Below are 115343 nucleotides of genomic sequence, written 5' to 3'. Positions count from 1 at the left end.
CGCTGATGTTCAGGCAATGGAGTTGCGATAATTTGCTGCGTGATATCATCCGCTGCTTCTGTTGGGCCATAGGCATTCACTGCTGGAATCGACGGATAGAGATGTAGCCACTGATTGACCAAATTGACCGAGACATCTTCTCCCGTGACCATCATCCAGTTGAGCTGGTGCAGCGATCGCACCTGATCCGGCAACTGAGCCGCATAGTTCAGAAGTCCTTTCAGCACCACAGGAACGAGTTCCACCAAGGTGATGCTGTGGGTTTGAAGCATCTGCAACAGGGCTTGAGGGTCGCAAACGGTTTCCGTATCCGTAATGACGGTGCAGCCTCCAATCAGCAGCGGAGCCAAAAACTGCCAGACTGAAATATCAGAAGAGGCCGGAGCAGTTTGCAGAAATCGTAGATTCTCATCTAATTTCAGAGCATCAAACTGAGCATAAATATGGTTAATGGCTCCATCGTGGCGAATAATCGCTCCCTTCGGCAATCCAGTTGAGCCTGAGGTATAGAGCATATACGCCCAGTCACGACTATGGCAGGTTATCTCTAGATTTTTATCAGACAGATTTTCACATGATGCTGGCTCATTTGAAGACGTAAGATAGGCTTCAAACTTACCATCAGTTTTTAAATAAATGATGTGCTTTAAGTGAGGATAGTATTGACTATTATCAACAATTGATTCTCTCGTTTTAGCATCAGTTAAGAGGACGCTAACTTCGCTGTTTTGCAGCATATACTGGATACGCTCAGGCGGATAGGCACTATCCATTGGAACATAAGCTGCACCCGCCTTGAGAATGGCCAGAATTGAGCGCAGAAAATTAAGGCTACGCTCTTGAAAAATGCCAACAAAATCGCCCGTTTGCACACCTGCTGACTGCAAACATCGAGCTAGCCGATTAGCCTGCGAGTTTAGTTCTTGATAGGTAATGGATTCATTCCAACAAACGGCAGCAACCTGATCAGGAGATTGCTCAACCTGAGATTCAAATAAGCCTTGAATCGTCTGATCAGCGGGATACGATTGAGAATTATGATTAAAAGCTTTAAGTAATTGATCGACATCCTCATCTCTCAACAGGTTTAGTTGTGAAATAGGACGATTGGGATGTGCGATTGCATATTCCAGTCCATTAATTAAGTGCCTGATTAAGGCTTCAATTGTTCCATTTTGATATAGAGAATTGCGGTATTCAATTCGCCCTGAAATACTGGCTGCATCGATATGCCAGGACACCGTTAGATCCTGCTTTCTATCAGCGGGATGAGGATGCAGATTGTCGAGCGCTACCACAATGTCATACAGCGGACAACGGTGATCCAGTCGCGGTAGGTCTAGCGTTCCCAGCAGATCGTCTAATGGATAATGTTGATGAACATACGCCTGAATGGTAGCCTCTTTAACCAGCTGCAAGACCTCTTTAAAGCTGAGCTGATTATTAATTTGCAGGCGTAAAGGTAGAACGGATCTAGCAATAGGATTGCTTAACCGCTCACCATTCTCAGAGTGATTTTCAGGGAAAGAATAAGCTGGGATTCCCAACATCAGATCATCACTGCGGTTATATACTCTCAGCACGCAACTGAACGCCGATAGCAACAGTAAGTAGCTGGAAAAGTCGGATGCCTGACTGATTTGGAGGATGGCTTGAGACAGGCGATCATCTAGCTCAAATGTTACAGACTCGTTGTTAGGACTGTAGTGTTCAGGCCGCCGATAGTCGGTGAGAATAGCTGTCTCTGGGCGTTCTCCTGACAACTGGTTGAGCCAGTAGATTTTGTGATGGAGCCGCTGCTCAGAGATTGAGTCTGGTGGTGTCAGGGTTTGAATCATCATGATTGCGAGGAGGAATCTCCAGCTATGAGTCTCTAAAAATCTCTAAAGTTCTCTAGAACAGAATTGGAACGTAGTGAATCATTTAGGCCAAGCACTCTTCAATCGCTTGCTTCAGAATTGTGCAGCCTCTCCGCAAAATCGGCATTTCAATCGTTAGCGGAGGCAATAGCTTAAGCACCGTATCGCGTCTTCCCACTCGCTCGATAATCAGGCCTTGTTCAAAACAGCGAGTCGCGATTTTTTTGGCAAAATTACCATCATCTAGAGCCGCTAGATCAATGCCCCAAATCAATCCCAGTCCTCGAATTTCTATTTTGGGATGTAATGGTGCAATTTCTTCAGTTAAAAATGTTCTGAGAAATGTTTCTTTTAGCCTGACCACTTTTTCTAAATCAGTACTGCTGCGATACTCAAGGGCAGCGGTGCCGCCCACAAAGGCAAGCTGATAGCCGCGAAAGGTGCCTGTATGCTCGCCGGGTTGCCATTGATCTAGCTCCTGCTTCATTAACAGTAATGACATGGGAAATCCATAACCACTGATCGATTTTGAGAGAATCACCATGTCAGGGATAATATTGGCTCTTTCAAACGAAAAGAAGGGGCCAGTTCGACCACAGCCCACCTGGATATCGTCACAAATCAAGAGGATATCGTTGCGATCGCACAATGCCCTCAACTGCTGAATCCAATCGATGGGAGCCACAACAATGCCGCCTTCCGCCTGCACGGTTTCAAAAATAATGGCGGCAGGTTTTTCAATGCCTGAGTGGATGTCGTTCAGGACAGATTCGATGTAGTGAATAGTATCAAAGCCGTCCATCAGCCTGTATGGGTACGGCATAAACGTGACCTGAGCAAAACTTTCAATGCCGGAGCGAATAGCTGTATTTCCGGTTACGGAAAGGCTCCCCTGCGTCATGCCATGATATGCCCCCATAAAGGAGAAAATTCCCGTGCGATTCTTCACCTTTCTGGCTAATTTGAGCGCCGCTTCCACAGCATTTGTGCCCGTTGGGCCACAGCACTGAATTCGGTAATCTAACTGCTTGGGAATTAGAACTTGCTCTGAGAAGGTAGCCAAAAACTTTTCTTTTGCTGCCGTGTGCAGATCCAACCCGTGAGTCATGGCATCTGCATCCAGATACGACAGCACCTTTTGCTTGATGTAGTCGTTATTATGACCGTAGTTTAAGGCACCCGCTCCAGCCAGAAAGTCAATATTTTCTTTGCCTGATTCCGAGTAAACCAGTGCTCCTTTTGCCCGATGAAAGACGGTGGGAAAACTACGGCAGTAGCTTCTAACGTTTGACTCGCGCTGTTCAAAAATGTTCATGGGCATAACCTCCTGCATGAAGCGTATCTTCCTGTAGCCAACAGTCATCAAATGCTGCGTTTTGGTATAGCCAATGTGCTAGGTTCTGCTCCACTGGCGTAAATAGTGAAATGTCTTGGAGCTGCATATCGGGGTTAGCAATCATTAGTTGAAACACCCGCTCGAAATGGTTCAGAATTTCGCCAATTGTGGCGGCATCAAAGCGGCGGCAATCATAGCTAATGCCTAGAACTAATTCAGAACCGGGATAGCCAACCAGGGTGAGTGGGTAGTTGGTTTTATAAAAGACCGTGGATTTTTGCAGTTCTAAACCGTCTTTTCCCTGCTTACTCATTTGGAGAATGGGGTAGTTCTCAAACACCACGATGCTTTCAAACAGGGAGTTGCCGTGGGACACCGGACTCCACCCCTGTACGTCCACCAAGGGACTGTATTCGTACTGGCGCATCTCCACCTGCTGAGCTTGGAGTCGCTTTAGCCAAGGCAACAATGGCTGATCAGAGCGGACATCTACATACACAGGTAGGGTATTGATGAAGACACCGACCATTGATTCGACTCCCGGCAGATCCACGGGGCGGCCCGATACACAGCAGCCAAAGATCACGGAATCCTGCCCGCTGTAGCGGCTCAGCAGCAGCGCCCAAGTTCCCTGAAACAGCGTATTCAGAGTCAACTGGTGCTGTCGTGCTAGTGCTTGTAAATCAGCCGTAAGTGTCGCTGAGAGCTTGATTTGTTGCTCGTCATAGCGTTCCGTTGGATTCGGGATAGAGCCGCTTTCCAATGCAACAATCGGTGTACTGGCTTTGATTGGCTGGAGAGCCTGTCGCCAGTAGCGTTCGGCCTTTGATAGATCCTGCTTTCGCAACCAGGACAGATAGGTTTTAAAGGGAATGCTAGGCAATAACGGACTGTCCTGCCCCTGGCAAAACGCCTGATAGAGCTGAATCACCTCGCCCATCACCAGCGCCCCCGACCAACCGTCTAGAATTAAGTGATGCTCCGTTTGAATGATTTCGTAGTCCTGATCGGCCAGCCGAATAATGGTCATCCGCAACAGAGGAGGCTGTGAAAAATCGAAGCCCCGTTCGCGATCGCACTTTAGAACCATCTGCAAACGTGCCGCTTGTTCGGTCTCACTCAAATCGCGCCAATCCTGATATTCCAGGGGAATGGTGGCCTGCCGATGTACCACCTGTAAGGGCTTATCGGCTTCTTCCCAGTGAAAGCTGGTGCGGAGGATGGTGTGGCGCTGAGCCAGATGCTGCAAGGCTCGTTCAAAGGCCAGCCGATTCAGATGGCCGCGCACTGTATAGCCCGTTTGCATCAGGTAGAGGCCAACTTCGGGTGCATACAAACTGTGAAACAGAATTCCTTTCTGAATCGGGGTCAGTTCGTAGATATCCTGAATGGTGTTGTGGACAGCGGTATTCATGGACGCTAACTCCTGCGATTGAGGTGGGCTAGGAAGCGATCGAGGTCATCTTGACTCAAGTCTGCTTCCGAAAAGTCAGAGGGGGTATAGCCACCTGCGTCTGGAGATTGACAGTGGGCAATCAGCGATCGCAATGTCTCCATAAACTGCTGCGCCAGCGTTTCCATCGTGCTGGATTGATGCAGCGCCTGACTGTAAATCCAGTCCAGATGCAGTTGTCCGCCACTCACCCAGCAATTGATCTCCAGCCAGTGGCTGCGTTGACCGCGTGGACTTTGAGTTGGCCCTGCCGATTCCGACAGCGGACGAAATAGGGCAGTGTCCGTCAGCGCAGAGTCAAACTGGCCTAAGTAGTTGAACAGAATGTTGGCTTGGGGGAGGTTTTTCAACGCTGCGGTGAGGCTTGGTTCCTCGCTGAGATAGCGCAGCAGCCTGTAGCCGAGCCCTTGATGGGGAATGCGGCGCAGTTGTTCTTTGACCTGCTTTAACGCTTCGCCTGGATGGACGTTGGGGTCAAGGCTTAGAGCCACTGGAAAGACGGTGGTGAACCAGCCCACCGTGCGTGAGACGTTGAGGTTTGCGGTAATACCCTCTCGTCCGTGGCCTTCGAGATCGATCAAGAAGGTGGGTGAATGGATAGCTGCATCAGGCTCAACCCATGCCGTTAACGTTTGTACTAAGGCAGTCAGCAACACGTCGTTTATTTCAGTGTTGTAGACAGACGGCACTTCTTTGAGCAAAGCTTGAGTCTCAGCCATGCTCAAGATGCAGTGAACCGTAGCCGCTGAGGCAACCGTATTTTCCGCCCCTGCTTTTTCTGCACCTACTATATCCACAGGCAGCGGTGTCGAAGACTGCTGTGCCAGCCAGTAGTCGGGTTCTGATGAGTCCAGTACCGTTTGAGCCATCTGCTGTAGTTGCTGCGACCACTGCTGGAACGACAGCGTTTTAGCGGGAAGCTGCACCGTTTCTCCTCGACTGAGGTGCTGGTAGGCCGTCTGCAAATCCTCCAGCAGGATGCGCCAGGATACACCGTCCACTACCAAGTGATGAATCACAATCAGTAGGCTATCCGAGAGGTGATCTCCCCAATCAAAATAGCCCACCCGCAGCAGCGGCCCCTTAGATAGGTCAAGGCTGGTGTGGAGTTCAGCGGCTGCAGTAGCAAAGGCGGCCTGCTGCTCCGCCTTGCTCAGAGTTGAGAAATCCCACCTGATTAGAAGTAGCGCTGAATCAGGTGGAGCATATTCCTGCCGCCAGCTGGACTCTATTGGTTCGAACCGCAGCCGGAGCGCATCGTGGTGAATGAGCACCTGTTGAACTGCCTGTTCCAGCAGCCCTGGGTCGAGTGGCTGCGGCACTTCTAGAAGTACCGCTTGGTTGAAGTGATGGGGATCCGGCAACTGTTGCTCAAAGAACCACTGCTGGATAGGCGTTAACCCAACAGACCCCGTGGCTAATCCCTGCTCAATCTCCGTTTCGTGCTTCGTCTGGGCAACGATCGCCAATTCGGCAATGGTCTGATGCTCAAAAAGCTGTTTGGGCGTGAATTGTAGTCCGGCTTGATGAGATCTGGCTACCACTTGGAGACTGAGAATCGAATCGCCGCCCAACTCAAAGAAGTTGTCGTGAATGCCCACCTGCGTCACTGACAACACCTGCGCCCAAATCTCAGCCAAGGTGATTTCAGTCGGTGTTCGGGGGGAAGCCACAGTAGCGTCAGACTCCGCCTGGGTGGCATCTGGAGCGGGCAGTGCCTGGCGATTCACCTTGCCATTGGGCATCAGTGGCAGAGTTTCCAGAAGCACAAACACCGCAGGCACCATGTAGGCCGGTAGTTTCTCTGTCAAAAACTGGCGCAACTCAGGCATCGACAGGTCGGCATAGGGCATTGCTACCCCATAAGCCACCAAGCGGCGGGTACCCAGTTCCGTCTCGTCGTCAACTACCACGGCATTCTGCACCGCCGGATGCTGACCCAATGCCGCTTCAATTTCACCCAATTCAATCCGAAAGCCGCGCATCTTCACCTGATGGTCGATGCGGCCCAGATACTCTAGATTACCGTCGGGGCGGTAGCGGACAAGATCGCCCGTTTTATATAAACAAATCGAAGGGGAGAGTTTTGAATTTTGAGTTTTGAATTTTGAATTAGATATCGGCAATCTCAAATCAACAAATCGTTCTGCCGTTAGCTCAGGTCGATTCAAGTAGCCGCGTGCGAGACCATCGCCACCGATATACAGTTCGCCAGGAATGCCGATGGGGACAGGTTGCAAGTCGGCGTTGAGCACGTAGGTTTGGACGTTCTGAATGGGTTTGCCGATGGGGACATCGTTAGAACTGAGGATGGTTGCCCCCGATTCGTTCCCCGCCCATTCAGTTGGAGCATAGGCGGTTAAATCACAGAGCGTTGCGCCGATAGTTGCTTCGGTTGGGCCGTAGCAGTTCACGAGGCGAATCTGTTCGCCCACCACTCGATGCCAGGTTTGGACGCGATCGGCTAGAGCGCGTTCGCCACCAATTACCACCAGCCGTAGGGAATCCGGAACAGTCGTTGACATTCTGTCGAGTTCAGCCGTGAACTGATGCCAAAATGCGGTGGGCAGGTTGAGCACCGTCAACTCTAACGCTTGAACCTGATGTAAAAAGGTGGGGATTGAATCGAGCATCTCATCGGTGCGTAAGACCAATGTCCCTCCCTGCGCCAGCGTCGGGAAGATTTCTTCTGCCGCCACATCGAAGTTGATAGAGGCAAATTGCAGGACGCGATCGCTTGGTTTCAGAACATAGGCTGAAGCAATCGCTTCGGTGTAGTTCACTAGAGAGCGGTGGTTTACCATCACCCCTTTAGGCTTGCCCGTAGAGCCGGAGGTATAGATTACATAGGCTAAATTTTCCGTCTGCGGTGAGTGAATTGGATTGCCTGAATCCGGTCGAGAGTTTTCAGTGGCAAGTCTATCCAGATAAACCACTTGTGCCTGATGGGGAGGAATACGATCGCACAGAGCGGACTGAGTAACCAAATGCTTAACTTGGGCATCGTCCAGCATAAACGCCAGCCGCTCAGACGGATAGGTAGGATCGAGGGGCAGGTACGCGCCGCCTGCCTTCAGTACCCCTAGCAGCGCCACCAGCATATCGATTGAGCGCTCCACACAAATGCCCACAGGAACATCCGGCTGTACTCCCTGAGATCGCAACTTCTGGGCCAACTGATTGGCTCTCTGGTTGAGTTCCCCATACGTCAGCTGCTGATCCTGGAAAACAACTGCGATCGCATCGGGTATCCGTTCAACCTGGGCTTCAAACAAATGGTGAATACAGGCATCCTGTGAATACACGGCCTGGGTTTGATTCCAAGCAACTAGCTGCTGCTGCTCGGCAGTTGTCAAACAGGGCAGTTCTGCCACAGGCCGCTGGGGATGGGCAACAAACCCGTCCAGCAGCATTTGGTAGTGTCCTGCCATCCGAGTAATGGTCGCTTCCTCAAACAAGTCGCAGTTATACTCAATAACGCCAGTGAGTCCGGCAGGCGTTTCCTCCAGAGAAAGGGTGAGATCAAACTGAGTAGTACCGCTCCCAGTGTCGAGCGGATGAATCTGGAGGTTTGGCAGCGTCACCTGCGGTAGCGGCGTGTTCTGCAGCACAAACATCACCTGAAATAGCGGCGTATGACTCAGCGATCGCCCTAGTTGCAGTCCGTCTACCAGTTGTTCGAAAGGCAAATCCTGATGGGCATAGGCTCCCAGAGCTACCTCTCGCACCCGCTCAAGTAGTTTCAATACCGTTGGCTGATGGGAGAGATCCGTTCGCAGCACCAGCGTATTCACGAAACAGCCAATCAGGTCTTCAACCTCAGCCCGATTGCGGTTGGCAATGGGCGTTCCCACGAGGATATCGGTACTGTTGCTGTAGCGCCCCAGCAGCAGCTTGAACGCGGCCAGCAGCGTCATAAATAGAGTGCAGCCTGCCTGCTGACTGAGATGATGTAGCGATCGCGTCAGGCTGGCAGAAAGCTCAAAACCGTAGCGTGCCCCTCGATAGGTCTGGACAGCGGGGCGGGGATAGTCGGTGGGCAGGTTCAGCAACGCGGGTGCATCCTGTAGCTGCTGCCGCCAATAGTCCATTTGCGTTTGGAGGGCGTTCCCTTGTAGCCACTGTCGCTGCCACACCGCCACGTCGCCATACTGAATCGGTAGTTCCGGTAAGGGAGAGGGGTTGCCGTCACAGAAAGCCGGATAGAGAGCGCTGATTTCACTGGCCAGCAGTCCGAAAGACCAGGCATCAGCGGCAATGTGATGCAGCGTCAACAGCAAAATATGCTCCTGCTCCGACAGGCGAAGTACGGTGGCTCGCAGGAGGAGATCCTGCTGGAGGTCAAAGGGTTGACGGGCTGCGGTGTCAATCCAACGCTGGATTTCAGGCTCTCGATCTAGGCTGGCGGACTGGCTCAAATCAACTCGCCGTAGCGGGAACGGAACGGGATCTGCAATCCGAGCGATCGCAACTCCTACGCGAGTCTCAATGCGGGTGCGTAGCCCCTGATGGCGACGCAGAATCTCTGTCAGAGTTTGCTCCAAGGCATCGAGGTCAAGCAAACCGTCCAGAGCGACGGCAATCGGCAGATTGTAAAAGGGGTTTTCGGGTTCAAGCTGAGCCAAAAACCACATGCGCTCTTGGGCAAATGAGAGGGGGGCAACGTCCCGATTCGACCGGGACTGGATAGCTGGGATACTTAAGGAGGCTCCGGTCTGGATTGCCGCCTCAACCCGTTCCGCTAGCTGTGCGACGGTGGGTGATTCAAATAGCGACCGCAACGGTACCTCTACTTGCAACAAACGCTGTATCTGAGACATAACCTGTGTTGCCAGCAGAGAATGTCCGCCCAACTCAAAGAAGTTGTCGTAGCGACCCACCCCCTCAAGCCCCAAAGTTGCTGCCCAAACCCCTGCCAGCATGTCCTCAATTGGGCTTGCAGGACTAGCATCAGCGTCGATCATACGCAACTCCGGTGTAGGAGCAGGTAGCGCCTTGCGATCGACCTTGCCATTGGGTGTCAGGGGCAGAGCCTCCAGCGTCATATAGGTCGCAGGCACCATGTAGTCTGGCAGTTTCGCCCGTAAGAATTTGCGTAGCTCACCACTGTCTACCTGTCGTTCTGGCTGGCAGACCAAATAGGCCACTAACTGCGACTCTCCGAATAAGTCGGGACGGGAGATCGCGACCACCTCATGGACATCTGAATGCTGACGCAAGACGGCTTCAATTTCCCCCAGTTCAATCCGGAAGCCGCGAATTTTCACCTGATGATCCAGGCGACCTAGATACTCGATTGAGCCATCCGGACGGTAGCGGGCGAGGTCGCCAGTTTTGTATAAACGAACGGATTTTGGATTTTGGACTTCGTCGTGAGCGCTCAGTCGAACGATTTCGGATTTTGGAGGGATTTGTGAGTCTGGCTCTAATCCAAAATCGGCAATTGGCAATCCAAAATCAATAAATCGTTCTGCCGTTAGCTCAGGTCGATTCAGGTAGCCCCGTGCGAGTCCGTCGCCGCCGATGTGCAGTTCACCGGGAACGCCGACAGGCACAGGCTGTCCGTGGCGATCGAGGAGATAGATTTGGGTGTTGGCGATGGGGTGGCCGATAGGGATTGATCCCCCTAAATCCCCCTTGGTAAAGGGGACTTCGGAGTCGGTGTGATTGTGTGGCTGGTTCTTTACTGGATAAATCGTAGACCAGATGGTGGTTTCGGTGGGGCCATAGAGATTCCAGACGGAAGTTCCCATGTTCATTAACTGCTGAGCCAGATCGCCACTCAGGGCTTCACCGCCACAGAGCATTTTTAGTCCGGCTTGTCCAGACCAGCCTGCGGTCAGCAGCATCCGCCAGGTGGCGGGGGTGGCCTGCATAATGGTTGCGCCTGTGCGGCTAAGCAGTTCACTGAGTTGTTCGCCATCGGCGGCTACTGTACGACTAGCGACGACGACCTTTGCCCCGGTAATCAGGGGAAGATACAGTTCCAGTGCCGCGATATCAAAGGAAATCGAGGTGATAGCCAGTAATGTGTCATCCGCAGTTAAACCGGGCTGTTTGTGCATCGAGCAGAGGAAATTAACCAGACTGCGGTGAGTAATCTGCACCCCCTTAGGCTTGCCTGTTGAACCGGAGGTGTAGATGACGTAGGCGAGGTGGTCTGCCGTAGCCAGATTAGCGAGATTGTGTCGGGGTTGCTGGGCAATTGTCTGCCAATCCCCATCCAGTTCAACGACCTGAGCCTGATGGGGAGGTAGCTGATCCGTTAGAGAGCGTTGGGTGAGCAGAATCGCTAGGTGGGCATCACTCATCATCCAGGCCAAGCGATCGCTCGGGTAGTCCGGATCAATCGGCACATAGGCTCCTCCCGATTTGAGGATGCCCAGCAGTCCAATCATCATGTCGAGGCTGCGATCGCAACAAATTCCCACCAAATCATCTGGCTTCACCCCTAGGGTTTGCAGATAGTGAGCGAGTTGATTAGCTCGGGCATTGAGTTCGGCATAGGTCAAGTGTTGGTCTTCGAAGATGAGTGCAATCGCATCTGGCGTTTGTTCAACCTGGGTGGCGAACAGCTCAGATAAACACCGATCTTGGGGATAGTCAGCCTGTGTCTGATTCCATTGCATCAACTGGTGGAACTCAGATTCAGTCAGGAGGGACAGATCTGCAATGTGCTGGGCTTGATTAGCTACCATCATCTCCAGTAGTTTCTGGTAATGGCCACTCATCCGCTCAATTCGATCATCATCAAACAAGTCGGTGCTGTATTCCCAGCATCCCGTTAGTCCCTGTTCGGTTTCTGTCATGTCCAAGCGCAGATCTAGCAAGGCGCGATCGCGGCTCACCTCTACAGGCGTTAGGGTCAGCCCCGATAGCTCAACCGCCTGCCGGGGCGTGTTGTGCAGCGTAAACGACACCTGAAATAGGGGGTTGGAGTGCGTATCGCGTTCGGGCTGGAGTTCCTCCACCAGCTTTTCAAACGGCAGCTCCGAGTTGGCATAGGCTCCCAGCAGTACCCGTCGCACCCGCTGCATCAGTTCGGCAACCGTTGGATTGCCAGACAAATCGGTACGCAGCACTAGGCTATTTACAAACACGCCGATCAGCCCTTCCACCTCTGCCCGATTGCGGTTCGCCACCGGAGAACCGACAATCAGATCCGTCTGTTCGGTGTAGCGATGCAGCAGAATCTTGAAGCTCGTCAGCAACGTCATAAACAACGTCAGACCCGTCTGCCGACTTAAATCCTTGAGCGCCTGAGCCATCGGCTGCGAGAGCTGAAAGGTCTGGGCTTTTCCTCGATAGGTTTGAATTGCAGGTCGTGGGCGATCGCTGGGTAGATTCAGCAGCGGCGGAGCCTGGGCAAGCTGCCGCCGCCAGTAGTCTAGTTGCGCTTGCAGCACGTCTCCCTGCAACCACTGCCGTTGCCAGAGCGCATATTCGGTATATTGAATTGGTAACTCAGGCAGGACATTGGAACTGTCAGAATCGTCTGCTGCTGAGAACGTTGTATAGAAACTCGACAACTCCCGCATCAAGATATCAATCGACCAGCCATCAAAGATGATGTGGTGAATGGTGAACAGCAGCACGTAGTCTTGCTCATCCAGCCAGATCAACAGCCAGCGTAATAGCGGAGCCTGTTCCAGATTGAACGGTTCGTGGCTTTGCTCCCTTGACAAACGCTGTACGACCTCGGCCTGATCGGCTGCTGGTACCGTCTGCAGATCGGCTTGAGCCAAGGACAGCGCTAGGTGAGGGATAATCACCTGCACGGGTTGCCCATGCACGATATCAAAGCGGGTGCGGAAGACTTCATGGCGTTCAACCAGCGCATTCAGGCTGTGCTCCAGAGCGGCAAGATTCAGTTCCCCAGCCAGTCGCAGCGCCGCATGTTCGTTGTAAAACGCCTGACCAGGTTCGAGCTGTTGCAGAAACCACAACCGCTGCTGGGCAAAGGAGAGCGGCGACGGTGAAGTTGTCGAACGGCGAGGGATCGCGTTGACGTTGACCGCAGACGATCTGTCTCCCCGCAAACGCTGGTCGAGTTGCGCCCGCTGAGCAGGTGAGAGGCGCGATCGCAGTGCCTTTCTTTTTTCGTCTCTGTTTAGTTCACTCGTCATCGGCTTTCAGTTCCCAAGGGTTCAACCAGAATATCCTCAATCAAAAGGGCTTCAATGTTGAAGGCTAAATCAGCAATACAGGGTGCTTCAAAGAGATGTTGAATAGATAGCTCAATTTGAAAATGGCTACGAATTTTGGAAATGAGCTGAATTCCGATCATGGAATCTCCACCCAGATCGAAAAAGCTGTCATAAATGCCAATCGGTTTAACTCCCAAAACCTGCTGAAAGATATCCGCCAGTATTTTTTCCGCCTTATGTTCAGGAGGAATATAATCAGTACTCAATGTCGGTCTTTCATGGGAGTGAGAGGATTCAAGCGCTAGCTTCTTCCCAATTGCTTTTGGTCTAATCCACTGATCAATTCGAGCGCTTAAATCAGCAGTGGATACAATCACCTGGCTCTGTTCTGGATGCAGTAAAATTTGCTGAAGTGCCCGAATTCCCTCGTCAGGTTCAATTGAAAACTGAGCCAAACTAGAACCGAAAAAGGCCATTTTTTCTGTGTCGCTATCCTGATTCCATGCATCCCAATTAATGCTGATCCACGGAGACGAATGGGTCTGATTATGGTAATGGGTCAACGCATCCATAAACAGATTGGCAGCGGCATAGGATGCATGACCCAATCCACCCAAAACTGACGATAGGGACGAGAGCAGTAGACAGAAATCTAGCGGCTTGTCATTCAGCACCTTTTCTAATACCAATAAGCCATAAACCTTGGGCTGAAACTGCTGCTCACAGGTTACGAGATCGAGTTGGGAAATTGCCCTAAATGTCTCGGCTCCGACTAGCCCAGCCCCATGAATTACACCGTTAATTGCACCAAACTGAGATTCAGCCTGTGAGATCGCACTCCTCAGCTCCGCTTCATTGGACACATCGGCTGACACGACCAACACTTCTGCGCCCAAGGCTTCCAGCGCCTGAATCTGGCGGATTTTGCGGCTGATCCGATCCGATGCAGCATGGGTCGATAGCCAGGTATGCCATTCACCTTTTTCTGGCAAGGTTGAACGCCCCATCAAAATCAGTTTGGCTTGCATCGATTCGGCCAGGTATCGCGCTAACGTCAAACCGATGTGACCCAATCCGCCTGTGATTAGATAAACCCCATTTTGCCGCAGGTGCGATCGCACCTCAAAATCTTCTTTGGAGGGTTCGTCTAATCGAATTTTTTCAACGGCTTGTACATATCGCTGATGTCCCCGATAGGCAATAATCGGTTCAGTAATCGGACAGCAAATGTCATGCAACAGTTGCCCCGTAAGTCTTTCGGCTTGCCATCTATTAGGAGATGGCAAATTGATGTCGATACTGCGACAGTGAATCGTTGGATACTCCTGGGGAATCACCCGGATAGGGCCAAGCAGCAGTGACTTTTCGGGTGCAAGAGGATCGTTTCCTGTTACTGATTGCAAATAATTAGAAATGACCGTGATCTGAATGCCATCTGAATTTGCATCTGGCTCGGTTTGTTTTGCGAGTGCTTGTGCTAGAAATAGGAGGCTGTAAAATCCGGAAAATTGGCATCTTTGGACCAATTCTGGATCCGACGCGAGGTAATCTGAGGCAAAGTTACCGTTTGGCTTTTCACTAGTTGAAAGTGTCCAGAGATGCACAATCTTTTGGAGTCGTTTATGTTGACTAACTAGCGTTTGGATCAGCGTCTGGTAATCATCGCTTGATTGGGGATTGACGGTATAGAAACGGTCATTTAGTTGAGCAAAAGCTGTACTGGGTTGCACAAAGATAAGATTTGGATTTTGCTGTTCCAGATGTTGGATTAGGTCGTTTACGAACCCTCCCACTTCACGATCTTGGTCATGAATGAGCACCAGATCGCAGGTCGTTGCTAATGGGTCAAACTGAGCCTGGGGTGCAACCGAGGGTTTCCAGGCGGGCAAGTAAAACCAGTCGGCAATTTCAGACTTTTGGGTGACGAAAGTTTTCGATGTTCCGTTATTCGATCCGGCATCGGATAGAGCTGTCAAAGCGCGGTGGGCTGAGTGACGCGGTGGATCAATCCAGTAGCGCTGTGGCTCAAAGGGATAGGTTGGCAGCGGTATCCGCCGTCTCGACTCGTGGCGGTAAAATTCTGCGCCATTCACTAATACGCCCGACAGCCAGAGATGTCCCAGAGTATTGAGCAGAAACGCCGCGTCTGAACTCGCATCTTGCGGATGCCGCACAGATGACAAGATAACCGTGTCTGCCGGACGACTGGGATGTCGTTTAGCGAGGGTGGTCAGGGTGCGGCCTGGCCCCACTTCTAGCAGAATTGGAGCCGCATCGTGCATTAGAGTTTGCAGCCCATCTGCAAAACGAACCGTCTGCCGCAAATGGTTCGCCCAGTACGCCGGATCGGTAGCCTCTTGGGGGGTAATCCAGGTGCCCGTCACGTTGGAGACAAAGGGGATTTGGGGTGGGTTGGGCGAGACCTGCTGGACTCGCTGCCGGAAGCGATCCAGAATCGGAGCCATCATGGCGGAATGAAAGGCGTGGGATGTGTGCAGTAATCGCCCTTCTACCCCCTGTGCCGCTAGCTTTTCCTGTAAGTCTGTCACGGCATCGGTTTCCCCAGACACGACGCAGGCGGCTGCACCGTTAATAACCGCTAGCGACAGACCTGAACCTAACAGCGGCTGCACCTCGGCTTCTGACAGCGGCAGCGAGAGCATCTGACCAGCGGGTAGCGACTGCATCAGTGCTCCACGAGCCGCCACCAGTGTCAGCGCTGCTTCAAAACTGAACACGCCTGCCAGTGTTGCCGCCACATATTCCCCGATGCTGTGACCCATCATCGCCGTGGGTGCTACACCCCAGTCTTGCCAGAGCTGAGCTAAGGCATATTCAAGCAGGAATAGAGCGGGTTGAGTAACGGCAGTTTGTTGAAGCTGCTGAGCTGCGTCCTCGGTTTGAGCAGAGTTGGGATAGAGAATGTGGCGCAAATCGAGACCCAAATGAGGTTTGAGCAAGTCTGAGCCACGATCGATCCACTGTCGAAAGGTGGGTTCACAGTCATACAGCTCTCGCGCCATATTGACGTACTGGGTGCCCTGTCCCGAGAACATGAAGACAATGGGGCGCTGAGCGGCACGGTCATCCACCGAACTAGCTGATGCAAATGTTCCGTTTTCCAAATCCTGCACGGCCTGATCGAGGGTTTGGCAGACCAGCATCCGGCGCTCGCTGAAGCCTGGACGACCCACCTGTAGCGTATAAGCCACATCCGCCAGATTTAGCTCGGGGGTTTGATTGAGCTGGTTAATCAGCTCTGCTGTGGCCTGCTCTAGGGCAGAGGGCGTTTTGGCCGAAAGCTTCAGCAACTGCCAGGGACGAGAAGGCGCAGCAGCGATTGCAGGGGGCGTTTCTTCCAACACGACATGCACATTGGTGCCGCCCATGCCGAAGGAGCTGACTCCCGCTCGTCGCGGTGTATTGCCAGTCGGCCAGTCAGCCAAAGCCGTGTTGACGTAAAACGGACTGCTGGCAAAGTCAATCTGAGGATTGGGCTGCTGAAAATGTAGGCTGGGCGGAATTTGGCGGTGTTTGAGACTCAAAACAGTTTTGATCAGCCCCGTGATGCCAGCAGCGACACTGAGATGCCCGACATTAGTTTTCACAGAGCCGATCGCACAAAATCCGGTTTTGTTCGTTTGGCGGCGAAACACCTGAGTTAGGGCAGCCAGTTCAATCGGATCGCCCAGAGCCGTTCCCGTGCCGTGAGCTTCTATATAGGTGATGGTTTCGGGATGGATGCCAGCAATTGCCTGGGCTTCGCTAATGACAGTCGTTTGTCCCTCGGGGCTAGGAGCCGTGTAGCCTGCCTTCAGCGCCCCATCATTGTTGACCGCAGATCCTTTAATCACCGCGTGAATCGTGTCACCATCTGCGATCACATCGCTCAGTCGCTTCAGCAGTACAATCCCCACCCCGCTGCCAAACAGAGTTCCCTGAGCCTGGGCATCAAAGGCTCGACAGTGACCGTCGGGGGAGGCAATACCCGATTCCTGATAGGTATATCCAGTGATTTGAGGCACAGTGATCGATACGCCCCCAGCTAGCGCCATATCACATTCGCCATTGAGGATGCTTTGACAGGCCAGATGTACGGCCACTAGTGAGGTTGAGCAGGCAGTTTGCACCGTTATCGCGGGGCCATTCAGGTTCAACTTGTAAGCTACCCGTGTGGCCAAATAGTCAACCGCATTGCCCAGAAACATCTGTAAATCAGCAATGCCGCCATAGGTGGGACAGAGGTTGTTGACTAAATAGGTGCTGGTATCAACCCCAGCATAGACACCAATCACGCCATCATAGGTGGCTGGGTCATAGCCTGCATGTGAGATCGCAGTCCAGCTCTGTTCAAGAAATAGCCGCTGCTGCGGATCGAGCAGTTCTGCTTCCTTGGGACTAATGCCAAAGAATTGGGCATCAAACGCATCGGCATCACTGAGAATGGCGTTAGCTTTGACATAGTTGGGATCGCTGAGGGTATCGGCATCAATTCCTGATGCTAGAAGTTCTTCATCCGAGAGAAATGAAACGGATTCAACGCCCTGCTTTAAGTTTTGCCAAAATTCATCGATCGTCTGAGCACCCGGAAAGCGCCCTGACAGACCGATAATGGCAATTTCTAAACCGTTCATAGTTTTCAGATGAAGTCACGTTGATTTACTGATTTTGGATTTATTGATTTTGGATTTTGGGGTGATTATGATGATTTGATTACTGAAAAGATGCTCGAACAGTTAATCGGTTACAGCGATCAACCCCCCGTGATCCCCCCTTGCCTCCCTTTTTAAGGGGGGCAAGGGGGGGTGAGAGGCAGTGATCAAGATGTGTGTACACGGTAGATTAAGGGGGGTAGGGGGGATCCAAAATGTTTTGCTGCTTGTCATATAGCTCTTTAAGCATCTTCTGATTCACTATGATTGGTGGGTTGATCGATGAGATTGTCGGGACTGTTTGCGCTGGTCTCTGAGGGCTTGGCGATCGCCTCGTAATTGGGCACGCTGACCGCCTTTTTTAGTCGATGATTCTGTCTGCTGTGAGCTTGAATAGTGCTGGCTTAAATAACTGGCTAAGGCGTGAATAGTCGGAGATTTAAAAAGCTCAACAATGGGGATTTCTTGATGCAATAACTCCTGCAATTTGACTTGGGTGCGAATCATTAATAGAGAATTGCCGCCCAGTTCAAAGAAATTGTCGTGAATGCCGGCCGTTTCTAGCTGTAAAATCTCCTGCCAAACTCGGGCAACCATTCGTTCAGTTTGGGTTTGGGGTTTGATAACTGACTGCTGAGGAGGACTAAAATTATCGGATAAGGGTAACGCCTTACGATCGACTTTACCGTTAGCCGTTAACGGTAAAGTCTCCAATACTACATAAGCTGAAGGCACCATGTAGCGCGGCAATTTTTGCTGTAGGAAAGAACTCAGTTCGAGTTGTAAATCAGTCTTTTGTACACCTTGAATATTGCGATTTTGAGCCTGAATAGTCAGATTGACAGAAGCCGCTTGTTTTGTCCAAGTTGGATCGATTTTCCCTCCAACAAAACTGTGCAGCAAAATATGGCTATCTTCTAGACAAAAGTGTGATCGCAACGCTGCAAAATCCAGCGTACCGATGGGACATAGACCAATCTCCTGTTGAGAAGCGGCTTCCATCAAGAGCTGACTCATATACCCTGCTTCTAATAAACAGAAATCTCGGGCGAGTTCGCCATACATGGGCGCGATCGCTTGCAACTGCCCAATTAAAAATAGGGAAAACGACGAGTCCGCAAACACAGCCTGATTAATTCCATAGCGATGGGCTGCGACTTCTGCAAAATCGCTGAGCAACAGCAACTGATGGTCAACCGGATGGTAGTAGTAAAACCCAGCGGCTAAATCCTCAACTCGATTGGGTTGCAGATAGAGATACACCTGCACCGGATAGAGGCTGCCCGCCGAGGCATAGCGGTATTTCGGTAGCGGCAAGCCCGTCACCTGCATCTGAAGTACGCTGCTGAGAAACTGGCTAAATGCCTCTAATGAAATCGGCTGTTCGAGAAACTGACGATGGCTTTGGCGTTGCCAGTAAGCTTGCACCAGCGCATCATCAAATTCGGGCTTGGGCAGTTGAACGCCCGATTGGCTAGGAGCGGGTGATCGCACTCCCCGCTGCTGAAGCTTGAAATCTAGACGTTCGGCTGGATCGGTGAGCGTACCGTCTAGTGGGCGAGGCTCATGGGCTTCAACTTGGGCATTAAACGATGGAGAAGAGGCAGGAGTCAGCGCCGCTGGTGAATCGGGCACGATATAGGCCACTAGCTGCTGCTGATCACGAGGGGCACCAATGGTCGTTACGATCGCATGTCTCACTGCCGGATGCTGAAGCAGTGTAGCCTCAATCTCGCCTAGTTCGATCCGATGTCCATTCACTTTCACCTGAAAGTCTTCTCGACCCAGAAACTCAATCGTGCCATCAGGTTGATAGCGGCCTAGATCGCCTGATTTGTATAGCCGCTCCTGAGTGTGGGGGTGAACCATAAAGCTGGCCTGGGTCTTTTCGTGATTGCGCCAGTACCCCTGAGCTAGCCCAATGCCGCCAATGTAAAGCTGCCCTGTCACCCAAACAGGGCAAGGTGACAAGGCCGCATTCAGCACATAAAACCGCTGGTTCGCCATCGGTCGGCCATAGGGAATGCTCCTCCAGGTGGGATCAACCTCTTTAATCGGGTAAAGAATTGACCAGATAGAGGCTTCGGTTGCTCCTCCCAGGCTGATCACCTGAGATCGGGGCGCAATTGAGCGAATCTGATCGGGTAGGCTCAGCGGCAGCCAGTCGCCGCTCAACAGCACCAGACGCAATGTTGCTGCCGTTCGATCGGGTTGACTTGCCGCGAATTCCACTAGCATTTGCATCAGCGCTGGCACCGAGTTCCAAATCGTTACATGATGCCGCTCAATTAGGTTGAGCCAGTGAGCTGGGTCACGATTACCGTCCGCTGCTGGGATGACCAGAGTGCCGCCTGCGGCCAGCGTGCCAAAGATGTCATAAACCGACAGGTCAAAACTGAGGGACGAGAGCGCCAGCACCCGATCTGCTGAAGTTACACCGAATCGCTGGTTGATGTCGAGGATCGTATTCACGGCTCCCCGATGGTCAATCATCACGCCTTTGGGTTGGCCCGTGGAGCCGGAGGTGTAGATGATGTAGGCCAGATCGGTGGGGGATGTGGGAGATGATGGAATAGAGATGGATGAGAATGATAGGGTATCGACGCTGATACGAGGCAGGGATGGGGGCCACTCTAACGTCGCGTCTATCACAGATTGGGTGAGGGCATAGGTGACATCGGCTTCTGCAAACAGTTGCCACTGACGCGCTTGGGGGAGAGCCGCATCGATGGGAATGTAAACGGCTCCCAAGCTGAGAATACCAAGGGCAGCAACAATCTGCTCCCAACCTTTGGCCATGACGATCGCCACTCGATCCTGGGGCTGAATGCCCTGTTGATGCAGGAAATAACTGAGCTGATGGACGCGATCGCACAATTCCTGATAGGTGAGGGTGCGGTCAGGAGTTGCGATCGCAATCTGTTCCGGTTGCCGGATCGCTTGGTCAAAGAAGAGCGTGTGCAGCAGGGGAGCCGAATCGCTGGTGACAAAGTTGGTATCGGTGGCATTGATCGCCTCGATCTGCTTCAGTTGGTGAGGCAGCAGTAGCTGTCGCTGGGGGGTATGCCAGAGGTCATCCTCCTGGGCCAGCCGATTTAGCAGGGCGCAGTAGGCGGCAAACATCTCCTTGATTAAGCCAGCCGGAAAAATGGCCTCCACCACATCCCAGGTTAACTTCAGCGCTCCCGACACCTCCGAGACCTGGTGATCCAAATACACTTGTGGGGTCTGACTGACGGCATAGGTCAACTGTCCCAACCAGTCGAGCGGAAAGGGGCGTTCACCCATCGCCTCTGGGTTGAGGATACTGGTAAACACCACGGGCATCAGCGGAGCAGTTCCCTCGCCCTGGGAACGAGCCAGATCTCGCAAGACTTGTACGCCACTGTAATGATGGTGTTCCAAATCAGTCCAGAGCTGAGCCTGAATCTGCCGTGCCCTAATAATCAATGAACTTGCCTGGGTGTGATCGATCGACAGCAATGTCAGCGAAGTAAAGTCGCCCACCAGATCATTCACCTGGGGATGCAGAGGTAACCGATTAAACAGCGTCAAATTAAGCGTGAAGCGAGACTTTTTGCTCCAAACGGTAAGAATTTCGGCAAATGCCGTCAAAATTAGTGTAGAAGGCGTGATGCCAATCTGAGCCGCTTGGGTCTTGAGCCGCTGCCAGGTATCGCGCTCCAAAAGCTGATGGTGCCGCACAAAGCGCGGGGCACTAATCCCGGCTAGATTTACAGCCAACGGCAGTTCGGGTGAGGGTGGCAGAGTGGCCAGCCGACGCTGCCAGTAGTCCCGTGAGCGACGGTAAGCATCTGAGTTTTGAAAAGCGATTTCGGCCAGGATATAATCGCGAAACGAAAGCTCGATGGGCGTGAACTCTGTGTTTGGCTGCTGCATGAGCTGCCCCAATTCCCGAAACACGATCTCAATACTGCGGGCATCGCTGGTTAAGAGGTCGAAGCTGATATGCAGCCGCAGATGAGCGGGATCGTAATAGGTCGCTTGCATCTCAAACAGAGGCCACTGATCGCTGGGCAGTACTTGATGAGAGATGCGATCGCGCAACTCAGTTAGCTGAACTGCCGTTTTCTCCGCCGACTCGCCCCGCAAATCCAACACCGCAATCTCGTAGGGCGGCACCTGTGCTAAAATCTGCTGCTGTCCGTCGGGTCGCACGATTGCCCGCAACATATCATGGCGCTCAATCAGTCGCTGCCAGCCCTGAGTTAATAAGTTCAGATCGAGATCGGGATCACAGTCCAGTTCGCTATAAAAGTGGGTTGAAACCTGGCTCAGTTCAAAGGCCTGGGTGCGTCCAATCCAGTACGCCTGCTGAATGTCGGTCAGGGGAAAGGGCTGAAAGCGATCGTCGGGGCATGGCCTGATCTGAGGTAGGTCAGGGGTGACTGTACCATTTGAGGCACCACTGGAACGGGCATCTGCTCGGCTCAAAAACTGCACAATGTCGGCCTTGCAGTCAGCTAATTGCGATCGCAATTCTTCAGTTAAGACCTGCTTGGGCGCGTTACAGCGGAGGCGATCACCCTCGACCCACAGCTTAATACCCTGTTCGCTGAGCTGAAATAAAAACTCATGGATGGATGGGGTCATAACTCAATCTCCGCGCGATCGTCTGAGTCACTATTGATAGAAGCTTGTAGGGCTGTAGCAGTCTGCTGCACCTGCTCTACATATTGGGCCACGGCAGCCACGGTTGGGTGGTCAAATAAAATGTTGAGTGACAGATCTACCTGGGTGGCCACGCCCATCTGGACCACGACCTGCGTTGCCATCAGGGAATGACCGCCTAACTCAAAAAAGCTGTCATGGATACCCACTGGGCTGACACCGAGGAACTGTTCCCAGATAGTAGCGATTGCCTGTTCTGTAGCATTGCGGGGAGCAGCATAGTCCTGAACAAGGGCGGGACGGGCATGACTGGCAGCGTTTCCGGGTTGACTCGATGGGTTAATGGTGGGCGCTTCAGATTCAGCCATCGGCATCTGTGGGCGCATCTGAATCCGCTCCTCGCTGCCAACTTTGCGGGAACTCAGCCGCAGGTCTAAATCGCGGGTGGAAACCACCACTTGGGGCAATTTGCTGCCCAAAATCCGTCTAAAGGCAATCATCCCGTCCGCTGGCGAGATGCCTGCATCAAAAAAATCAGTGGGCAGGCCCCGGCGGGAGGGGGCACTTGGCTGGGTTGAAGCAATACCCTGATTTCTCGGCGCACTTGCCTGATTCCGGGAAGAATCGGTTGGCAAACTGAGGGCAAGCTGTGGGATTGAGGCCAGAGATTGGCGGGAGGCTAAGGATTGGCAATCGGCTAGCGAAATCACGACTTTACCGATGTGGCTTGCCGCCGCCATGTAGCCAAACGCCTCTGCTACGGCTGCTGCCGGAAATACCCGGTGGGGTAGTGGTTGAAAGTGCTGGGTTTGAAACTGCTGGCCAACAGCTTGCCAAGTTTCGTCAAACCCTGGCGCATCTGGTTCCACTTGAATCGCGAAGAAGGAAAGCCGCTTCTCAAACGCTCCCAGTCCCACTGGGGTATCGTTCAAAATATCGCGCTGACCCAGTTCCAGAAACCGACCATAGCGACCCAGCACGCTCAGACTTTTGGCAATAAACTCGCCGCCTAGAGAGTTCAGCACCACGTCTACTCCCTCACCATTGGTGTCTTGCATCACCTGCTCGGCAAAGTCCAGAGAACGGGAATTCATCACATGGGCAATGCCCTGCGATCGCAGAAAATCTTGTTTCTCAGGATTACCAGCGGTGGCAAAGATCTCGGCTCCCACCCACTGTGCGATCGCAACGGCGGCTTGCCCCACACCACCTGCCGCCGAGTGAATCAGCAGGCGATCGCCCAGCCGCAGGCGACCTACGGTAATCAGGGCGTAATAAGCGGTCGTAAAGGCGATCGGAATCGTGGCAGATGCTTCCAGACTGAGCTGAGCAGGCTTGGGCGCGACGGACTGAGCAGGCAGAGTGATCCAGCGACTCATGCAGCCCTGACCAAAGGCCATCACCTCGTCGCCTACGGCAAAGCCCTCTACTCCGGTTCCTAACGCCGTAATTTTCCCCGCACATTCCAGGCCAAATTGAACGTTTGGGGATGGAGCCGGAATTAACCCCAGTGCCAGCAAGACCTCTTTGAAATTGAGGCCAGCCACCGCCACTTCAATTTCCACTTCTCCCGGTTGAGGGTATGGTCGAGTGGTGGGCTGAAAGTGCAGCGTCTCTAGTAGTCCGGGAGTTGAGAGGGTGAGGTAAGCGTTTTCCGCCGTCGTTTCCTCAGCGGTTGCTTCAGTGACTGATGCAGAGTCGATCTGCATTGACTCAACCGCGTCTAGATCGTGCGAGTACGGCGGGTTGATCGGGGCATCCAGCGCATTAGGTAGTTGCGTCATTGGCCTTTCTCCTCAGCGTGTAGTCTTCGATGTCAATCAGCTCAATGCCCTGGTCATCCATAAGCACGATGTTGAATTTCAGGCTGTCAGAGTCAGATGGGTTGAGCCACTGGATATAGCTGCAGATCTGCGCTGACAACGTTCCCCACATCGTCAATCGGCGATAAGAAAAGGGCAGATACGCGGTGTCAGACTGCCGTAGCTGCATCATTAGAAACCCCGTAGCGACATCCAGTAGCGCGGGATGTAGGCGATGAACGGATAGTTCAGCATGGAAGGCATCGGGTAACTCTAGCAGAGCCAGCGCTTCGGTGTCGGAGCGGTTGATCCACTTCAGGCTACGCCAGCGATCGCCAAACTGAATCGGACCATCCAGCAGATGATCCAGAGACGGTGCCGCACTCCCGGCTTGCGGTTGGCTACAGGTGGCTTTCAGCGCAGGCAGATCGAATGTCCGGGGCTGTGCTGGCTGCGGTATAGCGATTTCACCGACAGTGTGAGTTTGCCATTCTAGCGGCTGGGCACCAGATATCTGAACGCCAGATGGACTCTGAATTTGAAACTCGACGTAGGTGTCTTTCTGCGTCAGCACCGTATGGACTTCTTGTTCAGCGTCCACCAGCAACGGCGTCAGGAAATAGACATTGCGAAGTTCTATGCCATCGGTCGGGTTGGTCTGATGATGATTGGCCCAGGCAGCCCGTGCCATCTCTAAGTAAGCCGTTCCAGGTAGGAGCCCCTGCTCACCCCAGCGATGGTCATTCAGCACCCAATGCTGATCCAAACTCAGTCGGGAAACGTACCGCACCTGATCGGCATCATGGGGATAGCAGACCTCAAACAGTGGATGCTCAACTGCAATAGGATCAGGGTTCTGATCCGTATCCTGCACAGACGGGTTCGCCGCCTTTACGGCCATGCCCACCTCTGTCCAGGCATCCCAATTGATGCAGGTCGTGAACTGATCTCTGGCCGTTCGAGCTTGGGCAACCGCATCCAGAAATGCATTGGCGGCGGCATAGTCCACCTGTCCGGGCAGAGGAATCACCGAAGCCAGTGAGGAGCAGAGCACCAAAAAGTCCAGGTCTGCGGGCAGTACCGCCTCCAGAACGCGAGTTCCCTTCACCTTGGGTGCTAAAACTGCCTCAGCCGCCGCTCGCGTTTTGCGCTGCATGATGCCGCCGCCCGGTATTCCCGCCGCATGAATCACGCCGTTGATCGAACCAAAGATAGCTTCCGCCTCTGCGATCGCACGTTGCATCTGCGCCAGATCCGTGACATCAGCCTGGGTAACCAGCACCTCTGCTCCCAGCGCCTCCAGGTCAGCAATTTTGCGACGAACTGGAGCATCCTGTCCATCTGCTGCTGCTGTGTCATCTGGTAATCCAGAACGCCCAATTAGCACTAGCTTGGCCTGTACAGCTTGGGCGAGATACTCTGCCATGGTTAGGCCGATACCGCCCAGTCCTCCGGTAATCAAATAAACACCACCCGACCGTAAATTGGCTGGGTCGGCTAGCGTTTCCTCCAGACGAATGGGCTGCATCGTTTGCACCCAGCGATGGCGACCCCGATAGGCGATCAGGGCATCATCCGATGGTGCCGTAATTTCAGCCAGCAGTGATTCGAGTAGATCTGGGTCTGTCGCCTCGGATAGGGGTTCATCCAGTTCCAGATCAATACTGCAACAGTTGAGATGAGGATACTCCTGTGCGATCGCACCCACTGGCCCCAGCAGCGTCGCTTTTTCTGGACACATCCGCTCATTCCCGATAACGGACTGTAGCTGGTTAGAGACGACCGTGAGGTGAACCGGATCGGTTCCTGGTTGGTCGCCCAGAGCCTGGGCCAAAAACAGCAGGCTGTAGAAACTTCGGCTCAAGGTCGCGTCAAGCGGGTCGAGTCCAGAGGGCATCTCTGCCGCAGTTGTTATTGACCAGAGATGGGCAATGGCATTTGTACTGAACTGCTGCGTCCGCAGGGTCTTGAATAGAGCCTGGTAGTCATCCGCTTGATCGGGATTGAGACAAAATTTGGTGTCGCTAAGCTGGGCAAATTCTGAGCCAATGTCCACGGTTGCCACGCGATGTCCTTGCTGTTGCAGCCGTTCCACTAGTACTTCTCCTACACCTGCCTGATCAAGGAAGATTAGTATGTTGGCGGATGAGCTTGACCGAATAGGTGTGGATAATCGAGACGAACGCTGCCAAGAGGGTACATGAAACCAGTCGGCGAGATCATTGGCTTGACTGGAATTCTGTCGCAGTGGAACCGCCTGACTGAGAGACGCCTTACTGGGGAGGGTCTTGGGTGGATCAATCCAGTAGCGCTGTCGCTCAAATGGATAAGTGGGTAGAGGTAGGCGATCGCGCTGTTCGTGGGCATAGAAGCCTGGCCAGTTGACCGTCACCCCAGCCAGCCAGAGCCGCCCCAGTGTTTGCAGCAAGAAGGCGACATCGGAGGCGTGATCCTTGGGATGGTGCAGGGATGACAGCACCGCCCGATCGGTCGCTTGCTGCCGAGTCAGGGTGTTCAACGTGCGGCCTGGCCCCACTTCTAAAAATAGGTGATGACTATCCTGCAATAGCTCGGCGATGCCCTCAGCAAAACGCACGGTCTGGCGCAGATGGTGCACCCAGTATTGCGGATCGGTGGCCTCGGCGGCGGTCATCCAGGTGCCCGTCACGTTAGAGATTAGCGGCATCTGGGGAGGATGGAGCTGAATTTGGCCGATCGCCTGGGCGAAGGGAGTTGCGATCTCATCCATGGCGCTGGAGTGAAAGGCATGGGAGGTGTGCAGTGGCTGACAGCCAATCTGCTGCTGGGTTAACCACTGCTCCAATGCAGCAATTGCTGCATTGGAGCCAGATACCACCGTTAAGCTAGGGCTATTACTGGCCGCGATTGAGATTGTCTTATCTATCTCATCTAGCAGTGACGCTACTTCGTCCACAGACAGGTTAACCGAGAGCATTGCTCCTCCCGGCAACTGCTGCATCAACTGACCCCGCCTCACCACCAGCGGTAAAGCCTCCTCCAGGGAAAAGACACCTGCCAAACAGGCTGCCACATATTCGCCGATACTGTGACCGATCATCGCTGTCGGTCGAATTCCCCATGACATCCAGAGCTGCGCCAAGGCATACTCAATCACAAATAGAGCAGGTTGGGCGATTGCTGTCTGGCGCAACTGCTGCGTGGCCTGGTCGATGTCAAATTCGGGACTGGCTGCATCGGGATACAGCACCGAGCGCAAATCAAAGCCCAGGTGCGGTTCAAGGATCGTGAAACAGCGATCGCAAGTCTGACGAAACAGCGGCTCGGTATCATACAGCTCTCGTGCCATGTTCACGTATTGGGCACCCTGTCCGGTAAACATAAACACGACAGGCCGTTGAGAGGTGTCGCTGTCCGTCAATCCGTATTCCGATTGGGGAGCTTGGCAGTCTGCCTTGTCTACTAGAGCAGCAATCGCTTCTGCCCCCGTGGCACAGACCACTATACGGCGATGGGCAAAGGTGCTGCGTCCAACCTGTAGCGTATAGGCGACATCTGCCAGATTGATATCTGGCAGATGCAAGTGCTGAACCAGATTAGCTGTGGCCGTATCAAGGGCAGAGCGAGTTTTGGCAGACAGCAGCAGCAGTTGCTGGGGTCTAGACAGACTCGACGGTGCCGGGGCAGGGGCTTCTTCCAGCACCAGATGCACATTGGTGCCGCCAAAGCCAAAGGAACTCAATCCCGCTCGTCGAGGCGTACCGTTGGCCACCCACTCCTTTAGCCCTGTATTGATATAAAATGGACTGTTGGCAAAATCAATATCTGGATTGGGCGTATCGAAGTTGAGGCTGGCCGGTAAAAGCCGATGATGCAGTGCCAGCGTGGTTTTGATCAAGCCAGCAATTCCCGCTGCCGCATCCAGGTGGCCGACATTGGTTTTGACCGATCCCACGGCACAGTAACCGACTTTGTTCGTACTGGCTCGAAACGCCTCGGTCATCGCCGCAATCTCAATCGGGTCGCCCAAAGGCGTGCCCGTACCGTGGGCTTCCATGTAGGTAATGCTGTCCGGCTCCACCTCTGCCATTGCCTGCGCCGCCCGAATCACCTGGGTCTGTCCGGCCTGGCTAGGAGCGGTATAGCCCGCCTTCATCCCCCCATCGTTGTTGATGGCCGAGCCTTTGATCACCGCGTAGATCGTATCCCGATCTGTGATCGCATCCTCCAATCGCTTCAACACCACGGCCCCCAGACCGTTACCCCCAACAGTTCCGTTGGCCCTGGCATCAAAGGCATGACACTGCCCATCGGTAGAAGCAATTTCGTCCGGCGACAGGGTGAGATTCATTTGCGGCACCTTCACGGCAACCCCGGCTGCAATCGCCATATCACATTCGCCGCTGAGCAAGCTCTGACAAGCCAAGTGAACAGCGACCAGCGAACTGGAACAAGCCGTACCCACACTGATGCTGGGGCCTCTAAGGTTAAGCTTGTAGGAGACGCGTGTGGATAGATAATCCTTATCCACGCCGACTAAGGTTTGCAAAAAGCCACGGGAGGCCATCACCTCTGGATGGGGACTGAGGTTGTAGAGCAAATAGGTGCCCATGCCCACTCCGGCAAAAACGCCGACCGCATCGTTCCCCCTCCCAGGAGCATAGCCAGCCTGTTCTAATGCCTGCCAAGCACATTCCAGAAACAGCCGATGCTGCGGATCCATCGTTTCGGCTTCGCGCGGATTAATACCAAAGAAGGGGGCATCAAAATACTCAATATCGGTGAGAATGCCGCCCGCTTTGACTGCGGTTTGAGTGGCACTGGATGGAGCCGAAGCGAGTTGAGAATCGGCATCAGAAAAGACAGAAATTGACTCAACGCCCGCCTTTAAGTTTTGCCAAAATTGATCCAGAGTTGGGCTACCTGGAAACTGTCCAGACAGTCCAATAATTGCAATTTCTAAGCCGTTGCGATGCACATTCATTGCCGTTTAGCTAACCTCTACCGGAGATTTCTTGACTTTTCCAAGCGGGTTTTTAGACGATTTTTCCCCTGTGCTAACTGTTGATTTCTGGACACCATCTGGCTTTCTAGTTCAAGGTCAGGCGTTGTCTGGCTCAGCCGCTGAGCGATCGCCTGCACAGAGGAATAGCGGAATAGATCAATCAGCGAAATCGACCGCGTTTCTTCAGGCAACTCCTCCACCAGGGCCCGATACACCTTGGCTAGCAGCAACGAATTGCCCCCCAGGTCAAAGAAATTGTCGTGAATCCCCACGTTTGGGATGTCTAGAATGGTTTGAAAAATAGTTGAGATCGCGGTTTCCAATTGATTTTGCGGAGCTACATAGGCCGTATTTACAGACTGAACGGAGATCGCTTGCGCTTGTAGGGCTTTACGATCGACTTTGCCATTGGCAGACAGCGGCAGTGTCTCTAGGAAGACAAACGCCGAGGGCACCATGTGAGAGGGGAGCTTCTGAGCCAGAAAATCCCGCAGTTCCTCCAGCGAGGGAGCGGTGGACTGGGGCACCACATAGGCCACTAGCCGTTCTGGATGGTGATCGCCGATGCCGCCTACCACTGCCGCTTGCACGGCTGGATGCTGGAGCAGTGCGGCTTCAACTTCACCCGCTTCGATTCGCAGCCCCCGCAGCTTAATTTGGAAATCAATACGACCCAAGATTTCTATGGTGCCATTGGGGCGATAGCGGCCTAAATCCCCTGTGGCGTAAAGCCGTTCGCCAGTATACGGATGCGTGATAAATTGGTGATTTGTCTTTTCCTTATCCCGCCAGTAACCCTTGGCAAGCTGCACCCCAGCGCAATACATCTGCCCTGGCACCCAGATCGGGCAGTCCTCTAGGATTTCGTTCAAGATATAGTACTTGGAATTCGCTAACGGCTGTCCATACGGGATGCTCGCCCAGTTGGGATCAACGGTATCGATCAGATAGCCAATATTCCAAATGGTTGTCTCTGTCGGCCCGCCAATGCTGAAAATTTGGGTATTGGGAGCGATCGCCCGCAGCCGATCTGGCAGCGACAACGGTAACCAATCTCCCCCTAAAATCGTCAACCGTAGAGAATCTAGGGGATTGATTGCCTGGGCTTCGGCCTCATCGATCAGCATCTCCATAAAGGCAGGCACCGAGTTCCACAGCGTCACCCGTTCGCGAGCCATCAGGGTTAGCCAGTGGCTCGGATCTTTCACCGCTTCGACATCCGGCATCACAATCGCCCCCCCAGCACTGAGCAGACCAAAGATGTCGTAAACCGACAGGTCATGGTTGAGTGCGGTCAGCGCCAGCATCCGATCCTGTTCCCCCACCTGAAAACGCTGATTAGTATGGGTGATCACGTTGACCACATTACGATGGCTGATCATCACCCCTTTGGGCGTGCCCGTCGATCCAGAGGTATAAATCACATAGGCCAGATCATCAGCCGTTTGCACTGAGGACAGCGGTTCCAGGTGCTCCGATTGCTTTGATTGATCTACCTGCGCCAAATCAAAATTAACATCAACACCATCTGATTTAGATCGAAAATCTAAGATCGAAAATCCAAAATCAGAACCGTCACGGCTCCAATCATCGACACATAGGCAGTGAACCCTATCCGGCCAAACTTGCTGTTCTAGCCAGCGAGTTTGGGTGAGGACGATGGCCGCCTCGCTGTTGTCCAAAAGAGCCTCCAATCGGCTCTGTGGTAAGTGCGGATCGAGGGGAACGTAGGCAGCTCCAGCCATCAGCACACCCATGACAGCTACCACCTGCTCCCAACCCTTGTCCATTGCGATTGCTACCAGTTGATTAGGAGTCACCCCCATCTGACGCAAGTGATATTCAAGCTGATTGGCGCGGGCGAAGAGATCCTGATAGGTCAGCGTCTGCTGCAAGGTAATTACTGCCGGAGCCTGGGGTCGCAGGCGTACCTGAGTCGCGAAGAGTTCGTGCAGCAGCGCGTCTGAAATGGGAGCATCAGTTGCGTTCATCAACGCTCGCTGCGTTTGTTGGTCCGGAGGTAGGAGCGTTCGTGAAACCCCTCCGTAGGAGGATCGCTTCAATGGTTGCCCCGATTCTGTCCAACTAGATGCTGAGCGAGCCAGGTGCCGCAGCCATCGTCCATATGCGGAAAACATATCGTCAATCAGCCCGTCTGGAAACAGGCCATCCACCACATCCCAATTAAAGGTCAGTTCTTCGTTCTCTTCCCAGACCTGCATATCCATCCAGGCTTGTGATGCCTGACTGATGCCATAAACCCGCTCACCAAAGTGGCTGAAGGTGAGGGTTTCCTGTCCCAAGGAGCGAAAGCCCAGGGTGCTGGTGAAGATAATCGGCATAACGCTGGGGGCTGTCCCCCGTCGTCGCGCCAACTCTCGTACCACTCGCACTCCACTGAAGTAGCGGTGTTCTAAGTCTTGCCAGAGCTGCTGCTGTAGCCGCGCGGCTCGCTCGGTAAAGGAAGCAGGGACAGACTGATCAACCGCCAGAAGCGTGACTGACGTAAAGTCTCCCAGCAGATCGTTCACCTGGGGATGCAGAGGTAAGCGATTAAATAGGGCCAGATTAATCGTGAACCGAGGACTCTGACTCCACAGAGAGATGACATCAGCAAAGGCAGCTAGCAACAGCCCGGATGGAGTGATCCCAGCCTGCATTGCCCGCTGTTTGAGCTGCTGCCAGTCGCTGCGCTGGAGGTGATCTTCATGGCGATGGGCACGATGCTGCTTCAGCTCCTTGGGATGTCGAGCTAACGGCAGGTCGGGGGCAGGAGGCAGGCTGTCGAGCCGATTTAGCCAGTAGGTTTGCGATCTCAGATACAGCTCCGTTTTCTGTAACGCCTGCTCGGCCAGCACATAGTCCCGAAAGGTCAGCTCCAGCGGTGGCAATGGTACATCCGGCGTTTTGTAGAGTTGCACCCATTCATCAAACAGTCGAAACAGACTCCAGGCATCAAACACCTGCAAATCGTAGCTAATATGCAGCCGCACCCGTCCCCCATCCAACTGCGTGGCGGAAAACTCAAACAGCGGCCACTGGTCAGCGGGCACAACCTGATGGGACAAGCGATCGCGAATTTCTGCTAAGGCGCTGTGAACCGCATCATCGCTCTGGCCCCGCAGGTCAACCAGGGGCATCTGGTAGGGCGGCAGCGTTTCCAGCACCTGTTGCCGTCCATCCGGCAGAATAATCGCTCGCAGCATATCATGGCGATCGATCAGAATTTGCAGTGCCTGATTCAGCCGCTCTAGCTCTATGTTTTGTCCATCGATCTCGTAATAACCGTGATTTGCTACCGTTCCCAGTTCCAGCACCCCGCTACGACCGACCCAAAAGGCGTACTGCATGTCGGTCAGGGGAAAGGGTGCATAGCGCTGGCTGGGATCAGACACCAACGTCGGCAGTTCTGTCGCAGAGCCATTTACCTCCCCCGCCGCCGGCAGTTGATTGAGCAACCGTACAATCTCAGCCTTATGCTGACTCAAGGCATGACGCAAGTCTGAAGTCATCACTCCTTGCGGCGCATCGACTTCCAGCAAACCTTCACAAGTTGAAAGCTTGATGCCTTGCTTTGAAAGTGTGGTGAGTAGCGAATGTAGCTCCATATCACAATCACAAACGTAAGGTTTCTCGGCTGTCAGCACAGGTCTCAGCGTGAGGATCAGACGGCAACGCCCGTAAGACCGACAGTTCTAGCTGATTTAAGATGTATTCTGCGAGGTGGGCGATCGTGTGTTCGCCGAAGAACTGCTCCATTGGCACTCGCACCTGAAGATCCACTTCAATCTGGCTTTTGAACGTGAGCCCCATCAGCGAATCCAACACTGTCGCCAATGGCTGATCAGGGCTGAGCGATGGTGCCAGAGCCGGGAGAGATCGCCTGATCCAGTCCAGCAGATAGGTTTCTACCAGTTGCAGTCGGTCTTTTGACACCGCCGCCTGCACCATCGCCCTAGACAACGTAAGTATGGGTGCCACCGTTTCCATGTCTGATGCGGTAACGGGCAGAGACGTTAACGATGAAGCCAGTCGCACTGTTTCCTGCTCTGGCGTAACGCGGCTGGGGGCAGTGGGTTTTGGCCCCAGCGCCACCTCGCCCCAACGCATTACTGTTGCCGCGGCTGTTGCACCAGCCCCGTGGGTGTAGACCAGCACCAAATCATCTTGGTATAACCGACCGGACTCAGCCGCATGATACAGATTGGCCACTGCCAGCACCGGGCCAATATTGGCGTAACGCGGATAGAGATTCATCACTCGTTCCGGCGGGATGGCTAAGGCGCGGGTGCAGACGCTGGCATACCAAGCCGTCGGCGTGTTGAACGCAAACAGGCTAATTTGATCCAGACTAATCCCTGCTTTTGCCGCAGCACTTTCGCAGCAAGTGCGGACACTGGCAACGGCTGTTTCAGCGATCGCCCCCGCACTCTCGCCAGTACGCATTCGCAGTTGGGGCATTCCCTGATCGTTGGTTACAAATTCGTAGGCATATGCGCCACAGGTGTCAGTGGTACTCATCACATGAGTCGCGAGAACCCCCTGCTGATCGGGCTGTGCCGTAACGATGAACGACCCTGCACCATCTCCCATCGCCCACGACAGAGTATCAGCCGGATCTACAACTCGCGATCCAAAGTGGGAAACGATGACGAGCACAGTGCGATACTCGCCAGCCTGCACTAGCGATCGCACCGTTTGCAGGGCGACCAATGCACTGGAGCAGGTCGATTCCAGCGTCCAGGCAGGACAGCGCAACCCCAATTGCTGAGCCAAAGCTGGGGCATTACCTATGCCCATCGATTCTGAAAAGAGCGTACTGGCAATCATCAACTCAATATCATCAGGCTGAAGACCTGCCGCCGCTATGGCATCCTGAGCAGCCTGACATTCGATCGCTCGCGGCGACTCCTGCACTGCCAACCTGCGTCGCTCGACATTGCCGCGAAACGGATCGCTGAGATAAGGTGCAACTTCCTGTGACCAAGTCGCCAAGTCCGATTCCGCATCCTGATCAATGCCAGGTTGAGGTTTTCTCGGCAACCGGACTCTTGCCTGGGCCTGAGCTGCCAACTCAGGAAATGCCTCACCCCAAGCTTCTGGAGTGTGAATTACACTCGGAAACTTTACGGCAAGGGAACGGATACCAACGGCTTGATTCGTCATACGACGACTCCAACGTAGAGCAGCGGGATGAACATCATGTGGTTCAAAAGGAGCTAGCAATGAGGAGCGTTGCCCATTGCTAACCCTGTAGCGAATAGAGCAACTTCCTCACATCTTTTCGGTGGCAGCAAAGCAAATAAGAATAATTCTCAAATACTTCTTTGCAAATCATAGGGGACAGACGCTTGGCTTTTCTTTGCAAGCCGGACTTTTTCCTTTGCCAACCGGACTTTCTGCGAAGACACCGAGCTTACACCTTCAACCGTGCATATAATTTCGTTGGCTTAACTGATATCCTTTGGGGCTGATGTCAAATTTTCGTCGGAAGGCCGTACTGAAAGCCTCTGGATTTTTGTAGCCTACAGTTTTGGCAACCCAAGCGATCGATAAGTCTGAGTCATGGAGTAACTGCTTAGCCTGCTGCATCCGGTAGTCTTGCAAGTACCCAAAGACAGTTGTCCCAAACAGTTGACGAAAACCCTGTTTGAGCTTGCGATCGTTCAGCCCCACCTCGCGAGCCAATTTTACAAGTGATGGAGGCTCAACTAACCGTTCAATTAGAATTTCTTTGGCATGATGAAGTCGCCCTAAATCTTCTGAGCGCAGTAGCACCTTTTTAGTCAGCTTTTGCTCAGAAATGACTCCATTCGCTTGCCAATGGGCAAACTGTAGGGTCAAAAGTTCTAACGCTTTGCTTTCAAGATAAAGCTGCTCTATCACGCCATGATACGGACAGTGAAGAATTTGCTGGAGCACCTGATACATAGCTGGGGTAACATTGCCAAGGTTTTGGTGAAATCGTAGATCGGCAACTGGTTTCAAGCTCGCTTGTTTGAGAAACTGTAATGGTTCTGGTAGAGTACTATCCGCCCACTGAAATGCATGAAAATAGTCCGTTTCTGCATAAACCATGACGATTTGCGTAGGCTCTTTGGCCTGCCATTCTTCGACTTCGATCATATCCGGCAGGTAGTAGAGATAGTGACTATTGGCTCGTTCTTCATATTCAGCTTGAATGCCTGAAAAACCGCGGGTTTGAACCCTAGAAGATCCCGATAGATAAAACTTTGCTGTTAAGGGAAACTGGGAGGTGTGCTGCTGCACCATTCGAAGATTTTGGTGCAGAGTTGCATTACGAATATGAAGAGTTAACCCACCTCGTAGCTTAATGACGCGATCACCCCCATCTCCCAATACTTTAGGAAGATTGAATTGCTCATGCAGCTCTGTTTCCCAGAAGATTGATTCACCCTCTTTTTGAGCCTGTTGAAGTAACTCAATCAATTCTGCTGAAGTCAGCGTATACGTGTCACAGGGCGAAGAAATGCTCACTGTCATTGCAAATGCACTCCAGTTAATTGCAAGTCATTCTTATTAAGTTAAGTTATACACTAGACTTATTACAATAACCAACCGATCTGTTTGAATAGGAAGTATTTTGAGGCTGAAAAGGTTACTACCCAATCAACCTAATTAATTCCTGGTAAATCTCTGGCAAAGCCAGAGGACTTGCAGAGTTTGATAATTCCAGGAGTCTAAGAAAGAGTCTCTTCATTATCCTAAACACGCTAGTCCGAAACTACGCACTTTCAGTGCGAGACTTTAATTGCTATACAGCTCTTATGCAGGATAGAGCAGCAGCATCCAGAAGTCTATGGTCGAGAATCTTCGTGGGAATCATACCGTCACCCGCTTAACTGTTCATGTTGTATGGCTCATATCTTGCACCAAGATAAATGGAGGTCCAGCCCCAGTTGCTGCATGCGAGGTCTGAGTTGTTCGACATCCGCAATCAACGTCATCACCAGTAGATGGGGGAACCATAACTCCATCGCTAGTCGAGCAGCTTGCCCCCATTCCGGTAACCTTGACCTAGCAGTGGTGAGATAGGCCCAATGAGCTAACAAATAGGCAATCATCGACAATACCAACCATCGATACACTCCCGTCAGTGTCCCTTGGGCAAACCGATCTAAGCTAAACCGATGCTTGGCTGTCTTGAACCATCCTTCAATTTGCCATCGTCGTCTCCCCCATCTGGTAATCGTGCTACCCTTCAAAGGCTTTGTGGAAAGCACATACCGAAGTTCTCGTTTGCCATTCTCTCGTTTCAGCCAAAACCAAGACACCCAAACCGGAAAACTCAAACCGACCAAGCGCGCCTGCTGTCCCCGATGAGATAGTTGAGAAATGGGTCCACCCGCTTGCTGTTTTCGGTCTTTACGAACACCAACGATAGTGGAATATTCCAGGTGTTTCGTTCCTTCTAAAAATTCAATGCTGCCAAAGGCTGTATCGGCTAGCACCAATATCTGAAATCGCTCCTTTAAGGAATGGGGTAATCGCCGAAGCAACTGTAGTCCCAATTGAGCAGGAGAAGGCGTGTCTTTCCCTCGATAGACCCTAAAGTTCCAAGGTATACGCCATTTCCCCACGACTAGATACATCACGACCAGATGCAGTCCTCGTTTGCCGTGATACACCCGTATCAAACCCGGCATGGCTTTGAACTTGCCTGTTTTCTCTAGGGTAGTTAGGTCTAGAATCACTTGTAAGTAGGGCTGACGTCCTGGCATCCTGACCTTCAATAGTCGTTCAATGGCTGCTTGACGTACCGCACGAATCACTTGGCGAGTGGGCCATTGATACTGATTGAGAAATCGACTGATGGCACTGGCGGATTTCACTTTGCTGTGAGCGGGTAAAGATTGACCGGTTGCTTCTAAAAACAACTCCAATAAGGCTTGTAAGGTCTCTTGCTGATAGGGGCTCGGCATCAGATGGAGCAAGGTGTAGACTAGCCCTTGGGCGTGGGCAAGGATGTGTTTTGGCATGCTTGTTTCTATATAACTGCACGCCCTTTTCTCATAGTCAGGACCCTTGGTGCAACATCTCAGATGGGTTACCAAGTATCGTTATCAGGTGCCCAAAGGTGAAGTGCAAAACTGATGCCGTGAGTTGCTCATCCAGATATGCGATGCAGAGGATATCCGCATACAAAAAGGCGTGATCAGTAAAGATCATGTCCACATGCTGATTGAATATCCTCATCAAATCGATCGGTGACATAGTGAAGCGTTTGAAAGGACGAACATCAAGATGTCTTCCGCAGGAGTATCAAGAGTTAGAGAAGCGATATTGGGAGAAAAATTTGTGGTCGATAGGCTATGGTGCCTGGAGTAAGGGCAATATCAGTGAGCAAATGGTAGAAGAATATTTGGAGCATCACCGTCCCGTGTCCAATAACGATGTAGATACGTTGATGCTGGAGTGAATCAGGACTTTAGTCCTGAGAAGAATCGGACTTTCAGTCGATAAATAACCTCTGTACTTTCAGTGCAGAGTCTCTTCATTGTGATCCCCATTGAGCGGTCACAATGAAGAGACTCAAATGAAAAATATTGGTCTACCAGCATAAACCGAGACACTTAGAGAGATGACTGCAAGCTAAAAAACGCTGGAACATCCGGCAGTTTAGGCTATGAAATCACTAATTTAAGATCCTTGAGGGATAAGGTTGCCCGGCTTAAGTTAATACCCCGCAAGAATAGTAGTTTCAGGTTTCCTCTTAGGAACTTGAAACAGCCCTGAGTTACTCGTTATAACGGGGCCTCTATTGATGAATCCCTTGCTGGTCGAGACTTTCTCGATTGAGGCATTGTCATACTCCGACTAAATCTTGCAACGCTGCATTGAGTACCTGCAGCAGCGAGGATTGAGCTGAATGGACGAAAAAATGATCGCCAGGAAATCGGTAGAACAAAAATTTGGATTGGGTATGGCTACGCCAGGCTTTGATCTCTTCTGCGGAGGCTTTCCAGTCTTCTGCACCTCCAAACGCTGTAATTGGGCAGTCCAAGAGTGGACGAGACCGATACTGATAGGCTTCCAGCAGCGCAAAGTCGGCTCGGAGGGTGGGCAGCAAAAGTTCCATTAGCTCAGAGTTTTGCAGAATGGCTTCTGGGGTGCCATTATAGCAACGTAGGGCATTGAGAAAATCGGCTGTCGGTAAGGTGTGAATCGGAGGCTCATCATCGGGAACGTGAGGGGCGCGATAGCCTGATACAAACAGATGCAGCGGGGACAAATCTTCTTTCCTCAGAGCCTGGGCTAATTCGTAACTGATCAATGCCCCCATGCTGTGACCAAAAAAGGCGAAAGGTGGTTTTAGATAAGGCATTAGAGCCGCTTTCAGGTCTTGGATTAGGCATTCCATGCGATTGCAAGGCGGTTCTGCCAGTCGTGTACCATGACCTGGGAGTTCAACGGCATACACATCCACCCCGTCTAGTACCTGATTGGCCCAATTTCGAAAGACAAAAGCATTTCCACCAGCATAGTGAAAGCAAAATAGCCTCAAACCCGCGTTGGACCTAACCGTAATAGCTTTAATCCAGTGATTCAATTTGGGGGAAGGAGAGAACATCAATTTATTTGTATAAGTTATCTGTCAGCATTTGTTGTTCGAGTTCCTCAAAATAAAGTTCGGTGCCAATTGGGCCAGTTAAGCTTAGACAGAGGTTGGCCCCAAACAAACGAAACTGCGATTTACTGCCATTTTGTATATGCACAAAATATTCACTTGGTTAGTAGATTAGTTCGACTTAAGATTTCCTTGAAACCTAGATTGGATATGCAGTATGCCATTTCGATTCAAAATCTAGCCTACATTCCGCAGGTGATTGACATGAGGGGATATTTTTGCGGTTGTCCCTCAGAGGTAGGTCATGTCTTCAACTCAAGAGATCGGCTTTCAGAATATTAATCATCTCGGCATCATTGCAGGTATAGTCGATGAGATTGGCATCGTTAAGATTATTGATCAGTTGTTAGGGACTCATGTACAAAAGCATGCAACAGCTTGCGGAAGATTATAGACGCTTCATATACTGATGGACCAATCAAATAATTCATGCAATGATTCCACGACCCCTCGATAGGAAGGATAGCAGATCAACACCAAAGCCAGAATTAGTTGGAACATCCAAGTTTTGGTGATCGGCAGATAGAACAGTACCTCGTCATCTCCTTTTTCGGCGAGAAAGGATTCATCTAACGCTTGTGGGGCAATTGCTTTCTACCCATAGACGAACTTGCGACTGGTTTGATTCTCTCTAGTAATACGAGCAATGGGAATGGATCTTGATAGTGCCTAAATACCGATATCTTTGCGGATCTTTGGCGGAAGAGTGGCTGCAATTGCAGGAGTTGAAATCATACGTGAGGATCAATTAAGGGAAGTGACATCAAGTTTTCAGATTACCTTGCTCGTTCCTGACACTGTGACCCGGTTTTGATCCATGCCAATAAGTGAACGCTGCTTGAACGAGAGATGGTGAAGTCCTTTTCATCGAGAAAAGAACAACTCAGTCCTATATATTGCAATTGAATCGCCCTTAAATGAAGGCTCTACGCCAAAGCGCTTGCCCTACAACTCCAAAGTCTCCTGCTCAATGGCTTGCTGGAGGTATGGCAACAGCAACAAGCCCAACCCACTTATCAAGATCTCTCTTTTGATGAACGCTTGGCCCTCCTGGTCGAGAGTGAATATCTCAGGCGACAAAATCAGCGTATGCACGGCGGCTCAAACAGGCTCAGTTGTTTACGAATGCAGCCCTGGATGATGTCGATTTTCAGGTCAAGCGGGGGTTACAGAAGGCTCACTTTCTCCAATGGGCGCAAGGGCAATGGTTGACCAAGCATCTCAAGATGATCATCGGACCGACGGGCGTGGGTAAAACCTTTCTCAGTTGCGTCCTTTCAGAACACCTGTGTAGACAGGGAGTGAGAGTGCGCTATTTCAAAACGGCAGAGTTGATTGGTCAACTCAAGATGGCCAAAGTGGATTGCTCATTCCTGAAACTGCGCAAACAACTAGCAGCCTTTGAGTTGGTGGTTTTGGATGAATGGTTGAGAGACCCTCTCAGTACCCATGATGCGAGAGAAATACTCGACTTCCTAGATGAGCGGTACCGACGAGCCTCCTGTTTGTTTGCAACCCAATCCCAATGGCATCAAAAGATTGATGAACCGACTCTAGATGACGCTATTCTTGACCGGATTGTTCCTGATTCTATTTGAGTCACCCTCAAAGGAGAGCCGATGCGAAACACCAGCTCACTCTAATCACGTGATTTGGTCTTCACAGGTACTGGAAATGACTTGTCCACGAACAAATCAGGAAGTAAGCAACTATAGAACTTTGCGTTCTGCTTGTGGCATACGCCGTAAACGCTTGAAAGGCTTGGGGCTTTGGGCTGGATTTACAAGCAAGGGGGCTTGCTTCAATCTACGTGTTGTTGAGGAGTTGCTTTCACTTTCCTCTCGCGTGGTGGTGGTTACCCTCCCACCTTCCCGTGTCCGTTGTAGGTTTTGGGCTTTCTCCGATTGTGGACCACCGGAGTGGAAACTTGATGTTTCCAAAATTTCATTTGGTGTGGCACTAGAGTCACACTCTATGAATTCTATCACGTGATTCTCTCTATCAGCAGCTTTTAACTGGATAAAACTAGTAAACTGGCCTAAAGCAGCTTCTCTGACTTGATTATTAATGATCCGCTGTTCTTCTCTTCCATTCTTCAAATATTGCTCAGTCTTCTTACTTGGTCGCGGTAATGGTCGAGCAACAACATCTTTATGACTGAATTTTTTTATCGCCATGTTCTGATTGGCATCCACTAACCAACCTGCAATATAGTGCTGTCTGCTCCTCTTTGCTCTTGTTTTCCTTTGCTCAGCTAAGCTAATTTTCTTCTGGATTCGATGCCAGTTCTGAGAGCCTAGTTTCATCTTTGATTGCTTCTGCTTTAGACGATTGATCTTGTTGGTCAACTGCGATAAGTCTGGATGTTTGACTTTCACTCCATTGGTTGTGTGACATAGCAGATTCAATCCCATATCCAAACCAATGGGTTCTGGTCTAGGATTGCCTTGATTGACAACTGAGCGCACCGTGATTTGTAGGTAAAATTTATCCGCCTTCCGGCAAATCCTAAATACCCCAGGAGTGCATAGGTCATTAATTGCCTGATTTAACTCACGCTTAATGGCCAACTCTCGTAACTTTGTAATTGCGAATGAGACGTTGCCAGTTTTTTCGATAGCATGTTCAGCGTGTTTTATAGCTTTTTTAATATCCCCAAAAACTTCCTCGGGCATCGGCACACCTTGTTCTAACCAGTGAGCCACCCTTAACAATGCATTCCTTTCAATCAGCTTCTTTGCTAGTTCAGGGTAATGGTCAGGATGCTGCTCCATATGTAACCGCTGTCTATCCATCACACTCTTCAATCGGGTAGAAAGGGCAGGAACACTAATCCAACCTAACCCTGGAAGTTGCAGATGATCAGTCGCAAAATCGATTTTAACTAGAGAACGGAAGGATTCACACGGAATTGTATTGACACGCGCATACTTTCCTTTATAACGAGGTCGTTTAATTTCAGGTCGAGTTTGGTCTAAGTAGTTCGCCCAAGCTTTGAAGACCACTAGGCCAATAAAGTCGTTAACGTAGACTTGGGGTATATCCCCCAAGTTTTTGTAGCGTTTGCGGGCAAAAGACTTACGCAAGTCTACAGGGCTAAAACCAGCTATTAGAGGCACAGTGAGCCAGTGGGGCTTGACGAGAGTACAAGCAGGCCGATGTTCGATATTCGCTTCGTCCCAGGATTTGCTCTTGTCGAGACGAGTCTTTATCCTGCATTCACAGGACATAGACCACTCTCCCCCTAACCGGTTGACGTTTAGTTGAACCGGGATATTGTATTCTGGGTCAACCTCTCTCACTTTTTGTAGTCGGTTGTAAAACTGCCTCCACTCAAGAAGAGCAATGCCGCGATTGTAAACATGTTTGAGTATGTCCATCCAATCAGTAACTTTTACCTGCTGGGAGGAGTCTAGATAAAGTGGAAATTCTATCGTTTTCATGAACCTCTCTCACAAATTTGTGTCTCAAGATCCCTGAGAGCAATATCTAATCAGGGTCCCAGACATATTTTTCCAATACCTATAAGAAATATTTATTAAGTAGCCCAGCCTTGAAAAGCTCAATTAGATGAAGTTGAATAAATCTACTCACACTATCGTATAGGCTTTCCAATAGCAGCGCGATGTAGCAAGTCAAATGTTTGGGGATTAATCAATCTCCCCAATGAGTGGAGAGCCTTCTCTCTTAGTGGAGTTTGTCCCACTATCCCCAAGTAAAAGAGTCCTTGACTCCGGTCACAATAGCATTGATCCACTCCCACCTGCTTTAGCGGTGGGAGTGGATCAATCTTGTTGATATTCAGACGTTGGTTCTCGTTGTCGAGCCTGCTGTAGTGCCTTGTACTGTGCTTCCGGGCGAAGGGTCACTGCCCGACGCTGTCGTTGACTGCGAGTGCATATATGTAGGCTTGGAAAAACCGAGCAATCAGAAGCGGCAAATTTAATCTTGACCACCTCATTGTTTCGACCATCAATAGCAGGTGTCCAAGAGACACTCGATTTTCCTTCAGGACAAGTCAGTGATTGGTTTTGCCAATTTACCTTAAAGTCGTCAGCTGCAAATCCTTTGGCTTCCTTCGCCTGCCACCGAAGGTTGGTTCGGGTTGGCCCCAGTAAATCGACCTGATATTGCTCTTGGGCGGTGACTAAAAGTTCAACATCAAGATAGCCAGTATCAACAATGTGTTTGCTGGAGAGCAATGTGTTGTTCGCAAGTGAAGTATGAATAGAGTCCGTCATATCCCCATCAACTGGTGCTGCTGTTGTTTCAACATTCGTAATCAGGTGTAGTTCGCCCGGTTCACAGGTCTCACTCAAATGGGCTTTGTAGCCTACCCAGGAAGTTGTGTGTTTCTTAGCATAATGGGCATCAGGTTCGTAAGGAGAACTAATCATCACTGAGGCAGGAGGGGCTTCTTGTTGTGTGCGCCAGATGATGCTGAGCTCACAGCAGTAGTATTGTTGAACCCAGACTTTTCGCAAAATTTCCACTGCCAGAATTTGACGTAACCACCTTGGGCTGTTGCCAGCAAGCACTGCATTTAGCAGCTCTAGCCCGTCTTTCCCGTAGAGTTCTGCTTGCTTGATTCTCTGGCTTTTGGACTTGGGCAGGTGATTATCTTCAATTCGCTCACTGTAGCGGTCTGCCCACTCTGGTTGGCTATGGGCGATCAGCCAATCAGGAGCGGCGACAGCCAAGGCATTTAATGCCGCTCGTAATGTTTCTCCAGCACACTCTAGGCGAGTCACTGCGCGAATAGCAGCCAATACATGGGTTGAGTCCGTTCGTTGGCGACTGCGAGGTTTTAGCCACCCTCGTTCCTGGCAAAACTGTAGGAGCTTTTCAAAGATAAGAGATTCGACTCCTGCTGTAACTAAGCGGGTTCGGAATTCACTGAGCACAGAGTGGTTAAAGCCCACATCACTCAAGTCCAAGCACAGTAGGTACTTCCAGTCGATGCGACTGCGTACCGCATCAGCAGCCTGGCGGTCCGTTAAGCCTTCGAGAAACTGTAGGATACTCACTAACGCAAGTCGCCAAGGGGATTCAGCTGGTTACCCCCGAACCCCAAAGAAATCTTTGAAATCCTGATCGCTAAGAAAGTCACTCAGTGCATTGGCCATCGTAATGCATAGGTTTCCTTTTGGGAAAACGGCATGAGCAATTTTGTTAGTTTCAGCTGGTACAACATATTGAGCTTGCAGATGAAGTGACATGTAAGGTGATTTCCTGAAAAGAAGCCCCGTACTAAATTGGATGAATTAGGATGTCCCACTTGGGTAACTGAGGATGTCTCTCCAATCGTTTCTCAATGCCTTTCATTGCTTGTTTAGTAAGCGAAATTCCTGTTTCATAAATCTTCTGTGTCACAGTTACAACGGGGTGATTCCCCTTCCAAGTCATGGTGCTAGCCCATCCCAACAGGGTATCAACATCGGTTAATAAGGTTCCGTTCCAGTGTTGCTCCAAAATCCCCCAACATCGCTCAATGGGGTTGTACTTGCTGTGATAAGGCGGATAGTACAGGAGTTGAATAGCGGTGCCGATGTGATCGCTAAATGCCACCAGTCGATTGAGGAACTGAGTGCGTACCCCACTATTCTCAGGACCGTTATCCAACTTGATCTGGATGAGCTGCAGGGTTTGCTGTTCGGTGGGGGCCAGGGTGTTCCACCAATCCTGGAGATTATCGACCATAAAATCGCTCGTTTTGTGAGAATGGCCAAAGATGATGTGTAACGTATCGGTGTCCTCCTCTAGGATGCCGCAGGGAATATATTTTGGCCCACTCCCCATATCGTGATCACAGGCTTTCGTTTGGGTTCGAGTCTTGCCCCGACGAGAGGACTCCCCTAGTTCAACGGTGGCTTTGCAATCGATGCTCAATCGTTTGACGGTACCGTCATGGTCTTTCAGGTCTTTGTGTTTGAGATTGGCAAAGATGGCATCGGTTTCCGGCAGTTTTTTGGGGGTTTAGCTTTGAGGACACGGCGGAGTCGATAGCCTAACCGATTCAAGACGACGGCCATGGTACTCTTTGCCGGTACAGACTTGGGGGGAAATCCTTGCGCTCTCAAGTGGGTGATAGCGGCAGCCGCTGTTAAGCGGGTATAGGCAGTTGAGCTGGAAAAGGTGGGGTCTTGTTGGCAATGGGCTTCTGCAAGCTCCCGTAAGGCGGTTGCGACCTCTGGGTGAAGGTCTTCCCAACGTTTCCTGCCACAGAAACCCGACTGAGCACCCACACAAATCATGCCTGTTCGCTTCTCACCTAAACCTGTTGCCACCGTATTTCGACCCCAGCCAAAGATAATTTCTGTGAGATTGGGGTTCCCGTCACAGTATTTGAGGGCGATGTCTGCCTGGAAAGCCCGGCGGCGGGCTCCTGTCATTTTCGAGGAGGCAAATTTCAGATCTTCAAGTTGATTCCAGGTTAATTGGTCACGCATGCTCAGAGTTAGATTCAATGCATCACTATTACATTCTGTGGTCAGAAGTATGTGAGGTCTTTCCTAGAAATCGCCTAAATGCCCCCACTAGAATTGATTACAGCTCATTGTATGTAGTTATAAAAATGCCCCTTTCATGCGTTAAGGAGTATTTCGCCACCAGTATCAAAAGCGGACAAGATCCCATTTTGATTGACGGTATGGACATCCGTGAACTCGACCTTTGTTATCTACGACGATGCATCGGATAGGTCAGTCAAGATATCTTTTTATTTCATGGCACCATCACCGAAAATATTGGCTATGGAAGTTTTAGCTCAACCCATGAACAGATTATTCTGGCTGCTTAGTTAGCGGAAATCCATGAGTTCATCAAGCAGCTATGACATCATCGTCGGAGAACGCGGACAGAAGCTTTCTGGAGGACAGCGACAGCGAATTGCCATTGCCCGTGCCATTCTCAAAGGCCCACCGATTTTGATTCTGGACGAAGCCACCTCAGCCATGGATAACGAAATGGAAGCGGCTATTCAGAAATCATTAGCCAAGATTACACAAAATCGGAAAACCATTGTAATTGCCCATCGACTCTCAACGATTCGTAATGCTGACTGTATCTATGTAATAGATGGTGGACAGATTATAGAACAGGGTATTCATTCTGAATTACTGGCCCTTGATGGAGTCTACGCCAGGCTATGGTGGGTACAATCGGGCACAGATTTAACAATGCCCATTTAGCCCAAATATGCCACTGATCCAGGATCTATTGCGTCGATTTTCAGTTCCTATTAGAAAAGAACCGTTTGGCGTACAACAGATTCACAGTAGGTCATTTATAATTGTGCATACACAGTTGAGAAAGATTTTCAATAATTTATATCCTTGAACTCAAAGGGAGAGTCCATCTATTTTTCGATAACTAGACCTCTACGCTGTAGGAGAGGAATAATGATCAGCCCATCTGAGTCTAAACTGACGGGCGTTCCCCGTACGATGCTGATGACCACTCGTGCTCGTGTTGAAGAGCACCAACGTTCTGATGCCATCTTTCATGACCCAAAAATAATGGAATAGTGGTCTTTGCTCCAATGGGATCCTGAATTAGATATCTTCTATAGTGGTTCACTAGCGCAACTCACTTGGGCTGTACGCGCTCATCTATTCGACCAAGTTACCCAACGGTATCTAGCCAGTCATCAGGAAGCGATCACCATTGAGCTGGGAGCAGGGTTGTCAACCCGCTACTATCGCGTGGGACAAGGCTACCGCTATTGGCTAGAGTTAGATTTACCCGAAATAACCACCCTTCGACGCCAGCTAGATACAGAAACTGACCACCATCGATTCCTCGCTCAATCTGCACTGGATTTCACTTGGATGGACGAATTACCTGGAAATCCTGAAAATCTGCTGATCATTGCAGAAGGATTGCTGATGTATTTCGAAGAAAACCAAGTACAGCACTTAATTGATCAACTTCGCCACCGACTTCCAGGTGCAACGCTTGTATTTGATGCATTGGGTGGTACTTCAAATAGCAAAGGAGCCAAACAGTTGGCTCAACTCGGTGCCCCCTTGAACTGGTTTATCAAAAATGAACAGGACATCGCAGCGATGGGATTGTCCCTCACAAGTGTTCAATCCTTGATTCAAGCAAACTGTCGATATCCGCATCGCATCGGCTTTTTCGTCGGGTCCCTTGGCTGAGTAAATTACCGCCCTTACGCAATGCTTGTTTGATTCTAGAAACAACCGTTTAGCCATAGCCCACCCTAACTTTGTGATGGATTATGCTCACTATTGATGATAGCCGCTGGCCCCTTGTCTCAACTCGTTTTCGAGGACTTGGCACGCCTGAAGAGATGGCGCAATTCTATGCCTGCTTCGAGGAATGGTTGGCGAAGGAAGAACCGTTTCCTTAGTGCTGCAGCGGGATAATGCTGAAGCGGCAGAGAAACAAGGGAAATCACCTGAAGCCAAGCAAATCCGCAAAGAGGGCATTGATTGGACCAAAAAACATAAGCCATTGATTTCTGAATATTGTGCTGGTGTGGCTATGGTCCCCGATTCCGCTAAGCTCATTGCCCTGTGGGGGCCAATGGTGGCCAAGGTCACTCAAAATTTGTATGGCTGCCCTGGTAGAGTCTTTAGCTCTCTAGGAGAAGCCAATCTTTGAGCGACAAAACAGTTGGGTGTACCTGTGCAGATAGAGACAGCTGCTCCCCCATCTCCGGCCATCAGCCGATTGATCTTCCAACAACGCTGGATCTTGTAATTGCCATGGATTTTGGCAGCGATCGGGGTTGCTTTAAGACTTATTCTCCATTATTGCCGCGTTTTACTAAGTAGGACCAGCGGGGTCATTCGAACAAAAAATTACGGTTTTGAATTTAAGGAATTCTCATTCTCAGTATCCCTCAGCGTTGCGGATCAGGTCATCTGCTGGATAACGACGATGCCGAATATCAGAAATAAAACACCACCTATGGCAGTGAGTAAACGCTCTGAAATCTGTCCGGCAATCAATTTTCCACAGACGACTGCAATTGCGGCACAAATAGCATGACCCAAAACAGCTCCCAAAAAGACACCATAAGGATTTTGGGCGGTTGCTAAAGTAATCGTCGCGACCTGGGTCCGATCCCCCCACTCCGCCACAAAGGTCAAAGTAAACGCTTCCATCCATACCGCTCTGCCTGGACAAGCAGTAACGCCCTGCTCCCGACATTGGATAGCCTCTAATGCATCAGCTTGCTCATGAATCATCCTCTCATTGCCGGACATTCGCATCGCGTCGTTGAGCAGCTTGAGGCCAAAGCCAAGAAACAAGACCACCGATATTCCTTTAACATACTGCTGAGGAAAGACTGTTGCTACCTGCCCAATCCAGACCGACAAGGCCGTCATTGTAGCCAGAGCGACGGTTACTCCCCCATAAACCCAGCGTCGTGGGTGACGCATCGCTAGAATGGCACCGATAAAAAAAGTTTTGTCACCCAATTCTGAAAGCGTAATTAGTAACAATCCGGCTGTAAATCCAGGCAAGAGGCTCATTTGCTGCTCCAGTACTGTATTGCATGAGCAGGCATGATAGGTATTTCCAAAGACCCCATCAAGCCCACTCTTGTTGTGGACTTAATGAAGGTCTCGCTTGCAAACTAGAAAATTCTAAATTGCCGTCTGAACCAGGCTTAACACCAGTATGTTGACTCAGACGATGGGCCTTGTTCGACTAAAGCTACTCCCCTTCGTTTGGAACGATAATAGCATTATTTTGCTGAATCAAGATCATAAAAAAATCAATAAATAGTATTAATAATAATTCAGTAATTTCATATTTGTCTCACTTTTATAGTTGACAGGTTTTTCATTGTCCTAAACACGCTAGTCCGAAACTACGCACTTTCAGTGCGAGACTTTAATTGCTACACAGCTCTTATGCAGGATAGAGCAGCAGCATCCAGAAGTCTATGGTCGAGAATCTTCGTGGGAATCATACCGTCACCCGCTTAACTGTTCATGTTGTATGGGTCACCAAGTATCGTTATCAGGTGCTCAAAGGCGAAGTGCAAAACTGATGCCGTGAGTTGCTCATCCAGATATGCGATGCAGAGGATATCCGCATACTAAAAGGCGTGGTCAGTAAAGATCATGTCCACATGCTGATTGAATATCCTCCATCAAATCGATCGGTGACAATTTCCTACATTTTTCGAGTGCTTGTGATTCCTGTATCATATGAGTGAAGTTAAATTTTCTTGCAGTTAGAAATATTGGAAGCTTGAAGCTTTCTCTCCGGGGATCCACATTCGGAGTAAGCCCAAAACCTTTATTGGACACGGGAAAGTGCAGTATTAAAGCTCACTGGGAGAGGGGAAAACTTAGGTGACTCCTCTACAATCACAAAGTTCATCTACACTTAATCTGTAAATTATCTATTTTGTGATTGTTGGATGAGTATCACGAATTTACTATTCCTAGGTGAAACATATCTGGTTGGTTAGCAAATGTAAAAAGTCAGTCGTGATGAGTTGTCAAGAGTATCCAAAAGAAATTTTCTCCTTTAACTTCTAAGGAGAGTCATAATAAATTCCATGGTACGAGTTCTCTGATTTTTTATCGGGATAATTTACGCTGAAAGATTAGTCGATAGATTTGCAACTGTCAGTCATTCGTAGTCACTGCCTTAGCTGTGCCACTCTTTCCTTATTCGTCCTAAAAACTTTGCACCGCAAACAATATACACGTGGATATTGATATCCAATACACACCGACATTTCATCGTGGTTACAAAGCCAGAATGTGTTGATAAATCTTTCTATTGTCTCTCAACCTTTTCCTTAGTGATACTTTTTTAGTTAACTAATAGTACTCATTTGGTAAATAGTTTTTTGACGAAAAGCAGCACGTATTCGACCTACTAATTTACGGGCTACTGCTACGATTGCTTTCTTCTTTCCAGTTTTAGGATAAAGCCTCTCAAAAGATTCCCTTAACTCTTTATCCTTTTTAATTGCGGTCCACGCAGATTCACACAAGACCCTTCTCACTCACCTATTTCCTTGTCTTGTAATAAGGGATCAATCAGACCAAACTGGCCAATCGCCACCTTTCTCGTAAGCAGAAAGGTTCCAAGGGTCGTGAACAAGCTAGAAAGCACTATGCTCGTATCCATGAAGCCATCAAGAACAAGCGGACAGACTGGTTTTGGAAGCTGGCTCATCAGCTCACAGACCAGTATGACCACCTGTTTTTTGAGACCTTGAATTTGAAGGGAATGCAGCGACTATGGGGTCGTAAAGTTAACGATCTGGCCTTCCGTGAATTCCTGCAAATTCTAGAGTTCGTTGCCTTCAAAAAGGGCAAGACCTTGGGCTATGTGGATCAGTGGTATCCGTCGAGCAAGACGTGTAACCACTGCAAGTATGTGCTGGAGTCGTTGCCCTTGGACGTTAGGCGCTGGCGCTGTCCCAGTTGTCAGACGGTCAATGACCGTGATGGCAACGCAGCCAACAACATCAAAGAGGCAGGATCTCTGTCTCTGGCAGTCGGCGATGTTAGACCGTCTCAGACGGCTATGGCTGCTTGAGTCCCGAATCCCACCTGCTTCAGCGGTGGGAGTGGATCAACATTCCTTGTAAATCACTTTAGAGGTCTGCTAAGTTTAAAAATTGATGAGAATTATTCTTACTTACAAGTAGGGCATTAACTAATATGGCGCTTACCCTTACCCAAGCTGATTTGACGGACCTGATGGAGCAAGCAGAGAATAAGGGCGAGACAATTTACCAACTGCTTGAGTATGGGGTGCAAAGCAACTTGCCGATACAGTTTGGGCAGGCAGGCGAACGAGTCATGCAACTTCGCCAGGGGCTCGAAATTGCTGTTCTTCACGGTCGGTTAAATCAGCCTTTGAGGGTCATTCGCCAACATGAGACAACATTTCCGCTAGTCGCTAAATTCTACCTATCGGGAACCTCACGAGTACAGACGCTAGATGCAACGGACATCGATTGTGACTATCAAGAACTGGCAGGACATCACTACCTTTATCACCTCCCAAACCACACTGAAATTGAAGAGTGGTTTGCCAGTCAGGCTCTAAAAGTAGTCATAATCTCCATTGATCCTGACTACTTCAATGGACTGGATCACGGACATTCAGCTCTTCCAAAACCAATACAGTCTTTACTGGCAGGTGATAGAACTCATCGGTTTCATCAGCCCCTTGGACGCATTACTGACTCAATCCAGCAACAGATTCAGAAAATCTTTCATTGTCCCTATACAGGGCTAATGCAGCAACTTTATCTAGAAAGCAAAGTACTTGAGCTGCTAACCCTCCAATTATCAACTTGGCAGTATAACTCACGTCAGACCACCAACCTGGATATCGATGAAATAGAACAACTCCACTGGGCCAAAGAGACTTTAGTACAGCAAGCCCAGCAGCCGCCCTCCCTCACAGAATTTGCGCAACAAGTAGGTCTTAGCGAACACAGGCTCAATCAGGGTTTTCGACATCTGTTTGGCACCACTGTTTTTGGCTATTTAAAGCAGTATCGTCTGCAGCAAGCCCAAGCTCTTCTCCACAATCCCAATCTGAGCATTGCTAAGGTCGCTGCTACAGTTGGTTATCGGAATCCTGAGGCTTTTAGTACTGCTTTCAGACAGCAGTTTGCGATTAGCCCTAAAGCTTATCAACTGGGTCGGCGACCTTAGCAATGCCCAGTTTGTCAGTTTCACAAAGAAAAAAAAGTCTTTTTTACAAAGGTTTTTATCTCGCTTTACCGATACGATGCACTCACTCGGCTAATAGAAATTATTTTTATTAGCAACAGTTTGCTCTAGCAATTTAGGTGAGGCATGGTTACACGGTTATTTGGTAAATCTTTGCTGCTGTGGGTATTTACCCTAGCGAATATACTTACAGCACCATCCGTTTGGGCCGTAGATAAATCTGAAAATTCCACAGAGGTTGCAGAAGCTAGTAATCACGAGCGTGAGCAACCTACCACGAGCGTCACTGAATGGCTAGCTCAGATAGAAGAAGCAATAATTCAGATTACAAAAGTACAGGTGAATCCAACAGCTCAAGGGCTTTCAATCATCTTAGAGACTGGACGGGATGAATTGAGTGTTCCCACAACTACAGCTCAGGAGAATCGATTAACAGCAGTGATTCCCAATGCAGTGTTAGCCCTACCAGATGGCCCAGAATATCGGCAACTGAATCCTGCTACGGGTATTGCAGAAGTCAGCGTGACCTCTTTAACAGCGGATCAGGTGACAGTTGAAATTGTGGGGACGGACGCACCCCCAACGGTCTCGATTCAGAATGAGGACACAGGATTGGTGTTGGTTGTGGATGCTGCAGCACAAGCAATCTCAGAGGATGAAGAGATTGATGTGACGGTGACAGCAGAGAAATTCCTGGAGGGTTATGTTGTCCCTGATGCAAGTACTGCGACACGAACCGACACCCCAATTCTGGATACACCCGCTTCCATTCAGGTAATTCCGAAACAGGTCTTAGAAGAACAACAGGTGATTCGCCTTGAAGATGCCCTCAGTAACCTCAGTGGGGTTACCTATGGTGGTAACTTCGCTGGATTAGATGTTAACTTCAATATTCGAGGCTTTGATAACGTTCCTATCCTTCGCGATGGCTTTCGACAGTTTGGTTTTGGGAATGATGGTATTCCAGAGACCGCCAATCTAGAGCGGATAGAAGTTCTGCGGGGACCTGCTTCAATTCTCTATGGTGAAATACAACCAGGTGGAGTCATTAACTTAGTAACCGAGAAGCCATTAGCGGACCCGACCTATGAAGCACAACTCCAGATTGGAAACCGAGGGTTGATTAGTCCTCAAATCGATCTGACTGGCCCCTTGACCTCCGATAACCGCCTTTTATATCGCCTCAATGTCCTATATCGCAATGAAGAGAGTTTTAGAGACTACGAACAAAATATAGAGCGTATTTTTGTAGCGCCGACCCTCAGTTGGAAAATTAGCGATCAGACCGATCTAACGGTTCAACTAGAATATTCGGATTACAGTGGGCCATTTGAAGTGGGTTTGCCTGTGATCGGCAATAGGGTAGCTGATGTACCTGCTAGTCGTGTTGCGGGTGAGCTGGAGGACTTCTCCGATATTGAATTTCTTCGGGTAGGATACGACCTAGAACATCGCTTTAACGACCGCTGGAAGGTCCAAAACACCTTCCGTTTTACTCGCCGAGACATCTTAAATACAGGCGCTATTCCTCTCTTCTTTTTTGATGAAGCTAATGGGATTCTTGGCCGAGGGTTAAGTCGTCAAGTCAGGAATCCACAAGACTTCTCGTTGCAGACCAGCGTAATTGGCAAATTTGCCACGGGTCCCGTTGACCACACTCTATTATTTGGTGTCGATCTCAACCGGAGCGAAGAAAGAGATACTGCCCAATTCAGTGATTTTGCAGATTTCCAGCCTTTGAATATTTTCGCCCCTGTCTATGGCACCTTTAATGGCGTCAATCCTGGAGAGTTACCTGTTTTTCGAGATGAACAGTTGGACCGAGATCGGCTTGGGATCTATCTTCAGGATCAAATTGATCTGCTTGATAATCTGATTCTTGTTGCTGGATTAAGATACGAAACGGTCAAAGAAACCGTTACCTCTTTCCCGAATGCCTTTGATCCCAATACCACAGAGACAATCCGAAATGATGATGCTTGGATTCCTCGATTCGGCCTGGTCTATCAGCCAATTCCCAACTTATCCCTCTATGGCAGCTATTCTCAATCCTTTACGCCCAATTTTGGTACGACAAGTGCTGGAGACCCACTGGCCCCAGAGCGGGGAGAGGGCTTTGAGGTTGGTATTAAAACCGAATTATGGGATGGTAACTTCCTGGCTACTCTAGGATACTTTGACGTGACGCGCCAGAATGTGGCGACCTCTGATCCTAATGACCCGTTTGCTTTGATTGCTACGGGGGAACAAAACAGTCAAGGGATTGAGTTAGATATCGTCGGTAAGATTCTACCCGGATGGAATATTTTGGCATCCTATGCTTACACTGATGCCAAAGTGACGGCAGATAATGATATTCCCGTGGGTAATCGTGTGTTCAATACACCTGAGCATAGTGCCAGTTTATGGACAACCTATACCCTACAGTCCGGTACCTTAGAGGGTTTAGGCTTTGGACTGGGCTTTAATTTTGTGGGAGATCGTGCTGGAGATCTAGCGAATACATTTGATGTCGAGAGTTATTTCCTTACCAACGCGGCTATTTTTTATCGGCGTGATAACTGGCGAGTAAACCTTAGTATTCGCAATCTCTTTGACGTTGATTACATCGCTGCCACTCAAAATAGTCGAGAGAGTCTCAATGAACCTGGTGCTCCTTTCACCATCGTGGGCTCAGTTGCGATTCAATTTTAGCGTTCTGTCTAAAGAAGGAGAATGATTTATCATCGGATACTGGTTTTTGCCATATCGGTCATGGTAGTTGCCTGTCAAAAAGACTTGGATGTTCGGACTCCGTCAACCCCTTCGCAGCAAGAGGACTGTCGTATGATTGAGCATCAACAAGGCGCAACCCAAATCTGTGGTCAACCTCAACACATCGCAGTGCTGGGACCGTTTGTTCTGGAACCTTTGCTTGCTTTGGACATCCAGCCGTTTGCCTACGCTGATCACGTGGCGTGGCATCAAGACGCCTATAATAACCCCAGTCAAGATATTCCCTATCTCGGTGAGTTTGTCACCCAGCCCCTAACGAATTTAGGTTTAGCGTCCCAGCCAGCCATTGAAACGCTCCTAAAGACCAAGCCTGATTTAATCATAGGGACTGACTTCAACAATGCCGATCAGTATCAAATGCTGTCTAAAGTTGCCCCAACCTTACTACTTGTGAATTCCGGAAACACTCGGCTCTTGCAAGCTTTTGGTGATGCAGAATTTTGACCTCTTCAAATCAAAAGCAGCTAATGAAATCTGAAAATTGTTGCTGACCTTTACTCGAAAAAGTGGACATTCTCGCAGAGTCGATACCCTAGGAGAATGTTTACATGACACAAAGACCCCGTCGAACCTTTACTACTGAACAGAAGGCTGAGGCCGTCAAAATTGTTCAACAGTCTGGTAAATCTGTTAATCAAGTGGCGAGAGAACTGGACTTAACCCCGAGTGCCTTACGCAAATGGATCAAACAAGCCCAAATCGACCAACACCCTATCCCCGGTGGCCCCTTGACATCTGCTGAGCGTCAAGAACTCAACCAATTACGTCGAGACCTCAAACGCGTTCAAATGGAACGAGATTTCCTAAAAAACCATCTCCACGCTTCAGCCTGCCCCAATAGACTAGAAACACAAAAAGATCTGACTGGCGACGAGGATGGGACTCCCATTCTCGTTGAGCTACAACTCCTTCTGTGAAAAGCTTTTAGACTCATTTTGGAGGTATGTTTTCCACTGGTTTGGACTATACACTGTCAAGTACCCGGATAGTGGCCGTCTGCTTTTTGGAGGTAGCACCCCGTCAAAAAACCGGGCCCAGGGAAAGCTGCGGACTCAATATTGGTGGCGTTTCATACGACCCCGTTTAGGAAAGTGATTTAACCCGAGTTCCCATCCGGGTTATCCACTTGTTAGAGGACTATCCATGTCAGATAAATCTGAACGAACGGGCTTGCCTGTAGTGCAACCATTTGCAGCGGGGATTGATATTGGGTCACGGTTTCATGTTGTTGCAGTACCACCTGAAATAGCTGATGAATCCGTTCAAACCTTCGAGTCATTTACCTCCGATTTACATCGTCTTGCTGACTGGTTGATTCAATTCAACATTAAAACAGTGGCGATGGAGTCCACTGGCGTTTACTGGGTGCCAGTGTTTGAGATCCTTGAGGACCGAGGGTTAGACGTGATACTGGTCAATGCACGAGAGGCTCGTAATGTCCCAGGACGCAAGACAGATGTTAATGATGCTCAGTGGCTACAGCGGTTACACGCTTGCGGTCTACTGCGGGCAAGTTTTCGGCCCGGTCGAGATATTGCTGCCCTTCGAGCCTATCTACGGATACGTGAGCGGCACTTAGATTATGCGGCCGCTCATATTCAGCATATGCAAAAAGCCCTGACCTTGATGAATATGCAGCTTCAGAATGTCGTTAGTGACATCACGGGTGCGACAGGGATGAAGATTATTCGGGCTATTGTTGCTGGCGAGCGTGACCCGGTCAAGTTGGCCCAGATGCGGGACGTGCGTTGCCGAGCAAGTCAGGAGACGATTGAGGCGTCGCTGCGTGGTAATAACCAACCAGAGCATATCTTTGCCCTCACTCAAGCCCTTACCCTGTATGACTTCTATCAAGCCCGAGTCCAGGAATGCGATATTGAAATTGAGCGCTCATTAGCAAAACTGAATCAAGACAAGCCAGAGCCTACTTCGCCAATACCGAAGATCCGTTCTAAAACGCGCCAACCTAATGCCATCAATTTTGATGTTCGAGCGTCACTCTATCAACTAGTGGGAAGGGATCTCACTCAAATTCATGGGATTGGCCCTTATCTACACTACGCTTAATTTCGGAGTGTGGGGTTGACCTCAGTCGGTGGCCGACAGCTAAACATTTCACCTCATGGCTAAGACTGTCACCCGGAAGCAAAAAATCAGGTGGCAAATTGCTCTCTGCTTACTCCGGTAAGACAACCAACCGAGTAACGACACATTTGCGACGAGCTGCAGTGGCTGTTGGGCGAACTAATACGGCTCTGGGCGCTTTCTATCGCCGCCTAGCTGCGCGAATTGGAAAGGCGAAAGCCGTGACGGCCACAGCACGCAAACTCGCTGTGCTCTTTTACAATGCAGTCCGCTATGGCATGGACTATGTAGATCCTGGTGCAGATCAATACGAGCAAAAATACCGCCAGCGGGTTCTTAAAAACCTCCATCGTAAAGCAGCCGAATTCGGATTTAAGCTTGAATCCATTGGTACAGGGGATTGTGTTTCTTAGGAAGCAGCAACCTTCTTTGCTCAGGGACGCTCAGACCCTATGAGTTAATGGAGTCAGAGAAGGTGAACGTCACCATTACCTTGATGTGTAAAGTCCTCAAGTTATCGAGAAGTGGCTACTATGCCTGGATGAAGCGCCAGCCCTCCCCTAGACATCAGGAGAATGCAATCTTGTCAGAGCGGATTCAACAGATTCATGATGAGAGTCGTCAAACCTACGGCTCACCGAGAATTCATGCATCTCTGATTGCCCGAGGATTTCGAGCCAGTCGCCAACGGGTAGTCCGGCTCATGGCACAGCTGGGGATTTGTGCCCAAGCGAAACGTCCATTCAAAGTCACCACTGATTCTGAGCATGATGGGCCGATTGCCCCGAATATCCTAGACAGGACGTTTACGACTGAGGAGCCTGACCAAGCTTGGGTTGCAGATATCACCTATATCCGAACCCATGAGGGATGGTTATACTTGGCCGTGATTATTGACTTGTTCTCTCGACGGGTGGTGGGTTGGTCCATGGCTGAGCATATGCGCACACCATTAGTTCTCAATGCCCTAAAGGCTGCTTTAGGACAACGGATACCAGCACAGACTGGATTAATCTTTCATTCTGACCGAGGCAGTCAATATGCCAGTGGAGACTATCAACAGGCTCTATTGAAGAGGGGAATCACTTGTAGTATGAGTCGTCGAGCCAATTGCTGGGATAATGCGGTTGCTGAAAGCTTTTTTGGGACCCTCAAAACTGAGTTAATTTATCCCACAACGTTCGCTAACCGAGCGATGGCTAAGACGGTCATTGCAGAATGGATTGAGGTGTTCTACAACCGACAACGACTGCATTCAACCATTGGATATTGCACCCCTGTCCAATTTGAAGAAAATTACTGGAGGACACTAAATCAAACACTTGCAGCTTAAATGAACTGTCCACTTTTTCGAGTAAAGGTCAGGTATCAGTTCCCAGAAGGGAGTGAGCTTTGGCAAGATACTGGGTTCCAAGGATTTGCCCCAAGCGGAGTGAGCATCAAACAACCGAAGAAGAAACCTCGCAACGCAGAATTGACAAACATACAAAAAGAGGAGAATCGACAAATTTCACAGGTTCGAGTGGAGGTAGAACACCAAATCGGGGGGATTAAGCGTTGTCAGATAGTGGTTCAGAGATTTAGAAATTGGGTTGACCACTATGTTGATGATGCCATGGAAACAGCTTGTGGGCTCCATAATTTCCGGTTGACTCACCGTCGTGGGAAACCTACCGGGCAATTTGGAACTGCCTAATCACAAATGTGAGAGAAAAAAGCGCTTCTGTGAGGTGTCTACGCTATTTCCGATAAGGTCTATCGTTTAGGCCATACTGCCAACGGGATTGCGGTGGAACGTTTAGTGTTAGGTGGGGTTGCGGTTAGCTCTAGGTGCAGTACAAACCACCCTACTATTGTTGTCCGATGACGGTCGGATTCAAGCCGCCCTCAATTGGCTGATTGGTAGTTTGAATGGACGAGGGTGGACAGAAGTGGTCAATGCTGGTCCCTATATTGGCGGTGCGCTGATTGCAGGCTGTTTGCTGTCCCGCAATATCAATATCCTCAATTTGGGAGATGAACTAGCGGTAGGTTTGGGGGTATCGTTGACGCGATCGCGTCTCTTAATCGGTGGGATAGCCACTCTATTAGCCGCTAGTGCCGTTAGTATGGCGGGTTTAATTGGCTTTGTCGGTTTAGTCGTCCCCCATGGTGTCCGCCTTTTAGTCGGCACGGACTATTGCTGGGTCGTTCCTTTGTCTGCTCTTGGTGGAGCCTGGGTGTTGATTTTGGCCGATCTGCTGGCTCGACTTGGGTCCGTTGAACTACCGGTAGGTGCAGTTACTGCTCTCTTAGGTTCTCCTCTGTTTATCTGGCTGCTGTATCGTCGTATGTCTCCGTTAGGGGTATGACTATGCTCCTAGACCTGCAAAAAATTAGCGGTGGGTATGACCAAACCAGCGTTGTTAAAGACGTTGCTTTTACCCTGCAGGAGGGGGAGTGGCTGAGTTTATTGGGGGCGAATGGCTCCGGGAAATCGACTTTATTAAAGCTGATCAGCCGCATGTTGCCCCTGCAAGCAGGCACAATTCTTCTGGATGGCAAAGCCATTCAACAGCAATCCACTCAGGCCGTTGCTCAACAGATGGCCGTCTTGCCCCAGCACCAAACTCTCCCAGCGGGGCTAACCGTTCACCAACTGGTCTGCTTAGGGCGGCCCCCCTATCAATCCTGGTGGCAATGGTCGTTAACACCCACGGATCATGAGCATATTAAGCGAGCCTTGGCTCAAACTGGGATGTTGTCATTTCGCAACCGTCCGCTGGAAAACTTGTCAGGTGGCGAACGCCAGCGAGCTTTTTTAGCCTTGGCTTTAGCTCAAAATCCCAAGGTCTTGCTGCTAGATGAGCCCACAACTTTTTTAGATTTACACCATCAGCTCGAATTGCTAGAGCTTCTGAAATCCCTCAATCAAGACCGAGGACTGACAATTCTGACTGTTCTCCATGATGTCAATCTCGCGATTCGCTATAGTGCCCACTGAAACAAGGACAGCTCTTTGATTTGGGTCCTCCTCAAAAAGTGATACTGGTGGCGAAATATTTGTTAATGTCTAAAATACTTATTCCGCCGTTGATGTAATTACAACACTACAATTTTCCTTCATAGCTGATAACGCTATATCGGTGCTTTAAACAAATTAAGCAATATTTCGCCACCAGTATCAAAAGTGCTGACGCCCCATAATCTGGCTCAAGTTTTTGGCATCACCGCTGCCCTCATGGATAGCCCCGTGGGCTTACAAATTTGTGCCATCCGCGCAGCCGATATACCTGTTCCTTCAACCGTTCCTTCCCATGACTAACCGTTCTCGGCTGCTCCTAGCCGCACTACTGCTCAGTAGCCAACTGTTTGCCTGTTCTAGCCCACCCCCCTCTGCCAATAGCGAAAAGCCTGTGACGGCAGATGCCACAACCAACGAATCGATTGTGCATCAACAAAGTGTGGGATAGGAAGCTAAGTCTTGCCATCTCCAAGGACGCTCCGTCAATCCAGCTCGTTGGGCAGCCGTGTTCTTGAATCGAGAGTGGCACCAAATCCAGTTGAAATAGCTCAGCACCAATCTTAAAGTCATCGCACTCTGTTGCCAGACTTTGCCAAATTTATTCTGTCGTCGATGCCAACGCCCGGTCTGCTGACGCACGATGCCATTGGTCCGCTCTAAGCGTTGGGTCAGGGCTTTACTCACTTCATGGACGACCTCATCGGGTAATTGTCGTGCGTACCCTTCCCAACCATCCGTTTGCCAATGATGACAGGCGGTTTTGCCCTCAGTATTTTCAATCAATTCTTGAGCTAGCTCGTCGGTATGTCTGCCAATACGGCCACTGAGCACGAGACCACTCTCTTTCGCAAGACTCAATGCTATCCAGCAGTCGCCTACCCTCAACTCCTTCGGCTCACAGTGCTTTTGCTTTTTTTGACAAAGGACCACAACTCATCTGCATTAATGACGTCGGTCGCAACGGCCTGAACTTCCCCATTGTGAATCATTTGGGATTTATGACTCGCTGAACGAACCACACTCACACAAGTGTTATACGCTACACCCGTGATGCGAGAGAGTCCTCGTAGACTACTCCCTTCAACATGAGCTTGAAGGATGGTCTGGATCGTTTCAGGAGAGATCTGACGGCGATAACACAGGGTGTCAAAGGTCTCACTAAAGGTCTGTTGACAGTGGGGGCAACGGTAACGTTGACTGCCTTTGCTGGTCTTGCCATGTTTGTGGGTTTTAGGATGACCACATAGAGGACATTGCATGAGGAAATAAAACAACTCGACTCCCTATCGGTTTAACAAACCCACACTTCTTTGATGCACGACCAACGAATCGGTCAAGGTCGTAGCCTTGACCTCCCTCACAGCCGATATTATTCATCACCTGGATGACACCAAGCTGGTGGGAATTCCAGGTAGTCGATTAATTGGAACCGACCAGCGATTTCAAGATCTCCCCCAAGTCAGTCAAGGACGAACCGCCCCTGATTTAGAAAAAATTGTTGCCCTGAAGCCGACGCTGGTGATTGGTGCTAAAGGTTTTCATGATCAGCCCCTCTGCAAAGTGAAGGATTTGGGCATTGCTACATTGACGACGGAAGTCAAGGGCTGGCAGGATTTAATCGTGTTAACGGAAGAGATTGCGGACAAAATCGGAGCCGATCCCGCCCCCTTATTGGCCCGCTATCAACAATGCCTGAGTAAATTACCTGCTGAATCAGCCTCAACCCTGGTGCTGGTCAGCCGACAACCGATCTTAGCCCCCAATAAAAATAGTTGGGCTGGAGATTTACTTCAACAATTTAAGGCCAAAAATCTAGCGGCGGAATTGCAAGGCCAAAGCCCAGTAGAAGGCTATGTCACCCTCTCGGCGGAAAAGGTGTTAGAGGCGAATCCCGATATTGTCCTGGTGGTGGACCCGGAGCAAGATCCCGTAGCGGCTTTTGAGTCTGAACCGTTTTGGAGCAAGCTGAAGGCGACGCAGAATAAGCGGGTTAATGCCTTTGATTATTACGGCCTTGTCAATCCTGGCAGCATTAGCAAGATTGAAGCTGCCTGCACCCAACTGCAAGAGGTTTTGCAGTGAGCATTGATTTAGAAGTGTAGTGAAATCGCAACTCTAATCCCTCAAGTAGCCATCCGTGTTGATAGAGATGGCCTGCTTTGTCGTGCAAGTGTTACCTGTTTTTGGCCATTTCTGAACAAAGCCAACGGCTCGGATCTAAAAAATCCATTTCACAAAGGAAAAAGTACTTATCGCAAAGATTTTGAGAGGACTTTTCCCCTATACTAACCAGCTAGCTTTGTGTGCGAAGCAATGATGTCTATGCGGTGTATGAAGATTGATTCAGAAGACGATGATTCTTGAACTACCAGGTAGGATAATACTTGGTCTCCCTTCCGTGATTGCCACCTTGGGCCTTTTAGCTCCGCTTCCCGTTCGGGCTGAACAGGCTGCAGGAGGACGTGAGACTCCAGATATCGATCTCGCAAAACTCTCTACGCCCCCTTCTTCCCAACCCGCGACCAGCGTCAAGGAATGGCAGGCCCAGATTGAGGCATCCATCGTTGAGATTACGGCTGTGCGAGTAGACCCCAGTCCTGAGGGTCTCAATATTATTTTGGAATCTAAGACAGGACAGCTTAGTATTCCCACCACCACCACCGAGGGAAATCGTCTGAGTGCTGTGATTCCCAATGCTGTATTAGCTTTGCCAGAAGACCCCAGCTTTGAGCAAGCCAACCCAACGCCTGAGATTACGCAAATTAGCGTCACGAACCTGGCCGATGATCAGGTGCAAGTCGTGATCACAGGAGCCAATTCAGCTCCCACAGCGACGGTTAGCAATGCAGACTCAGGACTCACCTTTTCTATTGCCTCAGAATCGGCACCCGATACCTTGGCAGAAGATGAAGATGTGGAAATTACCGTGACGGCTAATCCTGAAGAAGGTTATGCTCCACCTAATGCCAGCATAGGGACACGGACCGATTCGCCCATTCGAGATGTTCCCCAATCTATTCAAGTCATTCCCAAGCAGATCATTGAAGATCAGCAGGCAATTGGCCTCGAAGAGATAGTGGAGAATGTGGGTGGCGTCACCTTTTTAGGGAATAACGATGGTCGCGGACTGAATTTTTCCATTCGTGGCTTTGATAACGTTCCTGTCTTGCAAAATGGATTTCGGCTGTTTGGTGATGATTCTGTTGAACCTGAAATTGCGAACTTAGAGCGAGTAGAAGTTCTAAAAGGGCCTGCCTCAGTTTTGTTTGGGCAGTCAGAACCCGGTGGACTGATTAATTTGGTCCGCAAGCAACCCTTATCGGAACCTTTCTATAAGCTACAAATTCAAGGCGGTAACCGAGGGTTTATCAGTCCCAGTGTCGATCTATCCGGTCCCTTGGATAAAGAAGGCAATTTGCTGTACCGCCTCAACGCCCTTTATCGCCGCGAAGATAGTTTTCGGGACTATACAACTAGTTTTGATCGTTTTTTCGTAGGACCTTCTTTGACATGGAACATCAGTGATCAAACGGATGTGACCTTTAGCCTGGAATACATCAAGGAGGATAATCCTGCTGACTTTGGGACCCTGGCTTTTGGCGATGGCATTGCTAATATCCCACCCTCACGGGTCACCAATAACCCTGAAGATACGATAGATAAAACCTACTTGAAAGTGGGTTATGACCTAGAACACCGCTTTAATGACAAGTGGAAACTTCGCAATGAGTTTAGCTATATCTATGACAAAAATGATTACGGTATACTCGCTTTGCCCTTTGCCCTAGATGAACCGACAGGAACATTGACGCGGGTTTTTGCGGCTCAGTTTAATGAGAACAACTTTTTCAATCTGAATACCAGTCTTCAGGGCGAGTTTGAGACAGGCTCGATTAGGCACAATATCGTCGCCGGAATTGATCTATCTCGTGCAGACAACAATGGGGCAACGAGATTTTCTCCCACCCCTGAATTTTTCAGTTTTCTGGATATTTTTAACCCCGTATACGACCCCAAACCTGCGTTTGATACAGTGCCGATTGCCTTTGGTAATGACAATTCGGTCAATCGGTTGGGGGTTTATCTGCAAGATCAAATCTACCTGCTGGATAATCTAATCTTAGTAGGGGGTATTCGCTACGATATCGTCGACCGCTCTAATATCAGTATTGTGACGGGGGTCGAAGACACCCAAGTGGACGAAGCGTTTAGCCCTCGGGTTGGCCTGGTCTTTCAGCCGACGGATTATCTTGCACTCTATGCCAACTATTCCAAATCCTTTAACCCCACCTTTGAAACGGATGATTTGGGAGAACTTTTGGATGCCGAGCGGGGAGAAGGGTTTGAAGTTGGAATTAAGGCGGAGTTGATCAAAGACCGTTTATCAGCCACCCTTGCCTTTTTTGATATTACTAAATCAAACGTCGCCACCGCCGATCCGGTTGTCCCTTTTGCTGTCATCACTACAGGGGAGCAAAATAGCCGGGGGATTGATTTTGATATCTCAGGTGAAATTTTGCCGGGCTGGAATGTGATTGCCTCCTATGCTTATATTGATGCCAAAATCACCCAAGACAATACCTTCCCCATCGGCAATGACTTGATCGGTGTCCCTGAACATAGTGCTAGTCTCTGGACGACTTACGAAATCCAAGCCGGGGATGTCCAGGGACTAGGATTTGGGGTGGGCTTTAATTTTGTGGGTGATCGGGCTGGTGATCTGGAGGACAGCTTTAGGGTCGATAGCTATTTCCTCACGAATGCTGCTATCTTCTATCGGCGAGATGGCTGGAAATTTGCTGTCAACATTGACAACCTATTCGACGTCAACTTTATCCGTTCTGTGAATGGGGGGAGAGCCAGAGGTATCTACCCAGGGGAGCCGTTCACTATTCGAGGATCTATCTCTGTTGAGTTGTAATGGCTACCGTTATCAAGTCTCTATTTATTGGGCTACTAGTTGGTGCTCTAACGCTGGCTTGTGGCACAACGGGTAACCAGCCCGATCAAACCACTCCAACCAGCGGTTGTGAACGCATTCAGCATGATGGAGGTGAAACTGAGATTTGCGGGCAACCCCAAACCATTGTTGCCATTGGCCCCAGCATTTTGGAGTTGCTGTTGGCTTTGGATATGCAGCCTGTTGGCTATGCGGATTACTATGCCCTACCTTTCGACAATTTTGATCAACCCCAATCTCAAATTCCTTACCTGGGAGAACGGCTAACAGGCCAGGTCAAAAAAGTGGGCACTTGGAATAGTCCTTCCCTGGAAGCCATTTTAAAACTCAAGCCAGACCTGATTGTCGGAAGTACTCTAGCGAATCAGGGGCAGTACTCACTTTTATCTCAAGCTGCTCCGACACTGCTGTTTTCCTATGGGGTTAACGAGGAATGGCAGGTCCAGCTTCGTTTTCTGGCTAAGGTATTAAACCGTTCTGAGAAGGCGGAGCAGGTGATTGCTGCTCACAACCAATTGGTAACTGAGGTCCGTCAAACATTACGGCCTGCTGTCCAGACATACCCGCAAGTCTTATTGTTGGCATCTGAGCAACTGGACCAGGAGCTGGCGATTGAGAATCGCGACAGTCGCTGTGGTGGACTTCTCGAAAATCTGGGGTTTAAGGTACTAGCGCCTAAAAATATCGGTACAGGGACACGAGGGGTTAACAATATTTCCCCTGAGGTATTGCCAGAGCTGAAATCTGACTGGATCTTTTTTCTAGCTTGGAATACCGATTTTAGCGATGCGGGGCCTGATCTAGAAAAGCAGCAGATCTCAGCCGTTCGGCAGCAGTGGCAGGAGAATGCGATCGCACAATCGTTACCCGCCAGCCAATCGAACCAAGTGTACTTTCACAGTGCCTATGTCTGTCGCGCTCTGCCGGGTCCCATTGGCACCGAGCTGTTACTCAAACAATTGCAAGCTGATTTACTGCCTGCAGTGAATTCTCCCACTCAATAAGCCCCAGCCCTTTTAGGAAAGCTAGCGTATGGCACGACTGAAATTGAACACGATGGGCCTACTGATGGCCTTAGCGATAGTGGGCATAGCCTGTACCCGTCCCACTCCATCCACCTCAACAGGAACGGACTGTCGAACCATTACCCATGATCTGGGTGAAACAGAGGTCTGTGGTCAACCGCAAAAGGTGGTCACCATTGGTCCCAATTTATTGGAACTCTTACTAGCTCTTGAGGTACAGCCGATTGCCCATGCGGAGTATTTTCCCTTCCCGAGTCGCCAATTTGATCAGCCCGATCAGCAAATTCCCTATTTGGGAAAGTACCTGACAAGACAGCCAGATAATGTGGGGACTGCTGAGAGCCCATCCTTAGAAGCGATCGCAAAATTGAAACCCGATTTGATTTTGGCCGACAGCATTAAGAATAAAGATGAGTATGAACTGCTGTCTAAAATTGCCCCCACCTTACTGTTTGACTACAGTGGTGCAGGGTCTGCGTGGCAGACCGATTTGGAAGCTCTCGGCCAAGCTCTCCAGAAAGCGGACAAAGCCACCACGATGGTTGCAGAGTCTCAGCAACAGGTTGCCAAACTCAAGCAAGAGTTACAGCCTATCGTGGCTAAAGACCCTAAAGTTCTGTTGCTGCTGTCTGAGCAACTGAGCCAGGGCGTGCGCCTAGAAACCGCAAACAGTTCCTGTGGAGCCTTGCTTGAAGACGTTGGATTTGAAGTGGTGGTCCCGGCTGATTTAAGTCAATCTCAGGAACCGAGTCATGTGATTTCTTTAGAATCGTTGACCAATCTGGATATGGACTGGATTTTGATCGAAGGCTTCTCTAGCCAAAACACTGCTAAAACTCCCACCCCGGAAGAACAGCAGGTCAAAGCCATCAAAACAGAGTGGAGCGAGAATGCGATCGCACAATCACTACCACCGAGCAAAGAAGGTAAGGTCTATTTCACCCCTGTATACCTATGCCATGCCCTCTTAGGGCCTATTGGCACTGAAGTTTTCCTCAGTGACCTCTACCAACAGCTGTCACTCTCAAAAATTAAAACCAGCCGTATGCCCACTCGATTCAAGTCTTGAAGTTGATCTGCGGGTCATCAATGAATATTGAATGTTTGACAGTCTTCCATGCTTGAACAACGACTACCAATACTTATGGAGTGTTTTCGAGATCTTTAACCTGAATCCTGACTCCACCTGAGGGCGACTGGCTTATCGGCTTACCTCGATATATCTTTCACCTCCCTGCAGGTTAATCCGATTGAAATTCTGAATCTATTCGTCGTTCCTATTTCTGAATGCCAGGACCTATGCGCACCTTTCTGATCATCTGGCTTGGACAGTTTGCATCACTCTTGGGTTCAGAACTAACCAACTTTGCCATCACTTTATGGGCCTGGGAAATCACCGGACAAGCAACCCCCTTATCTTTGATTATGGTGTTCACTCAGATTCCCAAACTTCTGGTTTCCCCCTTTGCCGGGATCTGGGTGGATCGATACTCTCGCAAACACTTGATGCTGCTAGGTGATCTAGCTGCAGGACTGTCTACCCTCACCCTACTGATGCTGTTTCTCACGGATCAGCTTCAGGTGTGGCATCTCTACCTTTCTGGGGCCATTAACGGCTTATTCGGCTACATCCAAGGTCTAGCCTATTCGGCTTCTCTAACTTTAATCGTGGCCGAAAAACATTATGCCCGTGCTACTGCCCTGGGTTCTGTCCAAATGTCTGGGAGTTATGTTTTGGCTCCGGCTTTAGCGGGTGCGCTCTATGCTGCCACCGGGTTAACGGGGGTTCTCAGCATCGATATTGTCACCTTTGGCATGGCGATCACCAGTCTAGCCTTGGTCAAAATCCCTCAGCCATCAGAACAGCCGACTAAACCAAAAACGTCTTGGTCTTCCTTAGCCTTTGGTCTCCAGTATCTCTGGGTTCGGCCTAGTCTGATGGCTCTACTGGGTTTTTGGATCGTCAATAGCCTGATTGGCAGTACGATATTCGCCATTTTGCCCGCGATGGTTTTAGCTCGGAGCAATAATAACCCGCTAATTTGGGGAACGCTTCTCGCTTTCTTTGGCATGGGCGGTCTGCTGGGCGGACTCACCATTAGTATTAGCGGCGGACCGAAGCGCCGCATTCACGGTGTTTTGATTGCCAGTGCCCTGTGGAAGTTCGGCATTATTGTGTTGGCTCTTGCACAGCAAACAGTGACTAAGATTGGGACAGCGCTAGTGTGTGGATTCTGTTCGCCGTTTCCAGAGAGTGCAAATCAAACCATTTGGATGTCAAAGGTGGAACCTGAGGTGCAAGGGCGAGTGTTTGCAACGCAATTTTTGCTGACCCAGTTGAGTAGTCCGATCGGATATGCGATCGCAGGTCCGTTAGCTGATCATTTCTTTGAACCAGCCATGCAGCCCAGTGGGGCATTAGCAGGGTTCTTTGGACCTATTTTTGGCACAGGATTAGGTGCGGGTATGGCATTACAGGTTTCTATTTTTGCTACCTGCGGGATGCTGATTGCCGTCGGTGGATATAGTATTCGGCAATTGAGATGGGTAGAAATCACCTGAGCTAACTCGGAAATACCAATAACCTGATCAGCCATTAACGCGCCCTGAGTGATTCAAACGTGAACACTATGCGCTCACCCTCTGAACCCTCCACCAAATGCTTAATGTAATGACTCCTCAAAGCCGATCTCCAAAATAACAACGCTCTTTCATTGCCAGGGAATGCGCGAACGATCCACAAGCCCGTGAATTGTCTAACGAGTTCTTCTACTGCAAATCGACCAATTCCAACCCTTCTAAATCCAGGCACAATGTAAAACTCTGCCATCTCAAATCGTTCAACACGGCGAACAAATGCAAAACCAGCTAGGTCTGAGTGATGCCGGATCAAGAATGGATAGCGTTGCCCAGGCTCAACCCAGTATTGGTGAAAATATTGATACGGTTCACCTACACCCAATTCAGCAAGATATGCTGAAAGCATCGATCCAATTTGCGGCTTCGCTGCCAATGGAGCAGCCTCAATACTAAAAGCTTTCATAGATGACCTACCTGATGCGTACTGTATATTAATCGTGAAATATTCGTGGCAATTATGGTGATGCTACGAACACCATTTCATAGGCGTTTCATCTATCCCTCGAAACCCAAAACGCTCATAAAAACACGGAATACCAGAGTCATCCAGCAGGGTAACGGTGACATAATTGGATTGACTGAGAAAGGATGCAATTCGGTGCATACATTCAGTTGCAATGCCGTGATATCGATACTCGGGATGAGTAATGACATCAAGCACTTGGGCGACATATGGGTCACCACATACACGAGCGAAACCCACAAGCTTCCTGTTTACATGAGCATGGACATAGAAGTGAGTTGCATCCAGCATCACTCTGGTCTCGGATACAGTGCGCCGCTTTTGATTATCCCAACCGACTAGCTGAAATAGAGCGTTGAGTTCTTCAGGGTCGATGTCTGAATTTTCGGCGAACAATATTTCGTGACGTATTTCCACCACTTAGCTGCCTAACGATAGATTAAACGGACAAGGCATGATAATTCCGAAATTAGGATGTTCTCCAGATATTATCTATAATTATTGTCAACAACGATTAATAACTATCCTGTATAAGCCTGCGCTTTGAGCGCAGGACTGGTCAGGTTTCACCTATACTGCGGTAGCAAGGTCTCCTTTGAAGACTTCAAAGGAGACCGAATGACATATCGAAAGTTATCTCACAGTGTATGGGAATGCAAACATTATGTAGTATTTTTACCAAAATATAGAAAATAGCGAATATATGGTCATATTAGACGGAATTTAGGTGATATTTTTCACGAATTGGCACCCAAGCAACAGCACTAGTTGCAAAGCAAAGTGTAATTCTCAACTGAACTCGAATTACCAATAGACATCCATACTCAATTGCTAACAGCATGATTGAGTTTGCTACTTCAAATTGTGAGATAGCGTAGAGGTATAAAGGGTCTGCCAAGCTTTTACAGTTTTTGGGCCAATTTTGCTATCCACCGAAGTGCCACTTTCGGTGACTAAGCGAATTTGAATCTCTTGCTCTGAAGCCCTGCTAAGGGCGCTGGCTAACTCTAAATTGACAGGAAACGTATTGTGCTGCCCCGAGACTTGATAGATTTGTTCATCAATCTTGACAAACAATTTGACGATTTTTTTAGTGTCGATTACTTCGCTGCAATAGGATGATGATAAGAAACCGTGATGACCATAGCAATCCCGATCTTTGGCGGTAAGCAATAAGCGGACATACTCTTGCGTCCACAGGCTTTGGACTTCGATCCGCATATGGGTATTTAAGAAGCGATCACTAAAACGATGCCGATCAAAAACGGCGATAAATTGACCTTCAAAGGGATCTTCAACCTGAACAGGCTCAGACCAGGGTGGATTTTTACCAATCCCTAATGCAGCAGATTCTACAATCGGCAGCTCCGATGCCTGACTCACCAGTGGACTCATCACCATTAGTAGCGAAGCACTCAGGCCTGTTAGGTAGGGACGTACCATCTCGATGCCTCCGGCAAGATAGACCGATGCTTACACGATAGCGCATCTCCTTTGAAAGTTAGGCCATGACTGATCAGGCTTAAATCATTGGGTTGAGCAGCAAACCATGACTCTATCTGGCGCTACGATTTACCACATCCGCAATCCAACTCTAGTCAGCGCCCTTGAGGAGGGAACACTCCAGAAGCTTAGAACAGGATGGTCTCGGTGCAGAACTTCTCATGGTAATTGCAGAAGCTGAACATCATTAGCTGGTGGCGTTTACAACCTAGATATCATCCTATGATTTGCACGACTGCATCGAGGGTGGTCAGGATATTGACTTGTTCGTTGAACACATTCAAGACAGCTTTTCAAACCAATTATTAGGTTCTCAAATGATGGATCACTCTAATATACTCCAGTTACGACCGTCGCAAATTGAAGAGGCCAGTGAACTGGCAGCACATGCATTGATATCAGATCCGGTATTTAGCAATTTAACACCAGATGATCCGGAACTGAGATTTCAGGCATTAACTTGGCTGACGAGTCGATTAATGGCCTATTGCATCCAGTATGGGTATACCTATACGACATCAGATATACAGGGAGTAGCAGTTTGGTTACCACCAGCAGGGGAAGTCTCCAGCCATTGGCTCCAGCAAATTAAGATGGCACTGCAGTTGAAGGTGTATCAGTTACCGGTGAAGGTGGGTTGGAATCGCTTGGCACGATGGCTCAAGGTCTTGTCTGCCATCGAAAAAGCCCAGCAACAAGATATGGGCGAGTCTCCTTATTGGGATTTGGGGCTCATGGTGGTACATCCAGACAGTCAAGGGCAAGGGATAGGAACTCGCTTACTAGAACCCATTTTGCTGCAGGCAAGTAAGGAGGGTCTTCCTTGTTCTGTGGTAACAGCGACAGAGTTGGCAGTGCGGTTTTACCAAAAAAATGGGTTTGAAATCACGCGTAAACAACAAATTGCGGCTGATGCACCGTCATTTTGGATACTCAAGCGTCATCCCTGATACCGGTTCCTCAAGATTGGCATGGTAGAGCATCAAAATCCCGTCGAAGCACTTTACCGAAAAATTATGGTGGAGGGATAGCGTTCTATCAAACATTCCACAGGTTGGGTTAGAGAAATTGGTAACTTCATCTGAGTTGTTTTATAAGCTCAAAGCCTTGCGGATCCAAGTCCAAGGTTTTGACCATCTAGGAATCCTTGCAGGAATTGTAGGCCTGTTCGTCTCATTGAGCTGAGCAGACCGGCGGGATGTGCAATTGAAGTGGCCTCTCGACATTTCTGAAGCCCATGTCAGATTCAAAGTTTGTTAGTCAGCTCGCTCAATGCTTGGTCAAGCAGACAGTGAAGCGATAGCACTTCTAGTCCACCACAGATCTCTTTCCAAAGTCCGCCCGCAGGATAGTTCATCTGGAGCAGTTCCGGCCCGGTGAGCCAAGTGGCTGATTGCCCAAATTGCGTTGTACAGTTTAATCCGCTGCTGGTCCAAGGTGCGACCGGTAAGTCTCGAGTATTCAGCACAGCAGGCGTCAAGCATATCGAAGCGCCCCGGTGTGAAAATGAGATAGCGAAAGTCGAGGTGGCGATCTGCACGCGCGGCATCTTTGAAGTCAAAAAGTCCCCGAAACGCCAGGTTCTCGTACTCCACAGCGACATTATGAAAACCAAGGTCGCCATGGAGTAGAACGAGGTCGCTTGGATCAACAACGATGGTCTCATGCATGGTCAAAACATGGTCAATCTGTGCGACTAAGCCTGGGTCGTCGATAACGACGTCTATCTTCTCGATCACCTCATGGTGCGGCAAGGGCCATTCGAGTTGTTTGGGAAGCCAGTCTCCATGCTGGCTTGCCGGAATGGAACCATGAAGGTCGGCGAGAGCATGGCCAAGCTCGTGACCGAAGCGCTGTGCGAGCGAGGAATCGGCAAGAAATGTCTTGAAGAGTACCCCATGATCAACCAGTCCAGGAACAGCGTTCCGAACTTCAACCACGTCATTCATAAACGTAGAAACTGGCACGCAAAGGCTGGTGTGACGACTAACTAACTCCTGCACCCGCCGTTCGAATGCCAGGAGACGAGCGGACTCGGACGTCGTTGAGAACCATGCAATCCGATCTCCGCTAAGAGGCATCACCCAGAGTTCTTCCCTGCGTTCCAGGCGTAAGCTCAGAGGATCCACTTCGAACCCAGCATCACGAAGAATAGAGGCTGCTTTTTGAGGTGTCATTCCGTCTGTGATCCGTCCCATCCGTTTCGGTCCGACTAGCGATTAGTCAGAAGGTTAATGTCCTACAAACCTGAAACGAGCTAATTGTTTGTCTGCCTCAGAAAAGTCTTTCTGGGTTTACATTAGCATCTCTATCGATAGACGGACATTCCACAGGTTGACTTGTCAATTCAATAATTTGAAAATTATGGCCATTCGGCTAAGTTGAACCCCTCATAACAGCCACTTGATCTGTAATGTCCACAGAGATTGATCAGAACTTGGGGTTTTTGCTCCAAATCTATGCGTGTTCACACTTCAAAAACAGTCTAGATTTAATTGCCAATTTTCAGAACCTAACCTGCGAAATGTGGATTTTATTACTGCTGAACGACAACCGTAGATTGCTGGACTCGCCCTTGAGAAAATAGCTCGTCATTCCTTCCCTGCGGTGACGTATCGATACTGCTATTGGGGCTGTTGACTCCACCACATTTGGCTATAGGCCCCCTTCTGGTTTAGCAATTCCGAATGAGTGCCTCGCTCAATGATTTTGCCGGCTTGCACCACCAAAATTTGATCAGCGCCGACAATCGTTGATAGTCGATGGGCAATCACCACCACCGTTTTGTCTGCGACTAACCGATCGATCGCATGTTGAACCAGCACTTCGCTCTCAGCATCCAGGGCAGAGGTGGGTTCGTCTAGCAGAATAATGGGCGCATCCTTGAGGATAGCGCGGGCAATCGAGATCCGCTGACGTTCCCCCCCAGACAGTGCGCCGCCCACTTCTCCCACTCGGGTGTGATAACCCTGGGGAAAGCGTTGAATTAACCCATGACAATTCGCGATTTTGGCAGCGGCGATCACATCAGCATCGCTGGCTACCGGTTTGGCCATCCGAATATTGTTGTAGATGGTGTCATTAAACAGATACACGTCTTGAAAAACGGCAGCAAGGTGAGGCATCAAGATGGCAGGTGATAGGGTCTGCAGATTTACCCCACCCATCGCCAGGGTTCCAGATTGAGGATCGGCATAGCGACTGATCAGTCTCGCAATGGTGGTCTTACCGCTACCGGATGGACCTACAAGAGCGGTAAAGCTGCGTTCAGGCAGTTCAAGAGACACATCGTTGAGGATCCAGTTCTCCTGGCCACGATACCGGAAATAGACATGGTCAAAGGTGATGGTATAGTCGGTGATTATTTTTGGCTTTGGGGCAACGGGTAAGGGACAAATGGCCATCAGATGTTCAACCCGTTCTAGGGCACTTTCCATCAGATCAAAGAGCGTGGTTAAACCCGCCAGGTAAGTGAGAGGGTCGCTACAACAGACCACAATCACGATGATGGCCATGAGAGTCGAAATCTTTAGGTCCTGCAGCCAAACCAGTGATATTCCTAAACTGAGGATCAAGCACAGACTGGCTTGTACCATTCCGGCTAACAGCAAGGTAGGCCGAGTCGTGCGATCTTGGCTGTCAATCTGTATCTGACGTTGATGCTGGAGAGCTGCTTGGAGTCTATCGGACTGTTGCCCCACTTGCTGGTGGGCACGGAGGACAGGGAGTCCCTGAACATATTCGATCAGCCGAGAGGTGGCGATGGCATCTGCCTGGGCCATCTGGGGCATTTCTGTCGCAGCATGGCGGCGCAGTTGACGGTAGAAGGGAATCGCGCCTGGAAGCGTGATCAAAAGGGCAATGGCCAGCCGCCAATCTACCCAGAGCGTCACCAACACTAGGGTACTGGGAACCACAATCGCCTGAAGAATCAGGGAGACAATACTGCCCATCCACAACACCAAATCGGCCACATCACTGCTGAGGATAAGATTGAGATCGCCGGACTGATAACGATTTAGGTCTTCTTGGGGCATCTGGCGAAGCTGCTCTCCCAATCGAATTCGCAGCTCATGGGTGACCTCAATGGAGGTCCGCCAGCCAAAATCTAGCTCCCGCCACCGCAAAAGCGCTTCTAAGACGGTTCCCCCTGCCATCAGCACCAGTAAGCGTCCAGGGAGTTGCTCTTGAAACGAAGCTAGGGCATCCAGAAGCGGAAACAATAGCGCTAAGGTACATCCCTGTATGATCGAGGCCAGTAAGGACAGCCCCAGAGATCGCTGGAGTTGGGGGGCATAGGACCCAGCAACTTTGATCAGGGTGCGATAAAGATTAACCATGGGGCACCTTGGCACTGAGCTGCCAATTTTGAGCACGTTGATGGTGAGACCAGAGCTGGGCATAGAGGCCCTGCTGGGCAAGGAGCTGAGGGTGTTGACCTTGCTCTACGATTTGGCCCTGATCGAGGACCACGATTTGATCAGCAGATTGGATGGTGGTGAGCCGGTGGGCAATGATAATCACCGTTTTGTTGCGAGTCAGGGTTGAGATCGCACGGTGAATCAACACTCCATTCTCTGGATCCGCAAAGGCAGTTGCCTCGTCCAGAATAACGATGGGGCGATTTTGCAGTAAGGCTCGGGCCAGGGTAATGCGCTGGCGCTGTCCTCCAGACAGGCTGGTACCTCGCTCCCCAGCAACCGTGTCGTATCCCTGGGGAAGGGCCAGAATAAAATCATGGGCCTGAGCCGCTTGAGCCGCAGCGACAACTTGGGCCTCACTCGCGTCTGTAGCCCCTAAGCAGATATTGGCACGAATCGTGTCATGGACCAAAAAAGTTTCCTGAAAGACAAAGGCCACCCACGACATCAGCTCTGCTTCAGTCATCTCGCGAATATCTACTCCCCCAATCCGAATGGCTCCCTCCGTAACATCCCAAAATCGAGGAATCAGTCGCGCTAGGGTGGATTTGCCAGCCCCCGATGGCCCCACAAGGGCGGTCACGGAGCCAGGGGAACAGTCCAAAGAAATTTGATCCAGAGCCAGACGATCCCCATAGGCAAAGCTAACCTGTTGCAGTTGCAGGGAGGCATCCTTGGGCCTTTGGGGCTGGCTGGGTAAGGGTAGGATGGGCTCAGCCAACAGCTTGCAAATCCGCAAAGCACTGGCTTGAGATTGATTGATAAATAAAGACAGGGTCAAGATCGGCTTAAAAGCACTATTGATTTGCGGGGCCAGCAAGAGAAAGAGCAGCAGCGTCGGTAAGGTGAGATCTCCTTGGCGAACGCCATAACTCCCGATCACAGCCACCACGAGTAAGACGGGTAAAGGGCCAAACATCAGCTCACCGGCTCGACCCGGCTTTTCGGTCGCTGCTGTCCAGTCCTTTAGGGTCTGAGTAAACGTGTCTAGGGTGGACCGATAGCGGGCAAAGGAGCTAGTGCCATCATCAAATAAACGGACGACTTGCATCCCCTGAACAAACTCAATCACCGTGGCATTGATCTGTTCATTAGCCTCGTCATATTGTTGCCGTCGTTGGGCCTGATCTTGGGTCGCCAGAGAAAGACAAATCAGACCTACGGGCAAGATCGCCAGGGAGGCCACCGTCATCTGCCAGTCGGCCACCAGCAAAATTACCAGAGCTAGAATAGGCGTCGTTAGGGCAAGGCCGATCAGTGGAGTGGTATCGGCCACAAAGGCATGGAGGGCTTTGACATCGTCCTGGACCACTTTTTTAATGGCCCCCGACCCCGTTGTAATCGCAAATCCCAGGGGCACCTGGGCTAAATGCTGGGTCAGTTCTGTCCGCAGTAATGCTTCCAAGTCAAAGGCCGCTAAATGGGAGAGGCGAAAGGCCCAGGCCCGACAGAAAACGGATATCGCTAGTGCGATCGCAACAGCTAATCCTCTTACCCCCACATCAGCCAAACTGGCGTCTGCCAAGAGCAAGCGTTGGATCAGGGTAGCTATTCCAGCCAGGGCTAGCACCGTAGTCGTTGCACTGCCGATTGCTAGTGAGATCGCAACCCCAATTCTGCCCCGCACAGGGGCAATCAAGGCCCATAATCCAGCCGGGGCCTGCGCAAAAAGAGAACTCATATACCTGTAAAGAAGAGAACTGTAAAAAGAGAGATGAAGCAGCCGCTGATGACTTGAAAAATATTGTAGGGAAGGAGGTGGGAGAGCGCCTGCGGCAAACGGATTTTTCCCTATCGCAAACGGATCAAGCTGCTGCCAGGGCGATAGAGCCTTGGTCTGCTAACGTTGCCCAGATGCAACTTCGGCCGGGTTTAAGATCGGACTTTGAGGCTCAATATTGCCTAAACACCCATAAATGACAGCAATACTGAGAAGAGACAACAGGCTGCACAAGCCAAAAAATAATGGGTAGCCCATATGGGTCACCAATAGACCGCTGATGGCAGCCGCACCGATACCGCCAATATAGGAGACCGAAGACTGGAAGCTGTAGTCGAATCCAGCAGTGGTTGGAGTGGTCCGATCCATAAATGTCGTGTGCATGATGGTGCTGGCGAACCCTAAGCCGACATGAAACAGAATCACCACAGGGACCACGGTCTGTTGAAGCCCCAGAGCAGGGAGTAGACATCCTAGCAACACAATCGCCTGCAGAATGGCGATCGCACTTAGCGCCCACTTACGACTAAGCCTGCGGATCAAAGGGATGGCTGCGATCGCACCCCCTATCCCGGCACCAGAACCCACAATACCTAAAAGCCAACCGATGTGCCCAAGGGACAGCCCCAAATCCACCATCAATGGCTGCAGCATGGTGTAGCCCATCGAGCCACCTGTGGCATATAGAACCAGCAGCAGTAACCAAGACTTCATGCCGGGTCGCTGACAAAATGCAGAAAATTGCTGGCCATAGTAGCGCCATATAGATGCTGGTTCAGGTGCAGCGGGTGAAGGAACTGAACGCTCTTGTACCCCTAGCATTGGCATCATGGAGAGGATCATTACCACTGCCAGCAGCAGCATCGTGGGGGTCCAGGCCCAGTGGTCTAGTAAAACCAACATCCCCCCGGCTCCAATAATGGAGCCAAGATAGCCCCCCATCGACTGGATGCCGTTACCGACTTCGCGATCGCCAACGGGCAATAGTCCCACTGCAAACGCATCGGTGGCAATGTCCTGTGTGGCGCAGAAAAACGTAATCAAGAGCATCAAACCCACGAGACTACCGAGGTGGGCCTGTACATCAAAAAGTGCACAAATAACGATTAAGACAGCGGCAATGGATTGGGTACCAAAGATCCAGGCGCGATAGTGCCCCCAACGGGTGTACCCATAGCGATCCACCAGCGGAGACCAAAGAAACTTGAAGCACCAGGGCAAAAACAGCAAGCTGAGCAGGCTCACTGTTTCTAGGGAAGCGCCTCGACTGCGGAGATAGACCGGCAGCGCCACGGTGAAAAACATATTGGGAATCAACTGAGCCGTGTATAAACTGCCCAACAGCCCCAATTGAGAGAAGCGATTAGCCATTGTGTCTAAAACCGAGTTCTAAATTGCACCCCAAAGGTGCGAGGGGTACCATAACTGCCTGAAGCAACGCCAGCCACGCCCAAATTAAAAGCTTGAGTGACATAGCGCGTATCAAATAGGTTATTGGCAAACAGAAAGATACCAGAACTGCCAAATTCGTAGCCAAGGCGAGCATTCACCAACACATAAGCCCCCTGCCTAATATTTTGGGCGTTAGCTTCTTCAAAGAAGGTCTCTCCAACCCCCTGCACTTCCCCCCGCACAAATAGACCAAAGGAACTGCGATACTGGGCAGCCACATTGAAAGTAAAACTGGGCGAATAGGGCAGGCGATTGCCCGTAAAATCAGTGCCAGTAGCCACATCCGTAAAATCTGTAAATTCAGCGTCTAGCAGACCTAAACTGGCCGTGAGGTCGAGTCCTTCAACTGGAGTGGCTCGCATTTCTAGTTCCAGACCCTTCACATTGGCATCCCCATTAAAAATTCCGACCGGTGTAAAGGTAATGGGGTCAACCGTTATCACTTGATAGTCTTCAATCGAGTTGGTAAAGAGAGAGAGATTAATGCCTAAACGGTTATCGAGCCAGTTGGATTTGACCCCCACCTCAAAATTCCACGATCGCTCTGGCTCATAGACCAGGGATGTTGCATCATCAGCAAAAATATTTACCCCACCGGGTCGGAAGCCTCTCGCCACGGTGCCATAAACGGTGGCATTCGGACTCAGTTGGTAATCGATGGCAAATCGAGGCAGCAGAGCAGTGCTCGTTTGTTCTGTCCCATCAAAGTTCCCCAACGGGATGGGGGGTGCACCGGGAAAGGTCAGAACCTGACGCAAGGAATTCAGAACGCTACTGACATTTTCATACCGCAGCCCCACGGTTAATCTTAAGGCGTCAACCGGACGATAGCTGACCTGCCCAAAACCAGCAAAGGTGGTATCCACCAACTCCCCAAAGCTTTCTGTTCTGGCTCCTGGCACGTTGAGGGGGGCAGGCAAAATTAATCCTGCATCATTTCCAAGTCTGACCCCCCGACCATTTTCATCAAAGGTCCGGGATTCAAAGTAACCCCCAATTAACCATTGCCAACGCGACTCAGAATCATCCGGTGATTGGATCCGTAGTTCTTGGGAAAAGATGGTTGAAGCGTTATCGTTTTCAAAAAAGCCCCCATCGATCGTGGACTGATCGAGATCCGTTTGTACATTAAATTCTGAGAATCGACGGGTACTAATGGACGTGGCTTGAACATTATCGTCACGATAGATAATCTTCAAGGCCTGACTATTGGTCTTGAGCGTATTGAAACCATTAAAATCTTGCTCGATTTCAAAGGGGGTGTCATCAAGGGGGACAAACGGATAGGTACCGTCTTGATTATTCTCATAAAAAGCATTAAATGAAATCTCCCAGCGGTCAGAAGGTGTCCATAACAGCTTGCCGCGGATGTTTCCTCCTAATTTCTCATCAAACTCTTCCCCGTCTAGGAACAAGTTGTTATAAAAGCCATCTCGTCGCCCAAAGGTTCCTGCCAGTCGAAAGAACAGTGCATCCTCAATCAGTGGACCACTGATACCGGCGCGCAGGTTTAAGTTATTCTCACTACCAAAACTCAGGGCAGCATTGCCTTCAAAGTCATTTGTGGGTTTGCGGGTAATCAAGTTAACGACCCCCGCCTGAGCACTGCGCCCATACAGCGTATTCTGGGGGCCACGCAAAATCTCAACCCGCTCTAGGTCAGGAAAGTCACTCTCCAGGGTGCCACCATAGTCCAGGGGCACATCATCCACAAAGAAGCCCACTGAATCTCGCGAAGCAAAGTTAAAGTTTGACAATCCACGAACACTGTAGAAAGAGAAACTGCGACTGTCTGTGGGGGAGAACCAATTAAAGTTGGGGGTATTACCCGCCACTTTCTCAAAGGAGGTGACATCTGCATCTTCGATTTCTGGTTCTGTCAGCACCGTCAGGCTAATCGGGACATCTTGGGGGTTTTCTTCACGTCTTTGAGCGGTGACCGTAATTTCTAATTCTGTGTCCTCTGAAGTATCTGCATTTTCTGAAGCATCTGCATTCTCTGGAGAATTCGCCTCACCAGAAGTGACCTGAAGTGCCAGTTGGGTCTCGGTTGTGATAACGGTGGCGGTGGGAGGGGCCGTGGTCCCCATGATTTGGATTTGAACTTGGTGATCACTGATCGCTGTTACAGAAACTTGCCGAATGCCTGGGACTGGATCCGCCGAGACAAAGCTGTTCCCTTCGGGTAGAGCTAAAGCGGTGTTATCGAGGATGGCTGTGAGCGTTTGGTCTTGGGTGGTAACGGTCGGAGCGCTCACAGCCGGAGTATCCCCAATCAGGTTAACGGTGAGGCCCGTTTCTGTGGGCACTAGCTCCACCCCCGTGATTTGGACGGTAGATGCAATCTCTGGGTCCGGTTCCGCAGCCAACCGATCCTTCAGCGATGACTGTTGATCCATCATCGGGACTGCAGCGGCGGGGAACGGCAGGGTGGGGGACCTGGATATGCTAGGCGGGTGGGGGACTATTTCGAGCGTTTCTGTTTCACTCTGTTCTGCTGCTTGGGCAGGTTGCAGCAGTAGAACCATCCCTGCCATCCCTGCCAGCCCATGCCAAGGGATCCGTTTCATAGGTGCCACCTCAAATCCAGAGAATAAGAATCATTCTCAAGTTAGACTGAGGGCCACGATACCCATGAATGCTGGGTACCGTCCTCTTTGAAACGGATTTTTGTTTCTCTCAAACGGATTTAAACCTCAGCAATGTTGTCGATATTTTTGGGGAGAGGTGCCAAATTTTCGTTTGAAGGCAGCACTGAAGGAAGTAGCGCTGGAATATCCCACTGAGAGAGCGACTTCGGTAACCCCCATGCGATTGCGCTTGAGCAGCAAGGCAGCTTCTTGCATACGCACAGACCAGAGATAGCCAAAAGCGGTCGTATCGAACACTTCCCGAAAGCCTAACTTCAGTTTGTAATCATTCAGCCCCACTTGATGAGCAAGCTGGAGAAGAGACGGGGGATGCTCTAACTGATGCTTGAGAATCTCACTAGCAGCATAAATCCGTTCAATATCATCGGGGCTCAGCTTGGAGGAACTCGCGGTTGACGGAGAGAGAGACTGCAACAGATGGGCTAGCAACTCAATCACCCGGCTTTCGAGATAGAGCCGACGGGGCAACCCATTGTAGGGACAATTCAGAATCTGCTGTAGGGCAACTTGTGAGGCGGTCGTCGTGGTGAAGTGCTGGATATAGGGACACTGAGAGTTCCCCAACAGACTGTGCTGCAACGCCAAGGGCAGCATCTCAACGGGGTGATGTAAAACACTAGCCAATTCATGGATATCAATCCCAATATTGACCAATTGAACGGGCTCAGCCGACGCATATTCTAGACAACCCCGAATTTCGGGACTAAATCCTAAACATCCCCGATTGGCACTGAGAGTTGTGGTTTGGTGACTATCCCAATGACTGCCCTGCACTTGACCAGAGAGGCAAAAGCAAATATCAAGCGTAGAGGTCGACATCCCCTGGCTCGCCAAGATAGTCAGCGGTTCAAATAAGGTCATTCGTTCCAGGGTTAAGGTTACACCGGGACGAATGTTGAGACGTTGGACCCAGCCTTGACCAAACTCAACAGGAAACTGAAACTGTTGCAGTAGCTCAGTCTCCTGCAGATCGGCTTTAACTTGTTGAGCCACATTTTGGACTAAATCGCAGAAGTTAGGAGCAGTCAGATGAACTTGCATGGTGTCTTAAGCTAAAGCAGCACAAAGGAGTTTTACAAGCCTATTAAGAATACTTTGTATAAACTATCAAGATTAATACCTGTAGCCTCTCTAGCTAAACAAGTTTAAAAAGCCCATTATCAAAGCCATATCTGGCAAATTCAATTTTCAGGATATAGAAATCCTAATGTCTTTTGCCTAGCCTCTTAATGAAAATATTCTTATTTTTGTAGGTAGATTATTTTGCATGCGCCGTTAACGACTCAGCTAATCCATCGCAAAATAGAGGACCAATGACAAGAAGGCTGATACTCACACCTGACTTGTCTCATTCGCTTTAGTCCTCAGTTGTAGGGTTAAATCGCTTCAATTAGGGCGCGGGATGGAAATGAAGGTGGGTGTGTTGCATAGCTAAGTGCCCATGGTGGTGATGGGAGGGGTCACTATGGTCATGGTCATGCTCATGCCATAACCCTCGCTTAAGTTGCATTAATTGATGGGGGCGAAATATGGCGAACATTACACCGAAAAGCGCTAAACCGAACAGGCTGCTGTAGAAAAAATAGGTCGAAAGAGAGCTGCCCATCCAACCTGCAACTGGATAGGCAAAAGCCCACCACAAATGGCTTAACGCGAAATGTGCTCCATACACGCGGCCTTGCACCTCCACCGCAACTCGGTCAGCAATAACGGTTTGTGTAGTGACATTGACTAGGGTTTGGCCGATACCGGCAATGCCCCAAAGCAACAATAATCCACCAAGTAACACTTCGTGAGCAGGTAAGAGCGCTAAGACAATCAACAGAGTCCCCAGGGTGATGAGGCTAATGGGATGATATTTATTCCTGAAATGTCCTAAACCAATCGATGCTAGGGTTGCCCCCATGCCCAAAGCAGCCATCGCCCATCCATATTCTGTTTTACCCAGCTGCAAGGTGCTTTGAACATAACCGACCGTATTCACCAGAATTTGCGCCCCTGCGATCGCAGCAATAAATTGTAGAGCTAGCGCATATCGAATCAATGGATCCAACCACAGACAGGCCAATCCCGTTTGCATGTCCTGCCAAATTCTAGAAGGGGTTTGAGTCGATGGCTGAGTGTTGACCACCATTCGTCCAGGTAGGGTGATGATCAGTATCGCTGCTAGAAGAAAGGTGATGCTGTCTAAGAAAAAGACCTGTCGGGTGCCAACCCAGGCGGCGATACTGCCAGCGATACCCGGACCTAAGACTCCCAATAGCTGGCTCGTGGCACTGGATAGGGCAATGGCTTGAGGACGCTGCTGTTCAGTGGTGATCAGGGGAATGGTGGCGGTGTAAGTGGGGGTGAAGATGGCATAGAAGATGTTGAGGGCCAAGACAATGGCATAAATTTGCCAAATCTGCGTGACCCAAGGCAACAGACAAACAATGCCCATGCGCAGGAGATGATTGGCGACCATCAAGCGCTTACGATCCATGCGATCTGCGATAACGCCCGCAATGGGTGACAGCAGCACAAATGCTGTGACTCGCAACGTTAATGCCCCAGCCAGAATGGTGCCTGACTGTTCTCCAGCTAGTTCAAATGCTAAGAGGGCCAAGCCCAACCAGGTGAGGGCATCCCCCATCAGATTGATGGTCTGTGCAAGATAGAGTCTGGCGAATATCGGATTTTCCAGTCCTTGCAACCATCGGGGCAGTCGAGTCATAGCCAAAAAGTGAACGCTGCTTGAACGAGAGATGGTGCAGTCCTTTTCATCGAGAAAAGAACAACTCCGTCCATCTTTATATATTGCAATTGAATTGCCCTGAAATGGAAGACCCACGCCAAAGTGTAGGCCCTGCTTCCTAAACCCTCCGTTGAACGAGATGCATTAAGCGTTCTGTGCTAAGAGGTGTCTTTATTCCAAGGTTGGTGGAGGAGCCATTGGGGGCGGGGGTGCTGGAGCAGGCGCTGGAGCTGGGGGAGGAACATAAGCGGGGGCAGGCGCGGGCGCAGGAGCTGGTGGGGGTACGTAAACAGGTGCTGGAGCCGGAGCCGGAGCTGGCGGAGGTACGTAAACAGGCGCTGGAGCTGGAGCTGGAGCTGGAGCAGGTGCAGGCGCTGGAGCTGGAGCTGGCGCTGGAGCTGATGAAGGGATTGGAGCCGGAGCTGGAGCTGGAGCAGGTGCAGGCGCTGGAGCTGGAGCTGGAGCAGGTGCAGGCGCTGGAGCTGGAGCTGGAGCTGGAGCAGGTGCAGGCGCTGGAGCTGGAGCAGGTGCAGGCGCTGGAGTTGATGAAGGGACTGGAGCCGGGGCTGGCGTTGGTGTGCTAGGAGAAGCAACAGGTGCATCGACCTGTCTCACGGGAGCTGGAGTAGATGCAGGAAGCGGAGCTGGAGCGGGCTGTGAAGCGGGTGCCGGAGCGGGTGCTGGTGCAGGTTTTTGCCTAGCTCGACGGGCTCTAGCGGCTGCCCGTTCCTGTGCGCGTTGCTGAGAAAGTGCCCGATTCTTCCGCGCTTGTTCCCGCTCTTTAGCCGTGAGATCATTCGATTCAAATCGGATTTTGATGGGTTTGCTGCGTCTACCTTCTGGAACAGACTTAAGCTGCTTTTTAACCTGCTTAAAAAATTTCTGCTTGTCTTTTTCAATGGCTTTATCCAGGGCAGGATCACCCGTTGACCGCTCTAGCTTCAGGTCAACCAGCTTGCCTTCTTCGTAAACGGGGATAAACCGTTCGGCTAAACCTGCTGTCGTTTTGGAATTGGCATCCTTTCTGTAGCCAATTCCCAGCCTGGAGCGTCCTCGTTGGTTAGATTTCTTGGGCTTTTGGGGAGGCTTGGGTTGAGTATTGACCGCTGTCTTTTGCTGTTTTTTTGAGGGTTTGCGTTTAGGTGAAGTCGTTTTGGCCTTAGACTTTCCTGGCTTCTTAGCGGTTGAGGATTTCGTTGTCTTTGATTTGTTGGAGGAGGCAATGGGTTGATCATCCCCTGTCTTCACCGGTGTTTCAGAAGACTCAGACTGCTCCTCGGAAGATTCTTCTTCACTGGAAGCACTGGGCTCTGCTTCCTCAGCGGGTTCAGTCGGCTCAGTTTCCTCGGGAATATCCTCAGGTTCAGGAACTGGGTTGACCGCGACAGGTTCTGGTATATCTTCCACAAACTCAGTGATGTCTGGTTCTTCCAGCTCTTCCAGCGGTTCAGGTTCTATTTCTTCTAAGGGAATGGGATCGTCTTCTTCAATCTCCTCAATCTCCTCTTCAGGGGCATCCACCACCGCAATTTCAATGGCATCTTCAGACAGATCGACTTCCTCTGCAGAGGGAATCCCCACACTAATGCCAAAGAATAACGAGTGGAGAACCAGAGAGCCCGGCAACGTGAACGCCAAAATCGTACGTACTAGATGCTCTTCTTGCGCTCGCTGAGAGTTGGAGAAGGGGTTAAAACTCATTCACTTACTGAGAATTGATTGTTTTAAACCATACACAATAATTTTGTTTGATGAAAGCGTACTGAGCATATAAGCAGAAATTGGCCTGACTAAATTCAAGCATTTTTAGGCTTTAATGACCTATATTTTTGTATTTTTAGGAGATTGTTGATCTCATTAAAAATGTTTTGGTATAGGTTTATACATTCTTATTACTTGACAATGGATTCTATTAAGAGATACGGTCTCGATTATGGCTTATCGTACCGAGGTTTCGGTAACTCTTGGGTTGTGTCGCTGACAGTGGGGGAAATTGCTGTCAGCGTTGTCTCTATTCAAGTTCGTTGATACTGAGTTCGCTCTACGTGTGGTCTCTCGGTTGTGGTTTTGGATAGAGCCTAACTTGACCTTCTTTTTCACTGTGATTCTTGGAGCGACATAAATGCAGTTAGGCCAAATAATTTCCGATGGGGGAGTAGTGATGCTCCCTCTGATGGTGTTTTCGCTCATTGTGATTGCACTCGTCATCGAACGCTTGATCTTCTGGTCGAAACTGAATCGCAATCAGTTACCCATCGTTCGACGGGTTTTTAAACTTTATCGTCAAGACAATGTCTATGAAGCCTTGGGCTACTTGCAAGAGCAGGCAAAGTTTCCGATTGCTCGCATCTTTTTAGCTGCTCTGGCTTTAGAAAATCCGACTCCAGAAGAGTTCCGATTGGCGTTGGAAAGTGAAGCTCAAGCTGAACTACCCACCCTGAGACGATTCAGTACGATGTTCGATACAGTCATCAGTATTGCGCCCTTGCTTGGACTATTGGGAACGGTGTTGGGACTCATCAACTCCTTTTCTTCACTGGACATGGGCAATATTGGCGGTAGTGAATCAGCAGGCGTCACCGGGGGAATAAGTACGGCCTTAATTTCAACGGCTGCGGGATTGATTGTCGCCATTTCAACCCTAATTTTTGCCAATATGTTTCGCAGTTTATATCAACGCCAGCTGGCCTTTATTCAAGAGTATGGGGGCCAGTTGGAGTTGATGTACCGTCATCGCTATGAACGAGGAGGGGCAACCTATGCGTCTACCCGATGATCCCAATCCACCGGCTCAAATCAATATTGTGCCGATGATCGACGTTATTTTTGCCATTTTGTCTTTTTTCATCATTGCCACCCTATTCCTTAACCGCAGTGATGCCTTACCCGTAAATTTGCCCCAAGCTAAAACGGCGAAGCCCCAGATCTCCACTAAGGTAACCGTCACGGTGGATGCCGAAGGGGATTTGGCCCTCAATCGCGAACCTATTCAACTGGATGCGCTGGAGCAGGAAGTCAGGGACCTAACCGACACTGCCGAAAAGGTGGTGGTGGTGATCCATGCGGATGAAGAGGTGGGTCATGGTCGCGTCATCACGGTCATGGATCGCATCCGAGAAATTGAAGGGGCGAAACTTGCCATTGCTGCTCAGAAAAAGCAGTAACTAACAGGAAGTGTTTCTTGATCCGTATTTCAATCGAGGACTAAAGTGTCTACGACCTCACACCAACGTCCGTCAATTCGGTCCACTCTCCCCTTGGGATTTGGGTTGATTCTGGGATTAGGGCTATTGTTTGTCTGCTTTATGGCCAGTGTTGGTTTAGGGGTTGCGGATATCAGTCCCAAGACGGTCTATGAAGCCTTGACGGCCTTTGATGGTTCGACGGATCAACTGATTATCCGGACAGTTCGGATTCCTCGCTCCATTACCGCTTTGCTCGTGGGGGGTGCCGTTGCAGTGGCAGGGGCCATGATGCAAGGACTCACCCGGAACCCTTTAGCTGACCCTGGTATTTTGGGGATTAATGCTGGAGCTGCATTGGCTGTTGTGGGGTCAGTGTTTTGGCTAGGAACGACGTCCCTCAGTATCTATGCGGGGTTTGCCCTACTGGGAGCTGCGATTGCAGCCATCACGGTTTATGCCCTCGGTTCTTTGGGTAGAGGCGGATTGACGCCACTCAATCTGACAATTGCTGGGGCTGCGTTTACGGCCTTGGTGTCGTCGATTACTACGGGAGTCCTGATCCTGAGTCAGCGAACCTTGGAGGAGATTCGCTTTTGGCTCGCGGGTTCTGTCGCAGGGCGGGATTTAGACTTAGTGGTTCAGGTTCTACCGTATCTAGTGGTGGGAATGGTGATTGCTATGGCGTTGGGCAAACAGCTCACCACCCTGAGCTTGGGTGAGGATATTGCCCAAGGTTTGGGCCAGAATACGGCTTGGATCAAGGTGACTGCAGCGGTGAGTATTATTTTGCTCGCGGGTGGGTCGGTTGCGATCGCGGGACCGATTGGCTTTGTGGGTCTGATTATTCCCCACATTGTTCGGTTCTGGGTCGGCGTCGATTACCGTTGGATTTTGCCCTACTCTGCCATTACGGGAGCGATTCTATTGCTGGTTGCAGATATTGGGGCCAGGCTGATCATTCAACCCCAGGAACTCCCCGTGGGTCTGGTGATGCCTTTAGTAGGTGCACCCTTCTTTATCTACTTAACCCGCTGGCAGGTGCGACGATGAAGCAGTGGCTCGTTGTTCGTCCTCCACAGATCCCGATCTCGTTTCATCTCGACCGACGAGTTCCTGGCATTTTATTGGGACTGATTCTAGCGACGCTAGTCGTGATGGTCCTGAGTGTGGGGCAAGGTGAGTATCCGGTTCCTCCTCTGGATGTGATTAAAACTGTTTTGGGGTTAGAAACGAGTAATTCTGACTTTGCCTTTATTGTCATGACCCTGCGTTTGCCAAGAACCTTGGTAGCCTGGGGGGTGGGCATGGGACTGGCCATCGCGGGCACGATTACCCAGGGGATTACGCGTAATCCTTTAGCATCCCCCGGCATCATTGGTGTGAACGCTGGGGCTTCATTGGCCGCTGTCACCTTAGTGGTGCTGTACCCAGAATTGCCCGTTGCTTTAATTCCTGTGGCTGCCTTTGGTGGGGCATTTACTGTAGCTGTCCTGATTTATCTGTTGGCTTGGAAGGGCGGTAGTTCCCCTGTTCGCTTGATTTTAGTTGGCGTGGGTTTCAGCTTGATTGCCGGGGCACTGACCAATTTGATGGTCACCTTTGGCAATATCTACAACGTCAGTCAGGCACTGGTGTGGCTCGCAGGCAGTGTCTATGGGCGCAGTTGGGAGCAGTTGAATGTATTTGTGCCATGGCTAATCGGGTTTGGCTTGCTCAGCCTGTTAATGAGCCGGGAATTGAATGTCCTCCAATTGGGCGATGACGTTGCCCGCAGTCTGGGCAGTCGCTTGGAACTCCAGCGGGGTCTATTGTTACTCAGCGGTGTGGCCTTGGCGGGTTCTGCAGTGGCGACAGCAGGCGGTATCGGTTTTGTGGGTTTAATGGCCCCCCATTTGGGACGGCAAATGGTAGGCCCTTCCCATGAAGGATTACTGCCTGTAGCTGCTTTAACTGGGGGATTTGTGGTGGTGGTCGCTGACCTACTGGGTCGTCTTCTGTTTGCACCGATTGAACTGCCCTGTGGAATTATTACGGCGATTGTGGGAGCGCCTTATTTTCTGTATTTGTTGATTCGAGATCGCAACTCATGATCACTGACACTACTGCATACGCCCTCACGACCCGGAAGCTCAAGCTAGCTTATGAAGGCAAAGTTATCATTGAGTCCCTGGATTTAGCCATTCCTACGGGCAAAATCACGATTTTGGTAGGGCCGAACGGTTGTGGAAAGTCTACGTTGCTCAAGGGATTAGGCCGATTACTCAAGCCCAAGCATGGCGTGGTGTATCTGGGGAGTGAATCGATTGCCAAACTGTCCAGCAAGGCTATTGCTAAACGATTAGGGTTGCTCCCTCAAGGACCCACTGCCCCAGAAGGATTGACCGTGAGAGATTTGGTAGCCCAAGGTCGCTATCCTCATCAGGGTTGGCTGCAGCAATGGTCTAAAGACGATGAAAAGCAGGTGAACTGGGCCTTATCGATTACCCAGATGCATGAGTTTTCCCATTACGCTTTAGATAATCTGTCCGGTGGACAGAGACAGCGAGCCTGGATTGCTATGACCCTAGCGCAGGATACGGAAATATTGCTGCTAGATGAACCGACCACCTATCTTGATTTGGCTCATCAGATGGAAGTGCTCGATCTGCTCTATGACTTGAATCAAGAACAAGGCCGCACCATTGTGATGGTGTTGCATGATTTGAACCAGGCTTGCCGTTATGGCGATCATCTAGTGGCGATCCGAGATGGCAGAGTTTACAAGCAGGGCCATCCCGAACGGGTGATGACGGAAACAATGGTACAGGAAGTTTTTGGTCTGGAAAGTCAAATTGTGAGTGATCCGGTTGCAGGAACACCTTTATGTATTCCCATTGGTCGCAAAGTCATACAAGCGAGAGATGTTACATGGAAATTATGACTCGTACTGCCTACAACCAGCAGTGGCTGAATACGTTAGATAGTCACGGATCAATTGTTTTCCATAGCGACTTTGATGTAATGGCTAGTTGCAGTCACCGATTTAGCAAGGATCAGGTTTGGGGTATACAGTTCTCCCCCATCTTTTGTTTAGAGGCATCAGATAGCTATTATCACCGTGATTTGTGTGTCAGGAACACTCATGATGCCCAACCACAACTGGTTGCCAAGTTTTATCTATCTGGGGAACATCATGTTCACAGCCCTAATATTCCCAATATTCCAACAGAATATTGCGAGAGAGCAGGGTACAGCTATTTATTTTCCCTTCCTGAGATCGAAGAAAAAGAAATTTATTTAGCGAATCAGCGACTCCATCTGTTGCGCATATATGTAGACCCATGCTGGTTGCAAAAGCTGGGAGCTTCGGTACTTCCGCTCCATCTCCAAATGCTGTTGAATGCAGACCCTCCCTATCGCTTTCATCAGTGTTTGGGAAAGATGACACCCACCATGCATGCGATTCTGCAGCAAATTCTTAACTGTCCCTATAAACAGGGCATGAGGCGGCTCTACCTTGAGAGTAAAGCGCAGGAACTACTGGTGCTACAACTGGAACAGTGGCTGGCCTTGGAGCAAGGAAATAGTGCGTCCACCCCCCTCAAGGCAGCAGATCTGGACTATGTACATTTAGCTGCTGACATTCTTGATCGCGAATTGTCCCATCCCCCCTCGATTGCGGTGTTGGCTCGTCGGGTGGGACTGAATGAATACAAGCTCAAGGTGGGATTTCGGCAGGTGTTCGGGCAAACGGTGTTTGGTTATGTAAAGGTGCAGCGACTGGAGCGGGCCAAGCAGCTTTTGTTGATCGGAGGCAGCACGGTCACTCAGGCGGCTGCAAGCGTGGGCTATGTTAGCCAAGGTCATTTTGCTGCAGCGTTTCGGCAGCAGTTCGGCGTCAATCCACGAACACTGCGTCAATAGTTCCTTCCCAATCCCGCGGGGAACTGACGCCCAATCCGAGCCTTTAAGTTGAGGCAAAGGGGCTTATTTGTGTAGAAGCTTGCCGAACCTTGAAAAATCAAACATGATTTTCATCTAAGTAAAATAATAAAAAATTCCATAAAATTTGCATTTATTAAAAACGCGACCGCCCCACAACACCGTCTGTTGTTGAGTACTTGAGAGAAATTATGTTGACTCAGACAGCTTTATCCGACTGTCGATTTTGTTCCCTGGTGTCTAAGCAAAATGGCGAAGACCCGATTGGGACGGCCAGAACGGTTGACCACTGGCTCCTGATCGAGCTAGCTCAACCCTGGATTGAAAAAATGTTCAAGGAAGATCCGAGAATTGCGCCACTGATTAAACTATTCAGGCATTTATTTACGAAGTATGGCGTAGTAATACAGCCCATTTTGATTGCCCCGGATAAGGTGTATTCGCGCCCTGGAGAGACACGGATCATCTATTTCCATCGGGCTCAGAAGCTCTTTACTCAATATAAAAAACAAGAGTTCATCGTCCCGGAAGCTGAGTTTCCACGGCTTGTCACAGCGTTACTAAAGCATTTGATGAAGCAGCCCAACGAGTTTTCGGCGTTCCACCACTTTCGGCAAGAAACTACCCATATACGCGAGATCCTCGTCTGCACCCATGGTAATGTCGATGCGGCATGCGCTCGGTTTGGTTACCCCATATATAAAAACCTACGGGAAGGTTACGCGACTCAGCCCAACAACCATCTGCGGGTATGGCGGTGCAGCCATTTTGGCGGCCACAAATTTGCCCCGACCCTAATTGATTTACCTCGGGGGCACTATTGGGGGCATTTGGAGCCAGAGATCGTTGATTTACTTGTCAATCAGCAAGGTGAGGTTGCAAAACTGAGATCACATTATCGAGGTTGGAGTGGCCTAAGTAAGTTTGAGCAGATTGCCGAACGGGATATTTGGATGCGTGAGGGGTGGGACTGGCTTACTCAGGACAAATCTGGCAAGACTACCCGCAAAGGGTTGATAGGAATCAAGCGATATTTGTACCCACTACTAAAGCTCATTCCGCTAAAGCGAGTTCAATTTTTCTTGGAACAGTGGACACGGGATGCGATCTGGGCAGAAGTACAGATTCAATTTACCAGCCCAGACCAAACAAGAGCAGGTACCTACTTTGCTCGGGTCGAAATGAGTGAGAGCGTGATGACTGCGGGAAAATCACCGAAACTTGGAGAAGCGGTACAGTTGAAACCTGTTCCCCAATATCGTCTCAGTCGCTTAGTCAAACTAAAGTGACATTGCTCAGCTTAGAACCTTTATCAGACATAGGCTGTAAGAATTTGTCTAATTCCAAAAGGGTTGCCCAAACCTTTTGGAAGTTAAACCGTATCAATCACATCCATTATTCATCCGATCCTGCTGGGGATGAAAAAGATCCCGCTGGGAACTGACGCTCGATCCCAGCCGACCTAAGATGTCCTAATTAAGAATAATTATGAACAATTTTGGGTGTGAGGCATGGTCCGTAATCAACCGGGTAAGCTTGAGAAAGTTGCCCTGAGGCATTCAGGAGTCATCAGTTTAATGACGATAGTGTCATCAGGTTGGGGCCTAGCTGCGGTTGCCCAGCAGCTCAATGTTGAGAACGCTCAGAGTTCCCCTGTCGAATCGATCTCTACCCCGATTGAGACACCCTCCCAAGCGTCCCCAACGGTCGCTGAGTGGATGGCTCAAATTGAAGCCTCCCAGGTGGAAATTACGGCGGTTCGTCTACAGTCAACAGCGACGGGTCTGCAAGTGGTTCTTGAAACGGCTGTTGATGCGTTGTCCTTGCCTACCCCCACGGTATCCGGGAATGTGCTGACAGTAGAGATTCCCAACGCAGTGCTACAACTGCCTGAGGGGAATGACTTTGAGCAACCTAATCCCGCACTTGGGATTGACCGGGTGAGTGTGCGAAGCTTGCTTGGAGACAGGGTGCAGATAGAGATAGTAGGGACAAATGCACCACCTGTGGCCGAGGTTTCTGCAACATCCGCAGGTCTAGTGTTAGCAGTGACACCAGGAGCGATAGCCGATGGCGAGGACGAAGAGATTGAAATTACGGTGACAGCAGATCGGGATAGCTCCTACGTGGTGCCCAATGCCAGTACTGCAACTCGGACCGATACGCCGCTGCGCGACATCCCTCAATCGATCCAGGTGATTCCTAAGGAAGTGATTGAAGATCAGCAGGTGCTGCGTCTCAATGATGCCCTGCGTAATTCTAGTGGCGTGGTTTCTAGCTCTAACGATCAGCGAGGCCAGCGGTTTATTATCCGAGGCTTCAATTCTGGATCCGTCCTCAGGGATGGGTTCCGCCTTACCAATGGCGGAACGGGTAATTTCGGCTTTCCAGAACTCTCTAATTATGAGCAAATTGAGGTACTTAAAGGCCCCGCCGCTATTTTGTATGGTTTCTTAGAACCGGGTGGCGTGATTAACTTGGTCAGCAAGAAACCTACGGAAGAGCCATTTTATAAGCTATCGTTTCGAGCTGGAAATCGAGATTTGTATGAACCCAGTTTTGACATCTCAGGTCCACTTACTGAAGATAAACGCTTAGCCTATCGAATCAATGGCGTCTATCGAACTGAAGATTCCATTCGAGATTTTGACACGAGTATTCAAAAATTTTCCATTGCCCCCGTCTTGAGCTGGAAAATTAGCGAACAGACCGATCTACTACTCAGCTTTGACTACTCCTACGATCGTTTGCCCACAGACTTCGGCGGTCTCCCAGCTATTGGTAATCGGATTGCCGATGTCCCCTTCGAGCGGATCACTGGCGAGCCAGGTGATGATACAACCATTGAAACTTTGAGGGTAGGCTACCAGTTTGAACACCGCTTCAGCGATGCCTGGAAAGTACGGAATAGCTTTACATTCTATAGTTACTCCCCGGAGTTTGTATCTAATCTTGGATTTAGAATTAACGAAGCCACTGGGGATTTGAATCGAATCTGGGTGCAGAACGCTCAGCCAATTGACAACTTTGAACTGCAAACTAATGTGGTGGGAAAGTTTGCTACAGGGCCTGTTCAGCATACGCTCTTAGCTGGCGTTGATCTTTATCGACGGGATTTCTATGCCCTCGGTCGCATTGACTTTTCACCCCAGCCACCCTTCAATATCTTCAATCCTGTATATGGTATCCCTCGACCCGCTAGTTTTAATGATCCTCTTCCGCAAACAGACTTTAGCCGCACTGACTCATTGGGGATCTTCCTCCAGGATCAGGTCACCTTACTGGATAATCTTCATCTTCTGGTGGGTGCTCGCTACGATACTGTTCGGCAAACGACCGAGGATTTGGAGGTAGGGAACCGTTCAACCCAAAGTGATGATGCCATCAGCCCCCGAGCAGGTATCGTTTATCAGCCCATCGAAGAGCTATCCTTGTTTGCCAGCTACAGTACCTCCTTCTCTCCCAACTCTGGTACAACTATTGCAGGTGATTTATTAGACCCTGAGCGCGGTGAGCAGTTTGAAGTAGGTCTAAAAACTGAACTGCTTGGGGGAAGATTCTCGGGTAATTTAGCTTTTTTTGAAATCACTAAGAAAAACGTCGCCACCCTAGATCCGAATTCTCCACCTGGAGAGTCTTTCTCAATTCCTACTGGAGAGCAACGCAGCCGTGGGATTGAGCTAGATTTAATTGGCGAGCTGCTGCCGGGTTGGAATTTGGTCGCAAATTATGCCTACACCGATGCCAAAATTACCCAAAGCAATGATGGCATTCAGGGAAATCGCGTGTTTGGGGTTCCTAGACATAATTTCAATCTGTGGAGTACCTATGAGGTGCAGCAAGGTCCCCTTGAAGGATTGGGGTTCGGGCTGGGATTTAACTTTGTCAGCGATCGTTTCGGGGACAATGCCAACAGTTTTGTTTTAGAGGACTATTTCCTCACTAATGCTGCCTTGTTCTACGAGCGCAACAATTGGAAAGTGGCCCTCAACCTCCGCAATCTCTTTGATGTTGACTTTATTGATAGTTCTGAAGGGAACCGCGTCTTTGAGAACAGACCCGGAGAGGGGTTTACGATTATTGGTTCAGTTTCCTTTGAGTTTTAGTTAAAAACGCTTTGTCTGATGACCAAACTGAGATGAAAATAAGTCTAAAACAGTTCGGGTGGCGGATGGTCCTCTCTGCCCTGATTTTCTGTCTGTTGGCAGCCTGCCATCAGGCGGTTCAAAACACTGGAGTATCGACCGAAACCCGTCTCATCGAACATGCTATGGGACGCTCCCAAGTCCCCCTAGTGCCGCAGCGCGTGGTTACCTTGGATTCAGCCCCCTTGGATGCCGCCTTAGCCCTTGAGGTAAAGCCTGTTGGTTCCGCAGGCTGGGATGGAGAATTTGCGGAATATCTGGGTGATCGCACGATTGGTATCGCTGCGGTAGGAACCCCTAATGGACCCAGTTTGGAAGCCATAATCGAACTTAAGCCTGACCTGATTCTGGGGAGTAAGGTTGTCGCAGAGAAGATCTATCCACAACTGATGCAAATTGCACCGACAGTGCTGACAGAGGAAACGGGCCGTGACGGCAACTGGCCTGATAACTTAAGGCTGTACGCTGATGCTTTGGGTAAGCGTGATCTTGCCGAGCAACTGTTGAAGACCTATCGAGATCGAATTGCCGCTCTCAAACAACAGATGCAGAATGCTCAAGAGACAGTTGTTTCCATCGTTGCTTCTCACCAAGGAGCGGTCTATTTCTATAGTGAAAAAAGCTTTGCGGGCACAATCTTTAAGGAACTGGGATTTAAGCGCCCCCCCATTCAAACCCGACCGCCCATCCACGTGGGTTTAGTATCGAACGAATCCTTTGAACAACTGGATGGAGACTATATTTTCCTATTAACGGGCAAAGTTAGACAGCAGCTTTCCCTGAACGAGTTTATTAAGGATCCCCTTTATTCGCAATTATCAGCCGTCAAAAAGGGAGAAATCTATGACGTGCCATCAGAGGTTTGGGCTGGTGGTCGCAATATTCTTGCAGCCCATCGGGTCTTGGATGACATTACTAAAGTTATGGTGAAGTGAGCCGAATCAATGCGAACCTTTATCCTCATTTGGTTCGGCCAGCTCATCTCGACCGTCGGCAGCTACATGACCTACTTTGCCCTGATTCTCTGGGCTTGGCAGTTAACTGGCTCGGCGACGGCCCTGGCCTTAGTGGGCTTTTTTTTTCAAGTGCCGCAGATTCCCATCACCCTGATCGCAGGTCTAATTGTCGATCGGGTCAACCGCAAAACTTTAATGATTTTTGGGGATGCGATCGCCGCTCTATCTACCCTTGGCCTCGGTACGCTCTATCTCACTGATGGCCTAGCCATTTGGCACCTCTATCTTTTTGCCGCCATTAACGGTGGCTTTGGGCAAATTCAGCAGTTGGCCTATCAAGCCTCCGTTTCTTTGCTCGTTTCCGAGGCGCAACTGATACGGGCCAATAGCATGAATGCCGCAGTACATTATGGTTCTTCCATTCTCAGCCCCGCCTTGGCCGGGGTACTGTATCCCGCTATCGGGCTGCTTGGTATTTTAGGCATTGATTTGGTTACTTTTGCGGGAGCGATTGCCACCCTGATTTTTGCCATTATTCCCCAACCCGTGCATACTGATCCTGAGCCGAAAACATTAACACATTCGCTTACCTTTGGGTTTCGCTACATCTGGAAACAGCCTCACCTCAAGGCACTCTTGCTGATCACAGCCCTGTTTTGGTTTTTCCATGATCTCGGTGGAGCCATTTATAACCCCATGCTTTTGGCCCGTAGCAACGGCAGTGCTCAGGTCTTAGCCAGCACCGGAGCCGCTGCTGGAATTGGGGGAGTGATAGGCGCGATTATTCTCACTATTTGGGGTGGACCCAAACGCCGGATGCAGGGCATATTGATTGGGTTCATGGGTGCAGGTCTCGCGAAAACTATCTTTGGATTTGGGCGATCGCTTCAGGTCTGGATTCCAGGTCAATTTTGTTCCTCACTCAACTTTCCATTGTTAAACAGCTCCGAAACCGCCCTCTGGATGGAGAATACAGCACCAGAGATTCAGGGGCGCGTATTTGCGGCCAACTCGCTGGTCCATAAGGGACTGAAGGCAGTGGCTTCTCTGATTGCCGGTCCTCTTGCCGATCGCATCTTTGAACCGCTAGTGCAATCAAAGGTCGTTACTGGAACGATTGGGCCTGTGTTTGGGACTCAGCCTGGTGCAGGTATTGCCTTGCTATACGTTCTTACATCGCTAGCGTTAATCTGGGTGGGGATAGGTGGTTACTGCTTACCTGTACTACGTCAAGTTGGTAAGACGATGCCCGTTACTAACTAGCACTGAAACACCTCTTTTTGGGTACTTGTAATCACTGATTTATAGCAAGAAGATGTTTAAGTTGATCAAAACTCGCACGGGACGTTCCGAGATCCTAACCCACAAGCTTAGTCACTATTTTAGGGACTAACGGTGACGGTCTTTTGGCTGGACAGACCCAAATTCTAGTCCTTTCTCGAATTTTCCTCAAAGATCTAGAGCTAGTTATTTTTGAAGAAGCGTCTCCGCGACTTGATGTAAACACTAAACGCTGGACTAAGCGGGCCGCAGCGCAGATGCTAAAACACCCAATTTGGTGTTCGCTATTCACTTCTAGCCAATCCTCAATCTGTTTCACTCGAATGCTGAATGCCAACCGGATTACCAGTAGAATTCAGAATACAGTGCAACCAAAAAGAGCATCAAACCTACTCCCCATGAGACATCACTCTATTTCTACCCAGCTATGTCCTCTCCCCTTCTATCCGCTGCTCAGATTGGTCGCAAGATTGAACATCACTGGATTTGGCAGCACCTAGATTTTGAGCTATTCCCTGGTGAACGTCTTGCTATCATTGGTCCTTCTGGAGTCGGCAAAAGCCTCTTACTCAGAGCAATTGCTGGTTTAGATGCGTTGCAAGCAGGTCAACTCACCTTTCACGGTCAGCCTTTGTCAGGCTTTTCAATGCCTGAGTATCGTGCCCAAGTCATCTACCTCCATCAGCGGCCTGCACTGCTGGAAGGGACCGTTGTATTTAATTTGCAGCAGGTTTATCAATTGGCCATTCACCACCCTAAAGCTTATAACCAAGAACAAATCTTAGAATATTTATGGCCCCTTGGACGTCAGCTTGAGTTCCTGCATCATTCTGTTAACAACCTATCTGGTGGAGAAGCACAAATTGTGGCTTGTCTAAGGGCCTTACAGCTCTCGCCCCAAGTGTTGCTTTTAGACGAACCGACTGCCTCTATGGATGAAAGTACCGCCCAGCAAATCGAAGTTTTGGTGAATCAATGGCAACAGGAAGATTCTTCACGCTGCTGTATTTGGACTAGTCATAATGTGAAACAACTTCAGCGGGTGACGGATCGATCTTTGACCCTCACCAGAAAGCCGCAATGAACCAGAGTTATATTCCAATCAGTGATTTTCAACTGGCGCTTGCTGCAGGCTTGATTTTCGTCAATATTGGTCTTTCTTTTGCCTTGCAGTTGGGTCTCGCCAAAAGCTTGGGTATTGCAGCCATCCGAATGGTCGTGCAGCTTTTATTAGTTGGATATATCTTGGCGTGGGTCTTTGCTCTTGATAATCCTTGGTTAGTGTTTTTCGTCGCTTTAATGATGAGTGTGATTGCGGGGAATGCCTCCGTCAACCGGACTCAGCGGCGATTCCCCGCAATTTTTTGGCGGAGTTTGCTTTCAATCCTAGCTTCGAGTGCATTGGTTACGGGCCTGTTAGTGGGTGGAATCATTCAGATTGATCCTTGGTATAACCCGCAGTATGTCATTCCGTTATTGGGAATGGTATTGGGAAACACGCTGACGGGAACATCCTTAGCACTGGATCGGTTGATGGAAGATTTAGTCAGACAGCAATCTCAAATTGAAGCTCTCCTGGCACTGGGAGCAACCCGCTGGGAAGCAGCCAATTCGATGATTCGGGATGCAATTCGGACGGGCATGATTCCCACCATCAATTCCATGATGGTCGTGGGATTAGTCAGCTTACCAGGGATGATGACAGGGCAAATTTTAGGAGGAGTTGCTCCCACGGATGCCGTGCGCTATCAAATTGTTATCTTCTTCACCATTGCAGCGGGAACGGCACTGGCTTGCATGGGCATTGTGATGCTGGCGTTTCAGGTTTTGTTCACTCCTGAGCATCAGCTGCGCTTAGATCGATTACAAAAGCGAGAAAGATAAGTCTGGAGGTAATTCCCTAGCTCAGGCAAACCATCTTTGTTTGAAGAAGTCTTTTCTACTGATGGCTGAATGGAGCAAGGGGGATCGCCCTTTGTCTCCTATTGGTGGAGGCTGATAAAATCCTTCAGAAACCAGGGAAAGCAGAGTCGGACTCGCATTAAACTAACTCCAAATAGCCAAAACCACATCCCCCCTAAAATGAGCATCACAGTGCGAGGATTTGATGAGTATTCTTGCCAAATGATTGGCCCAAACAAAACAACCACCACCCCCGTAAAAATCAAGAACAACTCCCAAACAGCAAGGTAATAGTGAACTCTCAGCCTACGCTCATTTTTTCGCTCAATCGTAATCGTACCCGTCGTAATTGAACTCAGTCGATTCCCACGCCTCACTGCTCGAAACTGCCCACCTCGAAATCTGACCCAATGACCAGAATATCGAATATTTTTGGCCCGTTCTATCTCTAATGCTCGAATTATTCGATGCAGAATTTCCTCATCCTTTATGTGAGGAAGCTCCAATTCAAAAACGCCCTGCAAGCTAAAAGGAAACATAGCATCACCCTTTGAGTGAGTTATTTCTTAAACCGATATGAATATAACTGCCAACATTTCTCTAGTTCCCATATGAGCTGCTGGCAAGGTTGCGAAACCCGACGTGAAATACTCCATAGCTGAATGGCCTTTTCAGGAGTATCAACCTGAATCGTCAATGGTTGATAAGCTGAGCAATCACAGGCAATATCAAGTTCCTGGAGACGGCGATAAATCACCCATCGATTCTGACAATGTATTTCAACAGTAATACTGTTCTTTGAGACCTGACGTTTAGATTCCATTTTTCACCTCTCACTCCTACTAACAAACTATGTTGAGTTTTATGATTTCTATATCAAAGCTTGAACATATATTCAGGGCAGAATGAAAATAATTATCAATAATATTTGAACTTAGAATTCTGTTGCTTGAACCACGTTGAACCTGTCGATGAATAAAACTCTAAAGGCTGTTAGGATAAAGGCATCTGAAGCATATTAATTGGTTAAAATTGCTGAGATAAATGAGTTGTCAATAGTTTATATGTGGTTATTTGACTGACGGATATAGGGTTTTTGTTTACTGAGGATTGACTCGCTTTTTGATACCTTTATTCGTTTTCTTGTTTAGCCCTATCAATTGAAATGTTGAGTTTTGAGAGGAGACCGTTATGCCAGATACCGTTGCACAATCATTCAATCAAATTTCAGAAAATGTATTGCATCTAGAACGCTCGATTACAGAACCCGTTTGTGAGGGGATGAACATCCTGCTAGCCAGCTTTCAGGCGCTATATCTTCAGTATCAGAAACATCACTTCGTAGTTGAGGGAGCTGAATTTTACAGCCTTCATGAATTTTTCCATGAGAGTGCGGGTGAAGTAAAAGGCCATGTTCATGAATTAGGAGAACGTCTCAATGGCCTGGGTGGAGTTCCGGCTGCGAGCTTTACCAAACTGGCGGAACTCTGCTGCTTTACCCCAGAAGCAGATGACGCCTTTGATTGTCGCACTATGGTGGAACATGATTTGGCTGCAGAACAGTCATTAATAGAACTACTCCGCCGACAGACATCACAGGCAGAGAGCTTGGGCGATCGGGGAACCCGATTCCTGTACGAAAAAATGCTAGTTGAGACTGAAGAGCGAGCCTATCATCTTGCCCACTTCTTAGCGCCAGATACTTTGGTGCAGAGATAGTGCGAATATTCTGAATATCACCTAAGTGAGGCTGAATCATACCATCATCTTTTGAGTGAATGATTGTCTGCAATGTGGGAATGTCTCTCTGATATCTAGAATTGGTTTTTCCGTCTAGAGCCTGAAATAGGATCAGGCTCTAGACGGTGTTGTGTGAGGAAATTCCACTATAACTTTATTGAAATTGGTTATCAATAGTATTTCGACAGAGAAGTGATAGATTGACTGTTACCGCCCAGGCTGAAATCATATTGCTGAGAATCAACACATCTCGTTCTCTAGAACTAAGTTTTATATACAGTAGCTATAGATCAGCAGTCATCAGCTAAACCAACAAACACTCCATCGAACAAGTTGGCGGCGATAAGGTCTGGGCTAGATGTTAATTCTTTTAGTCGACTAATGATGGTTTGTTAATCTCGGGAGAAATAATTCTTTCGTTATCAAGAGCTAATGCGCTGATCATCAGTCATTCCAGCCATTAGATTTATCTGACAGAACATAACTAAAGAATCAATATCTATTCAGAGTGCTTTAACCCAGACCTTTTTTCCTGCCAACAATCTGCTTGGTATCCAGTGGGTTCTAAAGCGCTAGCCAAAGAAGCAAAATCAACCTCTCTATTCTCAATGATCGCAACATTCACTTGTTTTTTGGATAATTTAACTTGTACTTTTTTGACTCCTGAAACTTTTTTCAAGGCTTCCTTGACGGTTTGAGCGCACATTTCACAGTGTAAATCTTCAATGTGAAGTTGAATTTCATTAGTTGGAGCTGAACGAGAAAACCAAGACATTGTGATTCTCCTGATGCAATTATCACTCCTCTTTTGGCTTCTTTCCGGCCTTGCAGTCATGTAAAATCACTGCATATTTAATAGCATTTTGCTCACTTTTTTTTGGATCTTCTTCTTCCAGGGAATGGATGCTGTGGATTTGAGCTTTTGTCATCAATTTTTTGGGCAAATGGGACGCACCTAGCTGAGCTTGATCGACCCATTCGTAGAACTCGATCGTGTCCGGGTTACAGAATGTACAGCCATGGCAATGTTCTGGGATTGGTAACTTGCGAACCCTTCCTTTGTGAACGAGTTTAGTGAGCATATGTCGAAGGGCATCACCATCCATATGAAAATGGAGCTCCATTTCTGCCAGGGAAACTCGGTGATAATCGAGGACAAAGTCTTGTAACTCTTTGAGAATCATTATTCTTGCTCTGATTTGAGGAGTTGAAGCCCAATGAGGATAATAAGTAAGGTAGAACCTTAATGCCTTATTATCCCCAAGGGCAGAGAGTTCTAACTTTTTCCTGCGGTTGCCTTTGGCCTACTTGTGTTTTGTCTAGGGCTGATAGAGACAGCATTTCGCTTGGTACCGAGGGTCTTTAGAAGGCCGATTACAGCTACCATCACCACTGCTCCGCTACCCAGCCAGACGGTAGAGAACCCTGGATGTTGGGCAAAAGTGGCCACCTGATAAAACATCGTTGCCACCCAATAGGCCAAGCCAGTCGTCCAAGCTGCCACTAATGCCGTCCATCCTAAATTGGTTTCTCGGTAAACCGCCCCAGTCGCTGCCACACAAGGAAAATACATCAGCACGAACAAGAGGTAAGCAAAGGCCGCCGTTGAAGTGCCAAACCGCTGAGCCATTTGACCAAAGGTGCTTGTGGAAAGTTCTTGTTCTTCAGCCACTGCACTCTGATCTTGGACATCGCCAACATTTAATCCCAGCGGATCGAGCAGTTGATTCCCTAAACTAACCATATTGGTCGGGATGCTAACCAAGGCAGCCTGAAGATTCTCACCGAAATTAAAGGGAGGATCTGCCTCACCTTGGGGTGCTGCTTCTTCAGCCAGTTGACCGTAGAGTGAATCCAACGATCCCACCATGGCCTCCTTGGCAAAGACACCTGTAAAAATGCCCACCGTCGCTGGCCAATTCTCGGCTTGAACGCCCATAGGGGCAAACATAGGCGTAATGGTTCGACTGCTAGCTGACAACACTGAGTTTTGGCTATCCTGCTGACCAAAGGAACCATCTGTCCCCACGGAATTTAAGAAGGCCAGAACCATCACCATCAGCACAATCATCTTGCCCGCTTTCAGCAAGAAGGTTTTGAGTCGGTCTCCAGCCCGCAGAAAAACACCTTTAAGTTTAGGAATATGGTAGGGAGGCAATTCCATCACCAGCGGGGAGGCCTCGCCCTGCATAATCGTGTTTTTCATTACAAACCCAGTAAATACGGCAGCAGCGATCCCAATAAGGTATAGGCCAAATACCAAATTCTGACCATTACGGGGAAAAAAGGCCGCTGCAAACAGCGCATATACAGGCAACCTGGCCCCACAGGACATAAACGGATTCATCATGATCGTCATCAGGCGATCGCGTCGGTTTTCCAAAGTTCGAGTCGCCATAATTGCCGGTACATTACAGCCAAATCCCACCAGCATGGGAATAAACGATTTACCTGGCAAGCCGACAAATCGCATCAGCTTATCCATCACAAACGCGGCTCTGGCCATATAGCCTGAATCTTCTAGCAATGCCAGAATCAGAAACAGCAGGCCAATTTGGGGGATAAACGTCGCGACGGTTTGGATGCCACTCCCGGCGGCGGTGACGATACCCGTGAACCAGCCCGGTGCACCAACGGACTCCAGCCAGGTTTGAGGCGCATCTACAACCAGTGTCCCCACGGCAATATCGAAAAAGTCGATAAAGGCCCCACCGATATTGATGGCAATGAAAAACATCAAATACATCACCACCAAAAATAGGGGAATGCCAATCCAGCGGTTAAGGACGACCTGATCAATCTGATCCGATTTGGAGTGGCTAACCTGATGGGTTTGTTGAACCGCTGCTTGCATGAGGCTGCGGATATAGCCGTAGCGAGTATCCGCTACCAAAATATCGATATCTTCATGCAATAACTGGTGAACTTGGCGGCGATGTTTGGCAATGATTTGCTCAAGCTGCTGTCCCTGCAACTCTGGGGCCACCCGATTTTCATATTCCAGCAACTTTAAGGCGGTCCAGCGAGGGGCAATTTTAGGATTATGCCCCTGCTGCTGAACAATAGGCTCTAGCTGATGGATGGCATCTTCAATCACCGCTGGATAGGTGACAAAGGTGGGATGATTTTTCGGATCATCAACATAGCTATTAATAATATCTTTGATTTCGTGGATGCCCTCTCCTAGAAACGCGCTCATGGAACTCACAGGACAGCCGATGCGATGAGATAACACCTGCGCATCAATGTCCAAGTCGTGATCCTGAGCAATGTCCATCATGTTTAAGGCCACCACCATGGGTAGTCCCATTTCCATGATTTGGGTGGTGAGGTAGAGATTTCGCTCCAAGTTAGAGGCATCGACAATATTCAAAATTAAATCGGCCTCGGTGGACAGTAGATAGTCGCGGGCAATCACTTCATCTAGCCCCGTACTGTCATCTTCGCCATCTAGGGAATACACCCCAGGCAAATCCACCACCGTCGTTTTGGTGCCGTTGTAGTGATAGTGTCCCGTTTTCTGATCAACGGTCACCCCTGGCCAATTACCCGTTCTCTGGTTCGTTCCAGTTAAATCGTTAAAAAGAGTGGTTTTACCACAGTTTGGGTTGCCAATTAAGGCAATGGTCGGTGTTGACATGACTATTCCTGCACCTCTTGGACAATCAATAAGGCAGCCTCCGCTTGACGAAGGCTAAGGCGAAACCCTCGAACTTTGATTTCTACGGGATCACCGAGGGGAGCTATATGGGTCACGGTAAATTCAGTGCCAGGGGTAAGACCCATGGCCAATAGCTTCTTTTTATAGGCTCTAAGGTCTGGGGTATCCGTATCCGCAAAACCTTTGACCTTGCCTGTTTGGTGAAGCTGGAAATCTTTAAGGGTTAAGGGGGCGATTTGTTCCATGTTGGCAGGGTCTCTCATGACGTTTTCTGGAGCTGTTAACGGCTGATCCGACACTAAAATTTGCTCAGCAATATCCTGGTTGAGACCAATGCGGGTTTCGCCGATGCGAACCACCAAATTGCCAGCGACCATCTGTAAGATTTCAATGGCGGTCCCGGGTGCCAGCCCCATACCGATTAGTTGATTCGTCTTGGCACTTTTTTGATAGCCAACAATCCACAGTTGTTGTGGCGGTTGCATATTTGCCAAGCTCTGACAAGAATTAGGTAGGTCCATACAGGTTAATCGTCACAACCAGAATTTCCTCAACAAGAGAATCAGAAACGGTCTGCTGACCAGTCGTATCAGCAGAATCTAAAAATATAATTTTGAAAAGATCAAAGCATTACTGTTGATCGCAGCAGCAAGCTGTTGGACATTTGATAGCCATTCCTAACTAACTCACGAGCTGTCTACATGAAATGCTAGATGTATAGCTTATTCAATTAATAGTAATTATCAATAAGCAGCCTTTTTGCGTCTACTCTTTTTAGACTGTTTTAATGAAGTTGTCGTTCGTCAAGACCGTGGAAATTCCTCCACTACAATCAATTCGACTCAGAAAATGGGTTATCGAGTTTCCATAACAATAAATAATAATTTTGATTTAAATCAATAAATTACTTGTTCTACTGGCTTCTAAAAGTTGCAGTAAGCCACATCAATGATTGATGATTGCTCTCAATAGCAGGTCTCAAGTAAAAACATCCCCAGTAGCTCCATGACCCTTGATAATCGCCAAGATGTGCGTAATGTGCTCGTCACAGTCTTGTTTTTAAATGTGACCGTGATGCTCATTAAGGTTGGGCTGGGATGGTGGACAGGGTCCCTCAGTTTATTTGCAGATGCCCTCCATAGCATTACGGATAGTGCCAATAATGTCCTGGGATTAACGATGAACCGATTGGCATCCCCCGAACCGGATCGAGAACATCCCTATGAACACCAGAAATTCGATGCCATTGGCGCATTGGGCATTGCAGCCTTTTTAGGAATTGCCTGTTTTGAGATTTTAGAAGGGCGGTGGGCCATCTGGTTAACCCAGGGTCTTTAGTAGAGATGTCTCCTCAAGTCTTAGAGCTATTGTTGGTGGTGCTGGTCATTAATATTGGGGTGGCGGTGTATGAACGTCGAGTGGGTGAGCGGGTCGACAGCAGTATTCTGCTATCAGATGCCCAACATACGATGAGCGATATTTGGGTCACTGCCATGGTTATGCTCGGCTTGGTCGGTGTGGGGTTTGGCTATCAGTGGGTCGATGTGCTGTTGGCATTTCCAGTCTGCGTGTTGGTGTTGGCTGGTGGATAAAATGGCTATTGCCCCAGAAGCCATCCATGACGCCGTCATTAATGTGCCTGGAGTCCTCAACTGTCACGATATTGCTTCACGGGGGGTGTTGGGACGACAAGCTTTTATCGAAATGCACCTGGTGGTTGACTCAGATAGTGTTGAAGTGGCCCATCAAATCACAGAAAAGGTGGAAGCCATTCTGGACCAAAAGTATGCCCCTGTCCGGGCCACGACTCACCTCGAACCCAAGTCTTATTCATCCGAGCAAATTAGTTTTGTGTAGTACCTGCAACGCGGAATAGAAAGCCTAATCAGGAGTTTCTGGGGATTGAATTAAGACTGTGAGGCGATCTCGATCTAGTATCGTCACTTTGGAACCTGAGATCGCAATCATGCCATCACTACTGAGTTGATAAAACGCCCGAGACAGAGTAGCAGGGATAGTCCCCAGCCTTGCTGCCAGTTGGCCTTTGGTTAGGTCCAGATAGACCGTATCGCTGACCGTATCACCCAAACTTAACAGGTAGGTTGCCAAACGCTGAGGCACACTCTTAAACGACAGTTGTTCAACCAATTGGGCCAGATGGCGCAGATGGCTAAAGAGGCTAACCAACATTTGTACCGCCACATCAGGATTGTGATGGAGAAAATCCAGAAACGGGTAGCGCGGAAAAAAAATCAGGTCTGCAGGTTCCAGAGCTGCAGCGGAAGCCGGAAAGGATTGGCCATCTAAAGCCGGAACATCCGCAAAGTTATCCCCCTCGGTAAAAATATTCAAAATTTGCTCTTTGCCTTTGGCAGACATCTGAAAAACTTTAACTCGCCCCGACTTCACAAAATAAAATCCCGTCGCCTCTTGGTCTGGGTGGAAGATTTGCTCACCCTTCTTAAAGGGTTGAATTTGAGCAGTTTGGGTCAGGGCCTGGCGTTGTTCTGCGGATAAGCCACGAAAAATCACGGTTGTCTCTAACCAATCTGCTACGTCAGCGGTGTCTATCATCTACCTACACTCTGCCCAGAATCCCAAGTATGACGAAGGCCTGTAAACAGCCTCGACAGCACATTAGCCCCTTGCTAAGACTCTGCAACTTTAAATAGCCGAGACTCAGATTTAAGTATCTTTTAATTGGTTGCTTGACTTAAGTCAAAGAATGAGCCGAACTGAGTCTCTTAGAGTGAGAGGCATCTCCTCCAGACCCGCTCAGCATTGGACGAACCTAGCTCTTCGGGTTCGACTCCTCCCCACTTATAAAAGGGGCTGTTAGGAGCAAAACTATTTTTGGGGATTGCAACGATGGCCAACCCAGCTTTTGATAACACTGTAGCGACGAACTTGAGATCGCGCCGCCCATCTATGGGCTTACCCGCATGGCTAGCCCTGATTTGTATCGTCACCTTTACCGTTCTACTCACGGCGGGGGCAGCCATTTATAAAAATGCACCGCCCATCCCCGCTCAGATCGTGTCGCCTCAACAGGAAACGATCCTTACCCAGACCGATATTCAATCCGGCCAAGAAACCTACCTGGCCCGAGGCGGCCAGCATATTGGCAGTGTCTGGGGACATGGCAGCTATCTAGCTCCAGACTGGACCGCAGATGTCCTCCATCGCTGGGGATTAGCCACTGCGGGTGTCCTGTATGACGGTGATCCTGACTTCAGTCAAGCGGATTTCGAACAATTATCAGAGGTTGACCGCGCCACCCTGACCGTCCAAGTCCAGCAGAACTTTAAGGCCAATCGTTACGATACCCACTCGGACACCTTGGCCCTCACCTCAGCCCAAACTCAAGGACTACAGAGGGTCTTTGAAGACTATCAAACCTTGCTCTCCCAAGGATCTTCGATCCACTCCATTCCTAGTGGCTGGTTTGCTGATGAGGGACAAATCCACTCGGTTACTGCCTTTTTTAGCTGGACCGCCTGGGCAGCCTCAGCCAACCGCCCCAATGCTCCCTTCTCTTACACCGCTAACTTTCCCCACGATGATCTGATTGGTAATCAAGCGCCTGGACAATTTCTGATCTGGTCCATTGTGTCAGTGGTGGTCTTAATTGCAGCCATTGCTTTTTTCTTGTTTGTCTACATTACCCAAGAAGATGCGGAAGACGTACAGCCCGTCACCACCCGCCCTGCCATTCGCCTCGCCACCCCTAGCCAGAAAGTGACAACCCTCTTTTTTGGTGTGGCGATGATCCTTTGTTTGGTTCAAATCCTGATGGGCATGGTGACGGCCCACTATGCTGTCGAGGGAGAGGGTTTCTATGGAATTCCCATTCAGCAATATATGCCTTATGCTGCTTCCCGCACCTGGCACTTACAGCTTGCTGTCTTTTGGATTGCCACTTGCTGGTTGGCAGCAGGGCTGTATTTTGGCCCCCGCTTTGGCAAACATGAACCGAAATTTCAAGCCTGGGGCAATGGCGGACTATTGGCCGCCCTTACCGTGGTTGTCGTCGGTTCTTTGTTAGGCACTTGGGCCGGTGTCCAGGGCTGGCTAGGAGATAAAAGTTTCTGGTTCGGTCACCAAGGCTATGAGTATGTAGAGCTGGGCCGTCTTTGGCAGTTGCTGTTAATTGGTGGCATGGTGTTTTGGCTATGGCTGATGTTCCGAGCCCTGAAACCCGCCCTTAAGGCGGAAGGCAACAAAACGGGACTCAATCATTTCTTCCTGTACAGCGCCATTACCATTCCCTTGTTTTATGCGTCCGGCTTGATGTATTCCAACCATACGCCCTTGAGCATTGCCGAATATTGGCGTTGGTGGGTGGTCCATCTTTGGGTTGAGGGATTCTTTGAAGTGTTTGCCACGGTGGCGATTGCCTACCTTTGCAGCGAACTGGGCTTTCTGAAACGATCGACTGCACTGAAAGCCACCTACCTCACCACGATTCTCTATCTAGGGAGTGGTGTGATTGGCACACTCCACCATCTCTACTTTGCGGGCACCCCGGTCTTTATTACGGCGATGGGGTCTGTAGCCTCGGCTCTAGAGGTGGTCCCTCTTACCCTCATCGGGTTTGAAGTCGTTAAGTCCCTGAAGCTCTCTAAAGAGGCTCAAGGCTTTTATCGGCTACCCCTTAAGTTTTTTATCGCCACTTGTTTCTGGAATCTAGTGGGTGCTGGTGTGTTTGGCTTCCTGATCAATCCACCGATTGTTCTGTACTATTCCCAAGGTCTAAATACAACTCCCATTCATGCCCACTCCGCCCTGTATGGCGTATATGGCTCCCTCGCCATCGCCCTAATGCTATTTGCCTTACGGGAAATCACGCCGGATCATGCCTGGGATGAGAAAAATTTCAACTTCTCTTTTTGGTGGATTAACGGGGGCTTAGTGATCATGATGGTATTTGGCTTGATTCCCAACGGCTTCTATCAACTGGTGCAGTCCATCAACCATGGCACTTGGTATGCCCGCAGCGCAGAGGTCATCAATTCCGCCTGGATGCACTGGACCGTTTGGCTGAGAATTCCTGGCGATATGGTCTTTGCTGTGGGGGCTTTGGTACTGGTGATGAGCGTTGGTCGAGCTGTGATTGCCATTTGGCAACAGCCCACTCAAGCACAACCTCCAGCACTTACTACTGAGATTACCTCTCTTTGATTTCATCCATACCCTAATGTCTGTTGCTTTTTAGAGGCTTACCAGTATGATTCGTATTCTTGTTGGCATTTTGGTGTTTGTCATCAATAAGATCTATGCCAATCGTCCCTATCCCCGTTTTTACGTACTTGAAACCGTTGCACGAGTCCCCTACTTTTCCTATCTATCCGTTCTCCACTTGTACGAAACGCTAGGCCTCTGGCGTAAGGCGGACTGGCTCAAAATTCACTTTGCCGAATCTTGGAATGAGCTTCATCACCTCCTGATTATGGAATCTTTAGGGGGTGCCGAATTTTGGGGTGATCGCTTCTTGGCCAAAACCACCGCCTTGATTTACTACTGGGTGATTGCGGTGTTATACGTAGTTTCTCCCCGCTCGGCCTACCATTTTATGGAGCTAGTGGAAGAGCATGCCTATGCCTCCTACGACAAGTTCTTGCAGACAGAAGCTGAACACCTCAAAACCCTACCAGCCCCAGACGTCGCGATTCAGTATTACCGAGATGGTGATCTCTACATGTTTGATGAATTCCAAACCGCACATCAAGCAGCAGAACGCCGTCCTCAGGTTGATACACTGTATGACGTATTTGTGGCCATCCGCGATGATGAGATGGAACATGTCAAAACAATGGTGGCCTGCCAGCAACCTGAAGCCCAGCAATCCCTTCTCAGTCCACATACTCCCCCCGCATTGACTGCTGAAGATGCTCCCGTAGTGTCCTAAGTTTGTTCTTGCTGAAAATCTTGAGTTCCCTCATCTCTTTTTTTGAGCGGTAAGGGATATCGATTATAAACAGTGGACATTGCTCAATTTTCTATCAGGTTCAGGAAGCAGAAACCACGGCGATGCTATTCAAACTCCTAGTTATTCTGCATACATTGGGTGCAACAGTTTGGACGGGTGGACATTTGGTCCTGGCAGTTACGGTGTTGCCTTTGGCCATGCAAAATCGAGATCCAGATCGCATCCATACCTTTGAAGAGCACTTTGAAGGATTTGGTCTTGCGTCATTGCTGCTTCAGACGATTACTGGGGTGTGGCTGACCTGGATTTATTTCCCCGGCTTCCAGAACTTCTTGGCTTTCCAGTCATATCTATCGATCTATATAGCTATTAAGCTGTCTCTACTTCTGGGCACATTGGCTCTCGCCCTTCATGCTCGCTTTTTTATCATTCCGAAGCTGACCCAAGAGACCTTGAATGAGCTGGCCTTTCACATTATTGGTGTCACTACCCTAGCTGTATTATTCGTGGTGATGGGGGTAGGTATTCGGTTGGGCGGTTTGAGCTAAATCTGACTGTTATTAACTGCTAATAGTAGTAGAGGTAGGCGATCCTGTATTCATCCTGGTCACCAAGCACTGGAAGACATCTAAATATGATAGTTGTCATGATGAGCTATTTTTCAGATCAACCTGAAGAGTGTTCGAAACCGGGAAAAAACCTGCAGAGAAAGGGGTTCTGTTTCCTAAATACTTGGATGTAAGAGTAAGTATTCTGATCGGTGATCTTCGTCTATGACATAAGAATCTTGGATTTCGGGCAGCAGTCGAAGTCCATATCTACAGAGTGATGTTCTAAAAACAGCAGATAAGGGTCTCCCCCGGTTTTGAACACTCTCCAACACGAGATCCACCATATTTCTCCTGAAAGGAGTACCCAGATGAGTCTCTAAGTTTTTCCAGACTGCAAGGCTATTAGGATCCATGTAGGGTTAATCTTTTCGAGTAGTATTTCTAAGCCTCAATCTTGCTGTAGTTCTTTCAGTAGATCATCAAGGTCTACAATCTCTAGCTCGTCATTTTCTGGGAATACTTCAGTCTCATCTATAGGAAGAAGTTCTTTTTCTAACGGTGACATAGTTATTGATTACTAGATTTATATATTTATTTATTCCTCTATAGTAAATAAACTCTAGTGTGTTCTGTATCCGAGAGTTTACGGAAATCCAAGAGTTACTGAGTACTCAGTTAGTAAAGAGAAATTGACACGCATCAAGACTGACAAATTCTTTAGGCCCAATTCCTCTCTTGGCGATTTTATCGTCAATACAACCCTATTCATTTGCGGATTCATCAGTATTCTTCTTCCAAGAAATGGTCTCTGCCAATTTTGCAGAAGCCTTTTTCTGAAGCTGCTTGCGATTGTCATCATAGAACTTGAGTGTATTGAGATTGGCGTGTCGGGAATAGGCTTGTGCCCCCCGCAAATCTCCACCCGTCATTTCCAAATAGGTTGTTGTGCCACTGTGACGTATCTTATGAGGCCCAAAGTTCTCGCTCACCCCAGCCTTCTTTGCTAGAGCCCGAACAATCCGATACACCGATGTCCCCGACAACCTCGACCCCCAATTCGCCCGATCCAACGAGATAAACAACGGCTCCGTGAGGGCATAAACTTCTCGCTTTTCCAGCCACTCTGAAATCGCTAGTACCCCACTTTCCGTCAAATCAATCCACTCTCTTTCGTTCCTTCCCTTCCCCAAAATCGACAACCGTTTTTGCTCCGAGTCAAAATGACGGACATCACAACCCACCAGCTCAGACCGTCGCAATCCCGCCTCCCACAACAGCGTCAACATGGCGAAATCCCTGGCTCCAGCCAAAGAAAACCGATTGACGAACACCATCATCAGTCGAAATTGAGAGGCTGTAATCCCTCTGGTATCTCGATAGGGGTTTACCGTTAAACCATCTACTTCCGCTAATGTCCAATCACACATCTCCAAACGTCTGGCCATCCTCACCATGGACTTCACTGCGGACAATCGTCGATTAATCGTATTCGCCTGCAACCCTCGCTGCATCATACATTCTCGATACCGAGCGGCTAATTCTAAAGCTTTCAATCGGCCAATCCCCACAAAAGACTGACTCAGCCGGGATAGTTCCCCTTTCACCTGAGCCTTTATCTCACTCTTACGCTTCGGCCCCTCAATTTCATAGACCGATTCTCCCTGGGTCACGAATAAAAAGAAGTCCACCAGATCCTTGGTATACCCTTCCCGCGTGGAGGGTTTGGTTTTCTCTACCAAGACTGCTCTAAGCAAATCGACATCAACTGCCGACTCATCGATTTCTAAGCGAACTAACCCTGATGTTTCCATTGCGATCGCATCCCATCGATATCTTTCATCCACCCACTACCCTTGCAACACAGAAAGATAAGCCTGCTCTCCATATGACAACAACTTTAGATCTTGGGTCACCAATGTCCCATTTAAGATCCGAGCCGTAGCTGCCAGTATCCGATCTGCTGGATCACCATGGATTTGCCCTGGCAACCGAGAGCTTTCAATCGCGATTTCAGGGGTTAGCGGCAATAGCCTCAAGCCAGGGGCAGACAACGCTTCCCGCACCCAATCCAAACAACCCTTTGACAACCGCAGTCGTCCCTTTGACTCCAACATCCCCACCTCCCAAACAGAGATGGCACTGACCCCCAACTGTGCCGATTGACTAGCCTTCTCAATGGCAGATAGTCCCTCAGATGACAGACGGCCTATATTCCCATTCAAGAGCCAAATCCAGATATGGGTATCCAACACGAGTAAGTCCTGAGACACTAGGTATCTGCCTCCCAAACCTCATCCACTGGCGAGACAATATCACCCGTCACCTGAACCGAGTCCTTCATATAGCCCAAAATTGACGTTTGGGAGTCATTCTCAACCGGCACTAACTTAGCCACCGGCTGCCCATGTTTAGTAATCACAATCTCTTCATGGGTCTGCTGCACCTGATCCATCAGCTTCAAACATTGGGCTTTGAATTGACCCGCTCCCATCTGCTGCATGTTCAACCCCTTAAAAATTGATTATGCAAATATTATAACTATGGTCATATTGATGTGACCTAATTTAGAAAATTAAGCTTACGTCAATGGTCATTTCCGTACCCATAGACCAATAAATCATTATTTGGACTTTGACTAAACTTTGACTAATAAGCATGATAGAGTGAGGTCATCTGCTACATCATCGCTGGAGAGAGAGGTGGATGCCCAAGAAGATTCGTGAGATCAAGGCTATGCTCAAGGAGGCTGGGTTTATCTCCCGACCGGGTAAAGGCTCTCACAGTAACTGGAAGCATCCTCAATTGCCCCAGGTGATCACGGTTGCCCGCAAAGATGGGGCAGATGCCCCACTCTATTTGGAACGCAAAGTGCAGAAAGCGCTACAGCAATTGGAGGCATTATCGAATGACTCAGACTAAGTATCGAATGGTGATCGAGTGGTCGGAAGAGGATCAATGCTATGTAGTGTCGTTACCAGAATTTGACCGGGTGATGCAGCCCATTACTGATGGCCAAACCTATGAAGAGGCTGCCAAACATGGGCAGGAAGCCATAGAATCTTTGATGGAATTCTACGAAGCGGAAGGCTGGACTTTGCCTGCCCCTCAAATGATGCAAATGGTTTAGGACGATGGCCCGTGCAATCGCAGAAAAATGCCGTCGATGTTCCAAGCTACCCGTGGACCAAGCAAAGTTAAAGGAGTGCTGGGTGGGTCAGCGTTGCCATGTGCGACGTTCCTCGTATAAGCACCGCGATCGCTATAACCGAAATAAGAAACGGAAATATCAACTACAGACGGGGAAGCTGATTCCTGAAGTTACGGTGGAAGTCCCCGTCAAACCTGCGGCTATTCGACGGATGTATCGAGCGAGAAGGGATGCGCCCCTTCATGCCATGTCAGCGGAGCTGTGGATAGGCCAAAAGCGGGTTGCGATCGTTGAGCCTGTCCATACCCTGGGGTGGACTAACTCTGATGTGACGAAATACTCCAGGAATATACTCAACCGCTTCTCTGAGCATTTAGACGGAAAAGTACTGCATCAGTTTGATTCACAAGTCGAAGTGGATCCAAGTCAATGCCCGATTCGTCCCTGCCCTTTGTTCCCGTAGGAGGTTGTTCACGATGGCATTGCAACTGGAACTCGATCTTTGGCAGCAGTTGAATCAAGCGGAAGCGGTTCCAGTGGAGAGCGACCTCCAGCAGTTGCAGGAGCGATTGGACTTAGTAGTCGCCCAGTTGCCATTAGAGGAGAAGTTATCCACGGCGGGGACTGCCCTATTGCAGATGGCAGAAATCTTGAGTCGGCGAGCGGAGGTCTTCCTCAGGGACTGGCGAGATGCCCACAACGATGACGGTCCCATCCTTGATTTGGATGACGAAATGGGGATGGTTCGGCAATCCATGGTGTTAGACGATGATCTAATTGCTGAACCCGACCCGGTGACTCGGCGAACATTGCCCAAAGAGGAGTGTGAGTCGATCGTTGTGCTCAAGGACAAGGCATCGTTGCTGGAAGAGCTGGAGACTGAGTTAAGGGTTGAGCAACCTGATGAAGTCTTGCAAGTCTTGGAAGAAGAGGATGTTTTGGCATGGGTACATGCCATCTCAACGTACTTACAGGGGACATCTGGGATGGTGCCTTTGGTCGAGCTAAAACAGGAGCTACAGCTGTCACTGGTACCTATCTGGCTAGGAATGCTACTCGGTGGATTTCAGTTTGAGCAGCGGGGTGGGTTTTACGATCAGAATGTCTGGATTAAGTCGGGTGCCTTGAACAGCCAGTCTTGATGACTTTCACACTTTTTTAGAAGACCTCTGCAAGAAGCCGTACCTGGATAACTCGGATGATATGCCAGTGATACACTCAATCAGCGAATCGAATACGAATCACGGAGCAGCGGGTGACACAACGGGAATCCATTGACCATGATGGTCTGTTCAAAGAACTGATCGAGACGTTCTTTTGGGAATTCTTAGATTTGTTTTTACCTCAAGTCTTAGACTATGTGGAGCGCGGACCCGTCACGTTTTTGTATCAGGAAGTCTTCAGCAGTATTGGCGCGGAGGAGAAGCGTATCATTGACTTGCTGGCTCAAGTCCAGTTTCGAGGACAGGACAGCTACTTTCTATTTCACATAGAACCCCAATCGTCAGTTCAAGCGGACTTTGAGAAACGCATGTTCTGCTACTTTGGGAGGCTGCATGAGAAATATGATTTGCCCATTTATCCTGTGGTGATTTTCTCCTATGACAGTCCTCAAAAGGAAGCAGAGAGCAGCTACAAAGTTGAGTTTCCCGATTTCCAGGTCTTGCAGTTCAATTTCCGAGCCATTCAACTCAATCGTTTGAACTGGCGAGACTATCTGAGGCAGCATAATCCTGTGGCTTCGGCATTGATGGCTAAGATGCAGATTGCTAAAGAGGATCGGCCACGAGTCAAAGTGGAGTGTTTGAGGATGCTGGCTACCTTGCAGCTTGATCCAGCTAGAACAGAGTTCATTTCTCAATTTATCGACACGTATCTCCGACTAGAAGCAAACGAGGAGCAACGCTTTCAAACAGAAATTGATACATTAGAATTAGGAGAACGAGAAGCCATCATGCAAACTTTGACTAGCTGGGAAGAAAGGGGTTGGCAAAAAGGAGAGGTGAGTATTGTTTTACGTCAACTTAATCGGAAGTTTAAGCAGCTTTCTCCCGAAATGGAAACTCAAATTCAATCCTTAGAGGTTGATCAACTTGAATCACTGAGCGAAGCACTTTTGGAATTCGAGAGCTTAGATGATTTGAATGCTTGGTTGCAAAATTTGGAGAATTCCTAAATTAGCTCTGGGTAACTGGTTATGTTAGGTGTGTGTTGCTAGTAACTAAGACTTCACACGCTTCAAGATACAATTTTCTGGTTATTACTTAATTCAATAGAATCGTGAA

75 protein-coding genes and 14 pseudogenes (1 of these 89 cut by a window edge) are annotated in these 115343 nt (G+C 49.5%); 50 read left to right on the top strand and 39 right to left on the bottom strand.

Features of this window, described 5'->3' with window-relative positions; translation table 11 throughout:
- From AM1_RS29780 to AM1_RS29725, 12 genes and pseudogenes are all read right to left on the bottom strand, one after another.
- Nucleotides 1-1838 carry the 5' portion of a non-ribosomal peptide synthetase gene (locus AM1_RS29780; protein ID WP_012166733.1) on the bottom strand. The gene continues 7408 nt to the left of window position 1, outside the view, so the window shows 1838 of its 9246 coding nt (coding positions 1-1838); it begins with the start codon at nucleotides 1836-1838; its stop codon lies beyond the left edge, outside the window.
- Nucleotides 1839-1923: 85 nt separating this feature from the next.
- Nucleotides 1924-3174: a diaminobutyrate--2-oxoglutarate transaminase gene (ectB, locus tag AM1_RS29775; protein ID WP_012166732.1), complete on the bottom strand. Its 1251-nt coding sequence runs from the start codon at nucleotides 3172-3174 to the stop codon at nucleotides 1924-1926.
- Complete coding sequence (locus AM1_RS29770; RefSeq protein ID WP_012166731.1) at nucleotides 3161-4609, bottom strand: condensation domain-containing protein; 1449 nt, start codon at nucleotides 4607-4609, stop codon at nucleotides 3161-3163. Before AM1_RS29770 ends, ectB begins: the two co-directional genes overlap by 14 nt.
- A gap of 5 nt (nucleotides 4610-4614) precedes the next feature.
- Nucleotides 4615-12774 carry a non-ribosomal peptide synthetase gene (locus tag AM1_RS29765; protein ID WP_012166730.1) on the bottom strand — a complete coding sequence of 2720 codons (8160 nt, stop codon included), beginning with the start codon at nucleotides 12772-12774 and terminating at the stop codon, nucleotides 4615-4617.
- Nucleotides 12771-17429: a type I polyketide synthase gene (locus AM1_RS29760; RefSeq protein WP_012166729.1), complete on the bottom strand. Its 4659-nt coding sequence runs from the start codon at nucleotides 17427-17429 to the stop codon at nucleotides 12771-12773. The genes AM1_RS29765 and AM1_RS29760 overlap by 4 nt, the downstream gene beginning before the upstream one ends.
- 279 nt (nucleotides 17430-17708) lie before the next feature.
- Nucleotides 17709-22061, bottom strand: coding sequence for a non-ribosomal peptide synthetase (locus tag AM1_RS29755; protein WP_012166728.1), 4353 nt, complete (start codon nucleotides 22059-22061; stop codon nucleotides 17709-17711).
- Nucleotides 22058-23863: a zinc-binding dehydrogenase gene (locus AM1_RS29750; protein WP_041661144.1), complete on the bottom strand. Its 1806-nt coding sequence runs from the start codon at nucleotides 23861-23863 to the stop codon at nucleotides 22058-22060. Before AM1_RS29750 ends, AM1_RS29755 begins: the two co-directional genes overlap by 4 nt.
- Nucleotides 23847-28844 carry a type I polyketide synthase gene (locus AM1_RS29745; RefSeq protein WP_012166727.1) on the bottom strand — a complete coding sequence of 1666 codons (4998 nt, stop codon included), beginning with the start codon at nucleotides 28842-28844 and terminating at the stop codon, nucleotides 23847-23849. The genes AM1_RS29750 and AM1_RS29745 overlap by 17 nt, the downstream gene beginning before the upstream one ends.
- A 17-nt stretch (nucleotides 28845-28861) precedes the next feature.
- Nucleotides 28862-32473, bottom strand: a complete 3612-nt coding sequence (locus tag AM1_RS29740; protein WP_012166726.1) for a non-ribosomal peptide synthetase — start codon at nucleotides 32471-32473, stop codon at nucleotides 28862-28864.
- A gap of 7 nt (nucleotides 32474-32480) precedes the next feature.
- Nucleotides 32481-34031 (bottom strand): 3-oxoacyl-[acyl-carrier-protein] synthase III C-terminal domain-containing protein, encoded by a 1551-nt coding sequence (locus AM1_RS29735; RefSeq protein ID WP_041661143.1) that lies wholly within the window; start codon nucleotides 34029-34031, stop codon nucleotides 32481-32483.
- Between the two features lie 258 nt (nucleotides 34032-34289).
- Nucleotides 34290-35369 (bottom strand): helix-turn-helix transcriptional regulator, encoded by a 1080-nt coding sequence (locus AM1_RS29730; protein WP_049783862.1) that lies wholly within the window; start codon nucleotides 35367-35369, stop codon nucleotides 34290-34292.
- Nucleotides 35370-35732: 363 nt separating this feature from the next.
- Nucleotides 35733-36865: pseudogene (locus AM1_RS29725) on the bottom strand (transposase).
- Between the two features lie 46 nt (nucleotides 36866-36911).
- Between AM1_RS29725 and tnpA (AM1_RS40145) the strand changes: the two are divergent.
- Nucleotides 36912-37305 (top strand): annotated as a pseudogene (gene tnpA / locus AM1_RS40145) (IS200/IS605 family transposase).
- A 387-nt stretch (nucleotides 37306-37692) separates the two neighbouring features.
- On the opposite strand, the gene AM1_RS29710 reads toward tnpA (AM1_RS40145), so the two are convergent.
- Nucleotides 37693-38457, bottom strand: a complete 765-nt coding sequence (locus AM1_RS29710; RefSeq protein WP_012166719.1) for a thioesterase II family protein — start codon at nucleotides 38455-38457, stop codon at nucleotides 37693-37695.
- A 301-nt stretch (nucleotides 38458-38758) separates the two neighbouring features.
- On the opposite strand from AM1_RS29710, the pseudogene AM1_RS39020 reads away from it, so the two are divergent.
- A pseudogene (locus AM1_RS39020) lies at nucleotides 38759-38866 on the top strand (DUF4277 domain-containing protein); the annotation flags it as partial.
- Nucleotides 38867-39489: 623 nt separating this feature from the next.
- A pseudogene (locus AM1_RS40135) lies at nucleotides 39490-40043 on the top strand (ATP-binding protein); the annotation flags it as partial.
- Nucleotides 40044-40223: 180 nt separating this feature from the next.
- Here AM1_RS40135 and AM1_RS29700 read toward each other — a convergent pair.
- The 3 genes and pseudogenes from AM1_RS29700 to AM1_RS42470 all read right to left on the bottom strand — a co-directional run bounded on the left by AM1_RS29700 (nucleotide 40224) and on the right by AM1_RS42470 (nucleotide 44768).
- Nucleotides 40224-41957 (bottom strand): hypothetical protein, encoded by a 1734-nt coding sequence (locus tag AM1_RS29700; RefSeq protein WP_012166713.1) that lies wholly within the window; start codon nucleotides 41955-41957, stop codon nucleotides 40224-40226.
- 345 nt (nucleotides 41958-42302) lie between these two features.
- A pseudogene (locus AM1_RS29695) lies at nucleotides 42303-43733 on the bottom strand (IS1182 family transposase); the annotation flags it as partial.
- A 31-nt stretch (nucleotides 43734-43764) separates the two neighbouring features.
- Nucleotides 43765-44768 (bottom strand): annotated as a pseudogene (locus AM1_RS42470) (ISAzo13 family transposase).
- Nucleotides 44769-45139: 371 nt separating this feature from the next.
- Here AM1_RS42470 and AM1_RS29680 point away from each other — a divergent pair.
- The 5 genes and pseudogenes from AM1_RS29680 to AM1_RS29670 form a co-directional block, all read left to right on the top strand.
- Nucleotides 45140-45704 (top strand): annotated as a pseudogene (locus AM1_RS29680) (ATP-binding cassette domain-containing protein); the annotation flags it as partial.
- A gap of 210 nt (nucleotides 45705-45914) precedes the next feature.
- A complete protein-coding gene (locus AM1_RS44085; RefSeq protein WP_012166706.1) occupies nucleotides 45915-46040 on the top strand; it encodes a hypothetical protein in 126 nt (41 codons plus the stop codon).
- Between the two features lie 6 nt (nucleotides 46041-46046).
- Nucleotides 46047-46673, top strand: coding sequence for a class I SAM-dependent methyltransferase (locus tag AM1_RS29675; protein ID WP_012166705.1), 627 nt, complete (start codon nucleotides 46047-46049; stop codon nucleotides 46671-46673).
- An 83-nt stretch (nucleotides 46674-46756) separates the two neighbouring features.
- The gene (locus AM1_RS44080; protein WP_012166704.1) at nucleotides 46757-46888 is read left to right on the top strand and encodes a hypothetical protein; all 132 of its coding nucleotides are present in this window, start codon (nucleotides 46757-46759) and stop codon (nucleotides 46886-46888) included.
- A complete protein-coding gene (locus AM1_RS29670) occupies nucleotides 46858-47142 on the top strand; it encodes a hypothetical protein (RefSeq protein ID WP_041661141.1) in 285 nt (94 codons plus the stop codon). Before AM1_RS44080 ends, AM1_RS29670 begins: the two co-directional genes overlap by 31 nt.
- A gap of 254 nt (nucleotides 47143-47396) precedes the next feature.
- Here the strand turns inward: AM1_RS29670 and AM1_RS29665 are convergent, their stop codons facing one another.
- On the bottom strand, nucleotides 47397-48020 hold the full coding sequence (locus tag AM1_RS29665; protein ID WP_012166702.1) for a TMEM165/GDT1 family protein: 624 nt from the start codon (nucleotides 48018-48020) through the stop codon (nucleotides 47397-47399).
- A 416-nt stretch (nucleotides 48021-48436) separates the two neighbouring features.
- On the opposite strand from AM1_RS29665, the pseudogene tnpA (AM1_RS39010) reads away from it, so the two are divergent.
- The 13 genes and pseudogenes from tnpA (AM1_RS39010) to AM1_RS42450 all read left to right on the top strand — a co-directional run.
- A pseudogene (gene tnpA, locus AM1_RS39010) lies at nucleotides 48437-48646 on the top strand (IS200/IS605 family transposase); the annotation flags it as partial.
- An 899-nt stretch (nucleotides 48647-49545) separates the two neighbouring features.
- A complete protein-coding gene (locus AM1_RS43425; protein WP_148215999.1) occupies nucleotides 49546-50055 on the top strand; it encodes an RNA-guided endonuclease InsQ/TnpB family protein in 510 nt (169 codons plus the stop codon).
- 125 nt (nucleotides 50056-50180) lie between these two features.
- Entirely contained in the window at nucleotides 50181-51188 is a 1008-nt protein-coding gene (locus tag AM1_RS29650) for a helix-turn-helix transcriptional regulator (RefSeq protein WP_012166699.1), read from the top strand.
- A gap of 144 nt (nucleotides 51189-51332) precedes the next feature.
- Nucleotides 51333-53900 (top strand): TonB-dependent siderophore receptor, encoded by a 2568-nt coding sequence (locus tag AM1_RS29645; RefSeq protein WP_012166698.1) that lies wholly within the window; start codon nucleotides 51333-51335, stop codon nucleotides 53898-53900.
- A gap of 60 nt (nucleotides 53901-53960) precedes the next feature.
- Nucleotides 53961-54425: an ABC transporter substrate-binding protein gene (locus tag AM1_RS29640; protein ID WP_238549334.1), complete on the top strand. Its 465-nt coding sequence runs from the start codon at nucleotides 53961-53963 to the stop codon at nucleotides 54423-54425.
- Between the two features lie 104 nt (nucleotides 54426-54529).
- Nucleotides 54530-54898, top strand: a complete 369-nt coding sequence (locus AM1_RS29635) for a transposase (protein ID WP_012166696.1) — start codon at nucleotides 54530-54532, stop codon at nucleotides 54896-54898.
- Between the two features lie 226 nt (nucleotides 54899-55124).
- Nucleotides 55125-56479: pseudogene (locus tag AM1_RS29630) on the top strand (IS110 family transposase).
- Nucleotides 56480-56541: 62 nt separating this feature from the next.
- The gene (locus tag AM1_RS29625; RefSeq protein ID WP_187152974.1) at nucleotides 56542-57399 is read left to right on the top strand and encodes an IS3 family transposase; all 858 of its coding nucleotides are present in this window, start codon (nucleotides 56542-56544) and stop codon (nucleotides 57397-57399) included.
- On the top strand, nucleotides 57400-57762 hold the full coding sequence (locus AM1_RS29620) for a transposase family protein (RefSeq protein ID WP_012166693.1): 363 nt from the start codon (nucleotides 57400-57402) through the stop codon (nucleotides 57760-57762).
- Nucleotides 57763-57819: 57 nt separating this feature from the next.
- Nucleotides 57820-58417, top strand: a pseudogene (locus tag AM1_RS29615) (FecCD family ABC transporter permease); the annotation flags it as partial.
- 2 nt (nucleotides 58418-58419) lie between these two features.
- Nucleotides 58420-59093: pseudogene (locus AM1_RS29610) on the top strand (ABC transporter ATP-binding protein); the annotation flags it as partial.
- Between the two features lie 142 nt (nucleotides 59094-59235).
- Entirely contained in the window at nucleotides 59236-59370 is a 135-nt protein-coding gene (locus AM1_RS44075; protein ID WP_012166692.1) for a hypothetical protein, read from the top strand.
- On the top strand, nucleotides 59363-59518 hold the full coding sequence (locus tag AM1_RS42450) for a hypothetical protein (protein ID WP_012166691.1): 156 nt from the start codon (nucleotides 59363-59365) through the stop codon (nucleotides 59516-59518). Before AM1_RS44075 ends, AM1_RS42450 begins: the two co-directional genes overlap by 8 nt.
- Here AM1_RS42450 and AM1_RS40130 read toward each other — a convergent pair.
- Nucleotides 59500-60344, bottom strand: a protein-coding gene (locus AM1_RS40130; protein ID WP_148215646.1) for an IS1-like element ISAcma3 family transposase whose coding sequence is annotated in 2 segments (ribosomal slippage) — nucleotides 59500-59985 and nucleotides 59988-60344 — 843 coding nt in all. Because the reading frame shifts where the segments join, the coding sequence is not laid out codon by codon here. The genes AM1_RS42450 and AM1_RS40130 overlap by 19 nt on opposite strands.
- Before the next feature lie 43 nt (nucleotides 60345-60387).
- Between AM1_RS40130 and AM1_RS29595 the strand changes: the two are divergent.
- The 5 genes and pseudogenes from AM1_RS29595 to AM1_RS29575 all read left to right on the top strand — a co-directional run.
- Nucleotides 60388-61152, top strand: a pseudogene (locus tag AM1_RS29595) (ABC transporter substrate-binding protein); the annotation flags it as partial.
- Nucleotides 61153-61423: 271 nt separating this feature from the next.
- A complete protein-coding gene (locus tag AM1_RS29590; RefSeq protein ID WP_012166689.1) occupies nucleotides 61424-63991 on the top strand; it encodes a TonB-dependent siderophore receptor in 2568 nt (855 codons plus the stop codon).
- Nucleotides 63991-65034, top strand: coding sequence for an ABC transporter substrate-binding protein (locus tag AM1_RS29585; protein WP_012166688.1), 1044 nt, complete (start codon nucleotides 63991-63993; stop codon nucleotides 65032-65034). Before AM1_RS29590 ends, AM1_RS29585 begins: the two co-directional genes overlap by 1 nt.
- 28 nt (nucleotides 65035-65062) lie before the next feature.
- Nucleotides 65063-66124, top strand: a complete 1062-nt coding sequence (locus AM1_RS29580) for an ABC transporter substrate-binding protein (protein WP_012166687.1) — start codon at nucleotides 65063-65065, stop codon at nucleotides 66122-66124.
- A 230-nt stretch (nucleotides 66125-66354) separates the two neighbouring features.
- Nucleotides 66355-67617, top strand: a complete 1263-nt coding sequence (locus tag AM1_RS29575; RefSeq protein WP_012166686.1) for an MFS transporter — start codon at nucleotides 66355-66357, stop codon at nucleotides 67615-67617.
- Nucleotides 67618-67651: 34 nt separating this feature from the next.
- On the opposite strand, the gene AM1_RS29570 is transcribed toward AM1_RS29575, so the two are convergent.
- Both AM1_RS29570 and AM1_RS29565 read right to left on the bottom strand, forming a co-directional pair.
- Complete coding sequence (locus AM1_RS29570) at nucleotides 67652-68098, bottom strand: GNAT family N-acetyltransferase (protein WP_012166685.1); 447 nt, start codon at nucleotides 68096-68098, stop codon at nucleotides 67652-67654.
- 63 nt (nucleotides 68099-68161) lie between these two features.
- Nucleotides 68162-68575, bottom strand: a complete 414-nt coding sequence (locus AM1_RS29565; RefSeq protein WP_012166684.1) for a GNAT family N-acetyltransferase — start codon at nucleotides 68573-68575, stop codon at nucleotides 68162-68164.
- Nucleotides 68576-68776: 201 nt separating this feature from the next.
- Here AM1_RS29565 and AM1_RS44515 point away from each other — a divergent pair.
- Nucleotides 68777-68851: pseudogene (locus AM1_RS44515) on the top strand (IS200/IS605 family transposase); the annotation flags it as partial.
- 159 nt (nucleotides 68852-69010) lie between these two features.
- On the opposite strand, the gene AM1_RS29560 reads toward AM1_RS44515, so the two are convergent.
- Complete coding sequence (locus AM1_RS29560) at nucleotides 69011-69601, bottom strand: hypothetical protein (protein WP_012166682.1); 591 nt, start codon at nucleotides 69599-69601, stop codon at nucleotides 69011-69013.
- A 377-nt stretch (nucleotides 69602-69978) separates the two neighbouring features.
- Here AM1_RS29560 and AM1_RS29555 point away from each other — a divergent pair, with 377 nt between their 5' ends.
- Nucleotides 69979-70611 (top strand): GNAT family N-acetyltransferase, encoded by a 633-nt coding sequence (locus AM1_RS29555; RefSeq protein WP_238549333.1) that lies wholly within the window; start codon nucleotides 69979-69981, stop codon nucleotides 70609-70611.
- 330 nt (nucleotides 70612-70941) lie between these two features.
- Here AM1_RS29555 and AM1_RS29550 read toward each other — a convergent pair whose 3' ends face one another.
- From AM1_RS29550 to AM1_RS44070, 8 genes are all read right to left on the bottom strand, one after another.
- Entirely contained in the window at nucleotides 70942-71859 is a 918-nt protein-coding gene (locus AM1_RS29550) for a phosphotransferase family protein (RefSeq protein ID WP_041661138.1), read from the bottom strand.
- Between the two features lie 426 nt (nucleotides 71860-72285).
- Nucleotides 72286-74064, bottom strand: a complete 1779-nt coding sequence (locus AM1_RS29545) for an ABC transporter ATP-binding protein (protein ID WP_238549332.1) — start codon at nucleotides 74062-74064, stop codon at nucleotides 72286-72288.
- Nucleotides 73994-75763 carry an ABC transporter ATP-binding protein gene (locus AM1_RS29540; protein ID WP_012166677.1) on the bottom strand — a complete coding sequence of 590 codons (1770 nt, stop codon included), beginning with the start codon at nucleotides 75761-75763 and terminating at the stop codon, nucleotides 73994-73996. The genes AM1_RS29545 and AM1_RS29540 overlap by 71 nt, the downstream gene beginning before the upstream one ends.
- Nucleotides 75764-75922: 159 nt before the next feature.
- Nucleotides 75923-77173 (bottom strand): MFS transporter, encoded by a 1251-nt coding sequence (locus AM1_RS29535; protein WP_012166676.1) that lies wholly within the window; start codon nucleotides 77171-77173, stop codon nucleotides 75923-75925.
- A 5-nt stretch (nucleotides 77174-77178) separates the two neighbouring features.
- On the bottom strand, nucleotides 77179-79824 hold the full coding sequence (locus AM1_RS29530) for a TonB-dependent receptor (RefSeq protein WP_041661136.1): 2646 nt from the start codon (nucleotides 79822-79824) through the stop codon (nucleotides 77179-77181).
- 126 nt (nucleotides 79825-79950) lie between these two features.
- Nucleotides 79951-80946 carry a helix-turn-helix transcriptional regulator gene (locus tag AM1_RS37905; RefSeq protein WP_012166674.1) on the bottom strand — a complete coding sequence of 332 codons (996 nt, stop codon included), beginning with the start codon at nucleotides 80944-80946 and terminating at the stop codon, nucleotides 79951-79953.
- A gap of 349 nt (nucleotides 80947-81295) precedes the next feature.
- Nucleotides 81296-82618 carry an MFS transporter gene (locus tag AM1_RS29520; protein ID WP_012166673.1) on the bottom strand — a complete coding sequence of 441 codons (1323 nt, stop codon included), beginning with the start codon at nucleotides 82616-82618 and terminating at the stop codon, nucleotides 81296-81298.
- 192 nt (nucleotides 82619-82810) lie between these two features.
- On the bottom strand, nucleotides 82811-84340 hold the full coding sequence (locus AM1_RS44070) for a hypothetical protein (protein ID WP_012166672.1): 1530 nt from the start codon (nucleotides 84338-84340) through the stop codon (nucleotides 82811-82813).
- A gap of 421 nt (nucleotides 84341-84761) precedes the next feature.
- On the opposite strand from AM1_RS44070, the gene AM1_RS29510 reads away from it, so the two are divergent.
- From AM1_RS29510 to AM1_RS29455, 12 genes are all read left to right on the top strand, one after another.
- Nucleotides 84762-85415, top strand: coding sequence for a MotA/TolQ/ExbB proton channel family protein (locus AM1_RS29510; RefSeq protein ID WP_012166670.1), 654 nt, complete (start codon nucleotides 84762-84764; stop codon nucleotides 85413-85415).
- A complete protein-coding gene (locus AM1_RS29505) occupies nucleotides 85399-85803 on the top strand; it encodes an ExbD/TolR family protein (protein ID WP_012166669.1) in 405 nt (134 codons plus the stop codon). The genes AM1_RS29510 and AM1_RS29505 overlap by 17 nt, the downstream gene beginning before the upstream one ends.
- Nucleotides 85804-85944: 141 nt before the next feature.
- Nucleotides 85945-86874 carry a FecCD family ABC transporter permease gene (locus AM1_RS29500; protein ID WP_390610074.1) on the top strand — a complete coding sequence of 310 codons (930 nt, stop codon included), beginning with the start codon at nucleotides 85945-85947 and terminating at the stop codon, nucleotides 86872-86874.
- Complete coding sequence (locus AM1_RS29495; RefSeq protein WP_012166667.1) at nucleotides 86871-87914, top strand: FecCD family ABC transporter permease; 1044 nt, start codon at nucleotides 86871-86873, stop codon at nucleotides 87912-87914. Before AM1_RS29500 ends, AM1_RS29495 begins: the two co-directional genes overlap by 4 nt.
- A complete protein-coding gene (locus AM1_RS29490; protein ID WP_012166666.1) occupies nucleotides 87911-88744 on the top strand; it encodes an ABC transporter ATP-binding protein in 834 nt (277 codons plus the stop codon). Before AM1_RS29495 ends, AM1_RS29490 begins: the two co-directional genes overlap by 4 nt.
- A complete protein-coding gene (locus AM1_RS29485; RefSeq protein ID WP_049783859.1) occupies nucleotides 88741-89727 on the top strand; it encodes a helix-turn-helix transcriptional regulator in 987 nt (328 codons plus the stop codon). The genes AM1_RS29490 and AM1_RS29485 overlap by 4 nt, the downstream gene beginning before the upstream one ends.
- A 209-nt stretch (nucleotides 89728-89936) precedes the next feature.
- The gene (locus tag AM1_RS29480; RefSeq protein ID WP_012166664.1) at nucleotides 89937-91034 is read left to right on the top strand and encodes a sucrase ferredoxin; all 1098 of its coding nucleotides are present in this window, start codon (nucleotides 89937-89939) and stop codon (nucleotides 91032-91034) included.
- Nucleotides 91035-91256: 222 nt separating this feature from the next.
- Complete coding sequence (locus AM1_RS29475; RefSeq protein ID WP_012166662.1) at nucleotides 91257-93851, top strand: TonB-dependent siderophore receptor; 2595 nt, start codon at nucleotides 91257-91259, stop codon at nucleotides 93849-93851.
- Nucleotides 93852-93883: 32 nt separating this feature from the next.
- Nucleotides 93884-94825, top strand: coding sequence for an ABC transporter substrate-binding protein (locus AM1_RS29470; RefSeq protein WP_012166661.1), 942 nt, complete (start codon nucleotides 93884-93886; stop codon nucleotides 94823-94825).
- A gap of 9 nt (nucleotides 94826-94834) precedes the next feature.
- Nucleotides 94835-96109 carry an MFS transporter gene (locus tag AM1_RS29465; protein WP_012166660.1) on the top strand — a complete coding sequence of 425 codons (1275 nt, stop codon included), beginning with the start codon at nucleotides 94835-94837 and terminating at the stop codon, nucleotides 96107-96109.
- A 445-nt stretch (nucleotides 96110-96554) separates the two neighbouring features.
- Nucleotides 96555-97211 carry an ABC transporter ATP-binding protein gene (locus AM1_RS29460; RefSeq protein ID WP_012166659.1) on the top strand — a complete coding sequence of 219 codons (657 nt, stop codon included), beginning with the start codon at nucleotides 96555-96557 and terminating at the stop codon, nucleotides 97209-97211.
- Nucleotides 97208-98011, top strand: a complete 804-nt coding sequence (locus tag AM1_RS29455) for an ABC transporter permease (RefSeq protein WP_012166658.1) — start codon at nucleotides 97208-97210, stop codon at nucleotides 98009-98011. Before AM1_RS29460 ends, AM1_RS29455 begins: the two co-directional genes overlap by 4 nt.
- 98 nt (nucleotides 98012-98109) lie before the next feature.
- On the opposite strand, the gene AM1_RS29450 is transcribed toward AM1_RS29455, so the two are convergent.
- A complete protein-coding gene (locus AM1_RS29450) occupies nucleotides 98110-98568 on the bottom strand; it encodes a hypothetical protein (protein WP_012166657.1) in 459 nt (152 codons plus the stop codon).
- A gap of 20 nt (nucleotides 98569-98588) precedes the next feature.
- On the bottom strand, nucleotides 98589-98852 hold the full coding sequence (locus AM1_RS29445) for an Asr1405/Asl0597 family protein (RefSeq protein ID WP_012166656.1): 264 nt from the start codon (nucleotides 98850-98852) through the stop codon (nucleotides 98589-98591).
- Nucleotides 98853-99220: 368 nt separating this feature from the next.
- Between AM1_RS29445 and AM1_RS29440 the strand changes: the two genes are divergently transcribed.
- Nucleotides 99221-99748 (top strand): DNA starvation/stress protection protein DpsA, encoded by a 528-nt coding sequence (locus AM1_RS29440; protein WP_012166655.1) that lies wholly within the window; start codon nucleotides 99221-99223, stop codon nucleotides 99746-99748.
- Nucleotides 99749-100268: 520 nt separating this feature from the next.
- Here the strand turns inward: AM1_RS29440 and AM1_RS29435 are convergent.
- The 4 genes from AM1_RS29435 to AM1_RS29420 form a co-directional block, all read right to left on the bottom strand.
- Entirely contained in the window at nucleotides 100269-100544 is a 276-nt protein-coding gene (locus AM1_RS29435; RefSeq protein WP_012166654.1) for a heavy-metal-associated domain-containing protein, read from the bottom strand.
- Between the two features lie 22 nt (nucleotides 100545-100566).
- Nucleotides 100567-100953 (bottom strand): FeoC-like transcriptional regulator, encoded by a 387-nt coding sequence (locus AM1_RS40125; RefSeq protein ID WP_012166653.1) that lies wholly within the window; start codon nucleotides 100951-100953, stop codon nucleotides 100567-100569.
- 92 nt (nucleotides 100954-101045) lie between these two features.
- Nucleotides 101046-103409: a Fe(2+) transporter permease subunit FeoB gene (gene feoB / locus AM1_RS29425; protein WP_012166652.1), complete on the bottom strand. Its 2364-nt coding sequence runs from the start codon at nucleotides 103407-103409 to the stop codon at nucleotides 101046-101048.
- 2 nt (nucleotides 103410-103411) lie between these two features.
- Nucleotides 103412-103915 (bottom strand): FeoA family protein, encoded by a 504-nt coding sequence (locus tag AM1_RS29420; protein ID WP_049783871.1) that lies wholly within the window; start codon nucleotides 103913-103915, stop codon nucleotides 103412-103414.
- A gap of 520 nt (nucleotides 103916-104435) precedes the next feature.
- On the opposite strand from AM1_RS29420, the pseudogene AM1_RS29415 reads away from it, so the two are divergent.
- Nucleotides 104436-105287: pseudogene (locus AM1_RS29415) on the top strand (cation diffusion facilitator family transporter).
- A gap of 24 nt (nucleotides 105288-105311) precedes the next feature.
- Here AM1_RS29415 and AM1_RS29410 read toward each other — a convergent pair.
- On the bottom strand, nucleotides 105312-106004 hold the full coding sequence (locus tag AM1_RS29410) for a Crp/Fnr family transcriptional regulator (protein WP_012166648.1): 693 nt from the start codon (nucleotides 106002-106004) through the stop codon (nucleotides 105312-105314).
- A 294-nt stretch (nucleotides 106005-106298) separates the two neighbouring features.
- Between AM1_RS29410 and AM1_RS29405 the strand changes: the two genes are divergently transcribed.
- The 3 genes from AM1_RS29405 (at nucleotide 106299) to AM1_RS29395 (ending at nucleotide 109907) form a co-directional block, all read left to right on the top strand.
- On the top strand, nucleotides 106299-108611 hold the full coding sequence (locus tag AM1_RS29405; RefSeq protein WP_012166646.1) for a nitric-oxide reductase large subunit: 2313 nt from the start codon (nucleotides 106299-106301) through the stop codon (nucleotides 108609-108611).
- A 46-nt stretch (nucleotides 108612-108657) separates the two neighbouring features.
- Complete coding sequence (locus AM1_RS29400; protein WP_012166645.1) at nucleotides 108658-109338, top strand: alternative oxidase; 681 nt, start codon at nucleotides 108658-108660, stop codon at nucleotides 109336-109338.
- A gap of 122 nt (nucleotides 109339-109460) precedes the next feature.
- Complete coding sequence (locus AM1_RS29395) at nucleotides 109461-109907, top strand: CopD family protein (protein ID WP_012166644.1); 447 nt, start codon at nucleotides 109461-109463, stop codon at nucleotides 109905-109907.
- Nucleotides 109908-110671: 764 nt separating this feature from the next.
- Here the strand turns inward: AM1_RS29395 and AM1_RS29390 are convergent.
- From AM1_RS29390 to AM1_RS29380, 3 genes are read right to left on the bottom strand one after another with little or no spacing between them, the layout of a single operon-like run.
- On the bottom strand, nucleotides 110672-111721 hold the full coding sequence (locus AM1_RS29390; RefSeq protein ID WP_041661170.1) for a tyrosine-type recombinase/integrase: 1050 nt from the start codon (nucleotides 111719-111721) through the stop codon (nucleotides 110672-110674).
- Nucleotides 111722-111757: 36 nt separating this feature from the next.
- The gene (locus AM1_RS29385) at nucleotides 111758-112180 is read right to left on the bottom strand and encodes a type II toxin-antitoxin system VapC family toxin (protein ID WP_012166642.1); all 423 of its coding nucleotides are present in this window, start codon (nucleotides 112178-112180) and stop codon (nucleotides 111758-111760) included.
- Nucleotides 112180-112410 (bottom strand): type II toxin-antitoxin system Phd/YefM family antitoxin, encoded by a 231-nt coding sequence (locus AM1_RS29380; protein ID WP_012166641.1) that lies wholly within the window; start codon nucleotides 112408-112410, stop codon nucleotides 112180-112182. The genes AM1_RS29385 and AM1_RS29380 overlap by 1 nt, the downstream gene beginning before the upstream one ends.
- Before the next feature lie 203 nt (nucleotides 112411-112613).
- Between AM1_RS29380 and AM1_RS29375 the strand changes: the two genes are divergently transcribed.
- From AM1_RS29375 to AM1_RS29355, 5 genes are all read left to right on the top strand, one after another.
- Nucleotides 112614-112829, top strand: coding sequence for a type II toxin-antitoxin system HicA family toxin (locus AM1_RS29375; RefSeq protein WP_010479419.1), 216 nt, complete (start codon nucleotides 112614-112616; stop codon nucleotides 112827-112829).
- Nucleotides 112816-113037, top strand: coding sequence for a type II toxin-antitoxin system HicB family antitoxin (locus AM1_RS29370; protein WP_012166640.1), 222 nt, complete (start codon nucleotides 112816-112818; stop codon nucleotides 113035-113037). The genes AM1_RS29375 and AM1_RS29370 overlap by 14 nt, the downstream gene beginning before the upstream one ends.
- A 4-nt stretch (nucleotides 113038-113041) precedes the next feature.
- Nucleotides 113042-113521, top strand: a complete 480-nt coding sequence (locus tag AM1_RS29365; protein ID WP_010479413.1) for a hypothetical protein — start codon at nucleotides 113042-113044, stop codon at nucleotides 113519-113521.
- Nucleotides 113522-113534: 13 nt separating this feature from the next.
- Nucleotides 113535-114200: a hypothetical protein gene (locus AM1_RS29360; RefSeq protein ID WP_012166639.1), complete on the top strand. Its 666-nt coding sequence runs from the start codon at nucleotides 113535-113537 to the stop codon at nucleotides 114198-114200.
- A gap of 113 nt (nucleotides 114201-114313) precedes the next feature.
- A complete protein-coding gene (locus AM1_RS29355; RefSeq protein ID WP_012166638.1) occupies nucleotides 114314-115234 on the top strand; it encodes a DUF4351 domain-containing protein in 921 nt (306 codons plus the stop codon).
- Nucleotides 115235-115343 lie beyond the last annotated feature (109 nt).

This window comes from Acaryochloris marina MBIC11017 (genome assembly GCF_000018105.1).
Lineage (GTDB): Bacteria > Cyanobacteriota > Cyanobacteriia > Thermosynechococcales > Thermosynechococcaceae > Acaryochloris > Acaryochloris marina.
This window is presented reverse-complemented; position numbering and strand designations above follow the sequence as displayed.

Bases quoted from the DNA above. Each gene is read 5' to 3' on its own strand.
- AM1_RS29750 (WP_041661144.1), bottom strand. From the start codon at position 23,863: ATGACGCAACTACCTAATGCGCTGGATGCCCCGATCAACCCGCCGTAC.
- AM1_RS29635 (WP_012166696.1), top strand. From the start codon at position 54,530: ATGACACAAAGACCCCGTCGAACCTTTACTACTGAACAGAAGGCTGAG.
- AM1_RS29590 (WP_012166689.1), top strand. From the start codon at position 61,424: ATGATTCTTGAACTACCAGGTAGGATAATACTTGGTCTCCCTTCCGTG.
- AM1_RS29510 (WP_012166670.1), top strand. From the start codon at position 84,762: ATGCAGTTAGGCCAAATAATTTCCGATGGGGGAGTAGTGATGCTCCCT.
- AM1_RS29450 (WP_012166657.1), bottom strand. From the start codon at position 98,568: ATGTTTCCTTTTAGCTTGCAGGGCGTTTTTGAATTGGAGCTTCCTCAC.
- AM1_RS29640 (WP_238549334.1), top strand. From the start codon at position 53,961: ATGGTAGTTGCCTGTCAAAAAGACTTGGATGTTCGGACTCCGTCAACC.
- AM1_RS29520 (WP_012166673.1), bottom strand. From the start codon at position 82,618: ATGACTCGACTGCCCCGATGGTTGCAAGGACTGGAAAATCCGATATTC.
- AM1_RS29470 (WP_012166661.1), top strand. From the start codon at position 93,884: ATGAAAATAAGTCTAAAACAGTTCGGGTGGCGGATGGTCCTCTCTGCC.
- AM1_RS29770 (WP_012166731.1), bottom strand. From the start codon at position 4,609: ATGAATACCGCTGTCCACAACACCATTCAGGATATCTACGAACTGACC.
- AM1_RS29535 (WP_012166676.1), bottom strand. From the start codon at position 77,173: ATGGCTAATCGCTTCTCTCAATTGGGGCTGTTGGGCAGTTTATACACG.
- AM1_RS29460 (WP_012166659.1), top strand. From the start codon at position 96,555: ATGTCCTCTCCCCTTCTATCCGCTGCTCAGATTGGTCGCAAGATTGAA.
- AM1_RS29420 (WP_049783871.1), bottom strand. From the start codon at position 103,915: ATGCAACCGCCACAACAACTGTGGATTGTTGGCTATCAAAAAAGTGCC.
- ectB (WP_012166732.1), bottom strand. From the start codon at position 3,174: ATGAACATTTTTGAACAGCGCGAGTCAAACGTTAGAAGCTACTGCCGT.
- AM1_RS29765 (WP_012166730.1), bottom strand. From the start codon at position 12,774: ATGACGAGTGAACTAAACAGAGACGAAAAAAGAAAGGCACTGCGATCG.
- AM1_RS29740 (WP_012166726.1), bottom strand. From the start codon at position 32,473: ATGGAGCTACATTCGCTACTCACCACACTTTCAAAGCAAGGCATCAAG.
- AM1_RS29500 (WP_390610074.1), top strand. From the start codon at position 85,945: ATGGCCAGTGTTGGTTTAGGGGTTGCGGATATCAGTCCCAAGACGGTC.
- AM1_RS29700 (WP_012166713.1), bottom strand. From the start codon at position 41,957: ATGAAAACGATAGAATTTCCACTTTATCTAGACTCCTCCCAGCAGGTA.
- AM1_RS29395 (WP_012166644.1), top strand. From the start codon at position 109,461: ATGCTATTCAAACTCCTAGTTATTCTGCATACATTGGGTGCAACAGTT.
- AM1_RS29710 (WP_012166719.1), bottom strand. From the start codon at position 38,457: ATGTTCTCTCCTTCCCCCAAATTGAATCACTGGATTAAAGCTATTACG.
- AM1_RS29735 (WP_041661143.1), bottom strand. From the start codon at position 34,031: ATGACGAATCAAGCCGTTGGTATCCGTTCCCTTGCCGTAAAGTTTCCG.
- feoB (WP_012166652.1), bottom strand. From the start codon at position 103,409: ATGTCAACACCGACCATTGCCTTAATTGGCAACCCAAACTGTGGTAAA.
- AM1_RS29360 (WP_012166639.1), top strand. From the start codon at position 113,535: ATGGCATTGCAACTGGAACTCGATCTTTGGCAGCAGTTGAATCAAGCG.
- AM1_RS29540 (WP_012166677.1), bottom strand. From the start codon at position 75,763: ATGAGTTCTCTTTTTGCGCAGGCCCCGGCTGGATTATGGGCCTTGATT.
- AM1_RS29620 (WP_012166693.1), top strand. From the start codon at position 57,400: ATGAACTGTCCACTTTTTCGAGTAAAGGTCAGGTATCAGTTCCCAGAA.
- AM1_RS29670 (WP_041661141.1), top strand. From the start codon at position 46,858: ATGGTTGGCGAAGGAAGAACCGTTTCCTTAGTGCTGCAGCGGGATAAT.
- AM1_RS29475 (WP_012166662.1), top strand. From the start codon at position 91,257: ATGGTCCGTAATCAACCGGGTAAGCTTGAGAAAGTTGCCCTGAGGCAT.
- AM1_RS40125 (WP_012166653.1), bottom strand. From the start codon at position 100,953: ATGATTCTCAAAGAGTTACAAGACTTTGTCCTCGATTATCACCGAGTT.
- AM1_RS29585 (WP_012166688.1), top strand. From the start codon at position 63,991: ATGGCTACCGTTATCAAGTCTCTATTTATTGGGCTACTAGTTGGTGCT.
- AM1_RS44070 (WP_012166672.1), bottom strand. From the start codon at position 84,340: ATGAGTTTTAACCCCTTCTCCAACTCTCAGCGAGCGCAAGAAGAGCAT.
- AM1_RS29560 (WP_012166682.1), bottom strand. From the start codon at position 69,601: ATGGTACGTCCCTACCTAACAGGCCTGAGTGCTTCGCTACTAATGGTG.
- AM1_RS29665 (WP_012166702.1), bottom strand. From the start codon at position 48,020: ATGAGCCTCTTGCCTGGATTTACAGCCGGATTGTTACTAATTACGCTT.
- AM1_RS29760 (WP_012166729.1), bottom strand. From the start codon at position 17,429: ATGAACGGTTTAGAAATTGCCATTATCGGTCTGTCAGGGCGCTTTCCG.
- AM1_RS29465 (WP_012166660.1), top strand. From the start codon at position 94,835: ATGCGAACCTTTATCCTCATTTGGTTCGGCCAGCTCATCTCGACCGTC.
- AM1_RS29490 (WP_012166666.1), top strand. From the start codon at position 87,911: ATGATCACTGACACTACTGCATACGCCCTCACGACCCGGAAGCTCAAG.
- AM1_RS44085 (WP_012166706.1), top strand. From the start codon at position 45,915: ATGATCAGCCCATCTGAGTCTAAACTGACGGGCGTTCCCCGTACGATG.
- AM1_RS29365 (WP_010479413.1), top strand. From the start codon at position 113,042: ATGGCCCGTGCAATCGCAGAAAAATGCCGTCGATGTTCCAAGCTACCC.
- AM1_RS29755 (WP_012166728.1), bottom strand. From the start codon at position 22,061: ATGACCCCATCCATCCATGAGTTTTTATTTCAGCTCAGCGAACAGGGT.
- AM1_RS29440 (WP_012166655.1), top strand. From the start codon at position 99,221: ATGCCAGATACCGTTGCACAATCATTCAATCAAATTTCAGAAAATGTA.
- AM1_RS29580 (WP_012166687.1), top strand. From the start codon at position 65,063: ATGGCACGACTGAAATTGAACACGATGGGCCTACTGATGGCCTTAGCG.
- AM1_RS42450 (WP_012166691.1), top strand. From the start codon at position 59,363: ATGACTAACCGTTCTCGGCTGCTCCTAGCCGCACTACTGCTCAGTAGC.
- AM1_RS29480 (WP_012166664.1), top strand. From the start codon at position 89,937: ATGTTGACTCAGACAGCTTTATCCGACTGTCGATTTTGTTCCCTGGTG.
- AM1_RS29650 (WP_012166699.1), top strand. From the start codon at position 50,181: ATGGCGCTTACCCTTACCCAAGCTGATTTGACGGACCTGATGGAGCAA.
- AM1_RS29645 (WP_012166698.1), top strand. From the start codon at position 51,333: ATGGTTACACGGTTATTTGGTAAATCTTTGCTGCTGTGGGTATTTACC.
- AM1_RS29570 (WP_012166685.1), bottom strand. From the start codon at position 68,098: ATGAAAGCTTTTAGTATTGAGGCTGCTCCATTGGCAGCGAAGCCGCAA.
- AM1_RS29550 (WP_041661138.1), bottom strand. From the start codon at position 71,859: ATGGGACGGATCACAGACGGAATGACACCTCAAAAAGCAGCCTCTATT.
- AM1_RS29485 (WP_049783859.1), top strand. From the start codon at position 88,741: ATGACTCGTACTGCCTACAACCAGCAGTGGCTGAATACGTTAGATAGT.
- AM1_RS29380 (WP_012166641.1), bottom strand. From the start codon at position 112,410: ATGCAGCAGATGGGAGCGGGTCAATTCAAAGCCCAATGTTTGAAGCTG.
- AM1_RS29545 (WP_238549332.1), bottom strand. From the start codon at position 74,064: ATGCCCAGCTCTGGTCTCACCATCAACGTGCTCAAAATTGGCAGCTCA.
- AM1_RS29575 (WP_012166686.1), top strand. From the start codon at position 66,355: ATGCGCACCTTTCTGATCATCTGGCTTGGACAGTTTGCATCACTCTTG.
- AM1_RS37905 (WP_012166674.1), bottom strand. From the start codon at position 80,946: ATGCAAGTTCATCTGACTGCTCCTAACTTCTGCGATTTAGTCCAAAAT.
- AM1_RS29505 (WP_012166669.1), top strand. From the start codon at position 85,399: ATGCGTCTACCCGATGATCCCAATCCACCGGCTCAAATCAATATTGTG.
- AM1_RS29435 (WP_012166654.1), bottom strand. From the start codon at position 100,544: ATGTCTTGGTTTTCTCGTTCAGCTCCAACTAATGAAATTCAACTTCAC.
- AM1_RS29730 (WP_049783862.1), bottom strand. From the start codon at position 35,369: ATGACAGTGAGCATTTCTTCGCCCTGTGACACGTATACGCTGACTTCA.
- AM1_RS29455 (WP_012166658.1), top strand. From the start codon at position 97,208: ATGAACCAGAGTTATATTCCAATCAGTGATTTTCAACTGGCGCTTGCT.
- AM1_RS29375 (WP_010479419.1), top strand. From the start codon at position 112,614: ATGCCCAAGAAGATTCGTGAGATCAAGGCTATGCTCAAGGAGGCTGGG.
- AM1_RS29405 (WP_012166646.1), top strand. From the start codon at position 106,299: ATGGCCAACCCAGCTTTTGATAACACTGTAGCGACGAACTTGAGATCG.
- AM1_RS29400 (WP_012166645.1), top strand. From the start codon at position 108,658: ATGATTCGTATTCTTGTTGGCATTTTGGTGTTTGTCATCAATAAGATC.
- AM1_RS29410 (WP_012166648.1), bottom strand. From the start codon at position 106,004: ATGATAGACACCGCTGACGTAGCAGATTGGTTAGAGACAACCGTGATT.
- AM1_RS29745 (WP_012166727.1), bottom strand. From the start codon at position 28,844: ATGAATGTGCATCGCAACGGCTTAGAAATTGCAATTATTGGACTGTCT.
- AM1_RS29445 (WP_012166656.1), bottom strand. From the start codon at position 98,852: ATGGAATCTAAACGTCAGGTCTCAAAGAACAGTATTACTGTTGAAATA.
- AM1_RS44080 (WP_012166704.1), top strand. From the start codon at position 46,757: ATGCTCACTATTGATGATAGCCGCTGGCCCCTTGTCTCAACTCGTTTT.
- AM1_RS29390 (WP_041661170.1), bottom strand. From the start codon at position 111,721: ATGGAAACATCAGGGTTAGTTCGCTTAGAAATCGATGAGTCGGCAGTT.
- AM1_RS29370 (WP_012166640.1), top strand. From the start codon at position 112,816: ATGACTCAGACTAAGTATCGAATGGTGATCGAGTGGTCGGAAGAGGAT.
- AM1_RS29555 (WP_238549333.1), top strand. From the start codon at position 69,979: ATGATGGATCACTCTAATATACTCCAGTTACGACCGTCGCAAATTGAA.
- AM1_RS29495 (WP_012166667.1), top strand. From the start codon at position 86,871: ATGAAGCAGTGGCTCGTTGTTCGTCCTCCACAGATCCCGATCTCGTTT.
- AM1_RS29530 (WP_041661136.1), bottom strand. From the start codon at position 79,824: ATGAAACGGATCCCTTGGCATGGGCTGGCAGGGATGGCAGGGATGGTT.